General features: G+C 65.3%; 108 protein-coding genes, 3 tRNA genes and 2 riboswitches (1 of these 113 only partly in view). Of the genes, 65 read left to right on the forward strand and 46 right to left on the reverse strand.

What is annotated here, in order from left to right:
• Positions 1-106: 106 nt before the first annotated feature.
• Both FHT02_RS13215 and FHT02_RS13220 read left to right on the forward strand, forming a co-directional pair.
• Positions 107-1,255 carry an ATP-binding protein gene (locus FHT02_RS13215; RefSeq protein WP_184088306.1) on the forward strand — a complete coding sequence of 383 codons (1,149 nt, stop codon included), beginning with the start codon at positions 107-109 and terminating at the stop codon, positions 1,253-1,255.
• Between the two features lie 19 nt (positions 1,256-1,274).
• Positions 1,275-4,697 carry a contractile injection system tape measure protein gene (locus FHT02_RS13220; RefSeq protein ID WP_221239479.1) on the forward strand — a complete coding sequence of 1,141 codons (3,423 nt, stop codon included), beginning with the start codon at positions 1,275-1,277 and terminating at the stop codon, positions 4,695-4,697.
• A gap of 10 nt (positions 4,698-4,707) precedes the next feature.
• Here FHT02_RS13220 and FHT02_RS13225 read toward each other — a convergent pair whose 3' ends face one another.
• The 5 genes from FHT02_RS13225 to FHT02_RS13240 all read right to left on the reverse strand — a co-directional run bounded on the left by FHT02_RS13225 (position 4,708) and on the right by FHT02_RS13240 (position 7,191).
• A complete protein-coding gene (locus tag FHT02_RS13225; protein WP_184088318.1) occupies positions 4,708-5,088 on the reverse strand; it encodes a response regulator in 381 nt (126 codons plus the stop codon).
• A 244-nt stretch (positions 5,089-5,332) separates the two neighbouring features.
• A complete protein-coding gene (locus tag FHT02_RS21595; RefSeq protein WP_343056951.1) occupies positions 5,333-5,563 on the reverse strand; it encodes an L-dopachrome tautomerase-related protein in 231 nt (76 codons plus the stop codon).
• 154 nt (positions 5,564-5,717) lie between these two features.
• Complete coding sequence (locus FHT02_RS21925; RefSeq protein WP_281393184.1) at positions 5,718-5,849, reverse strand: hypothetical protein; 132 nt, start codon at positions 5,847-5,849, stop codon at positions 5,718-5,720.
• Between the two features lie 146 nt (positions 5,850-5,995).
• Positions 5,996-6,070 (reverse strand) — tRNA-Gln (locus FHT02_RS13235).
• Positions 6,071-6,093: 23 nt separating this feature from the next.
• A complete protein-coding gene (locus FHT02_RS13240; RefSeq protein WP_184088320.1) occupies positions 6,094-7,191 on the reverse strand; it encodes a branched-chain amino acid aminotransferase in 1,098 nt (365 codons plus the stop codon).
• 65 nt (positions 7,192-7,256) lie between these two features.
• Between FHT02_RS13240 and FHT02_RS13245 the strand changes: the two genes are divergently transcribed.
• Positions 7,257-7,742, forward strand: a complete 486-nt coding sequence (locus FHT02_RS13245; protein ID WP_184088322.1) for a MarR family transcriptional regulator — start codon at positions 7,257-7,259, stop codon at positions 7,740-7,742.
• A gap of 67 nt (positions 7,743-7,809) precedes the next feature.
• On the opposite strand, the gene FHT02_RS13250 is transcribed toward FHT02_RS13245, so the two are convergent.
• The 6 genes from FHT02_RS13250 to FHT02_RS13275 form a co-directional block, all read right to left on the reverse strand.
• Positions 7,810-8,424, reverse strand: coding sequence for a hemerythrin domain-containing protein (locus FHT02_RS13250; RefSeq protein WP_184088324.1), 615 nt, complete (start codon positions 8,422-8,424; stop codon positions 7,810-7,812).
• 138 nt (positions 8,425-8,562) lie between these two features.
• Positions 8,563-9,360: a pyrroline-5-carboxylate reductase family protein gene (locus tag FHT02_RS13255; protein ID WP_184088326.1), complete on the reverse strand. Its 798-nt coding sequence runs from the start codon at positions 9,358-9,360 to the stop codon at positions 8,563-8,565.
• On the reverse strand, positions 9,357-9,863 hold the full coding sequence (locus FHT02_RS13260; RefSeq protein WP_184088328.1) for a type III secretion system chaperone family protein: 507 nt from the start codon (positions 9,861-9,863) through the stop codon (positions 9,357-9,359). The genes FHT02_RS13255 and FHT02_RS13260 overlap by 4 nt, the downstream gene beginning before the upstream one ends.
• A gap of 115 nt (positions 9,864-9,978) precedes the next feature.
• On the reverse strand, positions 9,979-10,266 hold the full coding sequence (locus FHT02_RS13265; protein ID WP_184088330.1) for an accessory factor UbiK family protein: 288 nt from the start codon (positions 10,264-10,266) through the stop codon (positions 9,979-9,981).
• 19 nt (positions 10,267-10,285) lie between these two features.
• The gene (locus FHT02_RS13270) at positions 10,286-10,843 is read right to left on the reverse strand and encodes a TspO/MBR family protein (protein WP_184088752.1); all 558 of its coding nucleotides are present in this window, start codon (positions 10,841-10,843) and stop codon (positions 10,286-10,288) included.
• Positions 10,844-10,918: 75 nt separating this feature from the next.
• Positions 10,919-11,656, reverse strand: a complete 738-nt coding sequence (locus FHT02_RS13275; protein WP_184088332.1) for a TlyA family RNA methyltransferase — start codon at positions 11,654-11,656, stop codon at positions 10,919-10,921.
• Between the two features lie 142 nt (positions 11,657-11,798).
• Between FHT02_RS13275 and FHT02_RS13280 the strand changes: the two genes are divergently transcribed.
• From FHT02_RS13280 to FHT02_RS13290, 3 genes are all read left to right on the forward strand, one after another.
• Positions 11,799-12,260, forward strand: a complete 462-nt coding sequence (locus FHT02_RS13280; protein WP_184088334.1) for a lysozyme — start codon at positions 11,799-11,801, stop codon at positions 12,258-12,260.
• A 114-nt stretch (positions 12,261-12,374) separates the two neighbouring features.
• Complete coding sequence (locus FHT02_RS13285) at positions 12,375-13,052, forward strand: RBBP9/YdeN family alpha/beta hydrolase (RefSeq protein WP_184088336.1); 678 nt, start codon at positions 12,375-12,377, stop codon at positions 13,050-13,052.
• Between the two features lie 248 nt (positions 13,053-13,300).
• Positions 13,301-13,687: a MerC domain-containing protein gene (locus FHT02_RS13290; protein WP_184088338.1), complete on the forward strand. Its 387-nt coding sequence runs from the start codon at positions 13,301-13,303 to the stop codon at positions 13,685-13,687.
• A gap of 125 nt (positions 13,688-13,812) precedes the next feature.
• Here the strand turns inward: FHT02_RS13290 and FHT02_RS13295 are convergent, their stop codons facing one another.
• Positions 13,813-14,994, reverse strand: coding sequence for a carbohydrate porin (locus FHT02_RS13295; protein WP_184088340.1), 1,182 nt, complete (start codon positions 14,992-14,994; stop codon positions 13,813-13,815).
• 180 nt (positions 14,995-15,174) lie between these two features.
• Here FHT02_RS13295 and FHT02_RS13300 point away from each other — a divergent pair, with 180 nt between their 5' ends.
• The 3 genes from FHT02_RS13300 to dxs all read left to right on the forward strand — a co-directional run bounded on the left by FHT02_RS13300 (position 15,175) and on the right by dxs (position 19,612).
• Entirely contained in the window at positions 15,175-17,046 is a 1,872-nt protein-coding gene (locus FHT02_RS13300; RefSeq protein ID WP_184088342.1) for a HAMP domain-containing methyl-accepting chemotaxis protein, read from the forward strand.
• Between the two features lie 94 nt (positions 17,047-17,140).
• Positions 17,141-17,599 carry a Fur family transcriptional regulator gene (locus FHT02_RS13305; RefSeq protein WP_184088344.1) on the forward strand — a complete coding sequence of 153 codons (459 nt, stop codon included), beginning with the start codon at positions 17,141-17,143 and terminating at the stop codon, positions 17,597-17,599.
• Between the two features lie 84 nt (positions 17,600-17,683).
• Entirely contained in the window at positions 17,684-19,612 is a 1,929-nt protein-coding gene (gene dxs, locus FHT02_RS13310; RefSeq protein ID WP_184088346.1) for a 1-deoxy-D-xylulose-5-phosphate synthase, read from the forward strand.
• Between the two features lie 60 nt (positions 19,613-19,672).
• Here the strand turns inward: dxs and FHT02_RS13315 are convergent, their stop codons facing one another.
• Positions 19,673-22,465, reverse strand: a complete 2,793-nt coding sequence (locus tag FHT02_RS13315) for a TonB-dependent receptor (protein WP_184088348.1) — start codon at positions 22,463-22,465, stop codon at positions 19,673-19,675.
• 162 nt (positions 22,466-22,627) lie between these two features.
• Here FHT02_RS13315 and FHT02_RS13320 point away from each other — a divergent pair, with 162 nt between their 5' ends.
• The 7 genes from FHT02_RS13320 (at position 22,628) to FHT02_RS13350 (ending at position 29,381) form a co-directional block, all read left to right on the forward strand.
• Entirely contained in the window at positions 22,628-23,650 is a 1,023-nt protein-coding gene (locus FHT02_RS13320) for a COX15/CtaA family protein (protein WP_184088351.1), read from the forward strand.
• On the forward strand, positions 23,647-23,961 hold the full coding sequence (gene cutA, locus FHT02_RS13325) for a divalent cation tolerance protein CutA (protein WP_184088353.1): 315 nt from the start codon (positions 23,647-23,649) through the stop codon (positions 23,959-23,961). The genes FHT02_RS13320 and cutA overlap by 4 nt, the downstream gene beginning before the upstream one ends.
• Before the next feature lie 146 nt (positions 23,962-24,107).
• Entirely contained in the window at positions 24,108-24,587 is a 480-nt protein-coding gene (gene rplM, locus FHT02_RS13330; RefSeq protein WP_184088355.1) for a 50S ribosomal protein L13, read from the forward strand.
• The gene (gene rpsI, locus FHT02_RS13335) at positions 24,587-25,120 is read left to right on the forward strand and encodes a 30S ribosomal protein S9 (RefSeq protein WP_184088357.1); all 534 of its coding nucleotides are present in this window, start codon (positions 24,587-24,589) and stop codon (positions 25,118-25,120) included. The genes rplM and rpsI overlap by 1 nt, the downstream gene beginning before the upstream one ends.
• A gap of 359 nt (positions 25,121-25,479) precedes the next feature.
• A complete protein-coding gene (locus tag FHT02_RS13340; RefSeq protein WP_184088358.1) occupies positions 25,480-27,177 on the forward strand; it encodes a DUF1800 family protein in 1,698 nt (565 codons plus the stop codon).
• Positions 27,178-27,189: 12 nt separating this feature from the next.
• Positions 27,190-28,569: a DUF1501 domain-containing protein gene (locus FHT02_RS13345; RefSeq protein ID WP_184088361.1), complete on the forward strand. Its 1,380-nt coding sequence runs from the start codon at positions 27,190-27,192 to the stop codon at positions 28,567-28,569.
• Between the two features lie 62 nt (positions 28,570-28,631).
• Positions 28,632-29,381 carry a class I SAM-dependent methyltransferase gene (locus FHT02_RS13350; protein WP_184088363.1) on the forward strand — a complete coding sequence of 250 codons (750 nt, stop codon included), beginning with the start codon at positions 28,632-28,634 and terminating at the stop codon, positions 29,379-29,381.
• A 26-nt stretch (positions 29,382-29,407) separates the two neighbouring features.
• Here FHT02_RS13350 and FHT02_RS13355 read toward each other — a convergent pair whose 3' ends face one another.
• Together FHT02_RS13355 and FHT02_RS13360 are read right to left on the reverse strand one after the other, a co-directional pair.
• Entirely contained in the window at positions 29,408-30,154 is a 747-nt protein-coding gene (locus FHT02_RS13355) for a metallophosphoesterase family protein (protein WP_184088365.1), read from the reverse strand.
• Complete coding sequence (locus FHT02_RS13360; RefSeq protein ID WP_184088367.1) at positions 30,151-30,999, reverse strand: diacylglycerol/lipid kinase family protein; 849 nt, start codon at positions 30,997-30,999, stop codon at positions 30,151-30,153. Before FHT02_RS13360 ends, FHT02_RS13355 begins: the two co-directional genes overlap by 4 nt.
• A 122-nt stretch (positions 31,000-31,121) precedes the next feature.
• Between FHT02_RS13360 and FHT02_RS13365 the strand changes: the two genes are divergently transcribed.
• The 5 genes from FHT02_RS13365 to FHT02_RS13385 all read left to right on the forward strand — a co-directional run bounded on the left by FHT02_RS13365 (position 31,122) and on the right by FHT02_RS13385 (position 37,198).
• Positions 31,122-32,630 (forward strand): MFS transporter, encoded by a 1,509-nt coding sequence (locus FHT02_RS13365; protein WP_184088369.1) that lies wholly within the window; start codon positions 31,122-31,124, stop codon positions 32,628-32,630.
• A gap of 38 nt (positions 32,631-32,668) precedes the next feature.
• Entirely contained in the window at positions 32,669-34,903 is a 2,235-nt protein-coding gene (locus tag FHT02_RS13370) for a hypothetical protein (protein WP_184088371.1), read from the forward strand.
• Positions 34,904-34,966: 63 nt separating this feature from the next.
• Complete coding sequence (locus tag FHT02_RS13375) at positions 34,967-35,725, forward strand: SDR family oxidoreductase (RefSeq protein WP_184088373.1); 759 nt, start codon at positions 34,967-34,969, stop codon at positions 35,723-35,725.
• Entirely contained in the window at positions 35,722-36,840 is a 1,119-nt protein-coding gene (locus FHT02_RS13380; protein WP_184088375.1) for a glycoside hydrolase family 130 protein, read from the forward strand. Before FHT02_RS13375 ends, FHT02_RS13380 begins: the two co-directional genes overlap by 4 nt.
• 19 nt (positions 36,841-36,859) lie before the next feature.
• Positions 36,860-37,198 (forward strand): hypothetical protein, encoded by a 339-nt coding sequence (locus FHT02_RS13385; protein WP_184088377.1) that lies wholly within the window; start codon positions 36,860-36,862, stop codon positions 37,196-37,198.
• 112 nt (positions 37,199-37,310) lie between these two features.
• On the opposite strand, the gene FHT02_RS13390 is transcribed toward FHT02_RS13385, so the two are convergent.
• Both FHT02_RS13390 and FHT02_RS13395 read right to left on the reverse strand, forming a co-directional pair.
• Positions 37,311-37,583 (reverse strand): hypothetical protein, encoded by a 273-nt coding sequence (locus FHT02_RS13390; RefSeq protein ID WP_184088378.1) that lies wholly within the window; start codon positions 37,581-37,583, stop codon positions 37,311-37,313.
• Between the two features lie 509 nt (positions 37,584-38,092).
• Positions 38,093-38,166: transfer RNA gene (locus FHT02_RS13395), tRNA-Gly, on the reverse strand.
• A gap of 193 nt (positions 38,167-38,359) precedes the next feature.
• Here FHT02_RS13395 and kaiC point away from each other — a divergent pair.
• The 4 genes from kaiC to FHT02_RS13415 all read left to right on the forward strand — a co-directional run bounded on the left by kaiC (position 38,360) and on the right by FHT02_RS13415 (position 43,515).
• Positions 38,360-40,039, forward strand: coding sequence for a circadian clock protein KaiC (kaiC, locus tag FHT02_RS13400; RefSeq protein ID WP_184088379.1), 1,680 nt, complete (start codon positions 38,360-38,362; stop codon positions 40,037-40,039).
• Entirely contained in the window at positions 40,036-40,338 is a 303-nt protein-coding gene (locus FHT02_RS13405) for a circadian clock KaiB family protein (RefSeq protein WP_221239481.1), read from the forward strand. Before kaiC ends, FHT02_RS13405 begins: the two co-directional genes overlap by 4 nt.
• A complete protein-coding gene (locus FHT02_RS13410) occupies positions 40,338-41,807 on the forward strand; it encodes a sensor histidine kinase (protein ID WP_184088381.1) in 1,470 nt (489 codons plus the stop codon). The genes FHT02_RS13405 and FHT02_RS13410 overlap by 1 nt, the downstream gene beginning before the upstream one ends.
• Before the next feature lie 319 nt (positions 41,808-42,126).
• Positions 42,127-43,515 carry a M20/M25/M40 family metallo-hydrolase gene (locus tag FHT02_RS13415; protein WP_184088382.1) on the forward strand — a complete coding sequence of 463 codons (1,389 nt, stop codon included), beginning with the start codon at positions 42,127-42,129 and terminating at the stop codon, positions 43,513-43,515.
• 78 nt (positions 43,516-43,593) lie between these two features.
• Here FHT02_RS13415 and FHT02_RS13420 read toward each other — a convergent pair whose 3' ends face one another.
• Entirely contained in the window at positions 43,594-44,349 is a 756-nt protein-coding gene (locus FHT02_RS13420; protein WP_184088383.1) for a competence/damage-inducible protein A, read from the reverse strand.
• Between the two features lie 53 nt (positions 44,350-44,402).
• Here FHT02_RS13420 and map point away from each other — a divergent pair, with 53 nt between their 5' ends.
• On the forward strand, positions 44,403-45,230 hold the full coding sequence (map, locus tag FHT02_RS13425) for a type I methionyl aminopeptidase (protein ID WP_184088384.1): 828 nt from the start codon (positions 44,403-44,405) through the stop codon (positions 45,228-45,230).
• Positions 45,231-45,280: 50 nt separating this feature from the next.
• Here map and FHT02_RS13430 read toward each other — a convergent pair whose 3' ends face one another.
• Entirely contained in the window at positions 45,281-45,421 is a 141-nt protein-coding gene (locus FHT02_RS13430) for a hypothetical protein (RefSeq protein ID WP_184088386.1), read from the reverse strand.
• Positions 45,422-45,764: 343 nt separating this feature from the next.
• On the opposite strand from FHT02_RS13430, the gene FHT02_RS13435 reads away from it, so the two are divergent.
• The 3 genes from FHT02_RS13435 to FHT02_RS13445 all read left to right on the forward strand — a co-directional run bounded on the left by FHT02_RS13435 (position 45,765) and on the right by FHT02_RS13445 (position 48,920).
• On the forward strand, positions 45,765-46,103 hold the full coding sequence (locus tag FHT02_RS13435; protein ID WP_184088388.1) for a P-II family nitrogen regulator: 339 nt from the start codon (positions 45,765-45,767) through the stop codon (positions 46,101-46,103).
• A gap of 92 nt (positions 46,104-46,195) precedes the next feature.
• Positions 46,196-47,608: a type I glutamate--ammonia ligase gene (glnA, locus tag FHT02_RS13440; protein WP_184088390.1), complete on the forward strand. Its 1,413-nt coding sequence runs from the start codon at positions 46,196-46,198 to the stop codon at positions 47,606-47,608.
• Positions 47,609-47,807: 199 nt separating this feature from the next.
• On the forward strand, positions 47,808-48,920 hold the full coding sequence (locus FHT02_RS13445; protein ID WP_184088392.1) for an NADH:flavin oxidoreductase: 1,113 nt from the start codon (positions 47,808-47,810) through the stop codon (positions 48,918-48,920).
• A 4-nt stretch (positions 48,921-48,924) separates the two neighbouring features.
• Here the strand turns inward: FHT02_RS13445 and FHT02_RS13450 are convergent, their stop codons facing one another.
• From FHT02_RS13450 to FHT02_RS13460, 3 genes are all read right to left on the reverse strand, one after another.
• Positions 48,925-49,896 carry a quinone oxidoreductase family protein gene (locus FHT02_RS13450; protein WP_184088394.1) on the reverse strand — a complete coding sequence of 324 codons (972 nt, stop codon included), beginning with the start codon at positions 49,894-49,896 and terminating at the stop codon, positions 48,925-48,927.
• Positions 49,897-49,914: 18 nt separating this feature from the next.
• Positions 49,915-51,684, reverse strand: coding sequence for an SLC13 family permease (locus tag FHT02_RS13455; protein ID WP_184088396.1), 1,770 nt, complete (start codon positions 51,682-51,684; stop codon positions 49,915-49,917).
• Positions 51,685-51,782: 98 nt separating this feature from the next.
• Positions 51,783-51,995, reverse strand: coding sequence for a hypothetical protein (locus tag FHT02_RS13460; RefSeq protein ID WP_184088398.1), 213 nt, complete (start codon positions 51,993-51,995; stop codon positions 51,783-51,785).
• A 148-nt stretch (positions 51,996-52,143) separates the two neighbouring features.
• Here FHT02_RS13460 and FHT02_RS13465 point away from each other — a divergent pair, with 148 nt between their 5' ends.
• Positions 52,144-52,326, forward strand: coding sequence for a hypothetical protein (locus tag FHT02_RS13465; RefSeq protein WP_184088776.1), 183 nt, complete (start codon positions 52,144-52,146; stop codon positions 52,324-52,326).
• Between the two features lie 58 nt (positions 52,327-52,384).
• Entirely contained in the window at positions 52,385-53,392 is a 1,008-nt protein-coding gene (locus tag FHT02_RS13470) for a zinc-dependent alcohol dehydrogenase family protein (RefSeq protein ID WP_184088400.1), read from the forward strand.
• 87 nt (positions 53,393-53,479) lie between these two features.
• Here FHT02_RS13470 and FHT02_RS13475 read toward each other — a convergent pair whose 3' ends face one another.
• Both FHT02_RS13475 and FHT02_RS13480 read right to left on the reverse strand, forming a co-directional pair.
• Positions 53,480-54,421 (reverse strand): hypothetical protein, encoded by a 942-nt coding sequence (locus FHT02_RS13475; protein WP_184088403.1) that lies wholly within the window; start codon positions 54,419-54,421, stop codon positions 53,480-53,482.
• 118 nt (positions 54,422-54,539) lie between these two features.
• Positions 54,540-55,166, reverse strand: coding sequence for a S24 family peptidase (locus FHT02_RS13480; RefSeq protein ID WP_184088406.1), 627 nt, complete (start codon positions 55,164-55,166; stop codon positions 54,540-54,542).
• A gap of 92 nt (positions 55,167-55,258) precedes the next feature.
• Between FHT02_RS13480 and FHT02_RS13485 the strand changes: the two genes are divergently transcribed.
• Positions 55,259-55,441: a hypothetical protein gene (locus FHT02_RS13485; RefSeq protein ID WP_184088409.1), complete on the forward strand. Its 183-nt coding sequence runs from the start codon at positions 55,259-55,261 to the stop codon at positions 55,439-55,441.
• Positions 55,438-55,752 (forward strand): hypothetical protein, encoded by a 315-nt coding sequence (locus FHT02_RS13490; protein WP_184088412.1) that lies wholly within the window; start codon positions 55,438-55,440, stop codon positions 55,750-55,752. Before FHT02_RS13485 ends, FHT02_RS13490 begins: the two co-directional genes overlap by 4 nt.
• On the opposite strand, the gene FHT02_RS13495 is transcribed toward FHT02_RS13490, so the two are convergent.
• From FHT02_RS13495 to FHT02_RS13505, 3 genes are all read right to left on the reverse strand, one after another.
• Positions 55,749-56,063: a hypothetical protein gene (locus FHT02_RS13495; protein ID WP_184088415.1), complete on the reverse strand. Its 315-nt coding sequence runs from the start codon at positions 56,061-56,063 to the stop codon at positions 55,749-55,751. The genes FHT02_RS13490 and FHT02_RS13495 overlap by 4 nt on opposite strands.
• A gap of 100 nt (positions 56,064-56,163) precedes the next feature.
• On the reverse strand, positions 56,164-57,177 hold the full coding sequence (locus FHT02_RS13500; protein WP_184088429.1) for a hypothetical protein: 1,014 nt from the start codon (positions 57,175-57,177) through the stop codon (positions 56,164-56,166).
• Positions 57,174-58,415, reverse strand: coding sequence for a TIGR04063 family PEP-CTERM/XrtA system glycosyltransferase (locus FHT02_RS13505; RefSeq protein WP_184088432.1), 1,242 nt, complete (start codon positions 58,413-58,415; stop codon positions 57,174-57,176). The genes FHT02_RS13500 and FHT02_RS13505 overlap by 4 nt, the downstream gene beginning before the upstream one ends.
• Before the next feature lie 82 nt (positions 58,416-58,497).
• Between FHT02_RS13505 and FHT02_RS13510 the strand changes: the two genes are divergently transcribed.
• The 5 genes from FHT02_RS13510 (at position 58,498) to FHT02_RS13530 (ending at position 63,332) form a co-directional block, all read left to right on the forward strand.
• Positions 58,498-58,650, forward strand: a complete 153-nt coding sequence (locus tag FHT02_RS13510) for a hypothetical protein (protein WP_184088435.1) — start codon at positions 58,498-58,500, stop codon at positions 58,648-58,650.
• A complete protein-coding gene (locus tag FHT02_RS13515; RefSeq protein WP_184088438.1) occupies positions 58,643-59,992 on the forward strand; it encodes a putative O-glycosylation ligase, exosortase A system-associated in 1,350 nt (449 codons plus the stop codon). Before FHT02_RS13510 ends, FHT02_RS13515 begins: the two co-directional genes overlap by 8 nt.
• On the forward strand, positions 59,953-61,062 hold the full coding sequence (locus tag FHT02_RS13520) for an acyltransferase family protein (protein WP_343056945.1): 1,110 nt from the start codon (positions 59,953-59,955) through the stop codon (positions 61,060-61,062). Before FHT02_RS13515 ends, FHT02_RS13520 begins: the two co-directional genes overlap by 40 nt.
• Positions 61,063-61,125: 63 nt before the next feature.
• Positions 61,126-62,148 carry a DNA topoisomerase IB gene (locus tag FHT02_RS13525; RefSeq protein WP_184088441.1) on the forward strand — a complete coding sequence of 341 codons (1,023 nt, stop codon included), beginning with the start codon at positions 61,126-61,128 and terminating at the stop codon, positions 62,146-62,148.
• A gap of 8 nt (positions 62,149-62,156) precedes the next feature.
• Entirely contained in the window at positions 62,157-63,332 is a 1,176-nt protein-coding gene (locus tag FHT02_RS13530; protein WP_184088456.1) for a mechanosensitive ion channel family protein, read from the forward strand.
• A 34-nt stretch (positions 63,333-63,366) separates the two neighbouring features.
• Here FHT02_RS13530 and putA read toward each other — a convergent pair whose 3' ends face one another.
• Positions 63,367-66,333: a bifunctional proline dehydrogenase/L-glutamate gamma-semialdehyde dehydrogenase PutA gene (gene putA, locus FHT02_RS13535; protein ID WP_246352397.1), complete on the reverse strand. Its 2,967-nt coding sequence runs from the start codon at positions 66,331-66,333 to the stop codon at positions 63,367-63,369.
• Between the two features lie 134 nt (positions 66,334-66,467).
• On the opposite strand from putA, the gene FHT02_RS13540 reads away from it, so the two are divergent.
• The 3 genes from FHT02_RS13540 (at position 66,468) to FHT02_RS13550 (ending at position 68,973) form a co-directional block, all read left to right on the forward strand.
• On the forward strand, positions 66,468-66,923 hold the full coding sequence (locus tag FHT02_RS13540) for a MaoC/PaaZ C-terminal domain-containing protein (protein ID WP_184088463.1): 456 nt from the start codon (positions 66,468-66,470) through the stop codon (positions 66,921-66,923).
• A 12-nt stretch (positions 66,924-66,935) separates the two neighbouring features.
• Entirely contained in the window at positions 66,936-68,111 is a 1,176-nt protein-coding gene (locus FHT02_RS13545) for an acetyl-CoA C-acyltransferase (RefSeq protein WP_184088466.1), read from the forward strand.
• 367 nt (positions 68,112-68,478) lie between these two features.
• Positions 68,479-68,973: a pyridoxamine 5'-phosphate oxidase family protein gene (locus tag FHT02_RS13550; RefSeq protein WP_184088469.1), complete on the forward strand. Its 495-nt coding sequence runs from the start codon at positions 68,479-68,481 to the stop codon at positions 68,971-68,973.
• A 40-nt stretch (positions 68,974-69,013) separates the two neighbouring features.
• On the opposite strand, the gene FHT02_RS13555 is transcribed toward FHT02_RS13550, so the two are convergent.
• Entirely contained in the window at positions 69,014-70,243 is a 1,230-nt protein-coding gene (locus FHT02_RS13555) for a polyhydroxyalkanoate depolymerase (RefSeq protein WP_184088472.1), read from the reverse strand.
• A 233-nt stretch (positions 70,244-70,476) separates the two neighbouring features.
• Between FHT02_RS13555 and FHT02_RS13560 the strand changes: the two genes are divergently transcribed.
• The 3 genes from FHT02_RS13560 (at position 70,477) to FHT02_RS13570 (ending at position 74,109) form a co-directional block, all read left to right on the forward strand.
• Positions 70,477-72,255 (forward strand): ABC transporter transmembrane domain-containing protein, encoded by a 1,779-nt coding sequence (locus FHT02_RS13560; protein WP_184088488.1) that lies wholly within the window; start codon positions 70,477-70,479, stop codon positions 72,253-72,255.
• A gap of 241 nt (positions 72,256-72,496) precedes the next feature.
• Positions 72,497-72,919: an endonuclease domain-containing protein gene (locus FHT02_RS13565; protein ID WP_184088491.1), complete on the forward strand. Its 423-nt coding sequence runs from the start codon at positions 72,497-72,499 to the stop codon at positions 72,917-72,919.
• 20 nt (positions 72,920-72,939) lie between these two features.
• The gene (locus FHT02_RS13570; protein WP_184088494.1) at positions 72,940-74,109 is read left to right on the forward strand and encodes a saccharopine dehydrogenase family protein; all 1,170 of its coding nucleotides are present in this window, start codon (positions 72,940-72,942) and stop codon (positions 74,107-74,109) included.
• Positions 74,110-74,115: 6 nt separating this feature from the next.
• On the opposite strand, the gene FHT02_RS13575 is transcribed toward FHT02_RS13570, so the two are convergent.
• Positions 74,116-74,463, reverse strand: coding sequence for a hypothetical protein (locus tag FHT02_RS13575; RefSeq protein WP_184088497.1), 348 nt, complete (start codon positions 74,461-74,463; stop codon positions 74,116-74,118).
• A 304-nt stretch (positions 74,464-74,767) separates the two neighbouring features.
• Entirely contained in the window at positions 74,768-77,074 is a 2,307-nt protein-coding gene (gene rnr, locus FHT02_RS13580; RefSeq protein ID WP_184088500.1) for a ribonuclease R, read from the reverse strand.
• A gap of 54 nt (positions 77,075-77,128) precedes the next feature.
• Between rnr and glpD the strand changes: the two genes are divergently transcribed.
• Both glpD and FHT02_RS13590 read left to right on the forward strand, forming a co-directional pair.
• Positions 77,129-78,583, forward strand: coding sequence for a glycerol-3-phosphate dehydrogenase (glpD, locus tag FHT02_RS13585; RefSeq protein ID WP_184088503.1), 1,455 nt, complete (start codon positions 77,129-77,131; stop codon positions 78,581-78,583).
• A gap of 47 nt (positions 78,584-78,630) precedes the next feature.
• Complete coding sequence (locus FHT02_RS13590) at positions 78,631-78,963, forward strand: PilZ domain-containing protein (RefSeq protein WP_184088506.1); 333 nt, start codon at positions 78,631-78,633, stop codon at positions 78,961-78,963.
• Between the two features lie 3 nt (positions 78,964-78,966).
• On the opposite strand, the gene FHT02_RS13595 is transcribed toward FHT02_RS13590, so the two are convergent.
• Together FHT02_RS13595 and proS are read right to left on the reverse strand one after the other, a co-directional pair.
• Positions 78,967-79,566, reverse strand: a complete 600-nt coding sequence (locus FHT02_RS13595) for a TIGR02466 family protein (RefSeq protein WP_184088509.1) — start codon at positions 79,564-79,566, stop codon at positions 78,967-78,969.
• Between the two features lie 5 nt (positions 79,567-79,571).
• A complete protein-coding gene (gene proS, locus FHT02_RS13600) occupies positions 79,572-81,098 on the reverse strand; it encodes a proline--tRNA ligase (RefSeq protein WP_184088512.1) in 1,527 nt (508 codons plus the stop codon).
• Between the two features lie 401 nt (positions 81,099-81,499).
• Between proS and FHT02_RS13605 the strand changes: the two genes are divergently transcribed.
• From FHT02_RS13605 to FHT02_RS21600, 4 genes are all read left to right on the forward strand, one after another.
• Positions 81,500-82,405 carry a DMT family transporter gene (locus FHT02_RS13605; RefSeq protein ID WP_184088515.1) on the forward strand — a complete coding sequence of 302 codons (906 nt, stop codon included), beginning with the start codon at positions 81,500-81,502 and terminating at the stop codon, positions 82,403-82,405.
• 205 nt (positions 82,406-82,610) lie between these two features.
• Positions 82,611-85,136 (forward strand): TonB-dependent receptor, encoded by a 2,526-nt coding sequence (locus tag FHT02_RS13610; protein ID WP_184088518.1) that lies wholly within the window; start codon positions 82,611-82,613, stop codon positions 85,134-85,136.
• Between the two features lie 57 nt (positions 85,137-85,193).
• Positions 85,194-86,252, forward strand: a complete 1,059-nt coding sequence (locus FHT02_RS13615) for a phosphatidylinositol-specific phospholipase C1-like protein (RefSeq protein WP_184088521.1) — start codon at positions 85,194-85,196, stop codon at positions 86,250-86,252.
• Complete coding sequence (locus FHT02_RS21600) at positions 86,249-86,986, forward strand: phosphatase PAP2 family protein (protein WP_184088523.1); 738 nt, start codon at positions 86,249-86,251, stop codon at positions 86,984-86,986. Before FHT02_RS13615 ends, FHT02_RS21600 begins: the two co-directional genes overlap by 4 nt.
• A 42-nt stretch (positions 86,987-87,028) precedes the next feature.
• Here FHT02_RS21600 and gcvPB read toward each other — a convergent pair whose 3' ends face one another.
• The 5 genes from gcvPB to FHT02_RS13645 form a co-directional block, all read right to left on the reverse strand.
• Complete coding sequence (gcvPB, locus tag FHT02_RS13625) at positions 87,029-88,600, reverse strand: aminomethyl-transferring glycine dehydrogenase subunit GcvPB (protein WP_184088525.1); 1,572 nt, start codon at positions 88,598-88,600, stop codon at positions 87,029-87,031.
• Positions 88,597-89,955, reverse strand: a complete 1,359-nt coding sequence (gene gcvPA, locus FHT02_RS13630) for an aminomethyl-transferring glycine dehydrogenase subunit GcvPA (RefSeq protein WP_184088527.1) — start codon at positions 89,953-89,955, stop codon at positions 88,597-88,599. Before gcvPA ends, gcvPB begins: the two co-directional genes overlap by 4 nt.
• Before the next feature lie 165 nt (positions 89,956-90,120).
• Positions 90,121-90,492, reverse strand: a complete 372-nt coding sequence (gene gcvH, locus FHT02_RS13635; protein WP_184088529.1) for a glycine cleavage system protein GcvH — start codon at positions 90,490-90,492, stop codon at positions 90,121-90,123.
• Positions 90,493-90,495: 3 nt separating this feature from the next.
• Positions 90,496-91,659: a glycine cleavage system aminomethyltransferase GcvT gene (gene gcvT, locus FHT02_RS13640; RefSeq protein ID WP_184088531.1), complete on the reverse strand. Its 1,164-nt coding sequence runs from the start codon at positions 91,657-91,659 to the stop codon at positions 90,496-90,498.
• 67 nt (positions 91,660-91,726) lie between these two features.
• Positions 91,727-91,816: riboswitch (glycine riboswitch) on the reverse strand.
• 1 nt (position 91,817) lies between these two features.
• A riboswitch (glycine riboswitch) is annotated at positions 91,818-91,955 on the reverse strand.
• A gap of 62 nt (positions 91,956-92,017) precedes the next feature.
• Complete coding sequence (locus FHT02_RS13645) at positions 92,018-92,656, reverse strand: hypothetical protein (protein ID WP_184088532.1); 639 nt, start codon at positions 92,654-92,656, stop codon at positions 92,018-92,020.
• 115 nt (positions 92,657-92,771) lie between these two features.
• Here FHT02_RS13645 and ispH point away from each other — a divergent pair, with 115 nt between their 5' ends.
• The 3 genes from ispH to rnhA are packed head-to-tail and all read left to right on the forward strand — an operon-like array spanning position 92,772 to position 95,118.
• Positions 92,772-93,725 carry a 4-hydroxy-3-methylbut-2-enyl diphosphate reductase gene (gene ispH, locus FHT02_RS13650; RefSeq protein WP_184088757.1) on the forward strand — a complete coding sequence of 318 codons (954 nt, stop codon included), beginning with the start codon at positions 92,772-92,774 and terminating at the stop codon, positions 93,723-93,725.
• The gene (gene thrB, locus FHT02_RS13655) at positions 93,725-94,678 is read left to right on the forward strand and encodes a homoserine kinase (protein ID WP_184088534.1); all 954 of its coding nucleotides are present in this window, start codon (positions 93,725-93,727) and stop codon (positions 94,676-94,678) included. Before ispH ends, thrB begins: the two co-directional genes overlap by 1 nt.
• A gap of 20 nt (positions 94,679-94,698) precedes the next feature.
• Entirely contained in the window at positions 94,699-95,118 is a 420-nt protein-coding gene (rnhA, locus tag FHT02_RS13660) for a ribonuclease HI (protein ID WP_184088760.1), read from the forward strand.
• Positions 95,119-95,488: 370 nt separating this feature from the next.
• Here the strand turns inward: rnhA and FHT02_RS13665 are convergent, their stop codons facing one another.
• Positions 95,489-95,764, reverse strand: coding sequence for a DUF2171 domain-containing protein (locus FHT02_RS13665; protein ID WP_184088536.1), 276 nt, complete (start codon positions 95,762-95,764; stop codon positions 95,489-95,491).
• A 98-nt stretch (positions 95,765-95,862) separates the two neighbouring features.
• Here FHT02_RS13665 and FHT02_RS13670 point away from each other — a divergent pair, with 98 nt between their 5' ends.
• Genes FHT02_RS13670 through FHT02_RS13685 form a run of 4 tightly spaced genes read left to right on the forward strand, consistent with a single transcriptional unit; the run spans position 95,863 to position 97,721 of the window.
• On the forward strand, positions 95,863-96,186 hold the full coding sequence (locus FHT02_RS13670) for a hypothetical protein (protein WP_184088540.1): 324 nt from the start codon (positions 95,863-95,865) through the stop codon (positions 96,184-96,186).
• The gene (locus FHT02_RS13675; RefSeq protein ID WP_184088542.1) at positions 96,183-96,401 is read left to right on the forward strand and encodes a hypothetical protein; all 219 of its coding nucleotides are present in this window, start codon (positions 96,183-96,185) and stop codon (positions 96,399-96,401) included. The genes FHT02_RS13670 and FHT02_RS13675 overlap by 4 nt, the downstream gene beginning before the upstream one ends.
• Complete coding sequence (locus FHT02_RS13680; RefSeq protein ID WP_184088545.1) at positions 96,398-96,649, forward strand: hypothetical protein; 252 nt, start codon at positions 96,398-96,400, stop codon at positions 96,647-96,649. The genes FHT02_RS13675 and FHT02_RS13680 overlap by 4 nt, the downstream gene beginning before the upstream one ends.
• 19 nt (positions 96,650-96,668) lie before the next feature.
• Entirely contained in the window at positions 96,669-97,721 is a 1,053-nt protein-coding gene (locus FHT02_RS13685; protein WP_184088548.1) for a ribonucleotide-diphosphate reductase subunit beta, read from the forward strand.
• A 197-nt stretch (positions 97,722-97,918) separates the two neighbouring features.
• Here FHT02_RS13685 and FHT02_RS22065 read toward each other — a convergent pair whose 3' ends face one another.
• The 3 genes from FHT02_RS22065 to FHT02_RS13700 all read right to left on the reverse strand — a co-directional run bounded on the left by FHT02_RS22065 (position 97,919) and on the right by FHT02_RS13700 (position 100,198).
• Complete coding sequence (locus FHT02_RS22065) at positions 97,919-98,044, reverse strand: GIY-YIG nuclease family protein (RefSeq protein WP_343056947.1); 126 nt, start codon at positions 98,042-98,044, stop codon at positions 97,919-97,921.
• A 403-nt stretch (positions 98,045-98,447) separates the two neighbouring features.
• Positions 98,448-99,059: a hypothetical protein gene (locus FHT02_RS13695; RefSeq protein WP_184088550.1), complete on the reverse strand. Its 612-nt coding sequence runs from the start codon at positions 99,057-99,059 to the stop codon at positions 98,448-98,450.
• Between the two features lie 203 nt (positions 99,060-99,262).
• Entirely contained in the window at positions 99,263-100,198 is a 936-nt protein-coding gene (locus tag FHT02_RS13700) for an IS1595 family transposase (protein WP_184088552.1), read from the reverse strand.
• A 471-nt stretch (positions 100,199-100,669) separates the two neighbouring features.
• On the opposite strand from FHT02_RS13700, the gene FHT02_RS13705 reads away from it, so the two are divergent.
• A complete protein-coding gene (locus FHT02_RS13705; protein WP_184088554.1) occupies positions 100,670-101,308 on the forward strand; it encodes an outer membrane protein in 639 nt (212 codons plus the stop codon).
• A 158-nt stretch (positions 101,309-101,466) separates the two neighbouring features.
• The gene (locus FHT02_RS13710) at positions 101,467-102,102 is read left to right on the forward strand and encodes a DUF4893 domain-containing protein (RefSeq protein WP_184088556.1); all 636 of its coding nucleotides are present in this window, start codon (positions 101,467-101,469) and stop codon (positions 102,100-102,102) included.
• A gap of 4 nt (positions 102,103-102,106) precedes the next feature.
• Here the strand turns inward: FHT02_RS13710 and FHT02_RS13715 are convergent, their stop codons facing one another.
• Positions 102,107-102,610 (reverse strand): thermonuclease family protein, encoded by a 504-nt coding sequence (locus FHT02_RS13715; protein ID WP_184088558.1) that lies wholly within the window; start codon positions 102,608-102,610, stop codon positions 102,107-102,109.
• A gap of 219 nt (positions 102,611-102,829) precedes the next feature.
• Between FHT02_RS13715 and FHT02_RS21930 the strand changes: the two genes are divergently transcribed.
• Complete coding sequence (locus FHT02_RS21930) at positions 102,830-102,964, forward strand: hypothetical protein (protein ID WP_281393195.1); 135 nt, start codon at positions 102,830-102,832, stop codon at positions 102,962-102,964.
• Positions 102,965-103,064: 100 nt separating this feature from the next.
• On the opposite strand, the gene FHT02_RS13720 is transcribed toward FHT02_RS21930, so the two are convergent.
• Positions 103,065-105,128 (reverse strand): S9 family peptidase, encoded by a 2,064-nt coding sequence (locus tag FHT02_RS13720; protein WP_184088560.1) that lies wholly within the window; start codon positions 105,126-105,128, stop codon positions 103,065-103,067.
• Positions 105,129-105,215: 87 nt separating this feature from the next.
• Here FHT02_RS13720 and FHT02_RS13725 point away from each other — a divergent pair, with 87 nt between their 5' ends.
• A complete protein-coding gene (locus tag FHT02_RS13725; protein ID WP_246352398.1) occupies positions 105,216-106,454 on the forward strand; it encodes a S1 family peptidase in 1,239 nt (412 codons plus the stop codon).
• A gap of 41 nt (positions 106,455-106,495) precedes the next feature.
• On the forward strand, positions 106,496-108,292 hold the full coding sequence (locus FHT02_RS13730; protein WP_184088562.1) for an aminopeptidase P family protein: 1,797 nt from the start codon (positions 106,496-106,498) through the stop codon (positions 108,290-108,292).
• Positions 108,293-108,355: 63 nt separating this feature from the next.
• Here the strand turns inward: FHT02_RS13730 and FHT02_RS13735 are convergent, their stop codons facing one another.
• Positions 108,356-108,493, reverse strand: a complete 138-nt coding sequence (locus FHT02_RS13735; protein ID WP_184088565.1) for a hypothetical protein — start codon at positions 108,491-108,493, stop codon at positions 108,356-108,358.
• Between the two features lie 92 nt (positions 108,494-108,585).
• Between FHT02_RS13735 and FHT02_RS13740 the strand changes: the two genes are divergently transcribed.
• Positions 108,586-108,660: transfer RNA gene (locus tag FHT02_RS13740), tRNA-Thr, on the forward strand.
• 168 nt (positions 108,661-108,828) lie between these two features.
• Here the strand turns inward: FHT02_RS13740 and FHT02_RS13745 are convergent.
• Positions 108,829-109,455 carry a hypothetical protein gene (locus tag FHT02_RS13745; RefSeq protein WP_184088568.1) on the reverse strand — a complete coding sequence of 209 codons (627 nt, stop codon included), beginning with the start codon at positions 109,453-109,455 and terminating at the stop codon, positions 108,829-108,831.
• 152 nt (positions 109,456-109,607) lie between these two features.
• Here FHT02_RS13745 and FHT02_RS13750 point away from each other — a divergent pair, with 152 nt between their 5' ends.
• Together FHT02_RS13750 and fghA are read left to right on the forward strand one after the other, a co-directional pair.
• Complete coding sequence (locus tag FHT02_RS13750) at positions 109,608-110,720, forward strand: S-(hydroxymethyl)glutathione dehydrogenase/class III alcohol dehydrogenase (protein ID WP_184088571.1); 1,113 nt, start codon at positions 109,608-109,610, stop codon at positions 110,718-110,720.
• Between the two features lie 41 nt (positions 110,721-110,761).
• Positions 110,762-111,033 carry the 5' portion of an S-formylglutathione hydrolase gene (fghA, locus tag FHT02_RS13755; protein ID WP_281393196.1) on the forward strand. 568 nt of this gene lie beyond the right edge of the window, so 272 of the gene's 840 nt are visible here — the first part of the coding sequence; it begins with the start codon at positions 110,762-110,764; its stop codon lies beyond the right edge, outside the window.

Genomic DNA, 111,033 nt, shown 5'->3' on the forward strand with positions numbered 1-111,033 from the left:
GCTTGGAACAGGCTCGTCGATCAGCCTTGGCGCATCATGACCATCGGCCGGCGCCAGTGGGCATGTCGGTTCTGATCAATGCAGGTTGGTATTAGAGGCGGAATTGTTGCCGGCCGAACGGCTGGTGCTAGTGCTTGGGCTCCTGCCGCAGCTTCGCCCGGAAGCACTCGACATGCTGCAGATTCAAAACGAGGCGACCCAGCGCCGTTTCACCGAATTCGGCGGAACGGCGAGGGGCGGGCTCGGCTTTCTTCCCACGCGGGAAACCGCGTTGTTTTTGCTTGCGGGTGAGGCCATGGACCACCGGCTGGAAGCCATGCGGCTATTCGCTTCGTATGCCCCGTTGCAGGCGAAGCGAATCCTGCTCCTGCCGGAGGATCAGGGAGAGCCCGGCCCCTGGACGCCTATCGTGGTTGCGCGGCGCTGGGTGGACCGCCTGATGGGAGGAGGCGCAGATCGGCGTTTCGCACCCGGCTTTCCCGCACAATTGGTGGAAACGCCCTATGGCCGCGCCGATCTGGTGCTGAGCGAGGTCGCCACGGAGGAAATCGAGGCGTTGCTGGCTTGGGCGCGGCACGAGCGCAGGTTGATGGAAGAATGGGGCCTGAAGCGCCACCTGAAGCCAGGTTACCGTGCCCTGTTTCATGGGCCACCGGGCACGGGCAAGACCATAACAGCCGCGGTTTTGGGCAAACTGCTGAACAAGCCGGTATACCGCGTCGACCTGTCGCGGGTGGTGAGCAAATGGGTCGGCGAGACCGAGAAAAATCTAGGCGCGCTTTTCGACCAAGCTAACGAAGGAGACATGCTGTTGTTCTTCGACGAGGCCGACGCGCTGTTCGGGAAGCGTGGCAATACACAGAGCGCCAATGACCGTCATGCCAATCAGCAGATCGCATATCTGCTGCAGCGGATCGAGGACTGCCCCGGCATGGTAATCCTGGCGAGCAATCTGAAGGGGAATATCGACGCGGCCTTTGCGCGCCGGTTTCAGGCGATGGTGTACTTCCCGATCCCTGACACGAAGGCGCGGCTGAGGCTCTGGCGAAAGCTGATGAGCGATCTGCCGGGGCTGACACTGACGCCGGAAGAGTTCCGGAAGCTGGCGGACGACTACCCCTTGAGTGGAGGATCCCTGATCAACGTGCTGCGCGGCGTGGCCCTGAAGCTGACCGAGTTCGGCTCCGTCGGGCTGGAAGTCGTGCGCGCCGAGGTGGAGCGCGAGTTCGTCAAAACTGCGCTGCTTCCTGGCTAAATATGCTCCTGAGCAAGGATTGCCGGCGACTCCGCACGTCGCCGAGCGGCTGTGCATCGCGGTATATAGCTCCAAACGGCTGTGCGATGCAGGTTTGATCGACCGGATCGGCGATTTGAACCGGCGAAAATGGATGCCGACGATTGCGCAAGTGCTCGACCGGTTCGACATCCCCGAGACCGTTCAACTTGACCGGCTCGTCGTCGACCTGGGTAGCTTTGGACCCGAGGAACTGGACGCGGTGCCAGCCCGACTGGCGGAGCGCCTGTGGTCGGCACTGCTCCAGCGGTTCATCCAGCGGAACGGCGCCACCTGGAAGCCGGGCGCCGGCGCGATGCTTGACGCGTTCGAACACTATCTGGCGCAAGGCACATGGCCCTATGGCAGCGGCATCGATGTCCGGACCGCACCCGACGACATATTGAACGCGCTGGTCGAAGCCGAACCAATGGCGCTGGTGGCGATGCTTCGCGCGCGGGGGGGAAGCGAGCTACTGCTGCGCAGGCTCGTGCGGCAAATGTCCGACCGGATGCTTGCCGCGCTGCTGCACCGGCTGGAGCCGGTGCACGCTGCGTGTGTGCTTGGCTATGTTCACGAAGTTCAGACGAGCCACAAGGAGGAGCCGGTCGTTCCGACCGGTGCCGAGCAGTTGGCGGAGATGCTATGGACGATCGTGCTGCGGGACGCTTTGGGACAATCAGGATTGCAGGCGAACCGCAAGGCATTCCTGCGTCGTCTGCTGCGCAGCCTCGCCGAAGCAAGTGGCACGTCGCTTTCTTCTCTGTTGCGGCAGTTGCGTCGCGGGCTGGTGGCATTGGGGAGGCGGCGGCGGGCGCCAGGGTCGCTCGTCGAAATACTCGGTCAATTGATGGCGGAAGAGCCGGCGATGCTGGTGGATACCGCCGCGTTAAGCCGGTTGACGCGTTACTTGTTCGTCGAGCGCGGGCACTGGCCCGAGGCGCAGTTGGCCGAAGTCCGTCTGATCGCGCACGCCGTATGGCGGGCGCGTCCTACCGAGTTCGCTTGGCTGGTCCGGCGGTTGGCGCTGACCCGATCGGCCGGTGCGCTGGCGCGGCTTGAAGCGTTACTGCCGCTCGAGCGGGCCGTTCAGGCCCTTTGGCCACAGGCGAACCGACAGCTGGCCGTGGCGGTGGAACAGGTGCCTCTGGAAACCAGGGTCGTCGCCTTGGCCGCGTTAGCCTCGTACGAAGCAGGCTTTCAGAGCGGTGAGGCCCGACCGCGCGCTGCGGCCGCAGTTGCGGTTCAAGGGCGCACAAGTGGCAGCGACCCTACCGGTGCCGCCGCCGCTATGTGGCCGGTCAGGCATTCGCTCGATACACTGCCGGCCGAACCTGTTGAAAATCTTTGTAGGCCAATCTTTCGGGGCGCGGCATTTGCGGACCGCCACTTCTTGAAAAGGCTGGCTGTCGCGGACGCAGGGCGGCTGACGATGCTGGCCCCAACGGAGACAGAAGCCGAAGCACTTATCGGTCAGCTGCTTCCCCTGCATCTGCGCAGAGCGATGGTGGCGCTGGCGCGAGCGGGTGGCTGCCGTGGGCGTGACTGGGAGGTGCTGATCGCAGTGGCGGCGATCACGGACGACACCGATCCCGCCGAGCTGTTGTTGCAGAGAACTGTCAAAGGCCTTGCCGCACACCGAGGCGTGCCGGTGAGGCGATTGCGACGATCTCTCCGCTTCAGGCTTTCGCGCAAGGATGCCTTTGGGCCTGAAGGCGGCACAGCAAACACGGCCTGCGCTGCTGGCGATACATGGATGTGGCCCAGCGTCGTTCAGAGCCGCTCGGCGAGGCGGTTGATCGAGCGCCAGCGAAAGCTGGAGCAAATGGGCGAGTTGTTAGACATCCGATCGGCGTTGAGCGGGCGCGTCTGGGAAGCTGTGGCGAACGCGATGCTATCGCAGCTCCCGGTGCAAGATCGTCGAGCCATTGGCCGGCTCATGTCGCCAAGCAAGAGTATCGAGCGTGTTTCGATTTCGACGCCCGAGCACGATCTAACGGTCGCGACTTCGTCAAGACGCCGTTCCAAATACGCGCTGGCGGCAGCCCTGCGTCTTCACCCTCTATCGGTGCTGGAGCTGTCGGGCGCATCCGTCGACGCAATAGTCGCCGCAGCTTTGGACTACGCCGCACTGACCGGACCGGCGAAGGAGCACGTTCTGGCACTCGGGCGGCGGCTTACCGAATATGCCGGTCGGCGGGCGGTACCAGCCAAAAAGGTGGCGGAGGCGTTGGCACGCGCTCTGGTATCGGCAGACTGGCGCGCGGGATCAGGGGATCTGGCGGAAGAATGGCTGAGGCAATTGGCGGCGCTGGCCAGCCTGTCCGAGCAGTCGGCGCTGAAGCGGCTCCTTGGCGACATACGGAAAACGGCTGACAAAGAACAAATGCGCGACGCGCAGGCGACTGCCGCTTCCTCCACTGGACTGATTAGCCGGGTCGGCAGTTTGCTGGATCTCGGGGTATCCCCACGCGCATCGGCAGTGCGGAAGGCTTTGGCAGATCCGCGGCGCCGAGCGATGCTAGTGACGGCGCTGACCGACGGAGAAAGGGCAGCGCTACTCGGTTGGGTTGCGCCTGGCTTGGTCCCCGGGCTTCTGCATGTCGCCGAACGTATCGGCCATGCCCGACGACTGGCGGGCGCTGCGGTCCCCAGGAAGGAACAATGGCTGGCGATATTGGCGGCCGCAACCTCCGACAAGCACGCGGTGATGCGGCTGACGGGGTTCATGCTCGATGGGGGTGCCGGCTGCCCGGCCCCGCTGGCGTCGCTCCGCTACAAGGTGGAAACAGCGCTTGCCCGCTCCCTCGAAGGCATGCGTGATGCACCGCTTCGGATCGCCCTGAATCTGCGTGCGCGCGCCCGCAAGGCTCAGGCCGAGCGAACCGCATCAGAGGCGGCACCGGATTCGGCAATCTGGCTGAACAATGCTGGGCTGGTTCTGACATCCGCCTACCTGCCGAGACTGTTCGAAGCGTTGGAATGGATCGAGCGCGATAAAGGGGGTGGCTGGCGATGGGCTTCGCGAGAGATCCAGGAGCGCGCACCGCACCTGCTTCAGTGGCTGGCCGACGGGCGCAGCGACACAGCGGAGGCGGAGCTAGCGCTTCCCAAGCTCCTCTGCGGCTTGATGCCTTGCGATGCGATCTGGCCTGAGGTCGACCTCAATGCCGAAGAACTGCGGATAGGCCGTATGCTCCTTGGCACTATTCGGGCCAATTGGCCGCCGCTGTCTGAAAGTTCTCCTCAGGCACTTCGCGAGACCTTTCTACAGCGCGGAGGGCGGCTAACAAAGAAGCCTGGTGGCTGGGCGCTGGACATCGAGACCAAGGTCCTCGACATACTGCTCGACCAGTTGCCCTGGGGATTCGGCATGATCGCGCATGACTGGATGCCTGCTCCGCTCACTGTTCGCTGGCGCTGAGATCAGGCGGTCAGCGCTTCTGTGCCGGCAATCGGTTCATGATGGTAGCGACGAGCTGACCACGGTCGAACGGCTTTTCAATCACGGGAATATGGCGGAAGGCAGTTGGGAGATGCTCGCGGCCATAGACGGTCACGACCACGGACGGCAGTTCATACAGCGTGAATGCTTCGGCCACCATCTCGACGCGACTGCCTTGAAGATTGCCGTCGAGGAGCACAGCGTCAGGCTTGACGGTAGGGATGATCTCGATCGCAGCGCCAGCCGTAAAGGCCGGACCTATGATCTCAGCGCCGGCCTCCTCAAGGATGGAAATCAGTTCGAGTGCCACCAGCGGCTCGTCTTCGACCACCAGCACGCGACGTTGCGCCAACCTTACGGCCGCGGTCACGGGCTGCACGGACGCGGGCTTGGCAGAGGCTTGACCAGCAGGAGCAGCATTGGCCTTCGGTCTGCCTGGCAATAGGTTCCTCCTAAGGCCCAGGTGTGAACGAGAAGAGCCCGGTAGGCAGCGTATAGCGTGCGGCCGGTCAGCGCTTGCCGGTAGAGCTTGCTGCCGTCGTTCGCGATCGCGGTACCGTCTGCCGAGAAAGCCGGCTGACGCCCATCGGGTCGGCGAAGCGGCACCCCGTCGATCACGTCCTTTCCATCTGAGTCGATGCATGACCGTCGAACGCGCGGAACGAAGCCCCGCTTTTCAAGTCGACCACGATGATGATCGCACCCCACGTGCCGGAGTCAGTGATATAGCCGGTTCGGCCATCCGGGCTGAAGCGGATGTCGTTCAGATAGGTCCCTTGAAGCGCCTCATCTTCAGGAATGGAGAAGGCTTTGGTTACTTGATCGCATGCCAGATCGATGCGGATGAGCTTGGGCCCACCTTCGAGATTTTCTCATTGCCAGGCGCAGCAGGGTCGAGCACCCATTGGCGTTGCGCCAGCTATTCCACTTCGCGTCCGGATATGGCTTGAGCGCCCCTTCGGAAAGCAACTCGGCAACGGAGACAGGCGAGTCCTCAGTCTAGCGCAGAAAGTTGACGAAGATGCGGCCACCTGGACTGACGGTGACGCCGGTAACCTGATGATCGGAGCGTGCGACCTCCGTCACTTCAGCAAGGCCCACGCCCTGCTCATCACTTTGCGGTGAGTTCATGATCCGCTCCCGAGACAAAACTCTTGAGAGGGCTAACTTGCGGAACGCGCATCCGTTGCGTCGACCCGCCGCTCTGCAAAATTAGAGGCCGCCTCGCCCCGCCAAAGCGCAGCGCTTGAGCGAACTGGTAGCTGATAACAAGGGATTGGCTGGGGCGGCAGGATTCGAACCTACGAATGCCGGTACCAAAAACCGGTGCCTTACCACTTGGCGACGCCCCAACGGGAAGCGGGCTTATACCCCCTTAGAACAAACGTTCAACCCAGCCGTGGGGGTCCGCCGCTGTGCCTCGCTGAATTGCGGTAAGCTGGCTTCGCAACTGCTCCGTGAGGAGGCCCGGACCGCCATTACCGATGGTGAAGTCGAAGCCGCGACCGCGGACCCGCCCGATCGGCGTCACCACCGCCGCCGTGCCGCACGCGAATGCCTCGCGCAGCCGACCACTCTCAGCGTCCTTCTGCCAGTCCTGCATCCTATAGGGTGCCTCACGCACGACGATGCCTGCGTCGCGGGCAAGGGTGAGCAACGAGTCCCGCGTGATCCCGGGCAGGATGGTACCTCCCAGGGGTGGAGTCTGGATCGACCCATCCTCGAAAACGAAGAACACGTTCATGCCGCCAAGCTCTTCGACGAACCGGTTTTCCACCGCGTCAAGGAACACGACCTGATCACAACCCTCTCGGATCGCCTCGGCCTGGGCAACCAGACTCGCTGCATAGTTGCCGCCGCACTTTGCCGCTCCGGTGCCGCCACGGGCGGCACGGGTATAATGCTCGGAGGTCCACAAGGTCACAGAGGGTGCGCCACCCTTGAAATAGGCGCCCGCCGGCGACGCGATTACCATGTAGAGATATTCGCTTGCGGGCTTCACCCCCAGGAAGGTCTCGCTCGCGAACATGAAGGGACGCAGATACAGCGAAGCACCTTCCCCTTCGGGAATCCAGTCGCGGTCGACGCGGACCAGCTCCCGTATCGAAGACAGGAACATCGTTTCGGGAAGCGGCGCCATTGCCATGCGTTCTGCGGACTCGCGGAAACGGCGTGCGTTTTCGGCCGGTCGGAACAGCGCTGCGCCATTGTCGGGCAGGCGATATGCCTTCAGCCCTTCGAAGATCTCCTGCGCATAGTGGAGCACCGCACATGCGGGATCGATCTGGATCGGACCGCGCGGTTGAACCCGTGCGTCATGCCAGCCGCGGTCGGCCGAATAGCGGATGACCACCATGTGATCGGTAAAGATCTTCCCGAACCCGGGATTGGCCAGCAAGGACTCCCGGTCGCCCGCCGTAACGGGCTGAGGATGCGCCTCGAACTCGTAATCCAGGATCGTGGTATCGTGCATGAGAGCGTCCATAGGCGATGGCGTCGGGTTGCGAAGGCCTAAGCCGAGTGGCAAAGATGGTCAACATGGCTGCCCCAATTCCTGCTTCGCCGCTATTCCTGCGCGAACCCGAAATCCGGCGCGGAGTGGAGTTGCTGTATTTCGGCTATGCCCATCTCACGCGCTCCATCGATGCGGCGCTTGCCAAGCAGGGGCTGGGGCGCGCGCATCACCGAGCGCTCTATTTCATCGCCCGCAAACCCGATGTAACGGTCAGCGAGCTGCTGGCGCTGCTGGCGATCACCAAGCAGTCTCTAGGCCGCGTGCTGAGCGAGCTGTCAGAGCGCGGCCTGGTGGAGACGCGTACCGGGGATCGCGATCGGCGGCAGCGGCTGTTAAGGCTGACCTCTGCGGGTGCCGAACTGGAGGCGCAATTATTCGACGCGCTTCGGGAGAAATTGGCGGGCGCCTACTCCAGCGCAGGCCAAGGTGCCGTCGGCGGGTTCTGGTCAGTGTTGGAAGGATTGGTGCCGGAAAGCGAGCGTGGCCGCGTCGCCGAACTCAGGCGCTGATCGGCTCATACGCGCTTTCAGCGCCGTAACAGACGCCTCCCCCGTTCTACCGGGGGAGGCGGTCCTTTCAGGCTACCTTGAAGCCTTCCTTGTTCATCGTCGCAGTTAGCTGCTTGTTCTTTTCCTCAGACAGCTGCGCGCGGAGCATCGGGAACAGATGCTCTTCCTCTTCCTTCATGTGATGCTCGATATCGGCGCGGAACGCGCGAACCTTCTTGATCCATTCCGGCGAAGCGTTGGGCATGTTCTCCAGCTCATAGAGATACTGCTTCACATAACCATGCTCTTTGTTGAGCTCGTCCGCACCTTCCTGTTGGCCAATCTCGCGCAGCGCGGGATAGATCACATTCTCTTCCTCGACCGCGTGCTTCATCAACGCGTGCTTGAGGTGCGAGAGCAGCATGCCTCGCTTCATCGTCGACTTTTCGTCGGTCGCTTCGATGGCGTCGAAGACCTTGAGCGTTGCGGCATGCTCAGCCTTGAGGGCGTCGTCCCAGTTGCCAGCGAGCGCACTGGGCGCCTGGATCGCCGCCTTGCGGCCCAGCATTGCAAGCAATCCCAATGCGGCGCCGCCAGCGACGGCGCCCGCCATCATGCCCAGATTCCCATTGCCGCTCTTGCCGGTGTCGGACGCGGGCTTGAAACGCCCATTCTTGTCTCGCGTAGCCGTGGTCGTAGCCATGTCAGCCTCCGTTGATAAAGGAATCGGAAGCAGAACAGTTTGGCGACGAGGGCGTTCCGTGACGGCAGTGATCCGCATGACTCCCGCCTGCACATCAAACACCTCCACAGCGAGCTACCAGCCGCGACGGAACTATGCTCAGCGGCGCGCGTCGGCTGCCATTTCGGCATTGCGGCGGGCCGCCGCAGCCAGCGTGTCGTGAATCAGATGCTTGAGTGCGTCCTCCCGGTCGAGAACGTCCAGGCCCTGGCGCGTCGAGCCACCGGGACTAGCAACACGGTCGGCGAGCACTGCCGGCATCTCGGCTGACGTGGCCGCCAAGGCGCCAGCGCCCTCTACTGTTGCCAAGGCCAAGCGTTGCGCCTGTTCCGTTGGGAGCCCCAGTGCGGCTCCGGCATCGGCAAGCGCGTCGATAAAGCGGTACACGAAGCCAGGGCCGCTACCAGCCAAGGCAGTCACGGCATCGAACAGCACTTCATCGTCGATCCATTCTACAAGGCCGAGTGGCGCCATCAACACCTCGATCGCCAGGTCGCGCGCCCCGTGCAGCGCTACCACGCCCTTGCCAAGCGCAACCGGCAAGTTCGGCATCGCACGGACAATCAGGTACTCGGGAAAACGGCTCTGAAGGCTCGCAATGTCCACGCCGGCCAATATCGAGATAATCGTCGGCAACCCGCCCACTTGCGCCTTTGGGAGTGAAGGCAGAGTATCCAACTGGTGCGGCTTGACGCCCAGGAGCAGATAGCGCGGCGGCGGCCCGTCCATAGGGAAAGCTCTACCTTGCCGCACGCCGACCGGCAGATCGCCGTCGTGGCGATTGACTACAAAGACGCCTTCAGCGGCAAGCGTGCCGCTTTCGGTCCAGCGTTGGAGCATTGCGCCAGCCATGTTGCCGCATCCGAGCAGCCACATGGTCGGCTTGTCGCCACTCATGCCTCGCCCTGAGTCTCGATCAACGCCGACGCCAAAGCTTCAGCAGGGGTCTTGCCACCCCAGAGGACGAACTGGAATACCGGATAGAAACGCTCGCATTCGTCGATCGCGCTCTCGATCAGCAGCTCGGCTTGATCGAGGGTCAATGTCGGCTCGCCAGAGCCGTCGATCATGGCGGCGTGGCGATAGAGCAAAATGCCGCTGGCGGACCATAGTTCGAAATGGCCAATCCATAGCTGCTCGTTGACCAATCCGATCGCCTCGTACATCGCCGCGCGCCGATCATCGGCAACACGGACGTCCGGAAAGGCGAGAAACTGGAGCACGCCGTCATCTTCACGCCAGATCGCGCGAAGCTCATATTCGGTCCAGCTGCCCTTGACCTTAGCGACGATCTCTTCGTCCTCGCGCTGGTGCGTCCAGCCATGCGCGGCGAAGTAATTCTCCAGCATGTCGATGGGCGCCGCATCGTCGCGGTCGAACTCCGCTTCGTCCAGCATCATGACCTCCACACGCCGGCATTGGCGGAACGGGGTCCTGCCAATGCTGTTCCGAACGCACAAGCAGGCCGATCGGAACCCTGTCGAAAAGCTGTGGAAAAGGCGTGGATGGATGCGATCAGGAGTCTCCCTGCGCAGCTCCGCCGACAGCGGCAGCGTTGGCACCAAGCTGCGCCTCTAGCGCGGCAATGCGCGCTTTCAGTGCATCAGCTTCGTCACGGGCAGCGACTGCCATCGCTTTGACAGCCTCGAACTCGTCGCGCGCGACGAAATCCAGGCCGCCGACCCATTCGCGCGCACGTTCGCGCGCCGCGGATTCGGTCTCACGCGCCATGCCTGCCACGGTGCCCGCCGCACCATTCACGAACTTCACGAAATCGTCGAACAGGCGGTTGTCGGTCTGCATCGTCTGAATTCCCAAGAAACTATCGGATCTCAATTTGGTCCGTCGTGCGCGAAGGTACAAGGCTTTGCGCGTCGGGATTACGCTGGTGCAGTTGGTAGAGCAGCACGAAGGCGAAGCAAACCCAGACCAAATACGGCAGCAGCAGCATGCCGGCGGTGCGGCGAACCTGCCAGAACAGCAAGATCGTCCATGCGACACAGACGATCAGCGCGGCGATGATGACCAGCGCGGCAACGACCTGGTGCATGCCGAAGAACACGGGTGTCCAGGCGAGGTTGAGCAGGAGCTGCACGATAAACACGGCCAGCGCCGGGCGGCGCTTGCGCGATCCGCGCGCGTTGATGACGATCGCCAACGCCAGGCCCATCAGGATGTAAAGAATGCTCCACGCCACGGGGAAGGCCCAGCCGGGCGGCATGATTGCAGGCTTGTCGAGTGCCATGAACCACGCGTTTTCGTCGCCGCTTGGTGCCGCACGGCCTGAAGCGAAGCCGAGCAACAGGATCAACGGGACGGTGACCACCGCCCAGCGGAAGTACGCGAGACGCAACTGATTCTTGGACGCGAGTTCACGCAAAATCGTTTCTCCCCTGTTCGGGCGCACCCTTGCAGGAACAGGTTTAGTAAACAGTTTCGCAGCCGTGAAAAGGCGTCAGCCCGGGCGGGTTGCGCCGATCAGGAACTCGACATTGCCTTCCGGGCCGGTGATCGGACTGGGGGTAACGCCGATCACGTTCCAGCCGACCGAGACGAGCCAGTCAGCCACTTGCGCGCAGACGCGTTCGTGGACGGCGGGATCGCGCACGACGCCGCCCTTGCCGACTTCCTCGCGGCCCGCTTCGAACTGCGGCTTGATGAGTGCCGCCAGGCGGGCGCCGGGACGCGTGAAGCGGAGCGGCACGTCGAGCACCTTGGCCAAGCCGATGAAGCTGGCGTCGCACACCACCAGGTCGATCGGTTCGGGGATGTGGGCGTCGGTAAGGATGCGGGCGCTGGTCTGTTCGTGCACGACCACGCGGGGGTCCTGGCGCAGCTTCCAGGCGAGCTGGTTGGTGCCGCTGTCGACTGCATAGACGCGCACGGCGCCGTTGGTCAGCAGCACGTCGGTGAAGCCGCCGGTGGAGGACCCCACGTCGATGGCCACGCAGCCTTCGACGTTCCATCCGAAATGGTCGAGGGCATGGGCGAGCTTGATGCCGCCGCGCGAAACCCAGGGGTGATCGCGACCGCGGACGTCCAAGGCCACTATCTCGTCGACGCTGACACCGGGTTTTTCGACCTTGCGGTCGCCGATATAGACGAGCCCGGCCATGACCAGCGCCTGGGCGCGGGTGCGGCTTTCCGCGAGCCCGCGGTCCACGAGCAGTTGATCGACGCGCTGCTTGGCCATGGAGCGGCGTTTAGGCGTGGCCGCCCCGCCTGTGCAACCGCAACGGACCCAATCGGGCAGGCGTCGCGCAAAAGCCTGTTGCAATGTTGGATTTCGGCCGCTCAATAGCGTGGTCGAGACCGCGATTGGGGGAGTGTGCTCGATGACGCCAAGTGCCGCCTGCATCCAGCTGGTTCAGCGATTCGAGGGGTGCGCCAAGAAACAGGCCGATGGCCGGTTCGTCGCCTATCCCGACCCCGGCACCGGCGGCGATCCGTGGACGGTCGGCTGGGGCACCACGGGCGCCGACGTCAAACCGGGCGTGATCTGGTCGCAGCAGCAATGCGACGCCCGGCTGGCCAAGGACCTGGCGAGCTTCGCCACTCAAGTGGCGGCGGCGATCGGCACGGCCCTGACCAACCAGCACCAGTTCGATGCACTGGTAAGCTTCGCCTACAATGTCGGCATCGGCAATCTGAAGGGCAGCACGCTGCTGAAGCAGCACAAGGCGGGCGACTATGCCGACGCCCGAACGCAGTTCGCGCGGTGGAACAAGGCGGCGGGGCGCGTCCTGCCGGGCCTCACCAAGCGGCGCGCGGCGGAGGCAGCGCTGTACGGCAGCTAAACCCGGCACAGGCCGTCGCGCCGCCGCCGCGCTTTGTCGCAGCGCCCATTGTCTACTTAGCTGATGGGAATTACCAAGAGGGTCCGGCCAACTCCTCCCGCAGGAGCGGAAAACATGACCATCTTCAGTCCGTTTGACGAACAATCGCCAATCATCCTCACCGTCCCCGGGCTCGGCGGCTCAGGCCCGTCGCACTGGCAGACGCTGTGGGAACAGTCGCGCCCCGACACCCACCGCGTCGAGCTGGGCATGTGGGACACGCCACACCGCAACAGCTGGGTCACCAAGCTGGACCAGGCGATCCGCAGCGCGCAGGCGCCGGTGGTGCTCGCCGCGCACAGCCTGGGCTGCATGGCCGTCGCCTGGTGGGCCGAGCTGTTCCCCCAGCCCTTTGGCCGGCCCGTGGCCGGCGCACTGCTGGTCGCGCCTCCCGATGTAGACCGGGCCGACGCGCCGCCCGCGCTGGCGGATTTCCGCCCCGCTCCGACCACGCCGCTGCCCTTCCCGTCGATCGTTGTGGCGAGCAGCGACGATCCCTGGATCGGGATCGGCAAGGCGCATTCGCTGGCCAAGGACTGGGGCAGCGTGTTCGTCGACGCCGGGCCGCAGGGCCATCTGAACGCCGCCAGCGGAATCGGCTGGTGGGAGCAAGGCCAGGCGCTGCTCGACCGCGTGCTCGACGCCGCGTCCGACCGGTCGGGACTACCCCGTTCCGCCGCCGATGCCCGTTCATTGCTGGCGGTGAGCGCGACCGACGCGGCCCAGGCGCACTATCTGGGCGCAGGCCGATGAGCGCCCCCTCGAAGGGCCGCGCCCGCCATGTGCATCGGCGCAAGGCCCTTGGAAAAATCGGCCGCAAACCTATCTAGGTTAAGCGGGCGTGGCCGAGTGGCGTACCCTAGAGCGCCACTCGGTCTACGGCCGCACTGGCGCGGCCATTTTCGCTTTCATCCATCATTAAGCGATTTTTCCCCGTAGTTCGGAACTCCGGGGCTGATGTTATATTGTACCGTGACCAATCCCGCTCTATATGGTCACCCATGACGCTGAGTCCCCCGCTTGCCCGTGTTTGGGGCAGCATCGATGCGCGCTTCGATCGCTTCGCGATCGGGCTCAGCGGACTGTGCGTGGTACATTGCGTCACGACCACGGTGTTGCTCACCGTGCTGTCTTCGGCCGGCGCGCTGGTGCATCCTGCGATTCACGAAATCGGACTGATGCTGGCGATCGCCATGGGCGTGCTGACGCTGGGCCGCGGCATTGTGAGCCATGGCTATTTCATGCCGGCGGTGGTCGGCGCGTTCGGCCTTGGCATCATGGCGGGCGCGCTGTCGATCCCGCATGGCGGGTTCGAAACCTTCTGGACGCTGATGGGCGTCAGCCTGCTCGCGCTGGGCCACGACCTGAACCGGCGCGCAACCTATTAAGCTTCGCGGAGGCGGACTCGCGCCGGCATATTGCCTGCACGCTTAGGCATGCCCGCCCTTCCCTGTCCTGCGGAGCGGACATGGTCCTGGTTCGCAAGGCTACGATCCGCCCCCTGCTGCCGACGCTAATTGCTGACGCTGAAGCGCATCCCGAGGATGACGGTGTCGCGGCCGCCGGTGGCGCTGTAGGCGCGGCGCACATATTGAATGTCGGGCTGCACCGTCAGATGAGGATGGACCTGGTCGGCATAGGTCAGCTCGAGGCCCCACTCGTCGCGTCGGGTGCGGAAGCCTTCATCGACCAGCGTTTGGCGGAAGCCACGTGAAAGAAGCCCGTGCTGGATACCGAAGCTCAGCTGTCCCTGAGGCCGCGCGGCAAGCACGCCCGACATCAGCACGCCCGCCTGGAAGCCGCCGCGAAACGGCGTGGTCTTCCCTTCTGAAACGCCAATGCGGAGAAAGGCGTTGACCGGCCGATCCGTCGTCCCGCCGACTTTCTGGTCGGCGATGACATAGGCACCTGCGGCGATCCGCCGCACCGGCGATCCGTCCGCCGCCAGCGCACGGATGTCATCCTGACGCCGCGTGTAGCGCCAGGCGCCAACGCCGATCTTGCCATTGGCGATCACGCCGGCCTCGGCGATCACCAGCGCGCCGTGGCGCATCGAAAAATCCACGCCTTCCGGATCGCCCAGCACCCCGGCCTTGGCATCCACCACCGCGGCGCGAAAATAACCCGACTTGCCCATGGACAAGGAGATGCGCCCGGTCAGTGCGGTCGAGGGAAAGATCGAGGGGCCGTTGGGCCCAGTCGCGGCCAGTTCGGAGCCCATGCCGAATGCTGGGGCTAGCAGCACGCCGGCAGAATCGTTCTGGTAAAAATCGGTGTTCAGGTCGGTCAGCCCGAAGCGGAAGCTGCCTCGACCGCCGGCAAATGCCTGCTCCACCCACGCCTGGTACAGCTTCAGCCGGTGCGGCCCCACCTCGACATTGTCGACGCCCTGCAACGTTCCAGCCGCATCGTTCGGACGACCGCCGCCAGTGGCAAGCAAATGCACGCCCAGGGTCGTACCCGATGTGCCGGACCAGCGGTCCAGCGCGACCTCGGCGGCGATTTCGGCATCATGCACCAGGTACAGCTTGGGGCTACGTTCCCCCTGGGCGACATAGATAACGTCGCCAATGTAACTGGCCTCAATCTTCACCGCGTCCGAAGTACTGCCTTCGGTCTGCGCATGTGCGACGCCCGGCATCATGCACATGATCGAAGAAACTGTCGCGGCGAAAATCAGGCTTTCATTCTTCATTTACTATAACCTAAGCTTTATCTCGACCCTCTCAATGTTTTGATTATAGGCGCACTTTGCTTAGGTGAATGGTTATGTATATCTACCTATGGCTGACCCGCCATGTTCTGTTCTTGCTATAAACTACGGATGGGCGGCGCTTTGTCCGCGCCCCGCTCGTGGCGGATCAAGGAGGCTTCAATGCGCGTTTTGTCCAATCTTGGTATCGCGACCAAGATCCTGCTGGTGATCGGCATCTTGGCCATGCTGACGCTGTCGATCGTCGGGGGAGCATCGCTGCAGCTTACCAAGCTTTCGAATACCACGAGCGAGTTGATCGGCGACGAGGCCGAGAGCGTGAAGCTGGCATCCGCGGCGAGCGAGAAGCTGGCCAAGCTTCATCAGGTCTGGCTGGAACGCCTGATCGAGACCGACACTGAAAAGCTCACCGGCCTGCGTGGGGAGATCGACGCGGAGCGTAATGGTCTTGGCCAGCTGCTCGGCGAACTGAAGCCCTTCATGGAAGGAGACGATGTCGCCACCTTCGCCACGATCGAGCGGGAACTATCCGACTACCACCGAATGATGGCGCCGATCGAGGGCCTGATGACCGCCGGCAATGTTCGCGGCGCCGAACAGATCGGTCAGGATGCCGGCGGCGACTTGTACGCCAAGATCGACGTAGAATTCGACACGCTGATCTCACGCCAGGACAAGGATCTCGACGCCGGCGCGATAGCAGCAAAGGAATCCGCCGCGAATACGATCTGGTGGCTGATCGCGGCTTCCATCGGCGGCCTGGCGATTGTGGCCGCGTTCGCAGTGATCGGCATCCGCCGCACCGTGACGGGCCCGCTTGGCGAGGTCGTGGAGCGCATGGGCAGCCTTGCCCGCGGTCAGAACAACATCGAGGTCCAGGGCACCGATCGCGGCGACGAAATCGGCAAGATCGCCAAGGCGGTTCTGGTGTTCCGCGACGCCGCGGTCGAAAAGCAAAAGATCGAAGCCGCACAAAGGCTTGCCGACGAGGAGCAGAAGCGCGTCGTCGACTCGCTTGAAAATGGCCTGGGACAGCTCGCGCAGGGCGACCTGACCGCGCAGATCACCGCCGAATTCTCGCCGAGCTACCAGACGGTAAAGACCAACTTCAACGAAGCGCTGACCAGCCTGCGCGGCTTGATCAGCACCGTGAGCGAAAGCGCGGCTGGCATCCGCACCGGATCGGGCGAAATCGCGCAGGCATCCGAAGACCTTGCCCGCCGCACCGAAGCGAACGCGGCCAGCCTGGAGGAAACCTCGGCTGCCGTCACGCAGATGGACGGGCGGCTGAAGGCAACCGCGCTTGCCGCTTCCCGCACCGTGGCAAGTGCAGACGGCGCCGTCACGACGGTTTCGGAAGGCCGCGCGATCACCGATCAGGCCGTGCAGGCCATGGGCCGGGTTGCCGATGGCGCCAAGGGCATCGACAGCGTGATCGAAGGGCTCGACAAGATCGCGTTCCAGACCCGCGTCCTTGCGATGAATGCGGCCGTAGAGGCTGGTCGGGCCGGCGAAGCCGGTCGAGGCTTCGCAGTCGTCGCCGATCTCGTATCGGCACTCGCGATGCGCTCGGAAGAAGAAGCGGCGCGTGCCCGCGAGCAGCTTACCGCTACGCAGACCGACATCGTGTCGGCCGTGGATATGGTGCAGCGGGTCGATGGGGCGCTTGCCAACATCTCCGGCAATGTCGCGGAAGTGCACACCCTGCTGGGACAGATGGCAAGCGACAACCAGGCGCAGTCGACTGCCATCACCGAAATCAGCATCGCCATCGGCACGATGGATCAATCGACGCAGCAGAACGCGGCCATGGTGGAGCAGACTTCGGCTGCCGCCCGCAATCTGTCCAGCGAGGTCCTGACCATGGCCGAGCAGGCCGCGAAGTTCAACGTCGGCAACGGCGCGCCCAAGTCCTTCCGTCCCGCTTCGCCAGCGCAATCCACGGCTGCGCAAACGGGCTATCGGTCGCCGGTCAAGCCGCTTCCGGCGTCCATATCGCCCGCCGGCGGAAGCGACGATTGGGCCAGCTTCTAAAACGTCCCAAGCCGGCAGGGTGGCGCCTGCCGGCTATTTCGAAGCCGCACCCCGCCCCGCTTGCGGCGGGCCGCCGCGAGGCTTAAATCAGGGTATGCACGCGCACGATCATCATGAGCATCACGGCAGCGACCTGACCCGCGCGGCACAGTCCACGCTGGAAAAGGCAGGCGAGCAATGGACCGCGATGCGCGAGCGCGTGTTCGAGGTGCTTGCCGGCTTTGCCAAGCCGGCATCGGCGTATGACATCGCCGAAGCGGTTTCCAAGATCGAAGGGCGGCGCGTCGCCGCCAACAGCGTGTATCGCATCCTGGACCTGTTCGTCGGCGCCAATCTGGCGCACCGGGTGGAAAGCGCCAACGCCTATATCGCCAACGCGCATCCCGATTGCCTGCACGACTGCATCTTCCTGGTATGCGACAGCTGCGGACAGACCACGCATATCGACGACGACTCGATCACCCGCAATGTGCGCTCGGCGGCGCAAGGCGCGGGATTTTCGCCGGTGCGGCCGGTGATCGAAGTGCGGGGAAAGTGCGCCGACTGCGCCTGAGCGGGCGGGAATGCGCGGCCTGCGCGTTCAACCAGCGCGACGCTAGTATTCGACAGCGGCGGACGGCTGGAGTAACAGCGTTCGATGTCTGATATGCCTGCCACGCCGCTGCTCGACACGGTTGATACCCCTGCCGATCTCCGCACGCTGAAGCCCGCCGAGCTGCGCCAGCTTGCCGACGAGCTGCGCCAGGAAACGATCTCGGCGGTGGGATCGACCGGGGGGCATCTGGGCTCGGGCCTGGGCGTCGTCGAGCTGACCGTGGCGATCCATTATGTGTTCAACACGCCCGACGACAAGCTGGTGTGGGACGTGGGCCACCAATGCTACCCGCACAAGATCCTGACCGGGCGGCGTTCGCGTATCCGCACGCTGCGCCAGGGCGGCGGGCTGTCGGGCTTCACCAAGCGCAGCGAGAGCGAGTATGACCCGTTCGGGGCGGCGCATTCGTCGACCTCGATCTCGGCGGCGTTGGGCTTCGCGATCGCCAACAAGCTGTCGGACAAGCCGGGCAAGGGCATCGCGGTGATCGGCGACGGATCCATGAGCGCGGGCATGGCCTATGAGGCGATGAACAATGCCGAGGCGGCGGGCAACCGGCTGGTCGTGATCCTGAACGACAATGACATGTCGATCGCGCCGCCGGTGGGAGGCCTGTCGGCCTATCTGGCGCGAATGGTGTCATCGTCGGAGTATCTGGGGCTGCGCGAGTTCGCCAAGAAGACGATCCGCAAGCTGTCCAAGCGCGCGCACAACGCCGCGGCCAAGGCGGAGGAATATGCCCGCGGCATGGCGACCGGCGGCACGTTGTTCGAGGAACTGGGCTTTTACTATGTCGGGCCGATCGACGGGCACAATCTGGAGCACCTGATCCCGGTGCTGGAGAATGTCCGCGACAGCGAGCACGGGCCGATCCTGGTCCATGTCGTGACCAAGAAGGGCAAGGGCTATGCCCCGGCCGAGGCGGCGGCGGACAAATATCACGGCGTGCAGAAGTTCGACGTGATCACCGGCGCGCAGGACAAGGCGCCGCCCGGGCCGCCCTCCTATCAGAATGTGTTCGGCGAGACGCTGGCCAAGCTGGCGGAGACCGACGCGCGGATCGTGGCGATCACCGCGGCGATGCCGTCGGGCACGGGCGTGGACAAGTTCGCGCAGAAGCATCCCGAGCGCGCGTTCGATGTCGGCATTGCCGAGCAGCATGCGGTGACCTTTGCCGCCGGTTTGGCGGCGCAGGGGATGCGGCCGTTCTGTGCGATCTATTCGACGTTCCTGCAGCGCGCCTATGATCAGGTGGTGCACGACGTGGCGATCCAGAACCTGCCGGTGCGCTTTGCGATCGACCGCGCGGGGCTGGTCGGCGCGGACGGGGCGACGCATGCCGGCAGCTTCGACGTCACCTATCTGGCGACGCTGCCCAATTTCGTGGTGATGGCGGCGGCAGACGAGGCCGAGCTGGCGCACATGACCTATACTGCCGCCGAACATGATTCGGGGCCGATCGCGGTGCGCTATCCGCGCGGCAACGGGACGGGCGTGCCCCTGCCCGCGGTCCCGCAGAAGCTGGAAATCGGCAAGGGCCGCGTCGTGCGCGAGGGCAAGACCGTGGCGATCCTGTCGCTCGGCACGCGGCTGGGCGAGGCGCTGAAGGCGGCGGACGCGCTGGAGGCCAAGGGGCTGTCGACCACGGTCGCCGACCTGCGCTTCGCCAAGCCGCTGGACGAGGCGCTGATCCGGCGGCTGCTGACCACGCACGAAGTGGCGGTGAGCGTGGAGGAAGGCGCCATCGGGGGCCTGGGCGCGCATGTGCTGACGCTGGCGAGCGACGAGGGGCTGATCGACGCGGGTCTCAAGCTGCGCACGATGCGGCTGCCCGACACGTTCCAGGACCAGGATTCGCCGCAGAAGCAATATGACGAGGCGGGGCTGAACGCCGAGCATATCGTCGACACGGTGCTGAAGGCATTGCGCTGGAACGAGGCGAGCGCGACCGGGGGCGGCGCGCGGGCCTAAGCAGCCGGTTTCCAGCGTTGGAAGTAGGGGGAGCCGCCAAGCGGCTCCCCCTTTTTGCCGTCAGAAGCGGAAGCGGACGCCGAGCGAGTAGCTGCGCTCAAGATACAGCACCTGCCGGGCGTAGCTGTCGCCGTTCTCGCTATACTGGCGCGAACGCTGGAGCGGGTTGCCCAGCACGTTCACGATGTCGAACGCGACGGTGATGTTGGGCACCGGGGTGATCGAGGTCGAGAAGTCGAGCTGGCCGCGACCCTTTTCCTTGATCGCATGTGCGATCGGGTCGAGCGCTTCGAGCGTGTAACCGGTCACGAACGTCGAGCGGTAGTTATAGGCAAGACGCGCCGAGAATTGCGGCTTTTCGTACAGCGCCACCAAGTTGTACGCCCATTTCGAGACACCGGGGAATACCTGCTGCTCGTTGCCGAGCGTCGAGGCGAAGTTCGGCTGAAGATCGCCCTTCGCGTCGAGATAGGTGCCATTGGCCTGGATGCCGAAGCCCTTTGCCCAATCCGGCAGCCCGTCGATGTCGAGGAAGCTGGTGAAGGTCACTTCTGCGCCCTGGATACGGGTCTGCCCCAGATTAACGGGCCGATCGATGCGCAAGCCAGGGCTGGAGCGGTCTGCCACGGTCGCCAGGAAACCCTGCGCATCGTGGCGGAAGACCGCCGCCGTCAGCGATCCGGTCCGCGAGAAATAATATTCCAGGCTGACGTCGTAATTGTCCGAGGTGAGCGGCTTGAGGTTCGGGTTGCCGGCCGAACCGCCGCGGCGCAGGCGCTCCACGCAGACCGCAGGCGTAGCGTCGGTGAGGCAGGGATCCCCTGGTGCGAGGATCACCGGCTGGCCGAGTGACAGGTTCGGGCGAAGGTCGAAGAAGTTCGGCCGAGTGCGCGTTTGCGTATAGGCAAGGCGCAGCTGCAGCTTTTCGGTGAGGCCGACGCGCGCGCTCGCGTTGGGCAGATAGTCGGTATATTCGCTTTCAGCAGAGACCGCCGGGTTGGTGATTACACCGCCCACGCCCTCTTCCCGTGAGAAACCGTCGATCTGGGTCTTGGTCTTGACCGCGCGAAGGCCGACAACGCCGTCCAGGACCGTGGAGCCGAGCTCGAAGCCGTATTTCAGCTGCGCATAGGCGGCATAGGACTTCTCGTTGGCGCGGAAGTTCTCGGCCGGGTTGAAGGGCGGGATCCCCGCGGGCACGCCGAAGAAACTGCGCAACTCGGTGAGGTTATCGCGGATGCTGTCGCGCGTCGGTGCGGCATAGAAGACGTTCGGCTGCACCCGGTTATAAGTGAAGCCCGGCAGGCCGGTGCGAACGTCCAGACCGGGAAGCGAGGTCAGGGGAACGCGTGCGCCTTCATTGTTGATGTAAAGGTTGCCCAGATCCCGGCCGGCATCGCGATCGGCGAAGCGCACGCCGACATCCAACCGTTTCAGGAAGCCCAGGTCGAGGTCGTAGGACAGGTCGGCACGTGCCTGGAGGTCCTGGCCGCTGACCACAAGCAACTCCTGCCAAAGCCCGCGGCTGATGAAGTTGGCGGGATCACCGAGATTGAAGTTGACGAAGCTCTGTGTCGGCCCGCCGTCGTGCGCGGCATCGAACTGAACGTTACGCACTGGCGAGCTTGCGGCCGCGTAATCGATATTGACGTTGTTCGCGCTGTACTGGCTGTCGGTGTAGGCGACATCGGCCGAGAGACGCAGCCGATCCTTTGTCCAGATCGCGCCGCCGCCAAACTGGTAGGTGTCGGTTTTTCCGTTGAACGAGCCGGTGTAGCCGTCGGGACGCGCAGCGCCGGTTACGGTCGCGGTCGAGATCTTATTGGTGCCGGGGATCGTGGTGACGTTCGACAGCGTCATGCCATCGCCGAAGATCGGGATGAACATCCAGCGATTATAGTCCTTTGAGCGGAAGCCCTGGAACAGACCGTCGGCGTATATTTCCAGTTCGGGCGTCGGCTTCCACTGGAAGGCGGCATTGGCCGAAGGGCGGAAGCGGCTACCGTAGCCGAGGAAATTGCCTTGCGCGTCAGGAAAGCGCAGGCCCGCGTTTCCCGGTGCGTTGGTCGCATTGGTAGTGCCGATCACCAGCGACTGCTCACGGGTGGAATCCAGGAAGTCGATGCCGACATAGGAGGCGTTCACCAGCAGGCCCATCTCGCCGATGCCGGTATCCCAACGGTTGCTGATCAGCAGATTGCCATTGGGCACGCCACCCTGCGATTGCTCGGAATGCACATAATTGAGCGAGCCGGACAGTTCGAAGCCGTTGAAGTCGAACGGACGGCGTCCGCGCACGTTGACGGCGCCGGCGATGCCGCCCTCGATCTGCGGGGCGAGGCCCGACTTGTAGACTTCCAGCGCAGCAACAGTGCCAGCGGGGAAATCCTGGATCTGGACGTAGCGGCCTTCGGCGGTGAAGATCTGGCGTCCGTTATAGGTGGTGGTCAGATCGGGCAGGCCGCGCACGGTGACGCCGGCGGACTCGCCGCCGCCGCGGGTGACGTTGACGCCTGCGACGCGCTGAAGCGCGGAGGATGCGAAGGTGTCGGGGAGCTTGCCGATGTCCTCAGCGACGATCGCGTCGACGATGCCGTCGGACTCGCGCTTGATCCGCTGCGACGATTCGAGACTGCGGCGCAGGCCGGTGACGACAACCTCATCGTTCGCGCTGGCGGAGTCGATCTGTTCGGACGGCGCGGGAGCGGACGGATTGACGTTCTGATCCGATGGTCCTGCCGGCTTGGGCGCTTCCTGCGCCTGCCCGGACATGTCCTGCGCGGCGGCGGGCGACGCGGCCAGAATCATCGAGAATGCGGACACAGATACGCACAGAAGCGCTTTGGCTTTCATACAGCCTCCCCTTTGATATGTTGCTGGCAGTTTTCTGCCTGAGCCTTTCGCCATATCGTCGGCAATCCGAGCCGACAATATGTCCGAGTATAAAATAAAGCAGATAATTCCGATTTTACGCCGGCTATCGCATTTGCGCCACACCGCCAGTAAGCCGGATCCATGCTGCAATCCGCCTCCCCCGCCCGGCCACGCGCCATCGCCAACTGGCTGTTCGCCGTCGCCATCCTGATCGTGCTGATGGTGGTGATCGGCGGCATCACCCGGCTGACCGAGTCGGGGCTGTCGATCACGCAGTGGAAGCCCGTATCGGGCATCGTTCCGCCATTGAGCGATGCGCAGTGGCAGGCGGAATTCGACGATTACAAGCGCATCCCGGAATATCGGCAGCTGAACCAGGGCATGACGCTGTCCGGGTTCAAGCAGATCTTCTTCTGGGAATATCTGCACCGCTTGCTCGGGCGCGTGATCGGGCTGGCGTTCGCATTGCCGCTGCTGTGGTTCGCGGTGCGGCGGCAGATCCCGCGCGGCTATGGCTGGCGGCTGGTGGCGCTGCTGGCGCTGGGCGGACTGCAAGGGGCAGTGGGCTGGTGGATGGTGAAGTCCGGGCTGTCGGTGCGCACCGATGTGGCGCACACGCGCCTTGCCACGCACCTGCTGGTCGCGCTGTTCACGCTGGCGGGGATCGTATGGACCGCGCTGGATCTGCGCTGGCTGGCGCGGACGGGCGACAACCGCCCTGCCCGGCTGACGCCGCTTGGCGGCGCCGTGTTGGCCATATTGTTCGTACAGTTGCTGTACGGCGCGCTGGTGGCGGGGTTGAACGCCGGACTGGTGACCGACCAATGGCCGCTGATGAACGGACGCTTCTTCCCCGGCGCGACGGTGGAGGGGCGCGGGATGCTGGACGCGCTGATCAACGATCCGGCGGTTGTGCATTTCGTGCACCGGTGGTGGGCCTGGGTCGCGGTGGCAGCGCTGATCGTGCTCGCGCGCGCCGCCAAGCCGATCGAGCGGCCGGCATCCGTGGCGATCCACAGCGCGTTCGGCATCCAGATCCTGCTGGGTATCGCCACGGTAATGACACATGTCGACATCACTTTGGCCGCGCTGCATCAGCTGACCGGCGCGCTGCTGCTGCTTGCCACCATTTGGGGCGCCCATGTCGTGGGGCGGCGCGCGTGAGCGACATCGCACTGGTGCACGCGACCTTCGCCAACCGCGAAGAGGCCGAGCGCATCGCGTCCGACATGGTAGTGGAGCGGCTCGCCGCCTGCGCCAATATCCTGGCGCCGTGCGTATCGCTCTATCGCTGGGAAGGCGAGATCGAGCGGGCGCAGGAAGTGCCGGTGCTGTTCAAGACGACCCCCGAGCTGGTGGCAGCGTTGCGCGCGCGAGTCGCGGCGCTGCATTCCTATGACCTGCCGGTGATCGAGGCGTGGCCGGTCGCGGCAGGCTCCGCCGTGTTCAAATGGGTGCACGACGTCACCGGCTGAAGCACCGGCTACCGGCATGGTATCATGATACCCGTCAGCAATGGCACGCATTTGCTTGACTTTTACGTGGCTGCCGAGCAAATGGCGCTCAATCGCGCTGCCCCTTTGGCGGCGCGTTCGCGTTTCATACGAAAGGTCCCGGCCCCATGAAGGAGCTGATGAAGACCACCAAGTCGGCAAAACCGGCTGAGGTGGAGAAGAAGTGGCACATCGTCGATGCCGACGGCCTTGTGGTCGGTCGTGCGGCGACGATCATCGCCAACATCCTGCGCGGCAAGCACAAGCCCAGCTTCACCCCGCATGTCGATTGCGGTGACAACGTCATCGTGATCAACGCCGACAAGATCCGGTTCACCGGCAAGAAGCTGCAGGACAAGGTGTATTACAAGCACACCGGTTATGCCGGCGGCATCAAGGAAATCACCGCAGCCAAGGTCCTGGAAGGCCGCTTTCCCGAGCGCGTTCTGGAAAAGGCCGTGGAGCGCATGATCCCGCGCGGTCCTCTTGGCCGTCAGCAGATGCGCAACCTGCGCATTTTCGCCGGCACCGAGCATCCGCACGCTGCGCAGAACCCCGAAGTGCTCGACATCGCGTCGATGAACCGCAAGAACAAGGTGGGCGCATAATGTCTGACAACCGCCAGTCCCTTTCCGATCTGGGCAACCTGGCCGCAGGTGCGCCGGTTGAGGCTTCCGAAGGTGGCGAGACCGCCGCTCCGGTGACCCAGGCTCCTGTGTCGACCATGCCGCTGCGCCAGCAGGAGCTGGACAAGTATGGCCGCGCCTATGCCACCGGCCGCCGCAAGGATGCCGTCGCACGCGTATGGCTGAAGCCCGGCACCGGCAAGATCACGATCAACGGCCGCGACCAGGAAGTGTATTTCGCACGTCCGACGCTGCGCCTCGTCATCAACCAGCCGTTCGGCGTCGCCGAGCGTGAGGGCCAGTATGACGTGGTCTGCACCGTCAAGGGCGGCGGGCTTTCGGGCCAGGCCGGCGCAGTCAAGCACGGCATCAGCCAGGCGCTGACTCGCTTCGAGCCGGTGCTCCGCGCACCGGTGAAGGCAGCAGGCTTCCTGACCCGCGACAGCCGTACGGTCGAGCGTAAGAAGTACGGCAAGGCGAAGGCCCGTCGTAGCTTCCAGTTCTCGAAGCGCTAAAAAGCGGTTCGATTTCGAATGCGACAAGGGGCGGTCCGGCAACGGGCCGCCCTTTCCGTTTGTGCGGCCGGCACTGGTCCGCGCGTGGGACGAAGATCGTTCGCCCCAAGCCGCGGAGGTCGCTCGAACAGACGTGGAGTGATCCGTCGCACTCGACGCGAGCCCTGGCCGATTGCTCGCCTCGCTGCGATCTTTCATCGCGCGCAACCAGGTCTTCCAGCCCCGGGGAACCGGTGCACGGTGCCGTACAGCAGCTCCCGAAGGGCACTTAAGTAGCTCTACGAGTTGGGAGAAGCCTGCAAATCCTCTATTCATAATGATGCAGATCGCCCGTTTGGCGACGTGCGGGGGATTAGCGGGTGATCGGGTTCAAGCGTACGCTCATGCTGGGCGCCGGCATGGCATTGGCGCTGCTGTCGGGCTGCGACGGCGGTGGTGGTGGTGGCGGCGGGCCTTCGGCCGGCGACAGCGGCGGCGTCGTCGCGCCGCTACCCGCCCCCACCCCCGTCGGCTTCACCGAAGGTGATGCGGCCCGGCTGGCGAAGCAGGCTACGTTCGGGCCCACGCCCGCGCTGGTGGCCCGGATCAAGGACATTGGGGTGAACGCCTGGCTGGACGAGCAGCTCGCCGCCACGGGCAGTAGCTATGCCGATCTCGCCGCTGGCGAAGTGCGCCGCGATTTCTGCGCCAGCGGCGACGCGGTGTGTTCGCGCGCGCATTTCTCGCGCACGCCGGTGGCGATGCGTTTCTATGCCGATGCGGTGATGGGTCAGGACCAGCTGCGCCAACGTGTGGCACTGGCGCTGGGCCAGCTGATCGTCGCGTCGGAGCAGGAAGTGAATTCGGCCGCGGGCATCGCCGCGCTCAACCAGATCTTCCTGGCCAATGCCTTTGGCAATTATCGCGACATCCTGTCCCAGGTGACGATGCTGGGCTATATGGGCGATTATCTGGACATGGCCGATAGCAACAAGTCGGCGCCGTCGGAGAATTACGCCCGCGAGCTGCTGCAGCTGTTCTCGATGGGGCCCGACCAGCTGAACATGGACGGGACGCCGGTGCTCGACGCGACGGGTGCGCGGGTGGCGAATTACACGCCTGACGACGTCAAGGCGGTTGCGCGGGCGCTGACCGGCTGGACCTATGCGCGCGTCGGCGGCGCGGCGACCAGCGACGGCAATGCGCGCGATTATTCCAAGCCGATGATCCCCAACCCGGCGCGGTACGACAGCACCGCCAAGAGCTTCCTGGGCGTCACCGTGCCTGCGGGCGCGGCGCAGGACGCCAGCGTGGCCGCTGTGGTCGACGTGGCGTTCAACCATCCCTCCACCGCGCCGCGCGTCGCCAGCTTCCTCATCGGGCAGCTGGTCACGTCCAATCCCACGCCGGGCTATATCGGGCGAGTGGCGGCGGCGTTCGCCAACAATGGCGGCGGGGTGCGCGGCGACCTTAAGGCGGTGGTGCGCGCGATCCTGACCGATGCGGAGGCTCGCGGTGCGCCGGGTCCGAATGCGGGCAAGGTCAAGGAGCCGATCCTGCTGATGACGGCGCTGGCGCGCGCGATCGGCTTTTCGACCGACGGCTATGTGTTCGTGACGCGCGACGGCGGGCTGGCCCAGCCGGTGATGCGCGCGCCATCGGTGTTCAACTTCTATCCGCCCGATTATCCGCTGCCCGGATCGCCCACGCTGAAGAGCCCGGCATCCAAGCTGCTAAACACGTCCAACGTGCTGCGCTGGCACAATTTCGTCTATGACTGGACGATCGGCGGCGACGCGACGCGGGCGGAATTCGCGGTCGACTCCGGGCTGCCGATGTCTTCGCTGACGCAGCCGCAATGGGGGGCCTGGGAAGCGTTCGGCGCGGACCTGGACGGCATGGTGGCGCGCATCAACCTGCTTCTGTTCGCCAACACGCTGAGCCAGGCGCAGAAGGACGCGCTGAAGGCCGCGGCGAGCCCGATCACCAACACCGACCCGACCATTCAGGCCCGCAAGCGCGCGCAGATGATGCTGTACGTCGCGGCCTCCAGCCCCCTGTTCCTGGTCGACCGGTAAGGATCCGACACGATGACGATTTCACGCCGCGAGTTCATGCGCCTGACCGCCGGTGCCGGCGCGCTCGCCGCCTTTGGCCAGCTGGGCCGCACCACCGCGATGGCCGCCCCGAGCGGGAGCTATCGCGCGATGGTGGGGATCTTCCTGTTCGGCGGAAACGACGGCTGGAACATGGTGATCCCGACCGACGCGCGGCACGCCACCTATCTGTCGTCACGCGGGAGCGTGGGCATCAAGGCGGCGGCGCTGACCCCGCTGACCAACGCCAGCTATGCGCTGCACCCGGCGATGGACGCGCTGCGCCCGGTGTGGGACGAAGGTGGGCTGGGGCTGGTGCTGAACGCGGGCACACTGTTCGCCCCGCTGACCAAGGACACGTACAAGAGCCGCGCCGACCTGCGCCCGTCCAACCTGATGAGCCATGCCGATGAGCAGGCGCATTGGCAGGGACTACGCGCGCGCGAGTTCAACGTCGACGGGTTCATGGGCCGACTGAGCGACCGGGCGGGCGCCAGCGCGACGCCGTCGATGATCTCGCTGGGCGGGTCGAACCTGGCGACGATCGGCAAGACCAGCTCCGCGCTGGTCCTGCCGTCGACCGGCACGCTGGGGCGCAATGGCTTCAGCGGCGCCACGGGGGCGGCGAACCTGGCCAAGAACGCGGCGGTCGACGCCTTCGCCAATGGCGCATCGTATGGCGTGGTGACCGAGGCGACAGCGCGCGACATGACCGGTGCCTATGGTCAGGCGACCACCGCCAATAGCATCCTGACCGCGACCGGCGCGGTCGATGGGTATTTCGTCAATCCGAACACCGGCGCGGCGCTTACCAGCGATGTGGCGCGCCAGCTGATGCGCGTGGCGCGGGTGATCGAGGCGCGCGGGACGCTGGGGCATAACCGCCAGACCTTCTTCGTCAGCCAAGGCGGGTTCGACAACCATTCGGGCCAGGTCGGCGGCGGCAACAACGATACCGGCACCCACGCCAACCTGCTGCGCGACCTGGCGATGGCGCTGGCCGGCTTCTACAAGGCGATGAAGGCGATCGGCTTGGGCGAGAACGTCACCGCGTTCACGATGAGCGATTTCGGGCGTACCTTCAAAGGCAATGCCCAGAACGGCACCGACCATGCCTGGGGCAGCAACCACCTGGTGGTGGGCGGCAATGTGACGCCGGGCGGCATCTTTGGCGCCTATCCCGATCCGGTGCTCGGCGGGGCCAACGACATCGCCAATGACGGGCGCTTCGTGCCGGCAGTGTCGCAGGAGGAATATATCGGTGCCATCGCGCGCTGGCACGGCGTGTCGGACGCGGACATGCCTTATGTGTTCCCCAATTGGAGCACGTGGAGCGGCGGCGGGCGCGGACCGCTGGGGCTGTTCCGCGGCTGATCTTGGGCCGAGACAAGCGCTAGGTGAGACGGTAAGCATCCCCGGCTTCAAAGAGGGTGCCGATGACCTCGCGTGAGTTGACGTCGTTCCTGCCGCGTGCCGATGACGATGTATGGCCCGACGGCGTGCGGCGGACGCCTGCCGAAATCGCGCAGCTGATCTTTTTCGGATTGTTGAACTGGCCGTGGCTGTTGCGCAGCCTGTCCGGCGGATCGGCGGAGGCGAAGGCGGCGCTGGTCGAGCGGCTGGGGCTGGCCCCCGACGCGTTGCCGCATCTGGGCAGCTGGAAGGCGGACACGGGGTTCCTGACCTTGCTGGTCGACCAGATCGAGGCGGAGCGGCCTGAAATAGTGGTGGAACTGGGCGCGGGCGCGTCAAGCCTGGTGGTAGCGCGGGCACTGCAACGCAATGGCGGCGGGCGGCTGATCAGTTGTGACCAGCATGCTGGCTTCGTCCAGGCGACGCGGCAGTGGCTGCGCGACAACGGCGTCGACGCCGATCTGCGCGCGACACCGTTCCGCCGCGCGCCAAGCGGGTGGCCAGGCATCTGGTACGACCATGGCAACCTGCCCGCACGAATCGACCTGCTGATCATCGACGGGCCGCCCTGGACGATCCACCCGTTCGTTCGCGGGGCAGCGGAGACACTGTTCGACCGGCTGCCGGTGGGCGGCACGGTGTTGCTCGACGATGCGGCGCGACCGGGCGAGCGCGTCGTGGCGCAACGCTGGCGGCGGCGCTGGCCTGGGATCGAGTTTGCGTTGGTTCATGCGGGGACCAAGGGGACGTTGGTGGGGACGCGGGTGCGGTAGTTTGCACTCTCCCGGGCACGGGGGATTCAGAGGGGGACGGCGCCTTCGCCTTTGAAGCGGGCGACGGTTTCAAAGCTGCTGCCCGCGATGCGAACCTCGTTGAACGAAGGGGGCTTGTCGCGGGTGCGCTTGGAAAGAGTGCCGGCGCCGATCAGGCGGACGGTGCGGCCGTTCACTTCGTGCGCGACGTCAAAGGGGTCGTGGACATGGCCCGACAGCACCGCGTGCGCGCCGGCCTGTGCCAGTGCGTCGAGTGCCGAGCGGCCATGGCGCGTCATCGACGTCGCGCGGGTGCCGGCTTCGATCAAGGGATGATGCGCGGCGATGAAGATCAAATCGCCAGCGGGTACGGCCTCGGCCAGCGCGAGTGTCTTCTGGAGCGCGCCCGTACCGACATAGCCTTTCGACCAGTTGGTGCGGAACTGGAAGCGGGCGGTGGTCTTGAGCGGCACTACCGCCACGCCCTTCACGTCGAGCGGCTTTTCGATCATCCGCTCGATCGCCTTGTAGCGCTTGTACGGCGTAAAGAAGCGGGCGAAGAGATTGAAATAGGGCAGATCGTGATTGCCCACCTCCACCGTCACCGGCACGTGCAGGCTTTGCAGCCATTTGCCGGCGGCTTCGAACTCGGCGGCGCGCGCGCGCATGGTCAAGTCCCCCGTCATGATGACGGCGTCGGGTTTTTCCTCCTGCACCTTGCGATCGAACCACTCGATAGCCTCGGTATCCTCACGGCCGAAATGGACGTCGCTGACATGGAAGATGCGAGTCATGCGGCGGGTACCTCCGGGTCAGAGCGGGTGGCGATGAAGGTCTCGAGGCTCTTGCCAGCCTTGATCGTCTCGGCAGGGTCGAGCGTGACGGGTTCGCCATCGAACAGGGCGAGCACACGGCGCTTGCCGCGGACGCGGAGCCCGTCGGCGCGGGTTTGGGTGACAGCGTGCGCCTCGACCCAGTCGCCGGTCATCCAGTCCCAGCCGAGCTGGACGATCGATCGCCAGTCGCGCGCGTCGACGCCCGTGACTTCAAGGCCCTGGAGGTCGGGCGTGACGAACACCGCCTGATAATGGTCGCCCAGCCCCTTGGCACCATCGACGCGGATGCCGCGGCCGCCAAAGGTACGGCGAAGCGCGGCGCGAGCGGCGCCGAACAGGCGTCCGATCTTGCCGTCGCGCACGGCCTCTCGCGCACGGAACCAGGATGCAGCGGGGCCGAGGATCAGACCTACGAACGCGCGATGTGCGCCGGCTTCCACATAGGGCAGCGCCACGCGCCGGTCGCACTGGTGCGCGGCGTGCACAATCTTGTGCGGATCGGTTTCGCTGTGCAGTCCCTTGGCAAGCAGGTTCATCGTGCCGCCGGGAAGGATCAGGAACGCGCCCTGCCACTGCTCCAGCGCGCGCAGCGCGGCATTGATGGTGCCGTCGCCGGCGAACAGCACCACCGTGTCGACGTCGGCCCGATCGAGATCGGCGGGTCCGGGAAGGTCCTGCTCGGGAAATTCGGTGCGACCGACAAGCGCCAGGCCCCGCTCCTCGAACACGGCCTCCAACGCCTCGCATTTGGGGCGAGTCGCCGATCCGGAATTGGGGTTGGTGATGAACCAGAGCTTTTCCATGGCCCCGGCAACGCGCGACGCGGCGTTTGGTCCCGGTCTTCTGCGTGGTGCAGCAACAATGGAACCTCCCCCCGCACAAAGCCTTTCAGCGACATTCGCACCCGAGCACGAGGCCGGACCCTATGGCGCTACAGCCGCAGCACAGCGTCAGCGAACCCGAGCGTGACTATGCGCTGCGCCAGCTCGTCACCGAATCCGCTTTCGCCAGCACCACCACCGCACTGACCAGCGGGGTAATCCTGACCGCGTTCGCACTGCATCTGGGCGCTTCGAACCTGGTGATCGGGGTACTGGCTTCGGCGCCGTTCCTGGGGCAGCTGCTCCAGGCGCCGACGATCCTGCTTGTCGAGCGGCTGCGGCAGCGCAAGCTTATCTCGGTAGCATCCAGCCTGATCGGGCGCGGCATGCTGGCGCTGATGGCATTGTCGGCGTTCCTGCCGCGCGACCTGGCGATCGGTGCTCTGATCCTGGGGCAGCTGGTGCTGTGCGGCATGGCGGCGGTGGGCAGCTGTGCGTGGAGCGCGTGGATGCGTGACCTGGCGCCGGAGGATAGACTGGGCTGGGTGTTCGCCCGGCGGACGAGCTTCGCCGCGGCGATCAGCCTAGTGGCCGGCATTGCCGCCGCAGTAGTGCTGGACCGCACGCCCGAAGGTTCGTGGTGGCGCAGCGTGACATTCGGCGCGCTCTACGGGCTGGGCTTCGTGTCGGGGCTGGTCAGTGCCTGGCTGACGGCACGCATTCCCGAGCCGGCGATGCCGCCGCAACCCGACGTGCAGTTGGGACTGATGGCGCTGCTGCGCGAGCCGCTGACGGACCGCAATTTCCGGCAGCTGACGATCTTTCTCGCCGCCTGGCAATTCGCAATCAACCTGGCGACGCCGTTCTTCACGGTGTTCATCGTCCAGCAGCTCGGCTTCGACATGACCTTTGTCATGGTGCTGAGCGTGGTGAGCCAGTTGTCCAACCTGATCGCGCTGCGTAATTGGGGTGCGCTGGCGGACCGGTTTGCCAACAAGTCGGTGCTACTGGTCGCGGCGCCCACCTACATCGCCTGCATCGTTGCAATGATCGGCGCGTCGCAGATCGCGCATGGCCCCTGGCTGGTCGCGTATCTGGTGGTGCTGCACCTGATCATGGGCGGCGCAGTCGCGGGGGCGACCCTGGCCACCACTTCGATCGCGCTGAAGCTGTCACCCAAGGGATCGTCCACCGCCTATGTCGCGACGGCGGGCCTCGCGACGGCGGTGGCGGCGGGGATCGCGCCGATCCTGGGCGGTGCGTTCGCCGACTTCTTCCGCCTGCGCCAGTTCGAGCTGCTGCTGCGCTGGACCAGCCCGCAAGGCGTGGCGATCGTGTCGCCGCTGCGGCTGTCGCAATGGGACTTCTACTTCCTGATCGCCGGAGTGCTGGGGCTGTATGCCATCCACCGCCTGGCGCTGGTGCAGGAAACCGGCGAAATTCGGCGGCGCGAGATGGTGCAGCAGGTGCTGCTCCACACCCGCCGATCGGTGCGCAATATTTCCACGGTGGCGGGGTTGCGCGGCCTGACCGACCTTCCCGCCGGCTTCCTTCGCGATGCGTCGCTGCGCGCCCGTTTCCTGCGCCGCCAGCGCTTCGCTGATCGAGATTAGCTTCAGAAACCGCTGCAATACATGGAGGTTGATTTCCCATGACCAAGACCACCACCCTCCCGGCCAGGCCCAAGGCCGGCAAGCTGCCGGGCGTGTCGCCCAACGTGTTGTTGCTGCGCGAGGAACTGCGCAGCGGCATGGATGAAGTCGCCGCGCTGGCGCTGGGTGGGCGAACGGTTGCGGTATGTGCGGGGCGCGACGCGCTGTGGGTGATCGTGCGGCGCGGAGGGCGTGGCGGCATAGCATTGCGGGCCGCACATGCCCCGGGCGGGTGCGGCGAGGTGCGCACGCGTCGCGCCGAGGGCGACGAGACACTGCGGCTGGAATTCGACACGGTGATCGGGCGCCAGACGATTGCCATCCGCCTGCACGAGGATGCGTTGCCGGTTCTGCGCGTGACGACCTGGCTGCGCCCGTGCGCGCCGCTGCTGGTGCCGTTCCTGCCGCGCGACCTGTACCCGTTGGACGCGAATGACGATCCGGCCGGCGCAGTCGGACAAGTGGAAGCGGCGCAGCGCGGCATGAACGCAGGCGTGAGCTATTTCCGAATGACCGACCCCGCGTTCGGCAGCACGCTGTACTTCCAGAATTTCACAACGCTGAACCCGTATTTCGAAGCGACCGGGACCAAGCCGGACGGTGCCGTCGGGGGGGAATGGCCCGAGATCGGCTATTTGCCGCCAACCGCCCCGCAAAAAGGCAAGCCGCCGCTCGACCCGCTACCTGAGGGCGCGGATATGGCGGTGCTCGACAGCTACCTGGCGTTTCACGACGAGGCGGACGCCGACGAAGCGGTGATGGCGCACCGGTATCTGATGCTGCTGGGCGCGATTTACCGGCGGCTGGAGCTGCCGCCGACCCAGTTCCGCGACTGGGTGGGCCGCGCCGAGCGCTCGCTGCACGACCTCGACCAGGCGCCCCAGGCGACGATCCGCCACTACGGCTTCCGCTACATCCACCCCTATACCGCGACCGAATATCCGGATTCGATGGTGCAGATGTCGGTGCTCGCCTCGATCCGCGATTATGAGGCGTGGAAGAAGGAAGACGTGCCCCTGCTGGGCGAGCTGAAGGCGGGCCTGCGCAAATTCTATGATTCCAAGCTCAAGACGATGCGGCGCTATTTGCCCAATGTGGGGCCGGACAAGGACAAGGACGCGGTCGACAGCTGGTATCTCTACCACCCGCTGATGAATCTGGGGCGGCTGGCGATCGACGGCGACAAGCGGGCGCGCAAGCTGTTCATCGACTCGGTCGACTTCGGGATCGAGGCGGCGCACCATTTCGACTATCGCTGGCCGATCCAGTACAATGTCACGGACTTCTCGATCATCACCGCGGCGCGAGATGACGCCGGGTTGGGTCAGACCGATGTCGGCGGCATCTATGCCTATGTCATGCTGCAGGCGTTCGAGCTGACCGACGACAAGCGTTTCCTGGATGAAGCGCGGGCGGCGATCGATGCCGCGCGCGGGATGCGGTTCGAGTTGAACTATCAGGCCAACCTGACCGCCTGGGGCGCGTCGGCGTGTATGCGGCTGTGGCGGATCACCAACGACGAAGCCTATCTCGACCAGAGCTATGTCTATCTGGCGAGCTTTTTCCACAACGCCTCGATCTGGGAGTCCGAGATCGACCACGCCAAGCATTACCGCAACTTCCTGGGCGTAACCGCGCTTCACGACGCGCCCTACATGGCGATGTACGAGTGCTTCGACAGCTTTGCGGCGTTCGAGCGCTATCTCAAGGACAGCGGTCCCGACCTTGAGCCGGCGGTGCGGCTCCTGCTGGGTGAATATTGCCGCTACGCGCTCGACCGCGCCTGGTTCTATTATCCCGACGCCCTGCCCGAAGACGCCGTGGCGAGCGAGAATGTCCGCAACAGTTATGTGGACCGGAACCTCTCCTTCCCGGTCGAAGATTTGTATGTCGACGGGCAGCAGGCGGGTCAGGTCGGGCAGGAGATCTATGGCGCCGGCGCGGCGTTCGTGTTCGCCAGCCGCACCTTCCACCCGGTGCGCGATGCGCCCTTTGCGATGTTCTGCGACCATTTCCTGCTGGCGAGCGATCGCCCCGGCGAGCGGGCGTTGAACTTCCAGCTGGGCGGCGCGGAAGGATGCACCGCCCGGCTGTGCCTGATCCGCAGCGGCAAGGCCAAGCTGCCCGAATTCACCGTTACCACCATGGCGGGCGACCGGGTGCGCGGGCACGCAGTCGAGGACCGCATCGAATTTCACGTTCCGGCGAATGGGCGGGTCAGCATAGCGTGGTGACCGGAACCTAAGCGCCGGCCGATCCTTGTTCGGGGCGTATCCCGCCTGCACGGAGCCGCTTTCATGACTGATTCCGCCACCGACGCACATACCGCGCAGCCCAGCCTTGCCGGGCGCCGCGCCCTGATCACCGGGGGCACCACTGGCATCGGCCGTGCGATTGCGGTGCTGCTCGCGTCCGAAGGCGCCAAGGTGTTCGTGTGCGGGCGCACGCCCGAGCATCTCGACGACGCATTGGCGCGCATCCGCGAAGTGGGCGAAGGCGACGGCGTCGCCGTCGACCTGGCCACGCAGGATGGCGTCGACCGGTTCATCGCCGCTGGCGAAGCCTTTCTGGGCGGCGTCGATATCGCCATTATCAACGCGGGGCTTGCCGCGGATGGGCTGGACGAGACCGATACGCCCGACATCCGCTACACCGTCGACACCAACCTGACGTCGCACATGACCGTGGCCAAGGCGGCGGTGGACCGGATGGGCGCGGGCAGCGACATCGTGTTTATCGGATCGATGTCGTCAGTGTCGCGCGGCGGCAGCTCCACGGTCTATGTCGCGACCAAGACCGGCGTAGAGGCGTTCGCCGAGGCGCTGCGCAAGGAACTGGCCGAGAAGGACATCAAGGTCGGCAATATCGAGCCGGGGCTGACCGGATCGGACATGCAGCTGCCCGACACCCCGGTCGAAAAGCAGCGCGAGATGATTGCGCATGGCGACATGCTGCGCGCCGAGGACATCGCCGCGGCGGCGCACTTCATGCTCACTCAGCCGCGGCGTACGGTGGTGTCGCTGATGCGGGTCGAGCCGCGGCTGCAAACGCGATGACGTTCGACGTCGACCGGCTGGTGTTCGGCCCCGACGACGTGGATCTGAGCCGGTCGCCGCTCGCTGGGCATCTGGACGCCGAAACCTATGTGCTCGGCGCGTTCAATCCGGGGCTGACGCGGCTACCGAACGGGAACCTGGCGATGTTCGTGCGCGTCGCGGAGGCGCTGCGCAAGCCGGTGTTCGACGGACATGTTCATGCGATCCGCTGGAACGATGGGCGCTATTTGCTCGACGCTTGGCCGCTCGATCTGGTCGACACGTCCGACCCGCGCAAGTTCCTGATCCACGGCGGCCGCTGGCGGGTGATGGCGCTCACGTCGCTGTCCTGGATCCTGCCGGTCGAACTGTCGCCGGACGGGCTGGACGTCGTGGCGGCCCATTACGACAAGGCAATCGCGCCCCAGGCTGGCTTCCAATGCTATGGCGTCGAGGATGCCCGCGTCTCGAAGGTCGACGGGCGCTGGCTGATGACCACCTGCTCCGTGAGCCCGGAGCGGCATTGCACGACGCTCTACAGCTCGGACGACGGGCTGAATTATCAGCTCGAGGACATCGTGCTCGATCACCAGAACAAGGACATGCTGATCTTCGAAGGCAAGGTCGGTGGTCAGTTCTGGGCGCAGACGCGGCCGCTCGGCGACCTGTACTTCGCCTATCCGCCTGGCAGCGAATGGCGCGCGGGTCCGTCGATCAACCTGGCCACTTCGCCCGACGCGCTGCACTGGAAGCCGCATCGCGAGCCCGGCATCCGGCCGCATGCGGCAACGGTGGCAACCGCGCGGATGGGCGGGGGCACGCCGCCGATCCTAACCGAGGATGGCTGGCTGACCCTGTGGCACGGGGTGGAGCCCAAGGAGATCGTCGGCGTCTATCGCACCTATTGGTCGATCCTGGACCGCGACGATCCCGCCCAGGTAGTGCGCACGCAGCACCCGCCACTGCTGGAGGCGAGCCCCGAGCTTACCCGCCCGCTAGAGGACAAGATGTACGTGCGCGACGTGGTGTTCACCACCGGTATAGCCGATGCGGGCGATCACTATGTAGTGGCGAGCGGGGAAGCCGACCTTGCTTGCCGCATCACGCATATCCCGAAGTCGGCATTCGCCGGCTAAAGCCGGAGGAAACCCGTTCATGCTCATTGTTACCGCCCTGCTGATCGCCGCTGCCCCAGCGCCCGCGCCGGTTCGCTCGACCCTCCGCAGATGTTACCTGCGGGTCGACGGCAAGGTACATGTGAACGGCCGCTGCCGGGTGTTTCCGCTGGGGGGCCATGGCTATACCCTCAACACCTGGGATGGCGGCAAACCACGGCGGTCGCACTTCGCGCAAGTCGACGAAAGCCGTGCAGGACGCGGTGAGGCAAGCTGGAACGCCGATCCGAGGGACAACCGCGCGGGCGATCCGTTGGGCCGCGTCCGCTGGCAGAATGGCTGCTGGGTCAATGCGCGCGTGAAGATCTGCGCCCGCTGAGGCGGGGCGATCCTATCTGCCGCCTGCCCCCAGCCGCGCCCGCGACCGGCCAAGACCCAACGAAAAGGGCGAGCCGTTTCCGGCCTGCCCTTTCCGACGAAAATCGCTCGACTTACTGGTCGGAACTGGAGTCGTTCGACGACGAGAAGCTGTCGGTGACGCCGTGGAGCAGGCCATCCGTGCTGGTGTCGAGGTTCAGCGCGTTGTCCGTCGAGTTCGCGTCGACATTGCCGTCTTCATCGGCCGAGTAGCTGTCGCTCGACGACGATGCGTCCAGGCCGACGGTGCTGGTCAAATCGCCCATGAAATCGCTGCTGTTGCCCGAACCTTCGCTCGAGGAAGCGTTGCTGTTGTCGCCGCCGAAGATATCGCTAAGAGGACCCATGATATTTCTCCTAATTCATCAGAGCTTTTACTTGATGTGCCCTGTGGAACACGGGAGTTAAAACCCCTGTCAGAGAAGATACGTTCCGCACCGCCCGATGATGACATACAAGAAGATACGGCACATTATTCGTTCCGGGTCGCAAACATTGGGAGTTTTACGTGCCTTTTGGCGAAGACGTGGATCAATTCACAGAAGGCGGTGAGATTTAAAGGCACCACGTTGATCATGATCGGCACCAAACAAGCCGCTCCGTCACGGGTGATGCGCGGTGAAGTGCGTAGCGCGCGCTTAACCCCCGCGTAAGGTGGATGCGCGAGGATAGGCCCGTATCGAAAGATCGGGAGAGCTCAGGTGTCGCTAAACTGGCTTCGCATGTTCCGCCGCAGAACCGCCGCTACCCTGCGTCAGAAGCAGGAAGTGTATCGTGCGATGGAGACCGTGCAATATGATCCCGTGCAGGCCGCGTTCGAAGCGCAATGCGGGTGAACCAAAGCGCTTTGCAGTGATGGAGCGGGTGAAGGGAATCGAACCCTCGTCGTAAGCTTGGGAAGCTTCTGCTCTACCATTGAGCTACACCCGCGAGCGCTGCGGCCAAGTGCCATGACGCGGGCCGCATCGTCAACGCAAATTCCGCCGAAACGCGGCTCGGGCGCACCGGCCCTTCGCTGACGCCGACTTCTGCTCCCCCCTTCTGCTCCGCCAAGAGCATCGAGTGCATTGCCGCGATGCCGCTCCTGACCTAAGCCCGCGCGACACAAGGAGTTTGCAGGCAAGTGGCGGACGGCATTACCAAGGCGCGGACGGGCATCAGCGGGTTCGACGATCTGACGCTGGGCGGCTTGCCGGCGGGGCGGCCCACACTGGTTTGCGGGTCGGCTGGGTGCGGTAAGACGTTGTTCGCGTCCACCTTCCTGGTCAACGGGGCCCGCGACGAGGCCGAGCCGGGTGTCTTCGTGACATTCGAGGAGCGGCCGACGGACATCGTCGACAATGTCGCCTCATTAGGCTTCGAGCTTGACGCGCTGGTGCAGCAGAAGAAGATCCACATCGAGCATATTGCGATCGATCCTGCCGAACTGGCCGAAGTCGGCGATTACGATTTGGAAGCGCTGTTCCTGCGGCTTGAACTGGCTGTGGATGAGATCGGCGCGAAGCGCATCGTGCTGGACACGATCGAGAGCCTGTTTTCCGCCTTTCAAAACCCGGCGATCCTCCGCGCCGAGATCCGCCGGCTGTTCGACTGGCTGAAGGAAAAGGGACTGACCGCAGTCATCACCGGCGAGCGCGGCGACGGATCGCTGACGCGGCAGGGGCTGGAGGAGTATGTCTCCGACTGCGTGATCCTGCTCGATCACCGCGTGCACAATCAGGTTTCGACGCGCCGCCTGCGGATCGTGAAATATCGCGGCACCGCCCATGGCACCAACGAATACCCCTTTTTGATCGGCGAGGACGGGTTCAGCGTGCTGCCGGTCAGCTCGATCGGGCTTGGCCATCAGGTGTTCGAGGAACGGATCGCCAGCGGGATCGACGATCTGGACGCGATGCTGTCGGGCGGCGGCTTTCATCGCGGCAGTTCGATCCTGCTGAGCGGCGTGGCCGGTTCGGGCAAAAGCACAATCGGCGCGTCCTTCGCGCATGCCGCATGCGGACGCGGCGAGCGTGCGCTGTACTTCTCATTCGAAGAGTCCGAGCAGCAGACAGTGCGTAACATGCGCTCGATCGGCATGGACCTTCAGCCGTGCATCGATGCTGGATTGTTGAACTGCGTGGCGTCGCGGCCAACCTTCTACAGCCTTGAAATGCACCTGGCGGTGATGCTGCGCGAAATCGAAAAGTTCCAGCCTTCGCTGGTCGTGCTCGATCCGATCTCGGCGTTTATGGATACCGGCGAGCAGCTTGAGGTGCAGGCCATGCTGCTGCGCATGATCGACTATCTAAAGGCGCATGGGATCACCGGTGTCTTCACGCACCTGGCCCATCTTCAAGGTGAAGCGAAGACCGACGCGGGCCTGTCGTCGTTGATGGATGCCTGGATCCTGCTGCTCAACCGCGAGGTGCATGGCGAGTTCAACCGCGAGCTTTATCTGCTGAAGGCGCGCGGCATCGCCCATTCGAATCAAGTGCGCGAATTCGTGATGAGCAGCGACGGTATCCGCCTGATCGAACCGTATTTGGGCGAAAGTGGCGCGCTCACCGGCTCCGCGCGGCGGTTCGAAGAGGCGCGCACGCGCCGCGCGGAAGTGGCGCGGGCAGCCGATATCACGCGGTTGCAGGAGAAGATCGCGCAGCGCCGCCGCCGCACCGAAGCGCAGATCGAGGCGCTAAATGCCGAACTCGAAGCGGATGAAATCGAGCTGAAAAGCATTGTCGTCCAAGAGAACGCTTATTTGGATCAGGCGCGGACGGATGCCTTGGAAATGGCCGCGAGCCGTGGAACACGCGGATCGTGAGCAAAGGACGAGACATGGAACAGGCAGGCAATCCGCTGAAGCTCACACTCTACATCGCTGGCCAGACACCCAAATCCGTGGCGGCGATCCGAAATTTGGAGCGGATCACCGCCGAGCACATGGCGGGTCAAGTCGAAATCGAAGTGGTCGACCTGCGCCAGCAGCCGCAGCTTGCCCGCGAGCACAACATCGTCGCGATCCCGACCCTGGTCCGCTCCCTCCCGGTCCCGGTCCAGAAGATCATCGGTGACCTGTCGGACGAACAGAAGGTGCTGGTGCACTTGAAGGTCGAAGGGTGATGGCAGCAGCCGAGCCAGCGCAGATGGAAGCGCGTGAGGCGGATCTGCGCCGGCGCCTGGCCGAAGCCGAAGAAACGCTACGCGCAATCCGCGAAGGCGAAGTCGACGCACTCGTGGTGCGCGGCGCGGAATCCGACGAGATCTTCGCGCTTGGGGGGCAGGACAGCTACCGCGCCTTCATGGAGGCGATGGACATCGGCGCGGCCGCGCTCGATGCAGAGGGCAGGCTGATCTACGCCAACAGTGCCCTCTGCAATCTGCTCGGCCTGAATGCGGCGGAGCTTCAGCGGCAAAGCATCTTCGACATGCTGGGTGAAACGGCCGCGCGCGCCGTCAGCGCGTTGATCGACGAGGCGGATGGCCACCGCCGAAGCCGGCAGATCGCCCTGCCCTGCGCGGGCGGTCACTGCCATGTCGAGGTAACCGCCGCACCACTCTCGCTCGGCTTCGGCCATGGCTGCGCACTGACCTTCACCGATGTCACCGAGCGGATCGAAGCCGCCGCGGCGCATGAGAGCGATCGCATAGGCCGCGCGATAATGGCTTCATCCAACGAAGCTGTGGTGGTCTGCAACCAAGACGGGCACATCACCCACGCCAATAACGGCGTGCGGCCTTTCCATGATGGAAGCACCATCGGCAAACCCTTTGACGTGGCCTTTCCGCTCGATTTCGCACTGAGTTCGGGGTTGATGGCGGGGAGCGACTTGATCGGCGTCGCGCTGGCCGGGACTGCGGTGCGTGGCGTCGACGCGACGCTGACCAAGGACGGCAGGACTCGCGACGTGCTGCTAAGCGCGGCGCCGCTGCGTCAGACGGGCGATACGATCTTTGGGTGCATCGTCACCATCGCCGACGTGACCGAACGCCGGGCCACCGAAAAGCGCCAGGCGCTGATGGTCGGTGAGTTGACGCACCGCGTGAAGAATACGCTGACCCTGGTCATGTCGATCGCCTATCGCACGGTTGCCGGCGCCAAGGATCTGGCCGACTTCCGCACAGCCTTTGGGCGTCGGCTAGAAGCGCTGGCCGCGACACACACGTTGCTCGCGGAGGGCACATGGGATGGGCTGACGCTCGACGAACTGATCAACGCGGAGCTGGCGCCCTATGTCACCGTGGGGAGCGAGCGCGTGCGGATCGAGGGTGTCGATGTGCGCGTCGTGCCGGATACCGCGGTCGCGCTGGGGCTGATCTTCCACGAACTGGTCACCAACGCCGTCAAATATGGCGCGCTGTCGACCGAAACCGGTCGTATCTCGATCCGCGCATCGCCAAAGGACGGGTTGATCGAGATCGTTTGGCAGGAGGATGGGGGTCCTCGCGTGGTGGTGCCGGAAAAGATGGGCTTCGGCCAGACGCTGATCGCGCGCGGGCTTGGTCAGCACGGACAACAAAGCACGCAGGTGGACTTCCGGCCCGAGGGGCTTGTCTGCCGCATGTATGTGACGGCGGAGACTGCCGCGTAGCGGGACACGCGCGCACCATGGCCGCTTGATACCTCAGGGCGGCTGAGGATCGCCGCGAGCTCGCCTTGCCCGACGCTTTGGCGAGACGCGGCAAGTTAATTCAGCGCCACCCTGATCGGCGGACCCGTTCGGGCTGCCGTGCGGGTGAAGCGTGAAGCGCTGGTTCTTGTACTGCAGCGTTCCGGCGGTTCCTCTATATCGCTTCTAACACGGACATCGCGTCATTCAGCACTTTGGATGATCTTCCACGTTAAGCCCCTTCGCTGTTGACCTGATCCGTCGGCCGGGTAGCGTCGCCGGGTCACCTGGGAGATTGAAGATGCGGGTTGCGGGGTTCGCCGTACTTGGGCTGTTGGCAGCGAGCGGTGCGGCGCGCGCCCAATCCAATCCGCAAGCGGAAGCGCAAGCGCTGGAATTGCTGAAGCGCGGCATCGCATTTCGCACCGTGGCGGGACCGGGGAACCAGACCTTCGACTACGCGACCTATCTGAAGAGCACACTCGTGGCCGGCGGTTTCGCGGCGGAGGATGTGCGGGTCGAGAAGCTGGGCGACACGGCGTACCTCGTCGCGCGTTATCGGGGCACGGCGAAGAACGGAGCCAAGCCGATCCTGGTATCGGGTCACATGGACGTGGTCGAGGCCAAGCCAGCCGATTGGGAACGCGACCCGTTCACGCCGGTAATTGAGAATGGCTATCTGTTCGGTCGCGGTGCGAGCGACATGAAATATGATCTGTCTACGTTCTTGTCGACGCTGAGTCAGCTCAAGCGCGAGGGGTATATGCCAGGCCGCGACATCGTGGTGCTGCTGTCGGGTGATGAAGAGACGGCGATGAAGACAACCGCCGCTCTTGCAAATCAATATCATGAAGCGGAGCTGCTGCTGAACCTGGACGGCGGTGGCGGGGAGCTGGACGAGAATGGAAAGCCAGTGATCTTCGGCGTGGAGGGCGCGGAAAAGACCTATGGCGATTACGAGCTGAGCGTCACCAACCCGGGCGGACATTCGAGCGCGCCGCGCACGCCCAATGCGATCTACCAGCTGGCGCACGCGCTGGAGCGGCTTGAGACCTACCAATTTCCCGGCCAGGTCAACGATGTGACCAAAGCGAGCTGGGAGGCGTCGGCGGCGCAGGCCAAGGACCCGAAGATCGCAGGGGCGATGCGCCGTTTCGCGGCCAATCCCAACGATCTGGAGGCACGCGCGGTGCTGCGCGCGGACCCTGGCCTCATTGGGCAGACGGGCACCACGTGCGTCGCGACGATGGTGACTGCCGGCCACGCGTCCAACGCGCTGCCCCAGCGCGCCGCGGCGACGGTGAATTGCCGTATCTTCCCCGGCACGTCGGTTGAGCAGGTCCAGGCGACCCTTACCCAGATCGTAGCGGACCCGGAGGTAAAGGTGCGCTATGTCGACACCGGTACCGTGGCGAGCGACGCATCGCCGGTGCGGGCCGACCTGATGCAGCTGGTCCGGCGCGCGGTGCATGCCCGCTTCAAGGGGGTGCCGGTGGTGCCGGTGATGGCGGCGGGCGCCAGCGACAGCATGTGGTTCCGCGCGAAGGGCGTGCCCAGCTATGGCATCAGCCCAATCTTCATGAAGTCGTCCGACAGCTTTTCGCACGGGCTGAACGAGCGCACGCCGCTGAGCGAGATCGCGCCGTCGATCGTGTACTATAAGACGGTGGTTACCGGGTTGGCGAAGTAGGTGTGCGCCTGCGCTGGGAGAAGCGCCCTCACCCAAGCCTCTCCGCAAGCGGGAGAGGGCTAGAAGGCGAAGGCGGGTTTAGATGCCTCCGGCGACCGGCGCCCTGCCCTGTTCTGCCAGCGCGGCGGTGAGCGCATCGGCGCAAGCGTCGAGCAGCGCTTGATCGGTGGCGCGGACGACGAAGTTGGCGCCGACCCGGCCTTCGCGGAAAAACGGATAGCTGCCGATCGACACGCCTTCATACGCCTTTTCCGTTTCGCGCAGCAGATCGGCGATCTCGCTTTCCGCGACCCAGGCTCCGACGGTGCGCGAAAGCACCGGCAAGCCGCCTTCGAGCGTGCCGGTCAGCGCGTCGAGCATCCCCGCGGCGATGTGCGGCACGCCGGCCAGGATGAAGATGTTGCCGTACCGGATGCCAGGGGCACCCGACATGCGGTTGGGGATCAGGTCCGCGCCTTCGGGTACGCGGGCCATGCGGAGCCGCGCTTCGGTCAAGCCGCCGCGCGACGCATAATAGGCGTCCAGCGCCTCCCGAGCTTCGGGATGCACGACGACCGGCACTTGGAGCGCCGCCGCAATCGCATCGACGGTGATGTCGTCATGGGTCGGACCAATGCCGCCCGTGGTGAACAGATAGTCATTGCGAATTCTAAGCGCGTTCACCGCCTCGACGATCGCGCTTTGCACATCCGGCACGATGCGAACTTCCGCCAGGCGGATGCCCTGCACGTTCAGCCAGCTTGCCAACTGAGTCACGTTCTTGTCCACGGTGCGGCCGGAAAGAATCTCGTCCCCGATCACCACCAGGGCGGCAGTCCAGATGCGCTCGCTCATGCCGTAATCGTACGATCTCGCAAAGGCGGGTGCAAACGCCTATATGGCCGCGCATGACCGAATATGTGACCGTTACCGCCGACACGCCGCACGCCCGTTCGAATGCCATAAAGCTGCATGGTCCCGAGGGCTTCGCCGGTATGCGCAAGGCGGGCCGGCTGGCGGCGGAAATCCTAGATGCGCTGGTGCCCCACGTCGTGCCGGGCGTGTCGACTCAGGCGCTGGACGACATCGTTCGGTCGATGACGCTGGACGCCGGCGCGGTGCCGGCGACGCTGGGTTATCGCGGCTATACCCATTCGAGCTGTATCTCGATCAATCACGTGGTTTGCCACGGTATCCCGTCGGAAGACCGCAAGCTGAAGGATGGCGACATCCTGAACGTCGATGTGACGCCGCTGCTCGACGGCTGGCATGGCGATAGCAGCCGCATGTACCTGGCCGGTGATGTGCCGATCAAGGCGCGCCGGCTGGTCGACATCACCTATGAGTGCCTGATGCTCGGCCTGGAGCAGGCGAAGCCCGGCAATCATCTGGGCGATATCAGCCACGCCATCCAGCGGCATGCAGAAAAGCACCGCTATGGCGTCGTACGCGATTTCTGCGGCCACGGGATCGGCCAGGTGTTCCACGACGCCCCCGAAGTGGTCCATGTCGGCCGCCCTGGCACCGGGCCCGAACTGAAGCCGGGAATGATTTTCACTGTCGAGCCGATGATCAACATCGGCCGTGCCGACGTGAAAGTGTTGGACGACGGCTGGACAGCGGTGACCCGCGACCGTTCGCTGTCGGCGCAGTTCGAACATTCGATCGGCATCACCGAGGATGGCTGCGAGATTTTCACGCAGAGCCCGGCTGGATTTGATCGCCCTCCCTACTGATCCCGGCTCGCTCCAGCACAAGCCGCGCGTTCTCAGCAGCTTCGCCCTCCTCAGCCTCGCTGCGGCGTTCGCCAATGATGCAGAAGCTCGGCGACGTCCTGAGCGCTAAAGTCGCCGATCGCGCTGGTGATGCGGAACCGCGCGCGCTCAGCTGAATTCATAGCCATCAAGCCATGCGCCATGATGATCAAGGGGCCGCTCGCCACGACGTCACCCTCTTCCGCGTACCGACTGGTCGGATCACCACTTGCGCAGCACCGCCGTAATACCCGCCGGTGCACTCGTAGGCAAAAAGCTTTTCACGAACGGTTCCATTCCGATGTGCGCAAACGTGAAGCTATGAAGCTTGTTCCGGATGCTCAACGAAGTTCCACACTGCCCTTCTAACGAGCATCTTTCCGCGCCATGCCTATTTAGCGGGCACTTGTCTCGTCAGCGGCGGTATGCAACCCAAGGCAATGGTGAGATCCCCGTTTGGCACGGTTGTTGCGACACGCGCGCTGGGTGTAGTGCCTCGGATCCTGGGGGTTTGACGTGAAAAAGATCGAAGCCATCATCAAGCCGTTCAAGCTAGATGAAGTGAAGGAGGCGCTGCACGAAGTCGGCGTGAGCGGCATCACGGTGACTGAAGCCAAAGGGTTTGGCCGGCAAAAGGGCCACACCGAGCTGTATCGCGGAGCGGAATATGTCGTCGACTTTCTTCCCAAGGTGAAGCTTGAGGTCGTGGTGGAGGACTCGCTGGCCGAGCGCGTGGTCGAGGCGGTGGCCAACGCCGCGCAGACCGGGAGGATCGGCGATGGCAAGATCTTCGTCATTCCCGTGGAAACGGCACTGCGTATCCGCACGGGGGAGCGCAACGAAAACGCGATTTGACGCGCGCTCCCGCAGGGGCGATTGCCGCGCCTGCACAAGCAACAATATTGCCCGATTCGATGGGCGCACGAAACAGAGCGAAAGGGCTTACCATGGCGAATTCGGCCAGCGATATCCTCAAGATGATCAAGGACCAGGAGATCGAGTGGGTCGACCTGCGCTTCACCGATCCCAAGGGCAAGTGGCAGCACCTGACCATGGTGGCCGGCCTGATCGGCGAGGATGAACTTACCGACGGCCTGATGTTCGACGGATCGTCGATCGAGGGTTGGAAGGCGATCAACGAGTCCGACATGGTGCTGAAGCCCGACCTGGACGCGGTGTGGACCGATCCGTTCTCCGCCACCCCGATGCTGATCCTGGTGTGCGACGTGGTCGAGCCTTCGACCGGCGAGCTGTACACCCGCGATCCGCGTTCGACCGCCAAACGTTCGGAAGCCTATCTCCAGTCGCTGGGCATCGGCGACACCGTCTATGTCGGCCCCGAGGCCGAATTCTTCATGTTCGACGATGTGCGCTTCGAGAACAGCTATTCGACCAGCTATTACGCGATCGACGACATCGAGCTGCCGGGCAATTCGGGCCGCGAGTATGAAGCCGGCAACATGGGGCATCGCCCGCGCGCCAAGGGAGGCTATTTCCCCGTCGCGCCGGTGGACAGCGCCGTCGACATCCGCGGCGAAATGGTTTCGACCATGATCGAAATGGGCCTGCCCTGCGACAAGCACCACCACGAGGTTGCCGCCGCGCAGCACGAGCTTGGCCTGACCTATGGCACGCTAGTCCAGACCGCCGACCGCATGCAGATCTACAAGTATGTCGTGCACCAGGTCGCGCATGCCTATGGCAAGACCGCAACCTTCATGCCCAAGCCGATCAAGGAAGATAACGGCTCGGGCATGCACACCCACTTTTCGATCTGGGACAAGGGCAATCCGCTGTTCGCCGGCAACGGCTATGCGGGCCTTTCCGACATGTGCCTGTATTTCATCGGCGGCGTGATCAAGCATGCCAAAGCGCTGAACGCCTTCACCAACCCGTCGACCAACAGCTACAAGCGGCTGGTCCCGGGTTATGAAGCGCCGGTGCTGCTGGCCTATTCATCGCGCAACCGTTCGGCATCGTGCCGCATCCCCTATGGCGCGGGCAGCAAGGCCAAGCGCGTCGAGTTCCGTTTCCCCGACGCGCTCGCCAATCCGTATCTCGCTTATGCCGCCCTGCTGATGGCCGGCCTGGACGGCATCCAGAACAAGATCCATCCAGGCGACCCGATGGACAAGAACCTGTACGACCTGCCCCCGGCCGAACTGGAGCAGGTACCGACGGTTTGCGGTTCGCTGCGTGAAGCGCTGGACAGCCTGGAAGCCGATATGGACTTCCTGCTGAAGGGCGACGTGTTCACCCGCGACCAGATCGCGGCCTATGTCGATATCAAGCGCGCCGAAGTCGCCCGTTGGGAAATGACGCCGAGCCCGGTCGAATACGACATGTACTATAGCGCGTAAGCGCGACGCCCGGTTACGGGTTCAGGAAGCGCTCCGGTTTCGGCCGGGGCGCTTCTTGTCTTTTGCGGCAATGGCAGTGCTGGCCCTATTCGCCGCCCGATTGCTTGGCGAAACCGAAGACCTGGCTCAGGCCCAGCACCCATTGAATGCCAGTGCAGCAGCTATACCTACACCGCTTCATTGCCACGGAGCCTTCCGAATGTCCTCTGCCGATGCGCTGTTTCGCCCTTTTCGTATCAAGTCGCTCGAACTCAAGAACCGTATCGTCATGGCGCCGATGACGCGGGCCATGGCCCCGGCCGGCATCCCAGGCGATGCGCACGCCGCTTATTATCGTCGCCGCGCCGAGGCAGACGTCGGCCTGATCCTGTCGGAAGGCACGGTGATCGACCGTCCGGCGTCGCGCAACATGGCGGGCATTCCGTTCTTCCACGGCGAGTCCGCACTTGGCGGATGGAAGCAAGTGATCGATGATGTCCATGCCGCCGGCGGCAAGATGGGCCCGCAGATCTGGCACACCGGATCGACCAAGGGCATGGACGGGTTCCAGCCCGATGCCCCGGTCGAAAGCCCGTCGGGCCTGCTCGCGCCGGGTACGCCGCGTGGCGAGGCGATGAGCGAGGAAGCGATCGCCGACACCGTGGCCGCCTTTGCCCGCGCGGCCGCCGACGCCAAACGGCTGGGCTTCGACACGGTCGAAATCCACGGCGCCCACGGCTATCTGATCGACCAGTTCTTCTGGCTGGGCACCAATGAGCGCAGCGACCGCTATGGCGGCGCCAGCATTCGCGAGCGGTCGCGCTTCGCCGGCGAAGTCGTGTCCGCAATTCGCGAAGCGGTCGGCCCCGACTATCCCATCATCTTGCGCGTCAGCCAGTGGAAGCAGCAGGATTATGCCGCCAAGCTCGCCGAGACGCCCGAGCTGCTGGCCGACTGGCTGCAGCCGCTGGTGGATGCCGGCGTGGACGTGCTGCACTGTTCGCAGCGCCGTTTCTGGGAGCCCGAGTTCCCCGAGCTGGACGGCGAGAAGGGGCTGAACTTCGCCGGCTGGGCCAAGAAGCTGACCGGCGCGGCAACGATCAGCGTCGGCTCGGTTGGACTTTCGGGTGAGTTCCTGGCCGCGTTTGGCGGTGAAAGCTCGACCACGGTCGGCATCGAACGCCTGGTTGAGCGCATGGAACGCGACGAGTTCGATCTGATCGCGGTCGGCCGTGCGCTGATCAGCGATCCGCAATGGGTCACCAAGGTGAAGGCGAACGACCGTGAGAGCCTGAAGGGCTTCGACGCGGCCGCACTGGGTGAACTCGTTTAAGCCTTTACGGCATCAGCAAGGTGGAGCCCGTCGTGTTGCCCGCTTCGAGTGCACGATGGGCTTGCACCGCATCCTCCAACGCGAAGCGCTGGCCGATCTGGGGGCGCACCGCACCCGAGGCGAGCAGGCCGAACAGGCGGGCGGCACCGGCAGCGCGCTCCTGTGGCGTCGTGTAATAGTCATAAAGCTTGAGCCGCGTCGCGAACAGCGACCCATGGTCGTTGAGCGAGGCGAGATTCACCCCCTCGACCGGGCCGCTGGCGTTGCCATAGCTCAGCACGAGGCCGCGCCGGGCGCACGCCTTGAGCGAGGTTTCCCATGTGGCCGCGCCAACGCCGTCGAACACGGCCGGGACACCCTCGCCGCCGGTGATCTCTCGCACCCGCGCTGCGACATCGTCGGTGCGCGACATCAGGACATGATCGGCACCTGCGGCGTGCGCGACCGCAACCTTTTCGGGACGGCCGACGGTGCCGATCACAGTGACACCGACTGCCTTGAGCCATTGTACCAACAGCTGCCCGACACCGCCGGCGGCCGCGTGGACCAGCACCGTCCAGCCGGGCTGCACCTTTGCCGCGCGCTCGACCAGTGCCTCTACGGTGCACCCCTTGAGCAACGCCGCCGCCGCGACTTCGGAGCTGACATCGTCTGGCAGCTTGAACAGGCTGGACGCCGCGATGTTGCGGGCGGTGGCATAGGCGCCGATGGTGCTGAATGTCGCAACGCGGTCGCCGGCCGCAAACCCTTCGACGCCCTTGCCCACCGCTTCGATCACGCCGGCCGCCTCAAGGCCGAGGCCGCTGGGCAGCGCGACCTTGTAGAGGCCGGAACGGTGATAGGTGTCGATGAAATTGAGGCCAATCGCGGTGTTTCGCATCCGAACTTCGCCCGGACCGGGATCGGGCAAGTCCATCTCCGCCCAGCCGATGACCTCAGGACCGCCGGTCCGCTCGATCCTTGCCGCCCGTGCCATGCCGCGTCTCCGTCTGCCCTAAATCGGCCAGACCCATAGGATGAGCGGGGTGCCGATCACCAGCACCAACAGCGACAAGGGAGCACCGAGCCGTGCATAATCGCCGAACCTGTACCCGCCCGGCCCCATCACCAGCGTGTTGCACTGATGCCCGATGGGGGTGAGGAAGTCGCAGCCCGCCCCCACAGCCGTGGCCATCAGGAAGGCTTCGGGCCGGTAGCCGAGCCCGCCGGCGAAGGTAGCGGCGATGGGGGCCATCACCAGCACGGTGGCGGCATTGTTGAGAAACGGCGTCACCGCCATCGCCGCCGCCAGGATCAGCGCCACTGCGCCCCAAGGCGGGAGGGTGGCGGCAAATTGCGACAGCCCCTCGCCGATCAGGTCGGTAGCACCGGTGGTGCGCAGCGAATCGCTGACCGGGATCAGCGCGCCGAGCATGATCAGGATCGGCCATTCGACATGATCATAGGCTTCGCGCACCGGCAGCGCACCGAACAGGACGGTGAGCGCCGCCGCGGCGAAGAACGCCACGGCAACGGGGACATAGCCGGTTGCCGTCGCCAGCATCGCCACGCCCAGGATGGCGAGCGGCAACAGCCCCTTGCGCGCGCTGCCGAGACGCAGCGTGCGCTCGGCAAGCGGCAGGCAGCCGAGATCGCGCAGCCGCTCCATCAGCAGTTCAAGCGGACCTTGCAGCACGATCACATCGCCGGGGCATAGTTCGATTTCGCCCAACCGCTTGGCCAATCGCTTGCCGCGCCGGGACACCGCGATCAGGTTCACCCCGAAGCGTTCGTGCAGCCCGAGGCGGCCCGCCGTGTAGCCGACGAGCGCGGAGTCCGTGCCGATCACAGCTTCGATCACGCCGATATCGTCGCCCGATCCCTCGGACGCTTCGCGGTGCTGACCTTCCAGCTCCAGCCCGTCGGCGGCGATCACCCGCTCCAGACTTTCGGGAGGGCCGGCGAGGATCAGCAGATCCTCCGCCTGCAGCGTGGCATCGGGGAACGGCGCGGAGCGAAGCCCTGCGCGCATGATGCTGCGGATGGTGACTTCATGGTCGTGGCGTTCGCGAAATTGCGACACCGTCTCCTCCACCGCTGGCGAGCCGGCGGGGATCTCGGCCTCGGTCACATAATCCTTGATGTCGATGGCCTCGCCAAGCGTGACTGCGCCGCGACGGTCACGCGGCATCAGGCGATAGGCGAACCGCAGAAAGATAAGGCCGACCACGGTCAGCGTAAGGCCCACGGGGGCATAGTCGAACATGCCGAAGGGCTGGCCGGTCATCTCTTCGCGCACGCGGCTGACGATGATGTTGGGCGAAGTGCCGATCAGGGTGATGAGGCCGCCGAGCAGCGACGCGAACGACATCGGCATCAGGAACACGGCGGGCGTGGCCTTGGAACGCTTGGCCATCTGAAACGCGACCGGCATCATCATCGCCAGCGCGCCGATATTCTTGACCAGCGCCGAGGCGAAACCAACGCTGGCGGTCAGCAGCAGCAATTGCGAGCGGACGCGCTTCACGCGCTTTTGGAGAAGCAGCATCGCGCTTTCGATCACACCAGAGCGCTGCACCGCACCCGAGAGCACCAGCGCGGAGCCGACGATGATGACGATGTCGTCGGAGAAGCCGGTGAACGCGTCCTTGGGCTTGACGATGCCGACCGCCAACGCGGCGAGCAGCGCCATCACCGCCACGAGATCGTAGCGGAACTTCCCCCAGACGAAGAGCAGCATCATGCCGGCCAGCACACAGGCCGAAAGTATTTGAGGGGTAGTCATTCGGCCTCGAAGGTTCAGTTAACCACCTGAACTCGCCGAAGGTTTACAAGGTCCGCCTCGCAACACGCAACATCAAGATTTAGTTCGTCGAAAGCCGATCAGTGCACGGTGCCGATGGCGCGCGGGATCGACATAAGCACTACCAGCCGCTCAATCTGGCGCCAGCGGCAGAAATGGATGTGGTTGCCCACGTCGCGGCTGCGGTCGGCGCGGGCCGCAGCTTCGGAACCGGCATGCTCGCCAAAGGCGCGGATCAGTTCGTTCGCGTCGGCGACTTCGCGCGCATCACCAAGATAGGGAAGATATTCCATGATCACTCCGACCCACGCGGTTTCAAGAACCGTGCACGCTTCCTTTGCCACACAGGTCTGAAACTTCCGCAGCCAGTCACGGTGAACCGCCGCTAACCATTGTTCGCGGGAGTGGCGTCGGCGCAGCACGTCAGATACATGCCGGCTTATGGCTAGTTCCTCATCCCAGACGCCGATGGCCGGCGGCTGCTTCCTGTCCCTTGCGATCATGCTGGGCGTTGCGATCGGCTTCACGCAGGGTCAGGCTTCGCTAGGGTTCGTGATCGGCCTTGGCGTAGGCCTGGTGCTTGCGCTGGGCACATGGTTGATCGACCGCAGACGGACCCGCTGAGCGGGACCGACCTGCGGCTCTCCGCGTTTGGTTCTTCGAACGCGATGAGGAGTTTCGCATGAAGGCCATAGCGCTGGGGTCCCCAATCGGCCTGGACCGGCTGATGCTTGAAGAACGGCCCGATCCGGGCGAACCCGGTCCTGGCGAGCTGCGCGTGGAATTGCACGGCAGCACGCTCAATTATCACGATCTTGGCGTCGCCACGGGCAGGATGCCGAGCGCGGTCGGCAGAGTGCCCTTGGCTGATGGTGCAGGCAAGGTGACGGCGGTGGGCACCGGCGTGACCGAGTTCGCCGTGGGCGACATGGTGGTATCGTGCTTCTTCCCCGATTGGCAGGACGGCGCGCCGCGTGTCGGCGATTTCAGCCGCACACCGGGCGACGGCATCGACGGTTTCGCGCAGGAGCATGTCGTGCTGCCGGCGACCGCCTTCACCCATGCTCCCAAAGCCTTTGACGCCGTCGAGGCGGCGGCGATCACCACTGCGGGATTGACCGCGTGGCGGGCGCTGGTCGTCGATGGCGCACTGAAGGCCGGCGACATCGTGCTGCTACTGGGAACCGGCGGCGTATCGATCTGGGCGCTTCAGATCGCAAAGATGATGGGCGCCACCGTGGCCATCACCTCCTCATCGGACGAGAAGCTGGAGCGGGCGCGCGGCATGGGCGCGGACTTCACGCTGAACTATCGCATGCAGCAGGATTGGGGGCGCGCGATCCGCGACTGGACCGGCGGACGCGGCGCCGATCATGTTGTCGAGGTCGGTGGACCAGGAACGCTTGCCCAATCGATCGAGGCAGTGCGCGTCGGCGGGCATATTTCGCTGATCGGCGTGCTGACCGGCGCCAGTGGTGAGGTGCCGACCGCGGCGCTGATGAGCAAACAGGCCCGGCTCCAAGGCCTGATCGTCGGCAGCCGCCGGGAACAGCAGGCGTTCGTCCGCGCGCTGGATGGCGGCGCGATCAAGCCCGTGATCGACTGCCGCTTCCCCCTGGAGCAACTGGCGGACGCGTTCCGTCATGAGATGAGCGGCAGCCATTTCGGCAAGATCGGCATCGAATGGTGACATCAGCGGGTTCATGACGCCGCCTACCGGGCAGCAAAGCCGCTTGCGGATTTGGAGGCGGCCGGAGCACCCCGGCCGCCATTTCACTCAGCGGCTGGCGTAGGGCCGCCCGGACTGAATGAGGCGCTGGCGCGCGGTGTTGCCGGGCACCGCAATGTGCGTCGCGGGATCGAACTCCACACCTGCCCCTTCGCCATCCTGCGGCACCCAGATCTCCACCGTCGTGTTGGTGTAGCCGTGCGGGAGGTAGCGGACATAATAGCCGTCCGGGTGGTGGTTCCAGCGGCCATCCGGGACGCCCATGCTGCCCGGGCCCTGGGGTGCGAGGCCGGCCAGCACGGCCACCCGTTCCAGTTCCGCGAAACTGGTGCCAGGTGTCGCGAGCATGCGGCGAAGGTCCGCTTCGGCCTGCATGATCTGGCGAAGCTCACGCGGCAGATTGTTGGCGATCATGGATTGGCCCAGAAAGTCGAGCGCACTGCGGTTCAGGCCCGCAAGCTGACGCGGCGTGAGAAGCTGGGCGGCGACCATTTTGTGCTCGTTCGACAGGTCCTCGAACTTGGCGCGCGCGACGATTGCCCATAGCAGCGCCTGGATCTCATGCTGGTCGATCTCCGGATGCGCGACCGAATTGCGCACGATCGCCATGACCGCCTCGCGCGCGGCGCCAAGCGGCGGCGCGTAGAGATAGCCCTCTCCCCCGCCTGGGCCATAGGTGCCGGCATGAAGGCAATAGCTCTGGTCATGAAAGCTGTAATAGCCCGGTTGCAGGACGAACCCGCCATTGGCGGTGCGTTGCAGGGTCGCCAGCGAGCGCTTGGGCTCGCGCGGCACGAAGCCGTCCCGCGTGGGATCGCCCCATTGTGCATCCGGCAAGCTGGTGGTGATCGGATCCTTTTGCAGCTTGGGCAGGCCGATGCCGGCCTTTCTGGCGAGCTTGCCCAGCCCGCCAAACTGCGCCTGTGCCGGCGTGGCACCGAGCAACAATCCTGCCGACAGCGTGGCATACAGCATCATACGCAATTTCATGTCGTCCCCTTGGCATCCACACGCCGTTCCCAAAAGCATGCATGGCGGCGCGTGCGTACATAGATCGCGACGTAGGTGCCAGCCCTCCGACGGTCATGACCGCAGCCGGGCGCGTGATTCACACCAGCGAACGACTCATCCAAGTGACCCGGCCGATCACTTCGACGTCGCCTGGCTTGCAATGGCGCGGGGGATAGGCCGGGTTCTCGCTCACCACATCCACGCCCCCTCCCAAGGCGGGCCGCAGCCGCTTCACCATCAGCGCGCCGTCAACACGAATCACGAAAATGCCGCCACGCGCGCGGACTTCGGCCCGGTCGCGGTCGACTAGGATCTCGTCACCATTCGACAGCAGCGGCTCCATGGAGTCGCCTTCGACGCGGATCATCGACGCCGCCTCCGGGCGGACGCCGAGCTGGCGCAACAGCGCGGGGGAGAGTTCGCCCGGGCGCCGCACGGCCTCCGCATCGGGGAGCCGGCCGGGGCCTGCCGACGCGCCGACGTCCAGGCGGGCGATCTCGATCAACCCCGACGCGTGCGGGCCGCCGAGCTGCGCATCGGGCACGCCGAAGAACGCCGCCAGCCGATGACGGTCGCCCTCCGCCAAGGTGCGCGGACTGCCGCGGCGTACATATTGCTGAAGATAAGCGGGATTGCGCCCGATCACCCGCGACAGCTCGGCAAAGCCGATGCCGTGCTGCGCCATCAGCGCTTCAAGCGCGGCACGTTGATCGGCTTCATCCATGAGATCTCCGTAGTCGTAGGGAATTTCCTAGACAAGTTGGATTTGAAGAACAAAACAGGATCATAGTCAGCGACTCAGGAGGGAGCAAGTGGGTGTCTGTGCAACGAAAGATCGAACGATTCCTGCGGCGTACGCAGATGAAGGACACGGTGTTCGGAAGGTTGGCCGTCGGCGACGGCCGGCTGGTGCGCGACCTGCGCAACGGGCGCGAGCCGCGCGCCAAGATGGTTGCGCGGATCGAGGCGTTCCTGGCGTCGCACGAGCCCCGGCCGTGAGCCGGGGGCCCGACGCCGCGACGCTGCTGGGTCGCGCATTGCTCGCTTCCGCGGCGGATGCGGGCTGCGCGGCGGCATTGGCGCACGCCGATTGGACGCGCTGGGCGAGCGCGACCTTTACCGGCGCGCGCCATAGGATCGTGATGCGGGCCGGCACCTCGCCGCTCCTGAACGCTTGGCTGGCAGGGCTGTCGGAAGCCGAGTTCGCGCTGCGCCGCCATCTGCTTGCCGACATCGCCGTGACACAGGTGGATCGCCATGACGGGTGGACCGAGTTCTGCCTTGAGGCGCTCACGGTCGAGGAACGCTAACCGTGCGGCAAAGCGGAAAGGGCTCGGAGACCCGCCACGGTGAAGGACGTTACGCAGTCGAGCCGGGGCGATCGCCGCACCGGCACCAGTGGAGAGTTTTCATGCGCAAGCTTTTGATGGCTGTTGGCTTGTTGGCCGTTGCCCTTCCCGCCGCCAGTGCAACCGCTGGGGACGCCCAGCGCGGCCATCGCAACCGTGAAGTACGTCAGGAACAGCGTGAGTGCCGCCGCGAGCTGCGCCGCGCCGACAATCGCCGCGAGTACAACCGCGAACTGCGCGAATGCCGCCGTGAGCTTCAGCGGGCGCGCCATTCGGGCCGGTATCAGAGCTGGGATCGCCGCTGGCGCAACTGGTAAGTGCTGGCGGGGGCGCGGGAGCTTCGTCTTCTGCGCCCGTCCGCGGGACGCCTTGTCAGGCGCGGCTGGCCATGCGCCGCAGGCTGGCGAGCGTGTCTTCGAGTCCGCCATCCTCACCACGCGCAAGGCGCGGTTCGGGCTTGGGCATCGCCGCCTGGGTCTGCACGCCCCGGCGAATAACCCCGCGCTCCAGCCGATCCAGCAGCGCGTGAACCGACGCTTCGGTCTCCGGACGGGCAAGCGCTTCTTCGCCGCGTGGCTTTAACGGTGCGGCATTGGCAAACGGGTACGCCGGCGTGCCGATAGGCGCGCGTTGCTGCGGCGTGACTTCGAACACCTCGATCCGCTCGGCGGGCGCGGTCGCCGGCACAACCACCGGCACAGGTTGCGGCCTGGCACCCACGGCCTCGGGCTTCGGCTTGATCGGGGGAAGCACCGGCGGCGGCAGCGGCACATCCGGCACGGCGCGTGGATCAAACGCGGCGAGCGGTTGATCAAGGTCCTCCGGCAGCGGCTGCTCGACGGGCTCGAGCGTCGCGGGGGGCTGGGCCGTGGCAGCTCGTAGCGGCAGCGGTTCGGCTTCGACCGGCGCTTCGGGCTTGAGCAGTGGGCGCTCGACCACAGGTTCGGTGGGCTTGCGCGGGGTAAGCGGCAGCGGCTTGGGGGTTTGGGGATCGGCGCCGACTTCCAGGAACGGCGTGCCCAGATCGCGCGCGGCCATCAGCGGTGGCCGCGGCGGCGCATCGGGATGCGCATCGGCGCGGCGTAGTACGGGCGCGCGATCCTTGTCCGGCTGCGGCTTGGGCCTGGCGGTCTGAAGGTCGACGGTCTTGGTGCCGACCAGCACGAACAGCGTCAGCCCAGCCATGATCCCGAAGAACCCGCCTGCGCCGAGCGCAAGGCAGATGCGGGCAGTGAAGCCGAGCGGCGGCTCCGCCGCGGCGACAAGCGCCGGCAGGCCGCTGCCCATGACGATGCTTTCCAGCACCGCGGTGGGCAGCACCAACGCGACCAGTGCCGCAAGCGCGCCGACGAGCGCCGCACCCAGCAAGGCGATGGGTGCCTTCATGCGTTCACCGGAGGCATGCGCGGCCGCGAGTCTCTCATGAGTCGGCCTTGTGCCAGACTATGGTAAACGGAATCATACCGCGCGACATTGTCGGCCCAGTTGCGCTCCGCCTCGACAAAAGCGCGGGCGCGGGCGCGGCGGGCTTCCCACTGTCCACGCTCGGCGAACAGGGCTGCGACGGCGCGCGCCAGTGCCCGGGGGTCGTCTGGCGCGAACAAAGTGCCCGTGTCGCCGTCACGGATGAGTTCGCGGTGGCCGCCGACATCCGACGCTGCCACCAGCCGCCGCTGCGCCATCGCTTCCAGGGGCTTCAAGGGAGTGACCAATTCAGTCAAGCGCATCTGCTTTCGCGGGTACACCAGCACATCGATAAGGCTGTAGTAACGCTCGACCTGATCATGCGGTACCCGGCCAAGGAAATGGATGCGGTTCGAAGCACCAGATGCCGCCGCTTGCGCGCGTAGCGCGGCTTCGGTTGGGCCGCCGCCCACCAGCACCAGGCGCATCGAAGGACGGGCATTGATCAGCGCCGGCATGGCGTCGATCAGCACGTCGAGGCCTTCATAGTCGTAGAAGCTGCCGATGAAGCCGATCGTCTCGCAACCCGCGAGGCCGAGCTGCGCAGCCAGCGCATCGTCATAGGGAAGCGGAGCTCCGAACAGGCCGAGATCGACGCCATTGGGCGAGACGAAGATCTTGTCGGCGCCGATGCCGCGGCCGATCAGGTCCTTACGAAGCCCGTCGCAGATCACCGCGACCGCGTGGGCGCGCTGCACCGCGCGGGTTTCGAGCGCGCGGGTCGTTCGATAACGCAAGCTGCCCTCACGCCCCGTACCGTTGCCGACCGCCGCGTCTTCCCAGAAGGCGCGGATCTCGTACACGAAGGGTAGCCCTAGGCGACGGGCGACTTGCTGACCGGCGATGGCGTCGAGCACCGGGGAATGGGCGTGCAGCACGTCTGGGCCGAAAGCTTCCGCCACTGCCTGAATACGGCGCGCGAAAGCACGAATTTCGCGCCATTCGCCCAGCGGCGCTGGAGCGGGCTCGGGTGCGACCGTGCGGAAGAAGCGCAGGCCGTCCACCACTTCCTCCGCCACGGGGCTCTCGCCATGCCGGGGCCCGGTGACCGCCGCGACGTTCCAGCCGCGCGCGATCTGCGCCTTCAGGATCGCGCGGGTGCGGAAGGTGTACCCGCTATGCAGCGGCAAGCCGTGGTCCAGGATGTGGAGGATCCGCATGGCCGCTCCCTGCCATGCGAGCCCTTAACGGCGCGTCAACTGCATTCGGGTACCAAGAGCCGTGTAGAGGAGCGATGGACCGATGATCGACAATCTATCGCTGGGTATCACCCATGGGCTGATGCTGCTGGCCGCGTTCCTGCTGCTGCGCCGGCCGGACCTCGACCAGGAAGCCGGTCCACAGGACCAGCAGCCTGCGCCCGGCAAGCGCCGCTGGGGCAAGCCCGGTGCGTGATCTCGCCTTTGTCGCATTCCTGCTGGCGCTGATCGGCACGGGTTTTCGCCGGCCGTTCCTGTTCGTGCTGGCTTACGCCTATATCGACATCGTCTCGCCGCAGCGGCTGACCTATCTGCTGCTGAACGCGGTGCCGATCTCGATGATCGCGGTAGCCCTGGCGGTGCTCGGCTGGCTGGTGATCGACGACAAGCGCGACGTTCGCATGGCGCCGCGGCAATTGCTGATCGTCGCGCTGCTCGGATATTGTCTCTACACCACGCTCAACGCCGACTTCAAATTGGAGGCGTTGGAAAAATGGGCGTGGGTGTGGAAGGCGCTGGCCTTTGCCGCCTTTCTGCCGCTGACGCTGCGCACCAGGCTGCGCATCGAGAGCCTGTTGTTGTTCATGGTGCTATCCGCCGCGTCGATCATCATCGTCGGCGGGATCAAGACGCTGGGTTCGGGCGGCGGGTATGGCGAACTGAACCTGATGGTTACCAACAATTCAGGGCTGTACGAGGGGTCGACCATCTCCACGGTCGCGATTGCGATCATCCCGCTGATCCTGTGGTTCTCGCGCTTTGGCACCGTGTTCCCGCCCGACTGGCGCGTGAAAGGGTTCTGCTATGCGCTGATCTTCGCATGCCTGCTGATCCCGGTAGGCACCTCGACGCGAACCGGGCTGGTTTGCATCGCCTTGCTCGCGCTGCTGCTGATCCGCGACGCCAAGCGCAAGATCGTGTATCTGAGCGCGCTTGCCTTTCTGGGGCTTGCCGCGATCCCGTTCCTGCCGGCATCGTTCACTGAGCGGATGGGAACGATCAAGACCTATCAAGGCGACGCGTCGGCCTCTACGCGGCTGGCAGTGTGGCAGTGGACGATCGACTACGCCAAGGACCACCCGCTGGGCGGCGGGTTCGAGGCGTATCGCCAGAACAAGATCCGCTATGAAAAAGTGAATGTGGTCGAGGCGGGCGGCCAGGCCGAGGTTGCGCGCAGCCTGGAGGTTGACCAGGCCCGCGCCTATCACAGCGCGTATTTCGAAATGCTGGGCGAACAGGGCTATCCCGGGCTGGCGCTGTGGCTGGTGATCAATGCTATCGGCATCTTCCGCATGGAAGTGCTGCGTCGGCGCTACCGCGATCCCCAACCCGGCGATGAATGGATCAGCCCGCTCGCCTCCGCGCTGCAGAACGGGCACATCATCTACATGCTGGGCGCGGCATTCATCGCCATCGCCTTCCAGCCCTTCGTGTACATGTTGATCGGTGCGCAGATCGGCCTGGACACCTATATGGCGCGCAAGCGCGCCGAGACGGCGTGGCGGCCCCTGCGGCGACAGCGGGTGGCGGCGGTGTGACGCGCGAGTTGAAGGCACTGACCAGCATGCGCGGGCTTGCCGCCTGGGCAGTGGTGCTGTTCCATGTCCGGCTCTCGATCGCCGGCCTGCCGCCCGCTGCCGAGGCGCTGCTGTCCAAAGGCTATCTGGCGGTCGACTTCTTCTTCCTGCTTTCGGGCTTCGTGATCTGGCTGAGTGCGTCCGACATGCTGCGCGCCGGGGGACTGAGCGCGCTTCCCCGCTTTCTCCAGCGGCGCGCGGCCCGCATCTGGCCGCTGCACCTGTTCATGCTGGCCGTCGCGGCATTGCTGTCGCTCGCACTGCTCGCCACAGGGCGTCAGTCGCAGCAATTCGCCTGGGCCGAACTGCCGCTGCACCTGCTGCTGCTTCAGAATTGGGGCTTTACCGATGCGCTCCGCTGGAACGACCCAGCCTGGTCGATCTCGTGCGAACTTGGCGCCTATCTCCTGTTTCCGGTGCTCGTCTTGAGCGTCGACTGGCGCCGCACGCCGTCCGCGGTGATCGTGCTGGCCGTGCTGCTTCTGCTCGGGCTTTTGCACATGGGGTACCAATTGCAGGGTGCATCAAGTTTAGGCGAGGCGATCCCTCGCCTGGGCATGCTGCGCTGTCTGCTGGAGTTCGCTGCGGGTACCGGCGTCGGCGCGCTCTGGCTGCGGTGGCAGAGTCGATGGCTCCACGCTGCGCTTGGTTCCACGTTCCTGGGAGTCGGACTGCTCGCCTGCGCCGGTTCCGGCTTGCTGCCTGAGACGCTGGCGCTGCCTGCCGGTCTCGCCGCGCTGCTCCTCACATTGGCGCTCAGCGCCGGGCGCGCCGGCAACGTGCTCGAATGCGCGCCGCTGCATTATCTGGGCGAGATCAGCTACGCGACCTATCTGGGCCACTTCCTGCTGTGGTTCGCCTTCAAGCTGGTACTGGTGGGGCCAAGCGGGATGATCGGCGGGGCATTGCTGGCGCTATACCTGCTGCTGGTGCTTGTCAGTTCGGTGGCGCTCTATCACCTGGTCGAGCGTCCGGCACAACGCTGGGCGAACCGCCTCGCCCTGCCCCGCCTCCGCGCCGCGGCCGTCTAGACCGCTACCCCCGGAACGAACGCGGGTCCCCAGGCATTCACTGGGACCACTCGCGAGGACGTCATGGCAGCCACCGACATCGTCTATGTCGATGATCAGGAAACGGGAATCACCCGGCGCAAGGTGCGCAACGGGTGGGGCTATTGGGATGCCGATGGTGAGCGGATCACCGACCGCGACGAGATTGACCGGCTGAACAAGATCGGCCTGCCGCCGGCTTATCGCGAGGCCTGGTTCTGCCCCGACCCGAACGGCCACATTCAGGCGATCGGCTATGACGAGAAGGGTCGGAAGCAGTATCGCTATCATGCGGGCTTTCGCGAGGCACAGGAGGCGGCGAAATACGACCGCTGCTCGGGCTTTGGCCACAGCCTGCCGCGCCTGCGTGAGCGGGTCGAGGCCGACCTCAAGCTGCGCGGGCTTAGCAAGCAGAAGGCGGTGGCGGCTGTGGTGCGACTGCTTGACCTTGGCACCATCCGCGTCGGCAACGAAGCCTATGCGCAGGAGAATAAGAGCTTCGGCGCGACTACTTTGCGCAAGCGCCACGCCAAGGTGAAGGGGCAGACGCTCAAGCTCCAGTTCCGCGCCAAATCGGGCAAGATGCGGATCATGACGGTGACCGACCGGACGCTGAGCGCCTTCGTGAAGCGGTGTCAGGACCTGCCCGGACAAAATCTGTTCCGTTGGGTCGACGATGCCGGCGAGGCGCATCCGGTGACTTCCACCGACGTGAACTGCTACATTCAGGAGGCGATGGGCGACCAGTTTTCGGCCAAGCATTTCCGCACCTGGGGCGCCAGCGTGATCGCATTCCAAACGCTGGCCAGCGCGAGCGACTATGTCGGCATCAAGTCGGTGCTGGAGCCGGTGACCGAAGCGCTGGGCAACACGCCGTCGATCGCGCGCAAATCCTACGTTCATCCGCGGCTGATAGAGCTGGCCAAGGAAAAGGTGGCGCAAGCCGAGTTCCGCGCCGGGCTGCGCCTGCCGCGCTCGACCCGTTATCTGACCCGCTACGAGCGCGGGCTGATACAGTTCCTCGAAGAGGAAATCATCGACGACCTGCAACAGCAAAAGGCCGCCTGACCCTTCGCATGACCAACAAAAGCACTGCGACGCCCATCCTGCCCCCTGGCCAATCGCTTCAAAGCCAGGCGCGCAGCCTGTTCCACGATTCGTTCGCGTGGTTCCAGCACCACTGGCTGGAGATCCTGATCTCGGGCGGGATTGCGGCGGCGATCGTGCTGCTGCTCCATGGCATCCGTGCCTGGGCGATCCGGCTGTGCAGCCGTGGCTCAGGCACCGCCAATTGGACGTCGATCATCGGTCGGGCGCTGGCGAAGACCGGCAATTTCTTCATCATCATGGCGGCGCTGCAGTTGGTGTCCGGCTATGCGCAGCCGCCGCAGACCGTCGCGACAACGATCCGCGTGCTGTTCACCGTCGCCGCCGTGTTCCAGGTCGCAATCTGGGTTCGCGAACTGATCTTCGGTGCGATCGAGCATCGCACCACGTCGGAGACGTATCACAACGAAGGGCTCGCCAGCGCGCTGGGGATTATCCGGCTGCTGGTGTCAATCGCGCTGTTCGCGGTCGCCACCGTGATGGTGCTGAGCAATGTCGGGGTGAACGTGACCGGGCTCGTTGCGGGCTTGGGCATCGGCGGCATCGCCATTGGCTTGGCGGCGCAGGGCATCTTCGGCGATCTGATCGCGGCGCTGTCGATCATCTTCGACCGGCCGTTCCGCGTGGGCCAGAACATTAAGTACGACACCACTTCGGGCACGATCGAGCAAATCGGGCTGAAATCCACCCGCGTGCGATCGTTCGACGGCGAGCTGCGGATCATTTCCAACCGGCAGTTGCTGGACAAGGAGATCCAGAACCTCAGCGACCGCAACCACATCCGTTTTAGCTGGATGCTGGGCGTTGCCTATGAAACGCCGCCCGAGACGCTGGACCGCATTCCGGCAATGCTCAGGGAAATCGTCGAGGCTGAAGGCGCTACGGCACCTCGCGCAGGCTTCGCCAATTTCAACGCGAGTTCGCTCGACTACGAGCTGATCGTCGAGGTGCCGACCAGCGACTGGAGCATCGCACATCCGACGCGCGACCGCATTGCCACGGCGATCCTGCGGCGGTTCACCGCCGAGAAGATCAACATTCCTTATCCGACGCAGACGACATACACCGCCGCGCCGGACGGCACGCTGGTGATGCCATATCCCGATCCGCAAATCGTGCGGGTGGATGGGACCGGCGCAGGCTAGATCCTCCTCCTGCCGGAGGAGGATCTACCGCCACTCAGATCCCGCCTTCGTCCAGGCTGAGCAGAGTCGCATTACCGCCCGCGCTCGTGGTGTCGACCGACACCGAGCGTTCTGCGCAGAAGCGCTGGAGATAGTGCGGGCCACCGGCTTTGGGACCAGTACCCGACAGGCCTTCGCCACCGAACGGCTGCGAGCCGACCACTGCGCCGATCATCGAGCGATTGACGTAGAGATTGCCGACGCGGGCGCGCGCCTCGGTCAGTTCGGCCGAGCGGGCGATACGGCTGTGCAACCCCATAGTGAGGCCGAAGCCCTTGGCGTTGATGCGAGCGATGGTTTCTTCCAGCGCGCCGGCTTTCCAGGTGGCGACATGCAGGATCGGGCCGAACCATTCGCGCGATAGGTCGTCGATGGAGTCCAGCCGCACCATCGTGGGCGGGACGAACAGCCCCTGCGCCGGCACGGGCAGCGTCTTGATCCAGCGCCCCTTCGCGCTCTCGCGATAGCCCATCAGATGGTCATAGGCCGCCTGGTCGATCACCGGGCCGACATCGGTGGCGGGATCGCCGGGGTCGCCGATCACCAGCTGCTCCATCGCGCCGCGCAGCATCTCGATTACGTTCGCGGCGACTTCCTCCTGAAGCAGCAACAAGCGCAATGCCGAGCAGCGCTGGCCCGCCGAGCGGAAGGAGGAGGTGAGCACATCGGCCACCACCTGTTCGGGAAGCGCAGTGGAATCGACGATCATCGCGTTGATGCCGCCGGTCTCGGCGATCAGCGGCACGATCGGGCGATCATCCCCTTCGAGCAGCGACCGGGCGATCTTCTTGGCAGTGGGCGTGGAGCCGGTGAAGGCCACGCCGGCGATGCGCGGATCGGCAGTGATGGCGGCGCCGATCTCCGGACCGCCGGGGATCAGGATCAACGCGTCTTCGGGTACGCCCGCCTGATGGGCAAGCTTGACTGCGGCGCGGGCGATCTCGGGTGTCTGCGGTGCGGGCTTGGCGATGACGGTGTTGCCGGTCACCAGCGCGGCGACGGCCTGGCCGAGAAAGATCGCCAGCGGGAAGTTCCAGGGAGCGATGGTTGCCCACACGCCGCGCCCTTCCATGCGCAGCTCGTTGCGCTCGCCCGTGGGTCCCGGAAGCACCAGCGGGGCCAGATCGCTGCGCGTACGCGCGGCGTAATAGCGGCAGAAGTCCGCGGCTTCGCGTACTTCGCCGATGGCGTCGGGCAGCGTTTTGAACGCTTCCTTCACCGCCAGCGACATCAGCGGAATGCGGTTCTCCTCCAGCAGGTCAGCCAGCCGTTCGAGGATCGTGGCGCGCTCCTCACGGCCGCGCGACGACCAGGCTGGGAAGGCTGCAGCCGCGCGGTCGATCGCCGCGCCGACATGGCCGGTCGCGGCGCGAGTCTCCGCTGCGGCGCCGGAGTCCGTGCCCTTTGGCACCGGGCTGAACGGGAACGCCGCCACCGCAGCGGCGGTCTCGGCCAGGATCTTGCGCTCCTGCAAGTCGATACCGCCCGAGTTCTTCCATTCGCCGAACAGCTCGACCGGCAGCGGGATGCTCGGATGGCGCACGCCACCCACTGCGATGATCTTTTCGACCGGATCCGCCAGCAGTTCGGCTTCGCTCAATTGCTCGTCGGCAAGCTGGTGGACGAAGCTCGAATTGGCGCCATTCTCCAGCAGGCGCCGCACGAGGTATGCCAGCAAGTCGCGGTGGCCGCCCACGGGCGCATAGATGCGGCAGTGATAGCCCTCTTCACGCACCAGCCGCTCGTACAGCCCCTCGCCCATGCCGTGGAGGCGCTGGAACTCGAAGTCGCGGCTGTCGCCCGCCCATTCGAGGATGGTGGCGACGGTGAGCGCATTGTGGCTGGCGAAAGCGGGCACGATGTTCCGCGCGTCGAGCATATCGCGCGCGCAGGCGAGATAGGACACGTCGGTCGCCGACTTGCGGGTGAAGAGCGGATAGTCACTCAGTCCTTCAACCTGGGTGCGCTTGATTTCGCTGTCCCAGTACGCGCCTTTGACCAACCGGACGTGCATCGGCCGGCCGAGCTGGTCGGCCCAGGCGATCACCGCGCGCGCGCGCTTGCCATAGGCCTGCACGGCCATGCCGAAGCCGTCCCAGCCCTTCAGTTCTGGACGCTTGGCGACGCTGCCGATGATGTCGAGGCTCATGTCGAGCCGCTCACTCTCCTCAGCGTCGACGGTCAGCGGGATACGCTGGCTGCACGCCTCCGACGCTAGCTGTGCGAGCATGTCGGTCAGCTCGGGGACGCACTTGTCGTACTGGCCGACTTCGTAGCGCGGGTGCAGCGCGGACAGCTTGACCGAGATCGAATGCCCAGCCTTGGGGTCACGCCCCACCGCGCGGATCGCTTCGAAATAGGCTTGGAAGTAGCGCTCGGCATCGGCCTTGGTCCGCGCCGCCTCGCCCAGCATGTCGAAGCTGGCGGTGAAGCCGTGGTTCTCGGGCTTCTTCATCCGCTTCATGGCTTCGTCAATGGTGCGGCCCATCACGAAGACTTCGCCCATCCGCTTCATGGCGGCGCCGACCGCCTGGCGCACGAACGGCTCACCGGCGCGGCTGATCAGCCGGCGCAGCGATCCGGTCTGTTCGTCGCCGACCAGCGCGCGGCCGAGCATCAGGCCCCAGGTGGCGCTGTTCACCAGCATCGAGTTGGACTTGCCGGAATGCGACTTCCAGTTCGCATCGCCGATCTTGTCGGCAATCAGCAGGTCGGCGGTTTCGGGATCGGGGACGCGCAGGAACGCCTCGGCCAGGCTGAGCAGCGCGACGCCTTCCGACGAGTTCAGCCGATATTCCTGGAGGAACTGGTTTACCCAGCCGCGGGTCTGCGCCGCACGCAGATCAGCGAGCAGCCCCAGCGCATGCCCCATCACCCGCCCGCGCGACTCGGGCGACAGCCGCGCACGCTCCGCAAGCGGTTTTAGAACATCGGGTTCGCTCGCCCGATGCAGCTTTTCCATGGAAGCACGCGGGTTGGACGCTACGTCACTCTGCATTTTCAAAATCTCGGTCGGGCGAGGCTTGCGAGAAGCCCCGCGGGGTCACTAGATATGCCCAGCGCTATGATAGAAAATTGCGCAGGAGGACAGCCCCGGTGAACGCAGTGACGGTGCAGCAACTGGCCGAACAGGTCGGCGCCGAGCGGCTATCGGATTGGGTTGAAGTCACCCAGGGGATGATCGACCAGTTCGCCGATGCGACCGCCGACCACCAGTTCATCCATGTCGATCCCGTGCGAGCCGCGCAGACGCCGTTCGGGGGCACTATCGCGCATGGTTTCCTCTCGCTTTCGCTGATGCCGATGCTCAGCCAACGTGCCGGCGGGCCGCAGATGACTGGTGCCCGCATGGGGGTGAACTATGGCGGCAACAAAGTCCGCTTCCTCCAGCCGGTTCGCTCCGGCGCGCGCGTGCGCGGCCGCTTCAAGCTGCTGAAGCTCGCCGAACGCCAGCCCGGCGTCTGGGAACAAGTTCAGGAATACACCCTCGAAATCGAGGGCGCAGATAAACCCGCGCTGATCGCCGAATGGATCGCGCTCATCTACGTCTGAAAAGGAAGAACCATGCGCTCCGCAGTTATCGTCTCCACTGCCCGTACCCCGATCAGCCGCGCCTATCGCGGTGCGTTCAATGCCACCGCTGCGCCGACCCTCGCCAGCCACGCGATCAAGGCAGCGGTGGAACGCGCCGGCATCGAAGGTGCGCAGGTCGACGACCTCGTCTTCGGCGCCGCGCTGCAACAGGGTAGCCAGGCCGGCAATATCGCCCGCAACGCGTTGCTGCGCGCAGGGCTGCCGACCACCGTGCCGGGCATGTCGGTCGACCGCCAGTGCGCGTCGGGCCTGATGGCGATCGCCACCGCGGCCAAGCAGATCACGCAGGACAACATGGACATCACCGTCGGCGGAGGCGTCGAGTCGATCAGCCTGGTGCAGACCCCGCAGCTACGCATCGAGCCCGATCGCGAACTGCTGGCTATCCAGGGCGACATCTACATGCCGATGCTCCAGACCGCCGAAGTGGTCGCCAGCCGTTATGGCATCGGCCGCGACCGCACCGACGCCTATGCCTTCCAGTCGCAGCAGCGCACCGCCGCCGCGCAGGCCGCGGGCAAGTTCGACGGCGAGATCGTATCGGTCACCGCGACGATGAACGTGGTGAACAAGGAGACCAAGGAAGTCAGCCAGAAGGAAGTCACGCTGGCGAAGGACGAGGGCAACCGTCCCGAAACGACGCTGGAAGGGCTGACCGGGCTTCAGCCGGTGCTGCCGAACGGCACGATCACTGCGGGCAACGCGTCGCAGCTGTCCGACGGCAGCGCGGCTTGCGTGCTGATGGAGGAGAAGCTGGCCTCCAGCCGAGGTCTTCAGCCGCTGGGTCGCTATGTCGGCATGGCGGTGGCCGGCACTAAGCCCGACGAAATGGGCATCGGCCCGGTCTTCGCCATCCCCAAGCTGCTCGAGCGCTTCAACCTGAAGATGGACGATATCGGCCTTTGGGAGCTGAACGAAGCCTTCGCGGTGCAGGTGCTGTATTGCGCCGACAAGCTGGGCATCCCCAATGAGCTGCTCAACGTCAATGGCGGCGCGATCTCGGTCGGCCACCCCTATGGCATGTCAGGCGCGCGCATGACCGGCCACGCGCTGATCGAAGGCAAGCGGCGCGGCGCTAAGTATGTGGTGGTCACCATGTGCGTCGGCGGCGGCATGGGTGCGGCGGGGCTGTTCGAGGTACTGTAAGCGACTCGTTGCATATAAGCGCCCGCGCTTATATTTAGTGAAGCAAGCGACACCGGTACTCCGGTTCCTGGGCCTCGATCGTGCCAGCGATCGGGGCCCAACTCGTTTGGGACCCGGCTGCCAGGCCGAGCCCTCCCGTCGTGCTTACTTGCAGCGTGCTACCTCCACCACCTTGAGCACCAAGGTGGTGGAGGCGAACAACACGCCAAGGACCAGGCACAAGTCAGCAAGCGACATTGTGCATACTCCCTTTCACGGCGGCGGGATTGCCGCCGCACGCCTAGACTGACGCGCACCGCCTGATGCTGCAACCTTGCCGCGCTCGCCTCGTTGTCCTGCCGAACCGATACAAACGGAGTAGGAACCGATGGCCGACAAGACCCCCGCCGAACTCAAGCAGGACCTTTGGCAGAAGATGGCGGACAGCCCGTTCGTCATGGTCGGGCTGATGGACGGCGGGCATCACATCCCGCTCACCGCGCAGCTCGACAAGGATCAGGTCGACACGCTGTTCTTCTTCATCGGGAAGGACAATCGCCTGGCGAAGGGCGGCGATGGCATGGCCCACTATGTGTCCAAGGGGCACGACTATTTCGCGTGCCTGTCGGGCACCGCCAAGATCGACAACGACCCCGCGCTGATCGACAAATTGTGGGACAAGCAGGCCGAAGCCTGGTTCCCCGAAGGCAAGGAAGACCCGAACCTGGCGCTGCTGCGCTTCGACATTGACAGCGCCGAGCTGTGGGAAACCGACATCTCGGTCAGCGGCCGCGTCAAGATGCTGTTCGGCGGCACGATCCGCCCAAGCGAAAGCAGCAGCCACGCCAAGGTTCAAACCACTGCGGAATCGTCGCAGGCCTGACCTGTTCGCTCCTCCCCTGCAAAAGGGGAGGAGCGCTTGCTCAGTCGTTCGCGGCCATCCACTGCTCCAGCACCGGCGCGATCCGCGTCCGCCACTTGGAGCCATTGAAAATGCCGTAATGGCCGACGCCTTCGGCCATGTGATACAATTTCTTGGCATCGGGAAGCTCGGTCGCCAGCGTCAGCGCCGCCTTGGTCTGCCCCAGCCCCGAAATGTCGTCGCGCTCGCCCTCGATCGCCAGCAAGCCGATGTCGGTGATCGCCGCCGGATCGACCTTGCGCCCGCGATGAATCATCTCGCCCTTGGGCAGCGCGTGGGTCTGGAACACCAGATCGATCGTCTGGAGATAGAACTCCGCGGTCATGTCGCAGACCGAGCGATATTCCTCGTAGAAGCGCATCGTTGCATCAGCGCTCTCGTCGTCGCCCTGGACGAGATGTTTGAACATCTCCCAATGGCTGATCATGTGGCTGCCCAGGTTCATCGTCATGAACCCGGCAAGCTGCAAGAAGCCCGGATAGACCCGCCGACCCGCGCCGGCATAGGTCGCTGGCACCGTCGCGATCACATTCTGCTCGAACCAGCTGAACGGCCGCTCGGTCGCGAGTGTGTTCACGGCGGTCGGCGCCTCGCGGGTGTCGACCGGACCGCCCATCATCGTCAGTGTCTTGGGCCGGTTGGGATGCGCATCGGCGCTCATCACCGCCACTGCGGCATAGCTGGGGACCGATGGCTGGCACACCGCCAGCATATGCGCGCGCGGATCGCCTTGGGCGCCGATATGCTCGAGATAGGCGATGATGTAGTCGACATAATCTTCCAGGTCGAAGCTGCCGTCGCTGAGCGGCACTTGCTTCGCGTCGCGCCAGTCGGTGATGTAGACGTCCGCCACCGGCAGCATCCGCTCCACCGTGCCACGCAGCAGCGTGGCATAATGCCCCGACATCGGCGCCACGATCAGCAGCTTGGGGCCACCCTCCACACCCTGACGCACGAAGCGCTTGAGCTGGCCGAACGGCTTGCGCAGCACGATCTCTTCATGGACATCCACTTCGCGGCCATCGACAGTGGTGCGGTCGAGCCCGAAGTCCGGCTTGCCGCGCGGTGCGGAGGCATGGGCGAAGACTTCCAGCGCCGAGGCCATGACCGGGCCGCCGCCCCATGCTGCAAAGGGGTTGGCGGGATTGTTGAGCAGGCCTGCAGAGAAGTTGGCGAACGCACTCGCACCCGCGAGGAGCGAGCGCTGGATTTCATAGGCGTCGTACAGCATCCAATTCCTTCCGCCGCCACGCGCAGCAGAGTGCGGCGGCTTTCCCGATCAATATAGCGTCGCCTTGTTGCACCGCAACGAAGGAACGCTTCCGGGAAAATGCGGTGGCCAGTATCTTGTCGACGCGGAAAACGGATGTCCTGCAAACCGCTTACACCTGCTTATCAAGGGCTTAGGCGTAGACTTCCGCTCAACGGTTCCCCTGCCCCGGCATTCGCGCTAGTCCGCCCCGCATGGCCGATCCCGCCCCTGCTCCGCAGCCCAAGCGCAAGCTTAGCAACCTGTTGATCGTGTGGCGTTTTACCCGCCGCTACCCGCTGCAACTGGCGCTTGCGACGCTGGCGCTGATCGGGTCGTCGATCGCCACCTTGTGGATCCCGCGCACCTTCCAGAAAATTGTCGACAACGGCTTCGCCGCGGGCGCGGACACAAGCAAGATCGGCGTGTATTTCCAGGGATTGCTGCTGGTCGTGCTGGCGCTGTCGGTCGCGACGGCGGTGCGCTTCTACTTCGTCAGTTGGGTCGGCGAGCGCACCGTTGCCGACATGCGCGTGGCGGTGCACCGCAACCTGCTGCGCCTGCCACCCAAATGGTTCGAGGAGAACCGCCCGTCCGAGATCGCGTCGCGGCTCACCTCCGACACCGCGATCATCGAGATGGTGGTGGGCACCACCGTCTCCACCGCACTGCGCAATCTGCTGACCGGCATTGGTGGCCTGATCTACCTCTTCGCGCTGTCGCCACGGATCGCAGCGTACCTGCTGGTCGGCATCCCGCTGATCGTGCTGCCGATCGTCTGGCTGGGCGGACGCGTGCGCACGCTCTCTCGCACCAGCCAGGACAGCATCGCCGAGATCGGCGCGACTTCGTCCGAGACGCTGGGCGCGATGCGGATCGTCCAGGCGTTCGGCCAGGAACGCCGCGAGAGCGCGCGGTTCGAAGGCGCGGTCGAGCGCAGTTTCGCCGCCGCCAAGCGCCGCTTCGGCCTGCGCGCGGTGATGACCGCTTTGGTGATCGGAGTGCTGTTCACCGCCATCACGCTGATCATGTGGGACGCGGTGTCGGGCGTGGCCGAAGGGCGCATCTCGGGCGGCGCGATCACGGCGTTCGTGATCACCGCCGGGCTGGTGACCGGGTCGTTCGGCGCGCTGACCGAAGTCTATGGCGAGCTGCTGCGGGGATCGGGCGCGGCGAGCCGGCTGGCCGAATTGCTGACCGAGCAGCCCGACATCGCCGCGCCGGCCAAACCGGTGGCGCTGCCGCAGCCGCCGCGCGGAGAGATCGCGTTCGAGCAAGTGACCTTCCGCTATCCCAGCCGGCCGGAGGTTTCGGCGCTGAACGACTTCTCGCTGGACGTGCGGCCCGGCGAAACGGTGGCGGTGGTGGGCCCATCGGGTGCGGGCAAGTCGACGCTGTTCCAGCTGGTGCAGCGTTTCTACGACCCCGAAGCCGGCACCGTGCGGATCGACGGCGTGGCGGTGCGCGACGCCGATCCGGGCGAGGTGCGCGCGCGCATGGCGATCGTGCCGCAGGAAACGGTGATCTTCGCAGCCTCGGCGCGGGACAATCTGCGCTATGGCGCCTGGGATGCCAGCGACGACGCGATCTGGGCCGCGGCGGAAGCCGCCAACGCCGCGGAGTTCCTGCGCGCGCTGCCGCAGGGGCTCGACACCTTCCTGGGCGAAGGCGGCGCGCGGCTTTCGGGCGGGCAGCGCCAGCGGATCGCGATTGCGCGCGCACTGCTCCGCGATGCGCCGATCCTGTTGCTGGACGAGGCGACGAGCGCGCTGGACGCCGAAAGCGAGCGGCTGGTGCAGGACGCGCTGGAACGGCTGATGGCGAACCGCACGACTTTGGTGATCGCGCACCGGCTTGCGACCGTACGCGCGGCCGCGCGGATCATCGTGATGGACGAAGGACGGATCGTGGAAAGCGGGACGCATGGCGCGCTGGTGGCGCAGGGCGGGCTGTATGCGCGGCTGGCGGCGTTGCAGTTTAGTGAGGTGGGGTGAGGTTGGGATAGGCCCAGCCCCACTGAGAGGATGAGTCGAATGCGCCGGCGACGCTCCATGCCCGATTGGAGCTGTTCGAAGCTGGTAGCTTAAGTCTTTTTGAGCGCGCAGACGCGCGCACCCGCCCCCGTCCCTTTCAGGGAGGGGAGTTGATTGCGGGATCGGGCCACTGCTCCCCTCCCTGAAAGGGAGGGGCTGGGGGTGGGTTGGCGAGCGCAGCGAGCCACGCTACGCTCGAGTAATGCGCCGGCGGATCGATCCTGAACTGACCGCAAGAGCGCGCGAGATGCGCAACAGTCCGACAGTGGCCGAGCTTGCGGTCTGGCGGCTCCTCTCGCATCACCGCCCCGCCTTTACACGGCAGCTGGTGGTTGCGCCGTTCATCCTCGATCTTGCCTGTCGGCAGGGCAAGCTCGCAATCGAGTTCGACGGGAGCCAGCATCTCGAACAAGCTGGCTATGACGACAAACCATCGGCGTTTCTGGAGGCGCAGGGCTGGAGCGTCACTCGGCTGTGGAACTCGGACGTCCTGTCCAATCCGGAAGGCGCCGCTGCGTTCATCCTGTCCCGCGCCGCCGAGTGCCTCGGCGGCACCCACCCCCAGCCCCTCCCTTCCAGGGAGGGGAGAATGAGATCGCCCCGCAAGCGGGTTGCTGCTGAATGACAACAAAAAGGGAGAGGATTATGGCTGAGTTCGACATCGTTCTGTACGGCGCGACCGGGTTCACCGGGCGGTTGGTGGCCGAGTATCTGGCGCAGCGCTATGGCGATGGCGGCGTGCGCTGGGCGATGGCGGGGCGGTCGCTCTCCAAGCTGGAGCAGGTGCGCGACGAGATAGGCGCACCTGCCGGTACGCCGCTGCTTGCCGCCAACGCCGATGATCCTGCGGCCCTAAGGGCGATGGTGGCGCGGGCTGGCGTGGTCATCACCACCGTGGGTCCGTACCAGTTGCATGGTGAGCCGTTGCTGGCGGCGTGCGCGGCGGCGGGCACGGGCTATGTCGATTTGTGCGGCGAGCCGGCCTGGATGCGGCAGATGATCGATAAGTATGACGACGCCGCCAAAGCGAGCGGCGCGCGGATCGTGTTTTCCTGCGGGTTCGATTCCATTCCGTTCGATCTGGGGGTGTGGTTCGCGCAGGCCGAGGCGCGGCGGCGGTTCGGGCGGGCGGCGCCGCGCGTGAAGGGCCGCATCCGGGCGATGAAGGGAACGTTTTCGGGCGGGACCTTTGCCAGCGCCAAGGCGTCGATAGCAGCCGCCGCGCAGGATCCGGCGATCCTGAAGCTGATGGTGGACCCCTTTTCGCTGGCGCCGGGCTTTGCCGGGCCGCACCAGCCGAACGGAATGGTGCCGCATTACGACGATGCCGTCGCCGCTTGGGTCGCGCCGTTCATGATGGCGGTGATCAACACCAAGAACGTGCACCGCACCAACTTTCTGGCGGGCCAGCCTTATGGTGCCGACTTCCAATATGACGAGATGACGGTGGTGCCCGGGCTGGGCGAAGTCGGGCGGGCGGCGGCCGAGGCGGTCGCGAAGCTGAACCCGCTGAGCGGAAACAAAGGGCCGGCGCCGGGCGAAGGGCCGAGCAAGGAAGCGCGCGAGAGCGGGTTCTACGACATCGCCTTTGTCGCCGAGATGCCGTCGGAAGAACGCGTCACCGTGTCGGTGAAGGGCGACCGCGATCCGGGCTATGGATCGACCAGCAAGATGATCGCGGAGTCCGCTTTATGCCTGCTGCGCGATGTGCCGGCTGAGGGCAAGGGCGGGATCTGGACGCCCGGTGCGCTGATGCCCGAAGCGCTGAAGGCGCGGCTGGAGGCGCATGCGGGGCTGACCTTCGCGGTGGAGTGAGGGCGCCTAGCGGCTCGTCCCGGTTATCGAGATCGAGGGCACGTCCTTGTAGAAAAACAGCGGAATGATGGCCGCGACCAGCAGCAGGACGATGGCCAGCGGTATCAGCACGCGGCGGCGTGCTTCGTTGTCAGCGTGGAGTGCCGCGCGGTCTAGCCAGTAGCGGTTGGGGCCCGCGTCTTGGATAGCGCCGGTGGCCCGTAGCCGAGTGAACTCGCGTTGTTCGGCTGGGGTACGGGGCATGAAGGCGACGGCATCTTCGCGGGTGATGGCGTGCTGGGCGAGAAGCACGGCGATGATGCCGCGGCGGGTGCGCCCGGCCAGACCGGTGGTGATGGCGGTTTGCACGTTCATGGTGATGGCCCCCTGCGCTGGTGCGCGGAGGGTGGCACGATGTGCGGGCCCGGGGCAATCCGGGTTAAGCGATCCTCCCCTGCAAGGGGAGGATCGTTTGGGACGGTAAGCGCGCGCTCTCAACCCATTTATCCCTCCCTGGAAGGGAGGGGATCAAGGGGTGGGTTTAGCGCCGGGCGGGGCTCGATGCCGCGGCTGGGGCTTTGATGGTGTAGGTCTGAGTCTCTTTTGGCGCGCAGACGCGCGCACCCACCCCCTGCCCCTCGCTGCTAGCAGGGAGGGGCGTTATGGGTTGGCCTAGGCGCTAGCGCTTCTTGCCTTGGTGGCGGATATTGCCGGGGCGGCCGCGGCGTTTCAGGACGCGGGGTGGCCCGGATTTGCCGCGGCGGGTTTCGCTCGCCGGACTTCCGGCAGAGCCCTTGCCGTCGGGGAGTTCGAAGCGCAGCGCGCCGGAAACCGGGTTGGCTTCGGCGAGGCGCAGTTGGAGGCGCTGGCCCAGCTTGAACTCTTCGCCTGAATGTTCACCGATCAGGCGCTGGCTCGCTTCGTCATAGCGGAAATACTCGGAGCCCAGATCGCGCACCGGGACGAGCCCGTCGCCGCCGATACCCTCGATCGTGGCGAAGAAGCCGAAATTCTGCACGCCGGTGATGCGCGCGTCCATGACCGTTCCGACATGTTCGGACAGGTATGCCGCGACATAGCGGTCGACCGTTTCGCGCTCGGCCTCCATCGCGCGGCGCTCGAGCTGGCTGATGCTTTCGCCGATGCGGTCCATGCTGCCGGCTTCCTCTGCGGTCAGCCCGCCCGGGCCGAGGCGATAGGCGTCGACCAGCGACCGGTGCACGACCAGATCGGCATAGCGGCGGATCGGCGAGGTGAAGTGAGCGTAGCTGCCGAGGCCAAGGCCGAAATGGCCGGTATTGTCGGGGCCGTAATAGGCTTGGGTCTGGGTGCGCAGCACCTGCTGCATGATCTCGTCGCGGGCGTCGGACTCCCCTACCCGCTCAAGAATGCGGTTGAAGGTCGCCGGGCGGATCACCTGGCCGAGCGCGAATTCGAGGTCGAAGGTCGCCAGATAATCCTTGAGCGCGGTCAGCTTCTCACGCGTCGGCGGCTCGTGGTCGCGGTACATGACCGGCGCCTTTTTCGCCTCCAATGCCTTGGCCGCAGCGACGTTTGCGGCGATCATGTAATCCTCGATCAGCTTGTGCGCGTCGAGCCGCTCGCGCGGGGCGACCGACATGATGCGCCCCTTTTCGTCCAGGACGATGCGGCGCTCGGGCAAGTCGAGATCGAGCGGCTCGCGCTTCTGGCGGGCGCGGTAGAGCGCGTGCCAGCAGTCCCAGAGCGGGGCGAGGATGTCGCGGAGCTGCGTTTCCTCGGCCGACTGAGTGTAGGGCGCGTCGGCATCCGTGGCTTCGCCAGCGCCTGCCGCGCCATGAGGCAGCGGACGCTTGTCGATCAGCGCCTGGGCGTTCTCATAGGGGATGTTGGCGGCGATGCGGACGACGGCGCGGGTGAAGCGCCAGCTCTTGAGCGCGCCGTCCTTCGACACCTGAAGGTGGCAGGCCATGGCGGCGCGGTCGGCGCCTTCCTTGAGCGAGCATACTTCGGCCGACAGGATCTCGGGGAGCATCGGCACGACGCGGTCGGGGAAATAGACCGAATTGCCGCGCTTGCGCGCCTCGCGGTCGATCGCCGAGCCGGGGCGGACATAGAAGGACACGTCGGCGATGGCGACCACGGCCTTCCAGCCGCCTTCGTTCTTGGGATCGTCGTCGGGCGTGGCCCAGACCGCGTCATCATGATCGCGCGCGTCGACGGGGTCGATCGCGACGATCGGGAGATGGGTGAGGTCTTCGCGCTCGCCCAAGGGTTGCTTCGAGACGCGCTCGGCTTCGGCGAGGAGTTCGTCGGAGAAGACGTCGGGGATGCCGTGCTTGTGGATGGCGATCAGCGAGAAGCTGCGCGGGGCAAAGGGGTCGCCCAAAATCTCGGTGACGTGGGCGAAGATGCGCGGCGGCTTGCCGGCCTTGTTGGCGAGCACGAGGTCGCCGGGTTCGGCGTCCTTTCGCTCGGAGATCGGGTAGACATTGCGCTCGCGCTTGTCGACCGGGTGGAGGTAGAGCCGGCCATCCTCTTCGCGGACGACGCCCAGGACCTGCTCCTCGCCGCTGGCGAGCTTCTTCATCGGGTGGGCGACGAGGCCGTTGCCGGCTTCTTCGGTGCGCGCGAGGATGCGGTCGCCGATGGCGAGCGCGGCGCGCTTGCCGCGCGGTTCGCGCACGCGCAGGCGGGGCACGGGAATGCCCTCGGCCTCCCAGCGCTCGGGCACCGCCCAGACGGTGTCGCCGTCATTGTCGGTGATGCGCAGCACCGTGACCTTGGGCACGCCGCCCATCTTGTGGAACGCGCGGCCGGGGCCGCCGTCGATCAGGCCTTCGTCGGCCATGTCCTTCAAGAGCGCCTTGAGCGCGATCTTGTCCTGCGCGGACAGGCCGAACGCCTTGGCGATCTCGCGCTTGCCGGCGGGCGTGTCGGAGGACGTGATGAAGTCGAGGATCTGCTGCCGGGTGGGCAGGCCTGCTCTTGTCTTGGTTCTTGCCATTCAACCCTCACATAGGGACTCGCGTGCCATGTACCAACTTCCTAGGTTAGCTCCGTGTCCTATGACCTGTTGATCATCGGCGGCGGCATCAATGGCTGCGCCATCGCCCGCGAGGCTGCGCTGAACGGGCTGAAGGTCCTGCTGGTCGAGAAGGACGATCTGGCGAGCCATACCTCTTCGGCATCGTCCAAGCTGATCCATGGCGGGCTGCGATACCTCGAAACCTACCAGTTCCGGCTGGTGCATGAGGCGCTGGAGGACCGCGAGCGGTTGCTGGCGGCAGCGCCGCATCTGATCCGCCCGATGCGCTTCGTGCTGCCGCATGCCCATGATGTGCGGCCGTGGTGGATGGTGCGGGTGGGACTGTGGCTCTACGACCTGCTGGGCGGGCAGTCTTCGCTGCCGCGTTCGCGCGGGTTGCGGGCGGCGGATGCGGACTATGTGGCGCCGCTGAAGGGCGCGCCGCGCGGCTTCGTCTATTCCGACGCGTGGGTGGACGATGCGCGGCTGACGGTCGCCAATGCGCTGGATGCGGCGGCGAACGGGGCGGAGATCGCGACGCGCGTCGAAATGCTGGAGGCCGTGCGCGAGGCGGAGGGCTGGCGCGTGCGGCTATCGGACGGGCGGAGCGTGCGGGCGCGCGCAGTGGTGAATGCGGGCGGGCCGTGGGTGCGCGGCGTGCTCGACCGGACCGGAGTGGCGAGCGGATCGGGGGTGCGGCTGGTCAGGGGAAGCCACGTCGTCGTGCCCAAGCTGTTCGAGGGGGACCATGCCTATATCCTCCAGCAACCCGACCGGCGGATCGTGTTCGCGATTCCCTATGAGGGCGAGTTCACCGAAATCGGGACGACCGACGTGCCGGTGGACGATCCGGCCGACGCGGTGTGCTCGCAGGAGGAAAAGGCATATCTCTGCGGCGCGGTGAACCGGTATTTCTCGCGTCAGGTTTCGCCCGCTGCCATCGTGTCGTGCTGGTCGGGCGTGCGGCCGCTGTTCGATGATGGCGCCGCGGCGGCGCAGGCGGTGACGCGCGATTATGTGCTGGAACTGGACGACGGTGGCCCGCCGCTGCTGTCGGTGTTCGGGGGCAAGATCACTACGGCGCGGGCGCTGGCCGAGGAAGCGGTGGCGAAGATCGGCGGGGCGATGGGCGTGGAAGTCCAGCCGCGGACGCGGGCGCGGGTGTTTCCGGGCGGCGCGATTGCCGATGTGGGCAGGCTGGGCGAGGAACTGGCGCAGCGCTGGCCGTTCCTGGGTAAGGCGCGGGCGGCGCGGCTGGCGCATGCCTATGGCAGTGCCGCGCGTGAGATGCTGAAGCCGGTGCAGGAGGCGAGCGATCTGGGCCAGGATTTCGGCGCCGGGCTGAGCGAAGTGGAGGCGCGCTGGCTGCGGGCGCATGAATGGGCGCGGACACCGGAGGACGTGCTGTGGCGGCGCAGCAAGCGGGGGCTGCACATGCTCCCGGAGGAACAGGCGCGGTTCGCTACCTGGTGGAGCGAATTGCGTTAACCAGATGATGACAAACTTAGGTTAAGCTTGCCCGAGAGGGAGCAAGCATGGCGACCAGGTTTTCACAGTACCGAGCCGTCACGCCTGCGCTGGTCGAGCAGCGCGGAGAGCCGCGCCACCGCGTCCTCGTCACCCCCGCGACCGTGCGCGCCCATGGCGACGAAGCCGATGAGGCGACGCTGCGCGACCTGTCGGTCTATGGCTGCCGCCTCTCCTGCCCTGCCGAATATCCGCAAGGCGAGCGGCTGTGGCTGCGCTTCAACGGCAGCATGCCCATCGCGGCGAGCGTGGTTTGGAACGATGGCGAGCAGGTCGGCTGCCGCTTCGACGCACCGATCGAGCGCAGTCTGATGCGCGCGCTCACGCTGGTGATTTGCTGAAGCCTACCAGCGGTAATTGAAGCTGACGCTGATCCGCTTGGCACTGCCCGAGCCAGGCGGCACTTCGTGGCGCATCCAGCTTTCCCAGAGCAGCACCGTGCCGGGATCGGGCACGATCTCGACAAAGGTCTGAAGCAGCTCGGGCGCGTCTTCGCGGCGAGTGGGCGCGGCCATCATCATCGGCAGGCGCGGATCCTCGAGCTTCAGCCCGCGCGAACCCGGCGGCAGCGCGAGATAGAGCGTGCCGGAGACGACGCTGTGCGGGTGGAGGTGCGCGCCGTGCCCGCCCTTCCCGTCCAGGACATTGACCCACAGGCTGTCGAGCTTGAGCTTCTTGCCCGCCAGTTCGAAATGGCATGCCTGCGCGAAGCGGGCCACGTGGCGGTCGAGCAGGCGCTTGAGGTCCGCGAACGCGGGATCACGGACCGGAAGGTCGTTGAGCGAAGCGTAGGACGTGTAGCCGCGATAGCCATGCGCCTTGCACCAGCGGCGCCCGGCGATGTCCTCTTGCGCCAATTGCAGGCACGACGCCTCCAGCTCCTCCAGGAGATCGGCGTCGCCGAGCGGCTCCTGATAGAGCAGGGAGGCGAAGAGCGTGCGCATGGGCGTTAGTAGGCCCGCGCGACCAGGATCCGCTCGACCGCGGGCGCACCGGTGAAGATGCACGCGCCCTGCGCCGGGCTGGCATCGGAGGGCACGTTGCGGAAAGTGAGCTTGAGCGCCTTCAGGCGCTGTACGACCTGGTCGAGATCGGCACCGGTCGGCTTGGCCCAGTTGACCTCGGCCCAGCCGGGCTTCTCGCCTTCGAACGCCTGCTCGAGTTCGGCGAACTCGGTAATGCCTCGGGTAATGTTGGCGTCCATCCGCTCGCGTGCCTGCTCATGCAGCGTGGTCTGGATGCTTTCCAGCATCTGCGCGGCGTCGTTCACGAAATCGGTGCGGGCGATCACGGCGCTGTCGAGCTTGCCATCTTCGCGGTACAGCCGGTCGCGGCGAACCACCGAGACGTTGCCGCCCGCGACATCGCGGCCGCCGACTTCCACGATTATCGGGGCGCCCTTCTTGACCCACCCCCAGCGCTTGGTCGCGGCCTTGGCGGGCTTCAAATCGAGCAGCGCGCGAACGGGCTCGCCAAGTGCCGACAGCTTCGCGAGATCGGCCTGGAGCGCCTTGCAATAGTCGGTGATCGCCTGATCCTCGGGCACGTCGCGCAGCATCGGCACAATCACGATCTGCCAGGGGGCGACGCGCGGCGGCACGCGCAGGCCGTCATCATCGCCATGGACCATGATCAGGCCGCCGATCATGCGAGTCGACACGCCCCAGCTGGTGGTCTGGGCGAGTTCCTGCTGACCTTCCGCGTTCTGGAACTTGATGTTCTGCGCGCTGGAGAAAGTGGTGCCGAGGAAGTGGCTGGTGCCCGCCTGGAGCGCCTTGCCGTCCTGCATCATCGCCTCGATCGAATAGGTCGCGACGGCGCCGGGGAAGCGCTCATTCTCCGGCTTCTCGCCCGCGACCACCGGCATCGCCAAGCAATCCTCGGCGAAGCTGCGATAGACTTCCAGCATCTTCATGGTCTCTTCGCGCGCTTCCTCGACCGTGGCGTGGGCGGTGTGGCCTTCCTGCCAGAGGAACTCGGCGGTGCGCAGGAACATGCGGGTGCGCATTTCCCAGCGCACGACGTTCGCCCATTGGTTGATGAGCACGGGCAAGTCGCGCCAGCTCTGCACCCAGCGGCTGAACGCGGCGCCGATTACCGTTTCGGAAGTGGGGCGCACGACCAGCGGCTCCTCGAGCTTGGCCTCGGGATCCGGGACGAGCTTGCCGTCCTTTTGGACTAAGCGGTGGTGCGTGACGACCGCCATCTCCTTGGCGAAGCCGTCGACATGCTCGGCCTCTTTTTCGAAATAGGAGAGCGGGATGAAGAGCGGGAAATAGCAGTTTTCGTGGCCCGTCGCCTTGATGCGGTCGTCGAGCAGGCGCTGTATGCGTTCCCAGATGCCATAGCCCCAGGGACGGATCACCATGCAGCCACGCACGCCGGATTCCTCGGCCATGTCCGCTTCGGTGATGACGGTCTGGTACCAGGCTGCGAAATCGGCTTCGCGGGTGACGTTGAGGGCGCGCTTGATCATGGGGTGCCTCTAGCGCGGTGGGTGGACCGAGCAAAGGGTGCACCGTTCACGCGGGTTGAGCGCGGGGTTCAGGGAGCTTAGGGCGCTGTACTATTAGGTATCGGCATTCAGCTTATTTTCCCTCGCCCCCTGCAAGGGGGAGAGGGTTGCGTAGACTTGGTTTTGCGAAGCAAAGCCCTGGTCGAAGCTGGGTGAGGGGGTGCGGCTGCGCAGCAGCCGCGGGGCGCGTGGCGCCGCTCTACCCCTCTCCAAGCGTCGCTAGGCAGCAAGCTGCCAAGCTTCGCTATCCTCTCGCGTATCAAGAGGAGAGGATAGTCCAAGGCTGAATGCCGATACGCCCTAGCTCCCTATCCTGCTGCCGGCAGGGTAAACGACCAAGCGAGGAAGTGATTACCGCGCCCATGCAATCCGACCGCATCTTTACCGGCCTGGGGCTGCGACTGTTCGCGATCCTGTGCATGTCGACCATGTCGGCGCTGATCAAGCTGGCGGAGACACGGGGGGCGACGCTGGCCGAGACGATGTTTCACCGCCAGCTTTGGGCAGTGCCGGTGGTGACGGGGTGGATCGCGATGGGCCCCGGCCTGAGATCGATTCGGACCAAGCGGTTCGGCGCGCATCTGTCGCGAACGGCGGTGGGGCTGACAGGAATGGTGTTCACCTTTGGCGCGGTGCTGTTGCTGCCATTGGCGGAAGCGACGACCTTTCAGTTCACCGTGCCGATCTTCGCCACCCTGATGGGCGCGCTGGTGCTGAAGGAGCCGACCGGCTGGCATCGCTGGGGCGCGGTGATGGTCGGGTTTCTGGGCGTGCTGATCGTCGCGCAGCCGGGGAGCACGCATATCCCGCTGTTCGGTGCAGTGGTCGGACTGCTGGCCGCGCTGTTCGTTGCCATCGTGGCGATCCTGTTGCGGCAGATCGGCACGACCGAGAGCGCAGGCACGACGGTGTTCTGGTTTTCCGTACTGTCGCTGCCGCCGCTCGGCATCGCCTACGCTTTTCAGGTGCAAGCGCATGATGCCGGCACCTGGGCGATATTGGTGGCGATCGGCGTAGTCGGAGGATTTGGGCAGCTGGCGCTGACGGGCTCGCTGCGCTTCGCACCGGTGTCTGTGGTGGTGCCGATGGATTATTCGAGCCTGGTGTGGGGCACGCTGTACGGGTGGCTGATCTTCGCGGCCTGGCCGACGCCCTACACTTGGATCGGCGCGCCGGTGATCATCGGGAGCGGGCTGTATATCGTATGGCGCGAGCGGGTGCGGCGAGTGGAACGGACGGTGGCGGCGAGCGATGCGCCGGTGAGCTAAAGGGCGTTTCCCCTCATGCCGCATCGCCCCCGGAAACTATCCCGCCACCAGCTTCGCTGGTCCCTCTCCCCCTCCGGAGGGGATTGCAATGGAAGTGAAACGGAACGGTCGCGAAACTGTTTTCGTCCTGACCGCGCGGCGTCATTCGGCGCGGCCATAGGCGCCTTCGAACCGGCCGGGAGGGCCGGAATGACGGGGGTCCATCATGAAGTTTACCACCTCGCTGCGCGCGACCGCAGCCCTTTTCGCGCTCGCATGCTCCATCCATACCGCGCAGGCGCAGCAGGCTGCCGATGCCGATACCGCGGCGGATCAGGCTTCGTCCGATCCGATGGCCCGCGACACCGATGCGGCGCAGGGCGAGGAAGTCCTTGTCACCGGGCGGCTGGGCAACAGCATCCAGCGCAAGGTGGACGCCAGCTATTCGATCACCACGATCAGCGACAACGATATTCGCGAGCGGGCGATCGGCAATCTGGCCGAGGCGATGCAGCAGATCCCGGGCGTGTGGGCGGACAGTTCGGCGGGCGTGACCGCCAACAACATCCGCGTGCGCGGCATTCCGCGCGGCGGATACGAGTCGCTGGCCGTGTATGAGGACGGCCTGCCGATCCAGCACGATCCGGGCATCAACTGGATCAATGTCGACCAGTTCCTGCGCATCGACGAGACCTATGCCAATATCGAGGCGGTGCGCGGTGGCCCCTCGTCGATCTTCGCGTCGAATGCGCCCGGCGGGCTGGTCAACTTCATCCCCCGCAAGGGCACGCCCGAGCTGAGCGGCTTGGTGAAGTTCACCACGTCCGATTACGGGCAGCTGCGCGGCGATGTGTGGCTGGGCGGCCCGATCGCCGATGGCTGGGTGTTCTCGGCCGGCGGCTTCTACAACAAGGACGACGGCGTCCGCGATCCCGGGCCGACCGCCAACAAGGGCGGCCAAGGCCGCGTGCTGGTTTCCAAGGACTTCACCAACGGCAGCCTGTCGTTCGGCGTGAAGTACATGGAGGACAACAACTTCTTCTTCGACGCCATTCCGCTGGTGCGCGACGGCGACAAGCTGCGCCCGCTTGCCGGGTTCAACGGGCATGACGACACACTGACCGGGTTCGAGGATGGGCTGGTCAAGATCAAGACGCCGCGCGGCGTTCGCCCCGCCGATTTCAACCTGTTCAACCAGTCGAGCGACCTGCAGGTCACGCTGAAGGGCGATGTCGAGTTCGGCGGCGGCACCACGCTGCGCGGTGGCCTGCGCTATCGCGACAGCAACACCAACCGCAACGCGCGCGGGCTCAACAACCTGACCACCCAGGCGGCGCAGTTGAGCTCGGTGCGCACCAATGCCCTGCGGGCCTTCCCGGGCGCGACGGACGTGCGGCTGGTCTATGCGACCGATGGCACCCCCTTCCCGGCCGGTGCGAACGGCAACGGGCTGGTGGGCGTGAACACCTTTCAGTCGATCCAGAACCCGATCGAAGAGATGATCGGCATGGTCGAACTGGGCCATGTGTTTGAAACCGGCATCGGCCGCCATGACGTGAAGCTGGGCTTTTACGGCACCACGGCGGACTGGTCGCACGACCGCAATGACGGCGTGGGCATCACCGAAGTGGCGCCGAACGCGCGGCTGCTCGACATCGTCGCGGTCAACGGCGCGGGGACGGTCGTCGGCCGGGTGACTGACATGGGCATCTCGCGCTACGAGTCGCGCTTCGCGCATTCGGTCGGCGGCTATGAGGACATCGCCGCCTACATCTCCGACGAATGGCAGATCAACGAGCAGCTGCGCGTCGACGCCGGCTTCCGCTGGGAGAAGATCTGGCTGTATGGTGTCAGCGAGGCGGTGCGCAGCTATAATCTGGGCGACCCAACGACGCTGGCGGACGACAATGTTCTGGGCGGATCGGGCGTGTTCAACCAGTTCAAGCCGTCGTTCGACGACCATGCCTATACCGTCGGCGTGAACTGGCAGTTCGTGCCCAATGCCGGGCTGTTCGCGCGCTACACCAACACCTATCGCCTGCCGATGATCGGCCAGTATCGCGACAATGTGTTGCCCACCGGGGTGCGCAGCCAGTCGATCGAACAGGCAGAGGGCGGCATCAAGTTCCAGCAGCCCTGGGGCAATCTGTTCGCCACGGTGTTCTACAACAACTTCAAGGACGTGCAGTTCACCAACACCTATATCGATCCGGCGTCGCTGCTGATCGTGCAGGAAATCAATTATGGCGACGTGCGTACGATCGGCGTCGAGCTGGAAGCCAATCTGCGCCCGGTAAAGTGGTTCGAGGTGTCGGCGACGGCAACGTACCAGGACCCCAAGTTCAAGAACTATACCTACAACACCATCGTCAACGGGGCGCCGGTGGCGACATCGTTCGACGACAACCGCCCATCGTCGATGCCCAAGGTGCTGGCCAGCGTGCGGCCGCGGCTCAACCTGTTCAACGGGCGCGTGCGGGTGCTGGGCGAATGGCGCTACGAGGGCGACAAGTATAATGACGACGCCAATCTGGTGAAGCTGCCGCCCTTCTCGGTGTTCAACGCCAGTGCCGAAGCCGACATCACGCCCAACATCACCGTGCAGGTGAAGGGCACCAACCTGTCCAACACGCTGGGTCTGGGCCAGGGCGGCGGACAGCAGGCGGTGCCCGGGCAGGCGGACGGCCCGGTGATCCTGGCGCGGCCGATCTTTGGCCGGGCGGTGCAGGGTTCGGTGCTGTTCCGCTTCTGACGTGACTGCACCCCCTTCCTGCCGGTGCGGGGAGGGGGTTGTTTTGGGAGTTCGCCAATGCGTCTTGCGTTCGTCACCACCGCGCTTCTGCTTGCCATGCCAGCTTTGGCGCAGGAGCAGCCGCTGCGCATCAACGATGTGGCGGTGATCGGCACGCACAACAGCTACAAGCTGGCGATGCCGGCCGAAACGATGGCGACGCTGCGCACGGCGGCGCCGGAGATGGCAAACGCGCTGGATTACGCGCACCGGCCGCTCGCCGAGCAGCTCGACGCGGGGGCGCGGCAGCTGGAGATCGACGTCAACTATGATCCGCGCGGCGGGCATTATGCGCGCGGATCGAATGACCCCAAGCTGCGCGTGCCCGGCTTTAAGGTGCTGCACATTCCCGGCATCGACAATGGGTCGAGTTGCGTGCTGCTGACCGAGTGCCTCAAGGCGATCCGCGCCTGGTCGGACGCCAATCCGCGCCACGTGCCGATCCTGCTGATGTTCAACGCCAAGGACGAACAAAACGCGGCGCGTGGCGGGATCAATGCGCTGGCCTATGACGAGGCGGCCTATGACGCGCTGGACGCCGAAGTGCGGTCGGTTATGGGGCCGGACAAGCTGATCACACCCGACGATGTGCAGGGCACGTTCCCGACGCTGCGCGACGCCGTGCTGGCGAACAACTGGCCGTTGCTGGAAGCGTCGCGCGGCAAGTTCCTGTTCGCGTTGGACGAGCCGCCGGCCAAGGTTGCGGTGTATCGCGGGGCGCGCAAGTCGCTGGAGGGGCGGGTGTTCTTCATCAACACCGACGAAGCCTCGCCGGCGGCGGCCTATCTGACGTTGAACGAGCCGATCAAGGATGCCGAGCGGATCCGGCGGGCCGTGGCGGCAGGGTTCCTGGTGCGGACGCGAGCCGACGCGAACACACGCGAGGCGCGGGCGAACGACACCAAACCTCGCGACGCGGCGCTGCGCGGTGGGGCGCAATTCGTGTCGACCGATTATCTGTGGGCCGATCCGCGCTTCGGCGGGGGGTATCGCGTGACACTGCCGGGCGGCATGGTGGCGCGGTGCAATCCCGTGCGGCGCCCGGCTGGATGCGGTGACCTGGAGGCAGGCAAGTGAAGGTCGCGGCGCTGGCGCTGGGCGCCTTGCTGCTGGTTGGCGCCGACCAGCGCGTGGCGGGGTATCTCGACGGCAAGGCGGTGCCGGACCTGATGAAGGTACTCCCCGCCCCGCCCCAGCCAGGATCGGCACGCGCGGAGGATGACCGCGCCACCTTCGCATCCACACGCGCCTTGCAGGGGAGCGACCGCTGGACGCTCGCGACGCGCGACGTAAGCGACGATCGCTTCACGGCCTTTGGCTGCGCGCTGGGCATGAAGCTGAACGCCAAATCGGCCCCAAAGCTGGCCGCACTGTTCGCGCGGATGAGCGACGGCGGCATGACCGGGCGCGCGAAGACGGGCTTCGCTGCCAAGCGGCCTTATCTCAGCCAGCCGGGCGAGATCTGCGAGGCCAGGACCGAGCATCTGGCGGGCAATGGCGATTACCCGTCCGGACATACCTCCACGGGCTGGTCGACCGCGCTGGTGCTGGCGGAGCTGGTCCCCGAGCGGGCGACGGAGATCCTGCGGCGCGGACGAATCTATGGCGAAAGCCGCTTCGTGTGCGGATCGCACAGCCGCAGCGCGGTGGAGGCTGGGTTCCTGGCCGGCGCGGCCCTAGTGGCGCGGTGGCATGCGGAGGCGGCGTTCCGCGCGGATATGGAGGCGGCGCGGGTAGAATTGGCGACACTGCGCGGCAAGGCGCCTGCTCCCGATGGCGACCGGTGCCGGATCGAAGCGGCGGCGGAATAGGTCGCCCGCCATCCCCGCTTTCGCGGGGATGGCGGCTTTGCGTTATTCTGCGGCTTCTGCCTTGGGCGCGTCCTTGTACGCCAGCACCGGCTTGCGTGCGGCCAGCGTCTCGTCGAGGCGGCGGCGAGGCGCGTGATGGGGTGCGGACTTGAGCGCGGGCTCGCCATTCTTGGCGCGGGCCGCCACCGAGCGGAAGGCGCCGATGAACTGGTCGAGCGTCGCCTTGCTCTCGGTCTCGGTCGGTTCGACCAGCATCGCGCCGTGGACGACCAGCGGGAAATACACCGTCATCGGGTGATAGCCCTCGTCGATCAGCCCCTTGGCGATGTCAAGCGTCGAGAAGCCCTCCGCCAGGCCCTTATCGCTGAAGATCGCCTCGTGCATGCACGGGCCGGACTTGGCGAAGGGCGCGTCGAGCACATCCTCCATCGCGCGCAGGACATAGTTGGCGTTGAGCACCGAATCCTCGGCGACCTGGCGCAGGCCATCGGCGCCGTGCGATAGGATGTACGTGAGGGCTCGCGTGAACATGCCCATCTGGCCGTGGAATGCGACCATGCGGCCGAAGCTGCCGGCATGATGCTCGCCCGCGGTTTCTTCCTCGACCAGGATGAAATGGTCGCCCTGCCGCTCGACGAAGGGCAGCGGGGCGTAGGGGGTGAGTGCTTCCGAGAACACCACCGGTCCCGAGCCAGGTCCGCCGCCGCCATGCGGCGTGGAGAAGGTCTTGTGCAGGTTGATGTGCATCGCGTCGACGCCGAGATCGCCCGGGCGCACCCGGCCGACGATGGCGTTGAAGTTCGCGCCGTCGCAATAGACGTATCCGCCGGCTTCATGGACCGCGTCGGAAATTGCCTTGAGGTCGGGCTCGAACAGGCCGCAGGTGTTGGGGTTGGTGATCATCACCCCGGCGATGTCGGGGCCGAGGCGTGCCTTGAGCGCATCCAGGTTGACGCGGCCTTCCGCCGTCGCGGGAATGTCCTCGACGGTGAAGCCCGCGAATGCTGCGGTGGCGGGGTTGGTGCCGTGCGCGCTTTCGGGAACCAGGATGACCTTGCGCGCCTGCTGGCCCTTGGCGTCGAGCGCGGCGCGGATCGCGAGGATGCCGCACAGCTCGCCATGCGCGCCGGCCTTGGGGCTCATCGCCACCGAGTGCATGCCGGTGAGCGTCACCAGCCAATGCGCCAGCTGGTGGATCACCTCGAACGCGCCCTGCACCGTGTCGACGGGCTGCAGCGGGTGGACGTCGGCGAAGCCGGGCAGCCGGGCCATCCGCTCGTTGAGGCGCGGATTGTGCTTCATCGTGCAGCTGCCGAGCGGAAACAGGCCGAGATCGATGGCGTAGTTCTGGCGGCTGAGGCGGGTGTAATGGCGCACCGCCTCGGGCTCGGACAGGCCCGGCAGGTTGATCGGCTTGGCGCGCTCAAGGCCGCCAAGGCGCGACTTGCCCGAAGGCGCCTCGCCGAAGTCGACCCCGGTGGTTTCATTCGAGCCGATTTCGAAGATCAGCGGCTCTTCGAGCATCAATGCGCGGTTGCCGGTGAAGGTGTCGCTGCTGCCTTCACCCTTTTCAGGGGAGGTGGGACGCCAGCCGGACTGGTTGATCGTGCTCATGCCAGCACCTCCTGTAGCGCGGAGGCAAGGGTTTCGACGTCCTCCTCCGTGGTGGTTTCGGTGACGGCGACGACCAGGCCGTTCTGCAGATCGTCGGCGCCTGGATAGAGGCGACCCAGCGACACGCCGGCAAGAATGCCCTTGTCGGCCAGCGCGCGGACGACCGGGCGTGCTTCCTTGGACAGCTTCAGCGTGAATTCGTTGAAAAAGCGGTCGGTGACCAGTTCGACGCCATCGACTTCGCCGAGGCGATCGGCGGCGGCGCTCGCGGCGACGTGGTTGATCTCGGCCAGCCGGCGGAGACCCGCTTCGCCGAGCAGCGTCATGTGCGCCGACATGGCGAGCGCGCAGAGCACCGAGGAGGTGCAGATGTTCGACGTCGCCTTTTCGCGGCGGATATGCTGCTCACGGGTGGAGAGCGTCAGCACGAAGCCGCGCTTGCCCTCTGCGTCGACCGTTTCACCACAAAGCCGGCCCGGCATCTGGCGGACCAGCTTTTCCGAGCAGGCAAACAGGCCCACATAGGGCCCGCCGAACTGAAGACCGACGCCGAGCGACTGGCCTTCGCCGACGACGATGTCGGCGCCCATTTCACCGGGCGACTTGATCACGCCCAATGCCACCGGCTCAGTGACGACGGCGATCAGCAGCGCCTTCTTGGCGTGGACGGCATCAGCGAGCGCGCTCATGTCCTCGATGCGGCCGAGGATGTCCGGGTACTGGACGACCACGCAGCTGGTGTCGTCATCGATCTGGTTGATCAGATCGAGCGTGTCGGGTTCGGGGCTGAGCGTGGGCAGCGACGTCACCAGCTGATCGCCGGTGAACTTGGCCATGGTCTTGGCCACCGAGACATAATGCGGGTGGACGCCGCCCGAGAGGATCGCTTTGCCGCGCTTGGTCAGGCGGCGCGCCATGGAGATCGCTTCCCAGCAGGCGGTCGAGCCGTCGTACATCGACGCGTTCGCCACGTCGCAGCCGAGCAGGCGCGCGACCTGGCTCTGAAACTCGAACATCACCTGGAGCGTGCCCTGGGCGATTTCGGGCTGGTAGGGGGTGTAGGCGGTGAGGAACTCGCCGCGCTGGATGATGTGGTCGACTGATGCCGGCACATGGTGGCGATAGGCGCCGGCGCCGAGGAAGAAGGGCACCTCCCCTGCCACCACGTTCTTGCGCGCGAGCGCGGTCATGTGGCGCTCGACGGCGAGTTCGCTGGCGTGCGGCGGCAGGCCGGCGATCGGGCCCGAGAGGCGAGCGGATTCGGGCACGTCGATGAAGAGGTCATCGATCGATCCCGCGCCGATGGTGGCGAGCATCGCCTGGCGGTCGGTGTCGGTCAGGGGCAGGTAGCGCATTTCGACCAGTTCTCCCCCCTCCCTGCAAGGGAGGGGACGGGGGTGGGTGTTAGCGGCGGCGGAGGCTCGATGCCTCCGGCGTCGCTCTTTGGGGGTGCGGCAGGCGCTCGCTGCGCTCGCGACCCACCCCCAGCCCCTCCCTTGCAGGGAGGGGAGCAGTTCAGCTTAGAGCCCGGCGACGAAGTCCTTGTAGGCTGCTTCGTCCATCAGTGCTTCGACCTCTGCCGCGTTCGACAGGGTCAGCTTGAAGAACCAGCCTTCGCCTTCGGGGTCTTCGTTGACCAGCGCAGGGTTGTCGGCGAGCGCGGGGTTGCCTTCGACCACGGTACCGCTGGCGGGCGCATAGACGTCCGAGGCGGCCTTGACCGATTCCACGACTGCGGCGTCGTCACCCTTGGCGACGGTCTTGCCGGCGTCGGGGGTTTCCACGAACACGATGTCGCCGAGCTGGCTCTGCGCATAGGTGGTGATGCCGACGGTGGCGGTGTCGCCGTCGACCTGGATCCATTCATGGTCTTGGGTGAAGTAGCGGCTCATGTCTCAGGCTCCCTTGCGGACATAGCGGTGGGGGACGAAGGGCATCGAAGTGACCTCCGCGATATGGGTCTTGCCGCGCTGGCTCAGCGTCACGCGGGTGCCGGGGGTGGCGAGCGCGGCCGGGACATAGGCCATGGCGATCGGCTTCTGCACCGACGGGGCGAAACCGCCGCTGGTGACGGTGCCGATCTGCGCGCCGCTGTCGTCGACCACGGTGGCGCCTTCGCGAACCGGCTGGCGGCCCTCGACAATCAGGCCGACGCGCTTGGTGGCGGAACCGTTGGCGCGGTCGGCGAGGATCGCCTCGGCGCCGGGGAAGCCGCCTTCCTCGCGGCGGCGCTTGGACAGCGCGAAGCCGAGATCGGCAGCGACGGGATTGGTGTCGAGATCGAGGTCGTGGCCGTAGAGCGGCAGGCCAGCCTCAAGGCGGAGCGAATCGCGGGCGCCCAGGCCGATCGGCTTGACTTCGCTCTGTGCGCAGAGCGCTTCGGCAAAGGCCTCGGCGGCGTCACCGGGGACCGAGATTTCGAAACCGTCCTCGCCGGTATAGCCCGAGCGGCTGACCCAGAGCGGGTTGCCCTGCCATTCGAACGCGGCGGCGGTCATGAAGACCAGCGATGCCACGCCCGGAACCACGCGCTCGAGCGCGGTCACCGCTTCAGGGCCTTGCAGCGCGAGTAGCGCCTGCTCGTCGAGATGGTTGATGACGACTTCGTCAGGGAGCGCTTCACGGAATACGCCAAGATCGTCCCACTTGGTCGCGCCGTTGACGACCATGTAGAAGGCGCCGGCATCGATCTCGAACGCGTTGTCGCCGCCGAGACGCGTGACCATCAGGTCGTCATGGATGCCGCCATTGTCGGCGAGCAGCAGCGAATAGCGCATGCGGCCCGCCGTCAGCCCCTTGATGTCGCCGGGAAGCAGGGTTTCGAGCTGGGCGTCCACGTCGGCGCCCGAAAAGAGCAGCTGGCCCATATGGCTGACGTCGAACAACCCGGCATGTTCGCGAGTCCAGAGGTGCTCGGCCATGATGCCTTCATACTGAACGGGCATCTCGTAGCCGGCGAACGGGACCATGCGTCCACCGCGGGCGCGGTGCCATGCGACGAGCGGCAGCAGCTCCGGCACGAGCGCTTCGGCTTCGGGTTCTTGCACGTCCTGGCTCATCAAACACGGTTCCGGCGCAGTGGATCGACGACGGAACGCGCGCCTGCGGTGCGCCGGTTCCATCGCCCCCTCTGTCACGGGACCTGAGAGCTTTCACGCGCCAATAGGCCCGCTTACCCCTTCGGTGGCCGCTGCTGAAGCGGCGCTTTCCAGAGTGTCGTGCGCGCGCGGTCCTCGGTGCCTGAGAGATTCCGGGGCGGTTGCTCCTTCGGCGAGGGGTTTTTGTTGCTCAGATCGAACCGCTGGCAAGCCAGCTACGATCCGAGGTCCCGCCCCTACTCTCCCGCGCGTGCCCATGCCGGTCGCCCGGCATCGACGTTCGAGCCTTGGCGGGGCCGCGGGCGCGAGTCAATCGGGCTTAGCGCGTCGCGTTGTACTTAAGCTGGTCCTGGGTCAGCTGAAAGCCGACCAGCGCCTCGAACGTGGCGGCGAGAACGGCGTCGCGGACTTCGGGGGTCGAGAGCGGGTCCATCGCAGCGGCTTCGTCGCCGGCCTTGCGGCGCTCGGTCAGCTTCTTACGGACATCGTCGGACAGGGTGGCGGCCGCCTTCGACACCGATCCAGTCGCCTGACCGCGCGCCTGGGCCCGGATCTGGCCTTCGGCGAAGTGCACGGTGACCTGGCCGACCGTCTTGGCTACCACCGACGAGCCGCCGCGCACCATCGCGAGGTAATAAGGCAGCGTGACGTCGCGGGCGGGCCCTGGCTGGGCACGGCGGGCGAGCACGTCGAAGGTGACGACCGTGTTGATCGGGTCGGTCGAATCGAGGCAGGTCGACTGGAGATTGGTCAACGTCGCAGTGACGTCGATCGCCGAAGCTTCGCGGCTGGCGGGCGGGTTGAACAAGGTGATGTCGCCGGTGCCCGCGGTGACGCCGACGCGCGGGCAGGCCGAGCGCACCGCGGAGATGCCGCCGGCGGTGATTTCACCGGTGCGGGCGCAGCCGCCTGCGGCAAGCAGGACAAGGGCAGGAACGGCGAGCTTGGCGAGCAACACGGGCGGAACACCTTTCACAAACACACGGGCCGCGACTGGAGGCGGTCCGGAAACGGCCGGCACCATAGGAACCGCCTTTCGCCCGCGCAAGCAATCGCGTAGAGCGCGAGGCGTGATGGACCAGGCCGCGAAACCCGCCCTTGAACTGCTGATCGCCGCGCCGCGCGGCTTCTGCGCCGGCGTCGACCGCGCGATCCGGATCGTCGAACTGGCGATCGAGAAATACGGCGCGCCGGTCTATGTCCGGCATGAGATCGTCCACAACAAGTTCGTGGTGGATACGTTGAAGGCGCAAGGCGCGATCTTCGTCGAGGAGCTCGACCAGGTGCCCGACGGCGTGCCGGTGGTGTTTTCCGCGCACGGTGTGCCCAAGGCGGTGCCGGCCAAGGCGGCCGAGCGCGGCCTGTCCTATCTGGACGCGACCTGCCCGCTGGTCTCCAAGGTCCACCGCCAGGCCGAGCGGCTGGTCGCGGCGGGGCGGCACATCCTGTTCATCGGCCACAAGGGGCATCCCGAAGTGATCGGCACCTTCGGCCAGGTGCCCGAGGGCGCGATGACGCTGATCGAGACGCCGGAGGACGCCGAACGGATCCAGATCGCCGATGCGAGCAACCTGGCCTTCCTGACGCAGACGACGCTGTCGGTGGACGATACCGCGGCGACGCTGGAGGTATTGCAGCGGCGTTTTCCCGCGATCCTGGCGCCAGGGCCGAACGACATCTGCTATGCCACCACCAATCGCCAGGGCGCCGTGAAAGCGATCGCATCGTCGGTCGACCTGATGCTGGTGATCGGCGGCAAGAACTCGTCCAACTCGCTGCGGCTGGTCGAAGTTGCCGAGCGCCAGGGCACCACCGCCTATCTGATCCCGCGTGCCGAGGATCTCGATTGGGCGTGGCTTGAGGGCGTGGGCGCGCTGGGCGTCAGCGCAGGGGCGTCGGCCCCCGAGCTGCTGGTGCGCGAGCTGGTCGAGAAGCTGTCCGAGCGGTTCGACGTGCGCGAACGCGAAGTCGAGACGGTCGAGGAAAACGTCACCTTCAAGCTGCCCCGCGGCCTCGAAGCGGCCTGATGGCCGTCTACACGCTCGTTTCCACCGAAAGCCTGTCCGCATTCCTTCAGGGCTATGCCGTAGGGGAGCTGGTATCGGCCAAGGGCATCGCCGAGGGCGTCGAGAACACCAATTATCTGGTCGATACCACCGCAGGCCGCTTCATCCTGACATTGTATGAGAAACGAGTCGCGGCGGGCGACCTGCCCTATTTCATGGCATTGCTCGATCATCTCGCCGCAGCGGGCTTGCCGGTTCCGCGCGCCATCCGTGGCAGCGACGGCGTGGCGATCCGCGCGCTCGAAGGGCGGCCGGCGTGCCTGATCGAGTTCCTGCCCGGCGTGTCGCTGTCGCAGCCGACGCGGGCGCAGGCACGGGCAGCAGGCGTTTCGCTGGGCCAGCTGCACCGGGCGGCGGAGGATTTCCCTGAGGTCCGGGCGAATTCGATGGGCGCCGATCAGTGGCGCCCGTTGTTCGAGCGGTGCGGGCGGGGCCTGGACGCGGTCGAGCCTGGGCTGCACGACACGCTGGCGGAGGAGCTCGACCGTGTGCTCGCAGCCTGGGACCCTGCCCTGCCCCGCAGCACGATCCATGCCGATCTGTTCCCCGACAATGTGCTGATGCGTGGCGACGCCGTGAGCGGGCTGATCGACTTCTACTTCGCCTGCACCGACAGCCGCGCGTTCGACCTCGCGATCATGCACACGGCGTGGAGCTTCGACGCGACCGGCACGCACGGCGACTGGGCGATCGGCCAGGCGCTGATCGACGGCTATCAGCAATCGATTCAGCTGACCGGAGAAGAGCGCGCGGCGTTTCAGGCGCTGTGCGAGGGCGCATGCATCCGCTTCCTGCTGTCGCGCGCCTGGGATTGGCTGAACACGCCCGCCGACGCGCTGGTGACGCGCAAGGATCCGCTGGCCTATTGGCGGCGGCTCCAAACCTACAAGAACCAAGGATCGCTGTTCGCGTGACCGAATTATCGCATGTGGAAATGTTCACCGACGGCGCGTGCAAGGGCAACCCCGGCAAGGGCGGCTGGGGCGTGTTGCTGCGCATGGGCGATACCGAGAAGGAATTGTCAGGCGGCGAGCCGCACACCACCAACAACCGCATGGAGTTGATGGCGGCGATCCAGGGGCTGAAGGCGCTCAAGCGCCCGTGCCGCGTGACGCTGTCGACCGACAGCCGCTATGTGATGGACGGGCTGACCAAGTGGATCCACGGCTGGCTGAAGAATGGCTGGCGGACCGCCGACAAGAAGCCGGTCAAGAACGCCGAGCTGTGGCAGGAACTGCTCGCCGCTGCGGAGCCGCACCGCGTGGAATGGGTGTGGGTGAAGGGGCATGCCGGGCACCCCGGCAACGAGCGCGCCGACAAGCTGGCCAGCGACGCCGCGATCGCGCAGCGATAGGCATCGCGCGCTAGCTGCTGGGCCCTGCCTGATGGCCGGCGGCGAAAAGTTTGGCTTACTTCCGGAAAGACCGTCTGGTGCTCGACGCCGTAGCGCACCGCGACATCTGGTTGCGGCGCCCGGCCAGAACCCAAGATATTGTGGATATCTCCTAATCCACTCCGACGGCTGATTGCTTTGGCAGTGGCAAGGATCGTCCGAATCAGCTAGGCTGACTTTCAGGCAAACAGCCTTGCCGGGCTTGTTGCGGAGGGAGGTCTCGATGGAAACAGGTTCATTCGACTTGCCGCCGCACGGCGACTTTCCGTTGGCGGAAAGACAGCGTCCGGCAAGCAGGGCCCTCCCCCGCAAGGGGGGAGGGCACATGGCTTCAGAGCGGCTGCCCGCCTTCTTCTTCCTCAAACGTCACCGCGACATCGGCATTGGCCGAGAGGCGGACTTGGTCACCCTCGACATCGGCGACGAGGCCGAGCGAGATGAAGTGGTGATGCCCTTCATGCGACTGTTCGGCGCCCTCGATCTGCGCGCCCGAGTCCTTCTTGGTGAGCTTGATGCGGTCGCCTTCGACCTTGTCGACGGTGCCGACATGGACGCCATCGGCGCCGATGACTTCCATATGTTCGCGGATTGCAGTTGCGTCGGCCATTTGAGGTCTCCCGTGGTTGGTTCGCGCACTGAACGCGCGCGGCAGCGAAACGATGCAGGGTCGCGCAGGCTTCGTCACTCATACGGAGGGATAGGGGCATGAAGACGCTTCGTACCGCAGCCACGCTGAGCCTGCTTGCCCTGCTCGCGGCATGCGCACGCCAGGCGCCGAGCGCAGTACAGGCCGACGCACCGGGGCTGGTGTTCGGCATCTGGCACGGCTTCATCTTTCCCATCGCCTGGGCGCTGAGCCTCTTCATGCCCGACGTCGCGGTCTATGCCGTGCCGAACAATGGCGGGTGGTACGACTTCGGCTATTTTCTGGGCATCTGGTTCTTCGGCGTCGGCGCGTGGCGCGGCAAGAAGGTCGTGTACCGCACCCGCGTGGTGCGCGACCGCGGCACCGTGATCGACCACCGATGACCCGCAGCCTGATCCTGATGGCAGGCATCGGCGGCGCCGCCGGCGCGACGGGGCTAGCAACGATGGTGAAGCCGGCGCTAGCGCGTGAAGCGCTGCGCTTGGCCGATACGGAAGCGGCGGCCTATGCGCTGCGCATCGGCGGCATGATGCTGCTCGCGCTCGGGCTGTTCCTGGGCGGTTTCGCGGCGGTCGCGACCTTGGCGGGCGCGGCGTGAGCGCGGTCATTCTCCTGGTCGTCGGCGCAACCCTGGGCGTCGGCGATTTCCTGCTCGGAAGGTGGATGCTCCGGCTGTCAACACGCCCGCAGTCCGAATGGCCCACCGGCATACGCGTCTCGGCATCCGATCAGTTGGCGCGCTTCGGACGCGCCTTGATGATCGGCGGCCCGATCATATTCCTCGTCCTTGCTTCCTTCGCTTTCGGACTGATCCCGGTCGAAAGCATTACCCCCATCCAATTCTAGTTCATCCCGGAGTAACCCCATGCCGCTTCTCGAAGCCCGCAAGACCTACAAGCCCTTCGAATACCCTTGGGCGTTCGAATATTGGAAGCGCCAGCAGCAGGTCCACTGGCTGCCCGAGGAAGTGCCGCTGGGCGAGGATTGCCGCGACTGGGCGCAGAAGCTGTCCGACCATGAGCGCAACCTGCTGACCCAGATCTTCCGCTTCTTCACCCAGGCGGACGTGGAAGTGCAGGATTGCTACCACGAGAAATATGGCCGGGTGTTCAAGCCGACCGAGATCAAGATGATGCTCGCCGCCTTCTCCAACATGGAGACGGTGCATATCGCGGCGTACAGCCACCTGCTCGACACGATCGGCATGCCCGAGAGCGAATATGGCATGTTCCTCGAATATGCCGAGATGAAGGACAAGCACGACTATCTGCAGAAGTTCGGCGTCGATACCGATGAGGATATCGCCCGCACCCTGGCGATGTTCGGCGGCTTCACCGAAGGCGTGCAGCTGTTCGCCAGCTTCGCGATGCTGATGAACTTCCCGCGCTTCAACAAGATGAAGGGCATGGGCCAGATCGTCAGCTGGTCGGTGCGCGACGAGAGCCTGCACTGCGAAGGGATCATCCGGCTGTTCCATGCCTTCTGCGCCGAGCGCAACTGCCTGACCAAGGCAGTGAAGGACGACATCGCCGACCAGTGCCAAACCACCGTGCGGCTGGAAGATGCGTTCATCGACCTGGCGTTCGAGCAGGGCCCGGTGACGGGCATGACGCCCAAGGACATCAAGAAGTACATCCGCTACATCGCCGACTGGCGGCTGGGCCAGCTGGGCATGAAGCCGATCTACATGATCGACGAGCATCCCCTGCCCTGGCTCACCCCGCTGTTGAATGGCGTGGAGCATGCCAATTTCTTCGAGCAGCGCGCGACCGAATATTCCAAGGGCGCGACGCGCGGCCAGTGGAACGAAGTGTGGGATTCGTTCGATAAGCGCCAGAAGGTCAAGGCGGCGCCGGTGGCGAACGAGGATGCCAGCGAGGGCGACATGTTCTCGACCGCCGGAGTCGCGGCGGAGTAGTCGCGACGCCAATGCTGCTCTGACCTGGTCGGGCTGAGACGCCCCTACGCGCAAAACCGCCGTGGATTGCGCGCGAGGAGGACAAGCGTCTTCAGCCTTCACAAACAGGGGAGGTGAGGCAGATTGGTACTGCGGAACTTTACAAACAGGTCATCCGGGCCTTGTGCCGGGGTCCACATTGCTACTGGGCGATGCACCTAATGGCGGGGACCTAGCCCCACCGCCAGGTCGTTCCACGCCAGATTCTGCCGTTCGATCAGATTGCGCTTCCATTTGCGGCGGTACCGTTTGAGCTGCTTTCCGCGCGCAAATGCTCCCGCCATGCTCTCTCCAGTATCGTAATATACTAGACGTTTGATCCCGTACTTCTGGTGCGCCCGTCGAACCCGCCTTCGCGATGCTGGATCATGCGCGCGGGCAGGTTCGAGGTCACGGCGGCATACAGCGCGCCGTTATAGCCGCTGGGAGGATGTAAACGCAGGGCGTGTCTGCGGTCATCGGCTGCACAGCCTGAGGATGGTCAACCCCGGCACAAGGCGGGAGTTATATACGTGACGTACCGCACAAAAGCTGGTAACGAGGATACCGACAGGCCGGCGCTAGAAATTGAGATTACGCCCGAGATGATCGCGGGGGCTCTATGCCCTGCCCCTGGGTATCCCGTTGCCTATATTGACGAGCTAGAGCCCCGATGCTGGGTCATTGACGGTAAGTTCGACTTGGAGGCTACCGCACGGACACTTTCCGAAAAGCTTCGTAGACATCGTCCTTGATAGATGTGAGCATGGAAAGGCTTTCCTCTGTAAGGTCTAGCGTCGCTATTTTGCCATCTATCATGTAGCTGAGTCGACGCCCTTCAAGATGATTGTGGAAGAACGTCTCGTGCTCTCCTTGGTTTTTTGCTATTTTCTCTGGACTGAACATCTTATCAGCGGAATGGGCAAAGCCGTCGCGGCTTTCTTTATGGTTAGGGAAAGCTGTAGCGAGCCTCTCCACCATCAAGCCAAGCGATTTCATGTCAATGCGATCCTTGAGCGAAGCGCATTGGCCCGCAGCGCTGGCAATCGCAGAGATCGTGTCGCGAAAGTTGGCGATGGTTATGGAAGCATGGTTTGCTGCGATTGTTCCCCAAGATGAAATCGTTAGTACATCGTCTCGCGCGGAATCGGCCTTGGATAGCAGGGTCTCGACGTGTTCAAGCAGCCGCACAGCGTCTCGGAAGCTGCTTTCATGAGAATCCAACATGAGAATGTGGAGCATCAAATGGCGAGCGGCGTCCCGTTCTTCGGGAGGCTCCTCAACGAAGATTATGGGTCGCCAGCTGCGGTCGGTGTTCATAGAGCGTCCAGACGTGTAATGAGGCGGGTATGACGCACGAGAGAGACCGCCAATACGAAAGTGACCAGCGACGAGACGATCTGCTTCGTCGCGCGCTGGCGACTCCCCCGATCAGCAATGAGGATATCCTCAAGCGATCGAAGGAGTCTCACCGAAAGTAACGCTTGCGCTTCGTGCCGATCTGGCGCGGCGCTTCGTGGATTTTAGGCAGCGAGCGTATCAGGTTGCCTGTAGGCCAAGCGACGCCCGCGAGCGCCCTTGATCGCGAGTTCGGTGCGCTCGGCATCGTTCACGCCAACACCCGAACGGTTGCTGTAGCGGAAGTCGAATTCCGCGAGGTAGCGGTGCAAATGGGCGGGGCTGACATGGAAGTAGCAGCCGATGATGCCGCGCTTCAGGATGGAGAAATAGCCCTCCACGGTGTTCGTATGGGCCTTCCCGCGCACATACTCATCGGAACCGTGGTTCACGACTTCATGCGAGAAATCGCGGCCCATGTGGCGGTACTGTCCTGCATCGTCGGTGCAGAGCATCGAGGCGGCGTTGATCTGCTCGATCATGATAGGGCGAAGGTTCGCGGCGGTGACACTGGCAACATGCATGGAGCGAACGCGGCCGTCGCGCTCCACTAGCGAGAACACCGTTTCCTTACCCCAGCTCGCGCCCATGTTGCGATTGGCGCGCATGCTCTTGTGGCGGTTCTTCTCCTTGCCGCCGATGAAGGTTTCATCGACTTCGACGGTCTTACCTGCGCCGCCAAGCGGGGTGATATCGTCCGACTTCATCGCTTCGCGGATGCGGTGAGCGAGGAACCACGCCGACTTGTACGTGATGCCGAGCGAGCGGTGCAGTTGATGGGCCGAAATACCCTTCTTGCTGCTGCTCATCAGGGCAAACGCCATCAGCCACTTGTTCAAGGGGATCTTGCTGTCCTCCATGATCGTGCCGACCGTCACCGTGAACGGCTTTTCGCAGTCGTTGCACTTGTGGACGCCGGGGCGCGTGGACTTGCCCGCGAGCTTCTTGATGTTCCCCATGCAACCGCAATGCGGGCACATCGGACCCTGCGGCCAGTGGAGGGCTTCAAGGTGCTCGCGGGCCTTGTTCGCGTCGCTGTAGATGGGGCCGGTGATATTCATACATTCGAACTAGCGCAGGTACGCTAGTACGTCAAGTATATAAGTCCCGCACAAGGCCGGGGTGACGCGTCCTAGTACCGGCACGTCTTGAAGGTACTCGGGCGGGATCGGGCGCCCCCACGCTCGCGAGTTCCATGCTCCGCACGATTTTTTTGCGCCCGCAGCAATTAAGGCGAGCGCGACAGAAAATGTCACGGATTTGTAACGTACGGTTCGAACCCGTCACACCCTGTGGGAGTTGGTGGACCTTCCGCCAACCCGGAGGCGCAAACGCCGGTTTTCCGCCATTTTCTGGCCCGAAAGCAGCGTGGCATTTGAGCAACAGTTCGGCGCGCTTTCGCGATTTCGCTCTAGCCGCAGTGCAACAAAACCCTAACTTATCGCTTCTGCCCGCACCGGCATCGCCCTGAGCCCGGCGTATCGGGGCCTGCGGTGCCGGTCATTTTTATTCTGCGTAAGAGGTTTTCTATCATGCGTTCCCTGCTTGTTGCCGCGGCCGTTGCCGCCGTCCTGCCGACTGCCGCTTTCGCTCAGGACTATGGCACCACCGCCACTGACACGACGGCCACCACCACCGCCGACACCACCGTCACCGATTCCGCGCCGGACGGTACGCCTGCTTTCGGCATCGAGCCGTATTTCGGCGTGATGGGCGGCTGGGAACAGTTTGACGATCACAAGATCCCCGCCGGCATCCCGGCGTCGTCGAACGGCCAGGACTATGACGGCGGCATCGTGCAGGGCGTGCTGGGCGTGAACGTTCCGCTGGGCCCCGTGTTCGTCGGTGCCGAAGGCAACGTGACCAAGGGCTTCTCGGGCGCGATCGATTGGGAATATGGCGTTGCCGGCCGTGCAGGCGTCCGTCTGGGCGACAGCGGCATGATCTACGCCAAGGCTGGCTATCAGTGGGTCAATTTCGACCGTCTGGGCGACGACAGCCGTGACTTCCACGACATCACCGCCGGTCTGGGCGTGGAAGTCGGCCCGAAGGACATCGGCCTGGGCGGCATCACCGGCAACTCCGGCATCCGCTTCCGTCTCGAGCTGAACAGCTTCGGCAAGGACTTCAACAGCTTCCAGCCGCTTGCAGGTGTGATCGCACACTTCTGATGCTGGATTGACGGGACGCGGGCAGCGGCAACGCCGCCCGCGTCTCATCGCATCAGCCACTCGGCTGGGCGACATCTTTACGCTTCGTTAACCCGCGCCCTTCACCTTTTGGTAACGCATTCGGCAGCTTTCTCGCCGGTGCAGCTGCAAGGTGGCTCATGGTACGGCGTAACGGCTTTCTTCTGCTCCTTCCTCTGATCGCCGGGCTCTCCGCATGCGCGGGACACAAGCGGCCGGCGACGATCGCCACCGTCGAGGAAGTCGAGCCTCCCGTCACCTGGCGCACGACGATCGCGGACAACGATCGCCTCACGCTCGAAACATTGCCCCAGCGGCTTGCCGGTTTCGGCGCGAAGGTGCCCACGCGGCAGCGCCAGGCCCAGGCTCCCCTGCTCGATCCCAGCGTCGCGCTAGACCATGCCACGCTTCCGCCTGGCGCCTATCACTGCCGCGCGCTGCGTGTCGCCAGGGCGGCGATCCGCAAGGGCAAGCCCGATTTCTGTCACGTCAGCGGCGAATCCGACGGACTTGGCTTCGTGAAGCAGACCGGCACCGCGCCGACCGCGGGCTATTTGTATCCCGATGGCGACCGCTACGTCTTTCTGGGCGCCAAGCAGCGCCGCGCGGGGGAAAATGCGCTGGCTTATGGCACGAACCAAGCCGCCGATGTGGTGGGCGTGGTGGAGCGGGTGGGCAATTTCCGCTGGCGCATGGCAGTGGCCGGCGCCGCGCCCGGGCAATTCGAACTATACGAGCTGACGCCGGTACCACCCGAGCAGCAGCCCCGCGGGTGAAAGGCTAGCACCAGGGGCGTCGCCGGCCTTCCCAGGGACGAGCCAAGCCTTCGTCGACCAACTGATCCCCTAGCGATCGGCCGTCGCGCATCACGACACGCAGCTTGCGGCCATAGCGGTCGGTGTCGCGCCCCTCCGTCGCGAGGGTGACGGGGCCTTCGTTGAGCAGCGCTTGAAGCCGCCGGGTGGCGGCGTTGCCGAGGCGCGCTTCCTCGCGGCAGCGCGGGGGATGCGTCTCAGGCGCGTCGATGTCGGCGACGCGCACCTTCTCGCCTTGGATCCAGAAGCTGTCGCCATCGACCACGCAATTGGTGCCGCCGCCGCGGTGGCACAGGCCGAAATGCATAGCGACTGGCTTTGCAGCTTCGGCGATGGGCGGGCCGAACGTCGCCTCCCAACTGGCGGCGGCAACGCTGGCTGCGGCGGCGCCGAGCAGGACCAGCAGGCTGCGGTGGAAACGGGATTTCGGGCGGGAACGCCCGCGGCGGTACGCAAACTGAGAACGCATGGCCGGGCTGTAGCGGCGGCTTTGTTAGCAAGAGATGGACAGCCGCTCCGGATCGGCGGCGTCGGCGGACAATCGGCGCGGGATCGGAGCGACGTGGCGTTATATCCGTTTCGGACACATTCTGCGCCAAATCGGACCTGCTGCACGCTACAGTCGCGCATGGCAGAAGGCGATGCTCCTCGGGTCGAACATGGGTGCGAACATTGCGGCGGAACTGCAGTGACTCGCGAGGCATGGGCCGAATGGGACATTCCGGCCCAGACCTGGGTTCTCAGCGCGGTGTTCGACTTCGCCTTCTGCCACCAATGTTGCCGGCAGACCGTGCTGGTGGTGCGCGAAACGGACGCCCCCTAGCCGAGATGCCCTCGTCAGCCCGGCCTGAGGCCGGGCTGACGGAGCTCTTGGCGGCTGGCTGAAGCCCCCAACCTACCTGCCGTCGGCACGGGGCTTGGTGTTAGCCCTCCACCCCCAGCTGCCAGAGGATGAAGGCGATTTCGTCGGCATATTCCTTCAGGCTTTCCCAGCGGCCCGACTTGCCGCCATGACCGGCACCCATGTTGGTCTTGAGCAGCAGGATGTTATCGTCGGTCTTGGTCGCACGAAGGCGGGCGGCCCATTTTGCGGGCTCCCAATACGTCACGCGCGGATCGTTGAGGCCGCCGGAAATGAATATCGGCGGATAGGCCTGCGGCTTCACATTGTCATATGGGCTGTAGGAGCGGATCAGCTCGAACGCTTTCGGATCCTCCACCGGGTTACCCCATTCGGGCCATTCGCCCGGGGTGAGCGGCAGGCTCTCGTCAAGCATGGTGTTGAGCACGTCGACAAACGGCACGTCGGCGATCACCGCGCCCCACAATTCGGGGTCGGCATTGACCACCGCGCCCATCAACTCGCCGCCGGCAGAGCGACCGGCAATGGCGATCTGACCCGGGGCCGTGAAGCCGAGTTCGATCAGCCCCTTTGCCACGTCGACAAAGTCGTTGAAGGTGTTGGTGCGCTTTTCCAGCTTGCCGTCATGATACCATTGCTGGCCCAGATCGTCGCCGCCGCGGATATGGGCGATGGCGAAAGCAATGCCGCGGTCGAGGAACGACATGCGGCTGGTGGAAAAGCCCGGCGCCACGGCATGGCCATAGGCGCCGTAGGAGTAGAGATAGAGCTTGCCCGTGCCGTCACGCGGGAAATCGGCGGGATAGACGACCGAGACCGGAACCTGCGTCCCGTCGCGCGCCGCGATGTGGAGGCGTTCGGTGCGGTACTTCGATGCGTCGTAGCCCGACGGGATCTCCTGAACCTTCAGCGTTTCGAGTTCGCCGGTAGCGACGTCATAGTCCTGCACCGTGCCGGGCGTGACCATCGACTCATAACCCAGACGCAGCTTTTCCACGCCATATTCGGGATTGTCGCCCAGGCCCGCGACATAGCTCGCCTCCGGGAAGTTCAGGCGCGTCGGGGCAATGCTGGCGTCGTAATGATGGAGTTCGACTTGATCGAGGCCATCCTCACGCCCTTCCACAATGAAGAAGTCGGCGAAGCAGGTGACGCCGGTCATGTAAAAGTGCGGCGACGGCGCGATCCGCTCGGTCCATTCGCCGGGATTGTCCATCGACGCGGTGACCAGGCGGAACTGCGGATCAGTGTCGTTGGTGTGGATGAACAGCGTGCCGTCATGCTCGTCGACGTCATATTCGCGTCCGGGCTTGCGCGGGGCGATGAGGATCGGCGTGGCGGCGGGATTGTCGGCGGGGAGCAGGTAGATCTCGCTGGTGACATGATCGCCCGTGGCGATGGTCAGCCATTTGCGCGAGCTGACTTCGCCGACGGCCACGCGATACCCTTCATCGGCCTCGCGGAAGAGTTCGACGTCCTGCTCGATCGGCTCGCCCAGCTTGTGCCAGTGGGCATTGTCGGTGCGCCAGTTTTCGTTGGCAAGGCCGTAGAGGAAGCCCGCGGAGTCAGCGGTCCACACGATCTCCGAAAGCATGCCGGGGATGGTGTCGGGAAGAAGATCGCCGGTGCCGAGGTCCTTGACGCGCACTTCGAACCGCTCGGAGCCATTGTCATCGATCGCATAAGCCAAGTAGCGGCCATCGGGGCTGACGCTGAGCGCGCCTAGGCGAAAATATTCCTTGCCTTCCGCCAGCGCGGGCTCGTCCAGGATCAGTTGGTCGTCGCCGCCCGCAACCGGCTTGCGCCACCAGCGCGGATATTCGCCGCCGGTCTCAAAATCGGTCCAATAGATCCAGTCGCCGTCCCTTTGCGGCACGGTGGATTCGTCTTCCTTGATGCGGGCACGCATCTCTTGGAACAACCGCTCGCTGAGCGGCTTGAGCGGCGCCATCACCGCATCGAAATACTGGTTCTCTTCCTCCAGATAGGCCAGCACGTCCTTGTCGGTAACGTCGGGGTAGTTCGGGTCCTTGAGCCAGGCCCAGGGATCCTCATGCGTGACGCCGTGACGCGTGAAGCTGTGGGGGCGAGTCTGGGCGACGGGCGGCTTGGGAAAGTCGTTCATGCAAGCGGCCTTACTTCAGCAAGAGGGCTGCTGTCGAACGCTGGCGCAGGGGCAGGCGGCGCCTTACATCGTGGGCATGGGTGTGCATTGCTGAAGCGTGTGGCGGCGGCGCTTGCCGCGTTCTTGATGGTGAGTGCCGGAGCGGCGGCCGCGCAGGTGCAGACGCGCGCGCAAGCACTGGCGCAGGATGCCGGCGAATATGCCCGCTTGTACGGCGTGGCGCAGGACGAGGCGTTGCGGCGGCTGCATGCGCAGGCCGACAGCATCCCGGTCACCGACGCGATCGCGGACCAGTATCGCGCCCGACTGGCCGGCATATCGATCCAGCACCGGCCCGATTACCGCATCATCGTATATCTGACCGGCAGCGAGGCGGTTCCCGAGCGGCGCATCCGTGCGGGCGGCATGACCGTGCCGGTCACCTTCCGTACCGGCGCCAAGGCGAGCCGCGAACGCGTGGTGTGGGCGATCACCTATCACCAGGCGGCGATCCGCGCCGCTTTGCCCTCCCCGCCCTCGATGGGGCTCGATCCGCGCACCGGCGAGCTGGTGGTGATCGCGGGCAACGTGGTTACCGCGCAGGAGGGGGGCGCAGGCGCACTCGACGCCAAATTGTCGGCGCTGACCGGCGTACCGGTGCAGGTGCGGGTGATGGACCGTATCGACCGCAATCTGGGGCTGCATGGCGGATCACGCGTGGACGGGATCGATCCGGCGAACGGCAAGCGCTATCGCTGCACCACCGGCTTCCCCGTCCGCGACGCGACCCGCAGCGGCATCACCACCGCGGCGCACTGCCTGGACGACATGACCTATTATGCCCCGGACCGAAGCACGCTGCCGCTCAGCTTTGTCGGGCAATGGGGCTGGGGCTATCACGACGTGCAGATCTTTGCCGGCGCGGCGCCCGAGCGGCCGCTGATTTATTCTGACACCGCCCGCACCGTGGAGCGGCCGGTGGAGCGCCAGGTGAGCCGGCCGAGCACGCGCGCCGGGGATTTTATCTGCCATCGTGGCGAGAGCAGCGGGTATAGTTGCGCCGAAGTCGAGCTGGTCGATTTCGCGCCCGCGGGCGACCTGTGCGGAGGCGCATGCCTGCCGACCTGGGTGGCGGTGGCGGGGCCTACCTGCAAGGGGGGCGACAGCGGCGGGCCTGTGTTCAGCGGCACGACCGCTTATGGGATCGTCAAGGGCGCGAGCTACCGCAAGGACGGCTCCTGCGCGTTCTACTTCTACATGTCCCTGGATTATTTGCCCGCAGGCTGGTCGCTGGTTACCGAGCCCGCCCTTGTCCCGCCAAGGCCCAATCTGCCACATACGCGCTGAGCCGGGGTGCCGGCACCAGTCTGACTTGTGGAACCTGCCTGATGTCCAGCTATGCCGACCGCCTCCGCGCCCTTCGCGACCAGCTTGCGCAGGATGGTCTCGACGGATTCGTGGTACCGCTCACCGACGAGCATATGTCCGAATATGTCGGCGAATACGCCCAGCGTCTCGCTTGGCTGACGGGGTTCCAAGGATCGGCGGGCAGCGCGGTGGTGCTGGCGGAGAAGGCGGCGATCTTCACCGATGGGCGCTACACGATCCAGGTGCGCCAGCAGGTCTCGGCGAGCGAATGGGAGTATGTCGGCGTGCCGGCGACCAGCATCGCCGCCTGGTTGGAGGCGCATGCGCCACAGGGCGGGCGGATCGGCTATGATCCCTGGCTGCACACCCGCGCCTGGGTCGAGGAAGTGCGCAAGGCATTGGCCGAGCGCGGCGCCGAGCTGGTCGCGGTGCAGCGCAATCCAATCGACAGCGTCTGGGGCGACCGTCCCTTGCCGTCCGACGCCCTGCTTTCGGTGCAGGACGATGAGGCGGCGGGCAAATCGTCGGCGGCCAAGCGTGCCGAGATCGCCGAGTGGCTGGGGGAGCGCCGCGCGGACGCGGTGGTACTGTCCGCGCTGGACTCGATCGCCTGGGCGTTCAACATCCGCGGCGGCGACGTGTCGCATACTCCCGTCGCGCTCGCCTACGCCATCGTTCATGCCGACGGCACCGGCGACCTGTTCGTCGAGGCCAACAAGGTTCCCGACGCGGTGCGCCAGCATCTGGGCAACGCGATCCGCATCCAGGACCGTGCGGCGTTTGCGCCGGCGCTGGGGGCGCTGAGCGGCAAGCGCGTGGCAACCGACCCCGAGCGGGCAGTGTCGGCGATCTTCGACGCGCTCGACGCGGGCGGCGCCAAGATACTGAGCGTGCGCGATCCGGTGGTGCTGGCAAAGGCGATCAAGAACCCCGCCGAAATCGCGGGCCACCAGGCGGCACAGGCGCGCGACGGCGCCGCGATGGTGCGATTCCTCCGGTGGTTCGAAGAGACCGCGCCGGGCGGCGAACTGACCGAGCTGTCCGCCGCGGCGAAGCTCCAGGCGTTTCGCGAAGAGACCGGGCTGCTCAAGGACCTGAGCTTCGAAACGATCTCCGCGACAGGGCCGAACGGCGCGCTGCCGCACTACAAGGTCACCGAAGAGTCGAACCTGAAGATCGAGCCGGGGCAACTCTATCTGATCGATTCGGGCGGGCAATATGCCGACGGCACCACCGACATCACTCGGGTCATGCCGGTGGGCGAGCCGACCGCAGAGATGCGCGACCGCTTCACCCGTGTGCTGAAGGGCCATATCGCCATCGACACCGCGATATTCCCCGACGGAACGGTCGGCGCGCAGCTCGACAGCTTCGCCCGGCGGCCACTGTGGGAAGTGGGCCTCGATTTCGGCCACGGCGTCGGCCATGGCGTCGGCGCCTATCTGTCGGTGCATGAAGGACCGCAGCGGATCGCCCAGCCCAATTACCCCGGCGGCCAGAGCCTGGAGCCGCTGCGCGCAGGCATGATGCTGTCCAACGAGCCGGGCTATTACAAGGCAGGCGAATTCGGCATCCGCATCGAAAACCTGGTGCTGATCGTCGATCGCGAGATTCCGGGCGCCGAGCAGCGCATGCTCGGCTTCGAGACGCTGACCTTCGTGCCGATCGAACGGACGCTGATCGAGCCGGCATTGCTGGCCCCCGGGGAGCTGGCATGGCTCGATGCCTATCATGCGCGCGTGCTGACGCTGATCGGGCCGCTGCTTGAGGGGGGTGCGCGCGAGTGGCTCGAAAAGAAGTGCGCGCCGATCCACTGACGGCGGCAGCGTCGGGAGGTTGATACCGGAAAACGGATCTGGTTTGCGGCTAAGGTTTGGAGGTCAGCCGGCGCCAGTGTCCGGGTTCGGCAGGCGCTGCGGTTCCGCTTCGCTCATCTGCTCGCGCGCCTGCGCTTTGCGCTTGCGCAGATTCTGGCGCAGCGCGGCGGCTAGGCGGGCCTTCTTTTCGGTGTCGGTCATGGTTTCAGCGATAAACCGTAAAACTTCCGATTGACAATCAGGCGCGCCCAAGCACATAGGCGCCCTCCACCCGGCCAGTCAGGCCGGCGAGTGCTGCCGTAGCTCAGTGGTAGAGCGCATCCTTGGTAAGGCTGAGGTCGTGAGTTCAATCCTCACCGGCAGCACCATTTTCCCCTTCAGGTCGAAATGGTAACGATCCACCCGATCGGGCGGATCAGCGTTATCAGCGCGTAGGCACGGCCATGCCGAACCGCTCCCACGCATCGCTCAGATGGCGGCTGCATCACCCTGTCGAGCTCCAGATCGTCAGGAGTTCGCTCCCCTTTTCCTCCGCATCATAGCGGTGCCCCGTCCTTGTCCAGCACCTCCATCCGATAGGCGCAGCCATACAGGGTCTTGCCCGGGTGGGTCGCCGCGTTGGTGATGGTGCGCGCAACCATCATGTGGCTGCCAAACGATTCCCCCTCACCCGCCGCTTCGGTTTCTTCCTTCAGGATGCGTTCGCCGCCAAACTTGCGGAACTTGAACTCCGCCTCGATCTGGGCGCGGGTCGCCTTGCCCGAGGCGACGAGCTCGGCGATCATCGGCTCAATGTCGAAGTCGTTGGTGATCTGCTCGGGACCGGCGAGCACCGCCGGATCGGGCACATCCAGGATCGCCAGGATCGAGTCACCGGAAAAGGCCACGCGCTGCGTGCGATGACCCGCGACCGTGATCGGCGCCGGCAGCTGATATTCGAGCAGGAACCCGTCACCCGATCCGACCTGCTTCCAGCCGCGCTTTCGGGCGATGCCGTCCTTGCCGCCCAACGACATCGCGAAGCCGGTATAGCTGGGCACGTTCAGGCGGCAGTTGATCGCGTCGACTTCGGAAACCTGCGCGGGATCGGCTTCGGGAGGATCGCTCTCCTGAAGTGGCAAGGCCAGGAAAAGGGCGAAGAGCGTCAGTGCTGGCAACGGCATGGCGACACGCTAGCCGGGCCGGCCGGCGATTGGAAAGCAGTTCCGTTCGATGCCATCGCGGCAGGGTCCAGGGGGAGGCGCAGGCTTGCGCCTTGCATGCCGCCGCGCCTTGCCCGATTAGCCAAACATTCCCGGAACTAAGGACCGTTTGCATGAAGACCCGCGCCGCTGTCGCGTTCGAAGCGAAGAAGCCCCTGGAGATCGTTGAGCTGGACCTGGAAGGCCCCAAGGCCGGCGAAGTGCTGGTCGAGATCATGGCGACCGGCATCTGCCACACCGACGCCTACACGCTCGACGGCTTCGATTCGGAAGGGCTGTTCCCCAGCGTGCTCGGGCATGAAGGCGCCGGCATCGTCCGCGAAGTCGGCGCGGGCGTCAACAGTGTCACGCCTGGCGATCACGTCATCCCGCTCTACACCCCCGAATGCCGCCAGTGTAAGTCGTGCCTGAGCGGCAAGACCAATCTGTGCACCGCGATCCGGGCCACCCAGGGCAAGGGGCTGATGCCCGATGGCACCACGCGCTTCAGCTACAAGGGCCAGCCGATCTATCACTATATGGGCTGCTCGACCTTCTCGAACTTCACCGTGCTGCCCGAGATCGCGGTGGCCAAGATCCGCCAGGACGCGCCGTTCAAGACCAGCTGCTATATTGGCTGCGGCGTCACCACGGGCGTCGGCGCAGTGGTGAACACCGCCAAGGTGCAGGTGGGCGACAACACCGTCGTGTTCGGGCTGGGCGGCATCGGGCTCAACGTGCTCCAGGGCGCCAGACTTGCCGGCGCGAGCAAGATCATCGGCGTCGACATCAACCCCGACCGCGAGGAATGGGGCCGCCGCTTCGGCATGACCGACTTCATCAACGGCAAGGGCAAGTCGCGCGAGGATGTCATCGCCGAGATCCTGGCGCTGACCGATGGCGGCGCGGACTTCACCTTTGACTGCACCGGCAACACTGAGGTGATGCGCACCGCGCTGGAGGCCTGCCATCGTGGCTGGGGCACCAGCATCATCATCGGCGTGGCGGAAGCGGGCAAGGAGATCGCCACGCGCCCCTTCCAGTTGGTCACCGGGCGCAACTGGCGCGGCACGGCATTCGGCGGGGCAAAGGGCCGCACCGACGTTCCCAAGATCGTCGACTGGTACATGAACGGCAAGATCGAGATCGACCCGATGATCACGCACGTGTTGAGCCTGGAAGAGATCAACAAGGGCTTCGACCTGATGCACGCCGGCGAAAGCATCCGCAGCGTGGTGGTGTACTGACATTCGCTTCTACCTGCCGGGAAGAGGATCGAAGAGGAGCGATGGCGATGGAAACACTCAGCACCAATCAGGCCCATGGCGGCGTGCAGGGCGTGTATCGGCATGAAAGCCGCGCCACCGGCACGCCCATGACCTTTTCGGTCTATGTGCCGCCGCATGCCGAAGGTGCCAGGCTGCCGGTGCTGTGGTATCTGTCGGGTCTCACCTGCACCCACGCTAACGTCACCGACAAGGGCGAGTATCGCCGGGCGTGCGCCGAGCACGGGGTGATCTTCGTAGCGCCGGGCACCTCGCCGCGGGGCGAAGGCGTTGC

It is taken from the genome of Sphingomonas xinjiangensis (assembly GCF_014199255.1).
Lineage (GTDB): Bacteria > Pseudomonadota > Alphaproteobacteria > Sphingomonadales > Sphingomonadaceae > Sphingomonas > Sphingomonas xinjiangensis.

What these genes read in the sequence shown, in the direction of transcription:
- FHT02_RS21925 (WP_281393184.1), bottom strand. Translation starts at nt 5,849, where the DNA reads ATGAACTCACCGCAAAGTGATGAGCAGGGCGTGGGCCTTGCTGAAGTG.
- FHT02_RS13240 (WP_184088320.1), bottom strand. Translation starts at nt 7,191, where the DNA reads ATGCACGATACCACGATCCTGGATTACGAGTTCGAGGCGCATCCTCAG.
- FHT02_RS13245 (WP_184088322.1), top strand. Translation starts at nt 7,257, where the DNA reads ATGGCTGCCCCAATTCCTGCTTCGCCGCTATTCCTGCGCGAACCCGAA.
- FHT02_RS13250 (WP_184088324.1), bottom strand. Translation starts at nt 8,424, where the DNA reads ATGGCTACGACCACGGCTACGCGAGACAAGAATGGGCGTTTCAAGCCC.
- FHT02_RS13255 (WP_184088326.1), bottom strand. Translation starts at nt 9,360, where the DNA reads ATGAGTGGCGACAAGCCGACCATGTGGCTGCTCGGATGCGGCAACATG.
- FHT02_RS13260 (WP_184088328.1), bottom strand. Translation starts at nt 9,863, where the DNA reads ATGATGCTGGACGAAGCGGAGTTCGACCGCGACGATGCGGCGCCCATC.
- FHT02_RS13265 (WP_184088330.1), bottom strand. Translation starts at nt 10,266, where the DNA reads ATGCAGACCGACAACCGCCTGTTCGACGATTTCGTGAAGTTCGTGAAT.
- FHT02_RS13275 (WP_184088332.1), bottom strand. Translation starts at nt 11,656, where the DNA reads ATGGCCAAGCAGCGCGTCGATCAACTGCTCGTGGACCGCGGGCTCGCG.
- FHT02_RS13280 (WP_184088334.1), top strand. Translation starts at nt 11,799, where the DNA reads ATGACGCCAAGTGCCGCCTGCATCCAGCTGGTTCAGCGATTCGAGGGG.
- FHT02_RS13285 (WP_184088336.1), top strand. Translation starts at nt 12,375, where the DNA reads ATGACCATCTTCAGTCCGTTTGACGAACAATCGCCAATCATCCTCACC.
- FHT02_RS13290 (WP_184088338.1), top strand. Translation starts at nt 13,301, where the DNA reads ATGACGCTGAGTCCCCCGCTTGCCCGTGTTTGGGGCAGCATCGATGCG.
- FHT02_RS13295 (WP_184088340.1), bottom strand. Translation starts at nt 14,994, where the DNA reads ATGAAGAATGAAAGCCTGATTTTCGCCGCGACAGTTTCTTCGATCATG.
- FHT02_RS13300 (WP_184088342.1), top strand. Translation starts at nt 15,175, where the DNA reads ATGCGCGTTTTGTCCAATCTTGGTATCGCGACCAAGATCCTGCTGGTG.
- FHT02_RS13305 (WP_184088344.1), top strand. Translation starts at nt 17,141, where the DNA reads ATGCACGCGCACGATCATCATGAGCATCACGGCAGCGACCTGACCCGC.
- dxs (WP_184088346.1), top strand. Translation starts at nt 17,684, where the DNA reads ATGTCTGATATGCCTGCCACGCCGCTGCTCGACACGGTTGATACCCCT.
- FHT02_RS13315 (WP_184088348.1), bottom strand. Translation starts at nt 22,465, where the DNA reads ATGAAAGCCAAAGCGCTTCTGTGCGTATCTGTGTCCGCATTCTCGATG.
- FHT02_RS13320 (WP_184088351.1), top strand. Translation starts at nt 22,628, where the DNA reads ATGCTGCAATCCGCCTCCCCCGCCCGGCCACGCGCCATCGCCAACTGG.
- rplM (WP_184088355.1), top strand. Translation starts at nt 24,108, where the DNA reads ATGAAGGAGCTGATGAAGACCACCAAGTCGGCAAAACCGGCTGAGGTG.
- rpsI (WP_184088357.1), top strand. Translation starts at nt 24,587, where the DNA reads ATGTCTGACAACCGCCAGTCCCTTTCCGATCTGGGCAACCTGGCCGCA.
- FHT02_RS13345 (WP_184088361.1), top strand. Translation starts at nt 27,190, where the DNA reads ATGACGATTTCACGCCGCGAGTTCATGCGCCTGACCGCCGGTGCCGGC.
- FHT02_RS13350 (WP_184088363.1), top strand. Translation starts at nt 28,632, where the DNA reads ATGACCTCGCGTGAGTTGACGTCGTTCCTGCCGCGTGCCGATGACGAT.
- FHT02_RS13355 (WP_184088365.1), bottom strand. Translation starts at nt 30,154, where the DNA reads ATGACTCGCATCTTCCATGTCAGCGACGTCCATTTCGGCCGTGAGGAT.
- FHT02_RS13360 (WP_184088367.1), bottom strand. Translation starts at nt 30,999, where the DNA reads ATGGAAAAGCTCTGGTTCATCACCAACCCCAATTCCGGATCGGCGACT.
- FHT02_RS13365 (WP_184088369.1), top strand. Translation starts at nt 31,122, where the DNA reads ATGGCGCTACAGCCGCAGCACAGCGTCAGCGAACCCGAGCGTGACTAT.
- FHT02_RS13370 (WP_184088371.1), top strand. Translation starts at nt 32,669, where the DNA reads ATGACCAAGACCACCACCCTCCCGGCCAGGCCCAAGGCCGGCAAGCTG.
- FHT02_RS13375 (WP_184088373.1), top strand. Translation starts at nt 34,967, where the DNA reads ATGACTGATTCCGCCACCGACGCACATACCGCGCAGCCCAGCCTTGCC.
- FHT02_RS13380 (WP_184088375.1), top strand. Translation starts at nt 35,722, where the DNA reads ATGACGTTCGACGTCGACCGGCTGGTGTTCGGCCCCGACGACGTGGAT.
- FHT02_RS13385 (WP_184088377.1), top strand. Translation starts at nt 36,860, where the DNA reads ATGCTCATTGTTACCGCCCTGCTGATCGCCGCTGCCCCAGCGCCCGCG.
- FHT02_RS13390 (WP_184088378.1), bottom strand. Translation starts at nt 37,583, where the DNA reads ATGGGTCCTCTTAGCGATATCTTCGGCGGCGACAACAGCAACGCTTCC.
- FHT02_RS13410 (WP_184088381.1), top strand. Translation starts at nt 40,338, where the DNA reads ATGGCAGCAGCCGAGCCAGCGCAGATGGAAGCGCGTGAGGCGGATCTG.
- FHT02_RS13415 (WP_184088382.1), top strand. Translation starts at nt 42,127, where the DNA reads ATGCGGGTTGCGGGGTTCGCCGTACTTGGGCTGTTGGCAGCGAGCGGT.
- FHT02_RS13420 (WP_184088383.1), bottom strand. Translation starts at nt 44,349, where the DNA reads ATGAGCGAGCGCATCTGGACTGCCGCCCTGGTGGTGATCGGGGACGAG.
- map (WP_184088384.1), top strand. Translation starts at nt 44,403, where the DNA reads ATGACCGAATATGTGACCGTTACCGCCGACACGCCGCACGCCCGTTCG.
- glnA (WP_184088390.1), top strand. Translation starts at nt 46,196, where the DNA reads ATGGCGAATTCGGCCAGCGATATCCTCAAGATGATCAAGGACCAGGAG.
- FHT02_RS13445 (WP_184088392.1), top strand. Translation starts at nt 47,808, where the DNA reads ATGTCCTCTGCCGATGCGCTGTTTCGCCCTTTTCGTATCAAGTCGCTC.
- FHT02_RS13450 (WP_184088394.1), bottom strand. Translation starts at nt 49,896, where the DNA reads ATGGCACGGGCGGCAAGGATCGAGCGGACCGGCGGTCCTGAGGTCATC.
- FHT02_RS13455 (WP_184088396.1), bottom strand. Translation starts at nt 51,684, where the DNA reads ATGACTACCCCTCAAATACTTTCGGCCTGTGTGCTGGCCGGCATGATG.
- FHT02_RS13460 (WP_184088398.1), bottom strand. Translation starts at nt 51,995, where the DNA reads ATGGAATATCTTCCCTATCTTGGTGATGCGCGCGAAGTCGCCGACGCG.
- FHT02_RS13465 (WP_184088776.1), top strand. Translation starts at nt 52,144, where the DNA reads ATGGCTAGTTCCTCATCCCAGACGCCGATGGCCGGCGGCTGCTTCCTG.
- FHT02_RS13470 (WP_184088400.1), top strand. Translation starts at nt 52,385, where the DNA reads ATGAAGGCCATAGCGCTGGGGTCCCCAATCGGCCTGGACCGGCTGATG.
- FHT02_RS13475 (WP_184088403.1), bottom strand. Translation starts at nt 54,421, where the DNA reads ATGAAATTGCGTATGATGCTGTATGCCACGCTGTCGGCAGGATTGTTG.
- FHT02_RS13480 (WP_184088406.1), bottom strand. Translation starts at nt 55,166, where the DNA reads ATGGATGAAGCCGATCAACGTGCCGCGCTTGAAGCGCTGATGGCGCAG.
- FHT02_RS13495 (WP_184088415.1), bottom strand. Translation starts at nt 56,063, where the DNA reads ATGGCGCGCCCGCTGAAGCTCACGGCGGCATTCGCGCAGTTCGCGGTT.
- FHT02_RS13500 (WP_184088429.1), bottom strand. Translation starts at nt 57,177, where the DNA reads ATGAAGGCACCCATCGCCTTGCTGGGTGCGGCGCTCGTCGGCGCGCTT.
- FHT02_RS13505 (WP_184088432.1), bottom strand. Translation starts at nt 58,415, where the DNA reads ATGCGGATCCTCCACATCCTGGACCACGGCTTGCCGCTGCATAGCGGG.
- FHT02_RS13510 (WP_184088435.1), top strand. Translation starts at nt 58,498, where the DNA reads ATGATCGACAATCTATCGCTGGGTATCACCCATGGGCTGATGCTGCTG.
- FHT02_RS13525 (WP_184088441.1), top strand. Translation starts at nt 61,126, where the DNA reads ATGGCAGCCACCGACATCGTCTATGTCGATGATCAGGAAACGGGAATC.
- FHT02_RS13530 (WP_184088456.1), top strand. Translation starts at nt 62,157, where the DNA reads ATGACCAACAAAAGCACTGCGACGCCCATCCTGCCCCCTGGCCAATCG.
- putA (WP_246352397.1), bottom strand. Translation starts at nt 66,333, where the DNA reads ATGGAAAAGCTGCATCGGGCGAGCGAACCCGATGTTCTAAAACCGCTT.
- FHT02_RS13545 (WP_184088466.1), top strand. Translation starts at nt 66,936, where the DNA reads ATGCGCTCCGCAGTTATCGTCTCCACTGCCCGTACCCCGATCAGCCGC.
- FHT02_RS13550 (WP_184088469.1), top strand. Translation starts at nt 68,479, where the DNA reads ATGGCCGACAAGACCCCCGCCGAACTCAAGCAGGACCTTTGGCAGAAG.
- FHT02_RS13555 (WP_184088472.1), bottom strand. Translation starts at nt 70,243, where the DNA reads ATGCTGTACGACGCCTATGAAATCCAGCGCTCGCTCCTCGCGGGTGCG.
- FHT02_RS13560 (WP_184088488.1), top strand. Translation starts at nt 70,477, where the DNA reads ATGGCCGATCCCGCCCCTGCTCCGCAGCCCAAGCGCAAGCTTAGCAAC.
- FHT02_RS13565 (WP_184088491.1), top strand. Translation starts at nt 72,497, where the DNA reads ATGCGCCGGCGGATCGATCCTGAACTGACCGCAAGAGCGCGCGAGATG.
- FHT02_RS13570 (WP_184088494.1), top strand. Translation starts at nt 72,940, where the DNA reads ATGGCTGAGTTCGACATCGTTCTGTACGGCGCGACCGGGTTCACCGGG.
- FHT02_RS13575 (WP_184088497.1), bottom strand. Translation starts at nt 74,463, where the DNA reads ATGAACGTGCAAACCGCCATCACCACCGGTCTGGCCGGGCGCACCCGC.
- rnr (WP_184088500.1), bottom strand. Translation starts at nt 77,074, where the DNA reads ATGGCAAGAACCAAGACAAGAGCAGGCCTGCCCACCCGGCAGCAGATC.
- FHT02_RS13590 (WP_184088506.1), top strand. Translation starts at nt 78,631, where the DNA reads ATGGCGACCAGGTTTTCACAGTACCGAGCCGTCACGCCTGCGCTGGTC.
- FHT02_RS13595 (WP_184088509.1), bottom strand. Translation starts at nt 79,566, where the DNA reads ATGCGCACGCTCTTCGCCTCCCTGCTCTATCAGGAGCCGCTCGGCGAC.
- proS (WP_184088512.1), bottom strand. Translation starts at nt 81,098, where the DNA reads ATGATCAAGCGCGCCCTCAACGTCACCCGCGAAGCCGATTTCGCAGCC.
- FHT02_RS13605 (WP_184088515.1), top strand. Translation starts at nt 81,500, where the DNA reads ATGCAATCCGACCGCATCTTTACCGGCCTGGGGCTGCGACTGTTCGCG.
- FHT02_RS13610 (WP_184088518.1), top strand. Translation starts at nt 82,611, where the DNA reads ATGAAGTTTACCACCTCGCTGCGCGCGACCGCAGCCCTTTTCGCGCTC.
- FHT02_RS13615 (WP_184088521.1), top strand. Translation starts at nt 85,194, where the DNA reads ATGCGTCTTGCGTTCGTCACCACCGCGCTTCTGCTTGCCATGCCAGCT.
- gcvPB (WP_184088525.1), bottom strand. Translation starts at nt 88,600, where the DNA reads ATGAGCACGATCAACCAGTCCGGCTGGCGTCCCACCTCCCCTGAAAAG.
- gcvPA (WP_184088527.1), bottom strand. Translation starts at nt 89,955, where the DNA reads ATGCGCTACCTGCCCCTGACCGACACCGACCGCCAGGCGATGCTCGCC.
- gcvH (WP_184088529.1), bottom strand. Translation starts at nt 90,492, where the DNA reads ATGAGCCGCTACTTCACCCAAGACCATGAATGGATCCAGGTCGACGGC.
- gcvT (WP_184088531.1), bottom strand. Translation starts at nt 91,659, where the DNA reads ATGAGCCAGGACGTGCAAGAACCCGAAGCCGAAGCGCTCGTGCCGGAG.
- ispH (WP_184088757.1), top strand. Translation starts at nt 92,772, where the DNA reads ATGGACCAGGCCGCGAAACCCGCCCTTGAACTGCTGATCGCCGCGCCG.
- thrB (WP_184088534.1), top strand. Translation starts at nt 93,725, where the DNA reads ATGGCCGTCTACACGCTCGTTTCCACCGAAAGCCTGTCCGCATTCCTT.
- rnhA (WP_184088760.1), top strand. Translation starts at nt 94,699, where the DNA reads ATGTTCACCGACGGCGCGTGCAAGGGCAACCCCGGCAAGGGCGGCTGG.
- FHT02_RS13665 (WP_184088536.1), bottom strand. Translation starts at nt 95,764, where the DNA reads ATGGCCGACGCAACTGCAATCCGCGAACATATGGAAGTCATCGGCGCC.
- FHT02_RS13670 (WP_184088540.1), top strand. Translation starts at nt 95,863, where the DNA reads ATGAAGACGCTTCGTACCGCAGCCACGCTGAGCCTGCTTGCCCTGCTC.
- FHT02_RS13675 (WP_184088542.1), top strand. Translation starts at nt 96,183, where the DNA reads ATGACCCGCAGCCTGATCCTGATGGCAGGCATCGGCGGCGCCGCCGGC.
- FHT02_RS13685 (WP_184088548.1), top strand. Translation starts at nt 96,669, where the DNA reads ATGCCGCTTCTCGAAGCCCGCAAGACCTACAAGCCCTTCGAATACCCT.
- FHT02_RS22065 (WP_343056947.1), bottom strand. Translation starts at nt 98,044, where the DNA reads ATGGCGGGAGCATTTGCGCGCGGAAAGCAGCTCAAACGGTACCGCCGC.
- FHT02_RS13695 (WP_184088550.1), bottom strand. Translation starts at nt 99,059, where the DNA reads ATGAACACCGACCGCAGCTGGCGACCCATAATCTTCGTTGAGGAGCCT.
- FHT02_RS13700 (WP_184088552.1), bottom strand. Translation starts at nt 100,198, where the DNA reads ATGAATATCACCGGCCCCATCTACAGCGACGCGAACAAGGCCCGCGAG.
- FHT02_RS13705 (WP_184088554.1), top strand. Translation starts at nt 100,670, where the DNA reads ATGCGTTCCCTGCTTGTTGCCGCGGCCGTTGCCGCCGTCCTGCCGACT.
- FHT02_RS13710 (WP_184088556.1), top strand. Translation starts at nt 101,467, where the DNA reads ATGGTACGGCGTAACGGCTTTCTTCTGCTCCTTCCTCTGATCGCCGGG.
- FHT02_RS13715 (WP_184088558.1), bottom strand. Translation starts at nt 102,610, where the DNA reads ATGCGTTCTCAGTTTGCGTACCGCCGCGGGCGTTCCCGCCCGAAATCC.
- FHT02_RS13720 (WP_184088560.1), bottom strand. Translation starts at nt 105,128, where the DNA reads ATGAACGACTTTCCCAAGCCGCCCGTCGCCCAGACTCGCCCCCACAGC.
- FHT02_RS13730 (WP_184088562.1), top strand. Translation starts at nt 106,496, where the DNA reads ATGTCCAGCTATGCCGACCGCCTCCGCGCCCTTCGCGACCAGCTTGCG.
- FHT02_RS13735 (WP_184088565.1), bottom strand. Translation starts at nt 108,493, where the DNA reads ATGACCGACACCGAAAAGAAGGCCCGCCTAGCCGCCGCGCTGCGCCAG.
- FHT02_RS13745 (WP_184088568.1), bottom strand. Translation starts at nt 109,455, where the DNA reads ATGCCGTTGCCAGCACTGACGCTCTTCGCCCTTTTCCTGGCCTTGCCA.
- FHT02_RS13750 (WP_184088571.1), top strand. Translation starts at nt 109,608, where the DNA reads ATGAAGACCCGCGCCGCTGTCGCGTTCGAAGCGAAGAAGCCCCTGGAG.